This window comes from Morganella morganii (genome assembly GCF_019243775.1).
In the GTDB taxonomy this organism is placed as follows: domain Bacteria; phylum Pseudomonadota; class Gammaproteobacteria; order Enterobacterales; family Enterobacteriaceae; genus Morganella; species Morganella morganii.
On record NZ_CP069157.1, the window covers coordinates 3,106,646 to 3,221,988 of the forward strand.

Annotated in this window: 106 protein-coding genes, 4 tRNA genes, 3 rRNA genes and 3 pseudogenes (2 of these 116 running past the window's edge); 55 read left to right on the forward strand and 61 right to left on the reverse strand. The window is 52.5% G+C overall.

Annotated features, from left to right (window positions below; genetic code table 11):
* The 4 genes from JL661_RS14885 to cobA all read right to left on the reverse strand — a co-directional run.
* Positions 1 to 444, reverse strand: the 5' portion of a protein-coding gene (locus JL661_RS14885; RefSeq protein ID WP_225310093.1) for a precorrin-2 dehydrogenase/sirohydrochlorin ferrochelatase family protein. Its footprint begins 258 nt before the window's first position; only the first 444 of its 702 coding nucleotides appear in the window; its start codon is at positions 442 to 444; its stop codon lies beyond the left edge, outside the window.
* A 785-nt stretch (positions 445 to 1,229) separates the two neighbouring features.
* Positions 1,230 to 2,090 (reverse strand): GHMP family kinase ATP-binding protein, encoded by an 861-nt coding sequence (locus JL661_RS14890; RefSeq protein WP_004236135.1) that lies wholly within the window; start codon positions 2,088 to 2,090, stop codon positions 1,230 to 1,232.
* Positions 2,083 to 3,153, reverse strand: coding sequence for a threonine-phosphate decarboxylase CobD (gene cobD / locus JL661_RS14895; RefSeq protein ID WP_004236136.1), 1,071 nt, complete (start codon positions 3,151 to 3,153; stop codon positions 2,083 to 2,085). Before cobD ends, JL661_RS14890 begins: the two co-directional genes overlap by 8 nt.
* 75 nt (positions 3,154 to 3,228) lie before the next feature.
* Positions 3,229 to 4,014: a uroporphyrinogen-III C-methyltransferase gene (gene cobA / locus JL661_RS14900; protein ID WP_004236137.1), complete on the reverse strand. Its 786-nt coding sequence runs from the start codon at positions 4,012 to 4,014 to the stop codon at positions 3,229 to 3,231.
* Positions 4,015 to 4,794: 780 nt separating this feature from the next.
* Here cobA and JL661_RS14905 point away from each other — a divergent pair.
* From JL661_RS14905 to JL661_RS15010, 22 genes are read left to right on the forward strand one after another with little or no spacing between them, the layout of a single operon-like run.
* Positions 4,795 to 6,180 (forward strand): cobyrinic acid a,c-diamide synthase CobB, encoded by a 1,386-nt coding sequence (locus JL661_RS14905; RefSeq protein WP_062773420.1) that lies wholly within the window; start codon positions 4,795 to 4,797, stop codon positions 6,178 to 6,180.
* Positions 6,177 to 7,136 (forward strand): adenosylcobinamide-phosphate synthase CbiB, encoded by a 960-nt coding sequence (gene cbiB, locus JL661_RS14910; RefSeq protein ID WP_062773417.1) that lies wholly within the window; start codon positions 6,177 to 6,179, stop codon positions 7,134 to 7,136. Before JL661_RS14905 ends, cbiB begins: the two co-directional genes overlap by 4 nt.
* A 9-nt stretch (positions 7,137 to 7,145) precedes the next feature.
* Complete coding sequence (locus JL661_RS14915; RefSeq protein ID WP_004239019.1) at positions 7,146 to 7,775, forward strand: cobalt-precorrin-8 methylmutase; 630 nt, start codon at positions 7,146 to 7,148, stop codon at positions 7,773 to 7,775.
* Positions 7,776 to 7,777: 2 nt separating this feature from the next.
* Positions 7,778 to 8,935 carry a cobalt-precorrin-5B (C(1))-methyltransferase CbiD gene (cbiD, locus tag JL661_RS14920; RefSeq protein WP_049246201.1) on the forward strand — a complete coding sequence of 386 codons (1,158 nt, stop codon included), beginning with the start codon at positions 7,778 to 7,780 and terminating at the stop codon, positions 8,933 to 8,935.
* Positions 8,932 to 9,543 (forward strand): cobalt-precorrin-7 (C(5))-methyltransferase, encoded by a 612-nt coding sequence (locus JL661_RS14925; protein WP_062773414.1) that lies wholly within the window; start codon positions 8,932 to 8,934, stop codon positions 9,541 to 9,543. Before cbiD ends, JL661_RS14925 begins: the two co-directional genes overlap by 4 nt.
* Positions 9,543 to 10,112 carry a decarboxylating cobalt-precorrin-6B (C(15))-methyltransferase gene (locus tag JL661_RS14930; RefSeq protein ID WP_004236150.1) on the forward strand — a complete coding sequence of 190 codons (570 nt, stop codon included), beginning with the start codon at positions 9,543 to 9,545 and terminating at the stop codon, positions 10,110 to 10,112. Before JL661_RS14925 ends, JL661_RS14930 begins: the two co-directional genes overlap by 1 nt.
* A complete protein-coding gene (locus JL661_RS14935) occupies positions 10,105 to 10,884 on the forward strand; it encodes a cobalt-precorrin-4 methyltransferase (RefSeq protein ID WP_004239025.1) in 780 nt (259 codons plus the stop codon). Before JL661_RS14930 ends, JL661_RS14935 begins: the two co-directional genes overlap by 8 nt.
* The gene (locus tag JL661_RS14940) at positions 10,859 to 11,926 is read left to right on the forward strand and encodes a cobalt-precorrin 5A hydrolase (protein WP_062773411.1); all 1,068 of its coding nucleotides are present in this window, start codon (positions 10,859 to 10,861) and stop codon (positions 11,924 to 11,926) included. The genes JL661_RS14935 and JL661_RS14940 overlap by 26 nt, the downstream gene beginning before the upstream one ends.
* Entirely contained in the window at positions 11,920 to 12,645 is a 726-nt protein-coding gene (locus tag JL661_RS14945) for a precorrin-3B C(17)-methyltransferase (RefSeq protein WP_004239028.1), read from the forward strand. Before JL661_RS14940 ends, JL661_RS14945 begins: the two co-directional genes overlap by 7 nt.
* The gene (locus tag JL661_RS14950; RefSeq protein WP_004239029.1) at positions 12,642 to 13,430 is read left to right on the forward strand and encodes a cobalt-precorrin-6A reductase; all 789 of its coding nucleotides are present in this window, start codon (positions 12,642 to 12,644) and stop codon (positions 13,428 to 13,430) included. The genes JL661_RS14945 and JL661_RS14950 overlap by 4 nt, the downstream gene beginning before the upstream one ends.
* Positions 13,431 to 13,447: 17 nt before the next feature.
* Positions 13,448 to 14,230 (forward strand): sirohydrochlorin cobaltochelatase, encoded by a 783-nt coding sequence (cbiK, locus tag JL661_RS14955; RefSeq protein ID WP_004236155.1) that lies wholly within the window; start codon positions 13,448 to 13,450, stop codon positions 14,228 to 14,230.
* A gap of 9 nt (positions 14,231 to 14,239) precedes the next feature.
* Complete coding sequence (locus tag JL661_RS14960; RefSeq protein ID WP_004236156.1) at positions 14,240 to 14,965, forward strand: cobalt-factor II C(20)-methyltransferase; 726 nt, start codon at positions 14,240 to 14,242, stop codon at positions 14,963 to 14,965.
* 15 nt (positions 14,966 to 14,980) lie between these two features.
* Positions 14,981 to 15,715 carry an energy-coupling factor ABC transporter permease gene (locus tag JL661_RS14965; RefSeq protein ID WP_062773408.1) on the forward strand — a complete coding sequence of 245 codons (735 nt, stop codon included), beginning with the start codon at positions 14,981 to 14,983 and terminating at the stop codon, positions 15,713 to 15,715.
* Positions 15,712 to 15,990: an energy-coupling factor ABC transporter substrate-binding protein gene (locus JL661_RS14970; RefSeq protein WP_004236160.1), complete on the forward strand. Its 279-nt coding sequence runs from the start codon at positions 15,712 to 15,714 to the stop codon at positions 15,988 to 15,990. Before JL661_RS14965 ends, JL661_RS14970 begins: the two co-directional genes overlap by 4 nt.
* Positions 15,977 to 16,654, forward strand: a complete 678-nt coding sequence (locus JL661_RS14975; RefSeq protein ID WP_004236162.1) for an energy-coupling factor ABC transporter transmembrane protein — start codon at positions 15,977 to 15,979, stop codon at positions 16,652 to 16,654. The genes JL661_RS14970 and JL661_RS14975 overlap by 14 nt, the downstream gene beginning before the upstream one ends.
* Positions 16,651 to 17,499: an ATP-binding cassette domain-containing protein gene (locus JL661_RS14980; protein ID WP_062773406.1), complete on the forward strand. Its 849-nt coding sequence runs from the start codon at positions 16,651 to 16,653 to the stop codon at positions 17,497 to 17,499. Before JL661_RS14975 ends, JL661_RS14980 begins: the two co-directional genes overlap by 4 nt.
* Positions 17,496 to 19,031, forward strand: a complete 1,536-nt coding sequence (locus JL661_RS14985) for a cobyric acid synthase (RefSeq protein ID WP_032098928.1) — start codon at positions 17,496 to 17,498, stop codon at positions 19,029 to 19,031. The genes JL661_RS14980 and JL661_RS14985 overlap by 4 nt, the downstream gene beginning before the upstream one ends.
* A complete protein-coding gene (gene cobU / locus JL661_RS14990) occupies positions 19,028 to 19,573 on the forward strand; it encodes a bifunctional adenosylcobinamide kinase/adenosylcobinamide-phosphate guanylyltransferase (protein ID WP_062773403.1) in 546 nt (181 codons plus the stop codon). The genes JL661_RS14985 and cobU overlap by 4 nt, the downstream gene beginning before the upstream one ends.
* Positions 19,570 to 20,337: an adenosylcobinamide-GDP ribazoletransferase gene (gene cobS, locus JL661_RS14995; protein WP_004236167.1), complete on the forward strand. Its 768-nt coding sequence runs from the start codon at positions 19,570 to 19,572 to the stop codon at positions 20,335 to 20,337. The genes cobU and cobS overlap by 4 nt, the downstream gene beginning before the upstream one ends.
* A 4-nt stretch (positions 20,338 to 20,341) precedes the next feature.
* Entirely contained in the window at positions 20,342 to 20,968 is a 627-nt protein-coding gene (gene cobC, locus JL661_RS15000; protein ID WP_004236168.1) for an alpha-ribazole phosphatase, read from the forward strand.
* A gap of 30 nt (positions 20,969 to 20,998) precedes the next feature.
* Positions 20,999 to 22,060: a nicotinate-nucleotide--dimethylbenzimidazole phosphoribosyltransferase gene (cobT, locus tag JL661_RS15005; RefSeq protein WP_062773400.1), complete on the forward strand. Its 1,062-nt coding sequence runs from the start codon at positions 20,999 to 21,001 to the stop codon at positions 22,058 to 22,060.
* Positions 22,061 to 22,091: 31 nt separating this feature from the next.
* Positions 22,092 to 23,003 carry a LysR substrate-binding domain-containing protein gene (locus JL661_RS15010; RefSeq protein WP_004236170.1) on the forward strand — a complete coding sequence of 304 codons (912 nt, stop codon included), beginning with the start codon at positions 22,092 to 22,094 and terminating at the stop codon, positions 23,001 to 23,003.
* Positions 23,004 to 23,046: 43 nt separating this feature from the next.
* On the opposite strand, the gene loiP is transcribed toward JL661_RS15010, so the two are convergent.
* The 5 genes from loiP to JL661_RS15035 form a co-directional block, all read right to left on the reverse strand.
* Positions 23,047 to 23,799, reverse strand: coding sequence for a metalloprotease LoiP (loiP, locus tag JL661_RS15015; protein WP_004236171.1), 753 nt, complete (start codon positions 23,797 to 23,799; stop codon positions 23,047 to 23,049).
* Between the two features lie 174 nt (positions 23,800 to 23,973).
* Positions 23,974 to 24,564 carry a cob(I)yrinic acid a,c-diamide adenosyltransferase gene (gene cobO / locus JL661_RS15020; RefSeq protein ID WP_004236172.1) on the reverse strand — a complete coding sequence of 197 codons (591 nt, stop codon included), beginning with the start codon at positions 24,562 to 24,564 and terminating at the stop codon, positions 23,974 to 23,976.
* Between the two features lie 26 nt (positions 24,565 to 24,590).
* Positions 24,591 to 26,249, reverse strand: coding sequence for a fumarate hydratase (locus JL661_RS15025; RefSeq protein WP_004236173.1), 1,659 nt, complete (start codon positions 26,247 to 26,249; stop codon positions 24,591 to 24,593).
* Positions 26,250 to 26,694: 445 nt separating this feature from the next.
* Complete coding sequence (locus JL661_RS15030; protein WP_004236174.1) at positions 26,695 to 27,993, reverse strand: dicarboxylate/amino acid:cation symporter; 1,299 nt, start codon at positions 27,991 to 27,993, stop codon at positions 26,695 to 26,697.
* 512 nt (positions 27,994 to 28,505) lie between these two features.
* Positions 28,506 to 29,399 carry a hypothetical protein gene (locus JL661_RS15035; RefSeq protein ID WP_032098945.1) on the reverse strand — a complete coding sequence of 298 codons (894 nt, stop codon included), beginning with the start codon at positions 29,397 to 29,399 and terminating at the stop codon, positions 28,506 to 28,508.
* Between the two features lie 389 nt (positions 29,400 to 29,788).
* Here JL661_RS15035 and JL661_RS15040 point away from each other — a divergent pair, with 389 nt between their 5' ends.
* Both JL661_RS15040 and JL661_RS15045 read left to right on the forward strand, forming a co-directional pair.
* Positions 29,789 to 30,439: a LysE family translocator gene (locus JL661_RS15040; RefSeq protein WP_004239048.1), complete on the forward strand. Its 651-nt coding sequence runs from the start codon at positions 29,789 to 29,791 to the stop codon at positions 30,437 to 30,439.
* Between the two features lie 18 nt (positions 30,440 to 30,457).
* Positions 30,458 to 31,399: an alpha/beta hydrolase gene (locus JL661_RS15045; protein WP_036419363.1), complete on the forward strand. Its 942-nt coding sequence runs from the start codon at positions 30,458 to 30,460 to the stop codon at positions 31,397 to 31,399.
* Positions 31,400 to 31,423: 24 nt separating this feature from the next.
* Here JL661_RS15045 and JL661_RS15050 read toward each other — a convergent pair whose 3' ends face one another.
* Positions 31,424 to 32,020 carry a TetR/AcrR family transcriptional regulator gene (locus JL661_RS15050; RefSeq protein WP_062773397.1) on the reverse strand — a complete coding sequence of 199 codons (597 nt, stop codon included), beginning with the start codon at positions 32,018 to 32,020 and terminating at the stop codon, positions 31,424 to 31,426.
* Positions 32,021 to 32,099: 79 nt separating this feature from the next.
* Between JL661_RS15050 and JL661_RS15055 the strand changes: the two genes are divergently transcribed.
* From JL661_RS15055 to JL661_RS15070, 4 genes are all read left to right on the forward strand, one after another.
* Entirely contained in the window at positions 32,100 to 33,038 is a 939-nt protein-coding gene (locus JL661_RS15055) for a helix-turn-helix domain-containing protein (RefSeq protein ID WP_036413815.1), read from the forward strand.
* A 196-nt stretch (positions 33,039 to 33,234) separates the two neighbouring features.
* Positions 33,235 to 34,707, forward strand: coding sequence for an anion permease (locus JL661_RS15060; protein ID WP_062773394.1), 1,473 nt, complete (start codon positions 33,235 to 33,237; stop codon positions 34,705 to 34,707).
* A gap of 130 nt (positions 34,708 to 34,837) precedes the next feature.
* Positions 34,838 to 35,245: a hypothetical protein gene (locus JL661_RS15065; protein WP_240425577.1), complete on the forward strand. Its 408-nt coding sequence runs from the start codon at positions 34,838 to 34,840 to the stop codon at positions 35,243 to 35,245.
* A gap of 98 nt (positions 35,246 to 35,343) precedes the next feature.
* Positions 35,344 to 35,823, forward strand: a complete 480-nt coding sequence (locus tag JL661_RS15070) for a GNAT family N-acetyltransferase (protein ID WP_004239054.1) — start codon at positions 35,344 to 35,346, stop codon at positions 35,821 to 35,823.
* On the opposite strand, the gene JL661_RS15075 is transcribed toward JL661_RS15070, so the two are convergent.
* From JL661_RS15075 to JL661_RS15085, 3 genes are read right to left on the reverse strand one after another with little or no spacing between them, the layout of a single operon-like run.
* On the reverse strand, positions 35,803 to 36,954 hold the full coding sequence (locus JL661_RS15075) for a DUF4056 domain-containing protein (RefSeq protein ID WP_004236189.1): 1,152 nt from the start codon (positions 36,952 to 36,954) through the stop codon (positions 35,803 to 35,805). The two genes, JL661_RS15070 and JL661_RS15075, sit on opposite strands and share 21 nt — an antisense overlap.
* A complete protein-coding gene (locus tag JL661_RS15080) occupies positions 36,954 to 38,096 on the reverse strand; it encodes a BamA/TamA family outer membrane protein (RefSeq protein WP_062773392.1) in 1,143 nt (380 codons plus the stop codon). The genes JL661_RS15075 and JL661_RS15080 overlap by 1 nt, the downstream gene beginning before the upstream one ends.
* Complete coding sequence (locus JL661_RS15085; RefSeq protein WP_004236191.1) at positions 38,096 to 39,124, reverse strand: hypothetical protein; 1,029 nt, start codon at positions 39,122 to 39,124, stop codon at positions 38,096 to 38,098. The genes JL661_RS15080 and JL661_RS15085 overlap by 1 nt, the downstream gene beginning before the upstream one ends.
* A 340-nt stretch (positions 39,125 to 39,464) precedes the next feature.
* On the opposite strand from JL661_RS15085, the gene JL661_RS15090 reads away from it, so the two are divergent.
* Positions 39,465 to 39,917 carry a hypothetical protein gene (locus tag JL661_RS15090; RefSeq protein WP_015422468.1) on the forward strand — a complete coding sequence of 151 codons (453 nt, stop codon included), beginning with the start codon at positions 39,465 to 39,467 and terminating at the stop codon, positions 39,915 to 39,917.
* Positions 39,918 to 40,340: 423 nt separating this feature from the next.
* Positions 40,341 to 42,902, forward strand: coding sequence for a DNA mismatch repair protein MutS (gene mutS / locus JL661_RS15095; protein ID WP_036419350.1), 2,562 nt, complete (start codon positions 40,341 to 40,343; stop codon positions 42,900 to 42,902).
* 89 nt (positions 42,903 to 42,991) lie between these two features.
* On the opposite strand, the gene rpoS is transcribed toward mutS, so the two are convergent.
* From rpoS to surE, 4 genes are all read right to left on the reverse strand, one after another.
* The gene (rpoS, locus tag JL661_RS15100; protein ID WP_024472852.1) at positions 42,992 to 43,984 is read right to left on the reverse strand and encodes an RNA polymerase sigma factor RpoS; all 993 of its coding nucleotides are present in this window, start codon (positions 43,982 to 43,984) and stop codon (positions 42,992 to 42,994) included.
* Positions 43,985 to 44,033: 49 nt separating this feature from the next.
* Entirely contained in the window at positions 44,034 to 45,155 is a 1,122-nt protein-coding gene (gene nlpD, locus JL661_RS15105; protein WP_015422466.1) for a murein hydrolase activator NlpD, read from the reverse strand.
* Between the two features lie 141 nt (positions 45,156 to 45,296).
* Positions 45,297 to 45,923, reverse strand: a complete 627-nt coding sequence (locus JL661_RS15110) for a protein-L-isoaspartate(D-aspartate) O-methyltransferase (protein ID WP_004236198.1) — start codon at positions 45,921 to 45,923, stop codon at positions 45,297 to 45,299.
* The gene (gene surE, locus JL661_RS15115; protein WP_032098916.1) at positions 45,920 to 46,681 is read right to left on the reverse strand and encodes a 5'/3'-nucleotidase SurE; all 762 of its coding nucleotides are present in this window, start codon (positions 46,679 to 46,681) and stop codon (positions 45,920 to 45,922) included. Before surE ends, JL661_RS15110 begins: the two co-directional genes overlap by 4 nt.
* A 162-nt stretch (positions 46,682 to 46,843) precedes the next feature.
* Here surE and JL661_RS15120 point away from each other — a divergent pair, with 162 nt between their 5' ends.
* Positions 46,844 to 47,239 (forward strand): DUF5329 family protein, encoded by a 396-nt coding sequence (locus JL661_RS15120; RefSeq protein ID WP_004239063.1) that lies wholly within the window; start codon positions 46,844 to 46,846, stop codon positions 47,237 to 47,239.
* 64 nt (positions 47,240 to 47,303) lie between these two features.
* On the opposite strand, the gene truD is transcribed toward JL661_RS15120, so the two are convergent.
* The 5 genes from truD to JL661_RS15145 form a co-directional block, all read right to left on the reverse strand.
* Positions 47,304 to 48,350: a tRNA pseudouridine(13) synthase TruD gene (truD, locus tag JL661_RS15125; protein WP_004236201.1), complete on the reverse strand. Its 1,047-nt coding sequence runs from the start codon at positions 48,348 to 48,350 to the stop codon at positions 47,304 to 47,306.
* Positions 48,347 to 48,826 (reverse strand): 2-C-methyl-D-erythritol 2,4-cyclodiphosphate synthase, encoded by a 480-nt coding sequence (gene ispF, locus JL661_RS15130; protein WP_024472856.1) that lies wholly within the window; start codon positions 48,824 to 48,826, stop codon positions 48,347 to 48,349. The genes truD and ispF overlap by 4 nt, the downstream gene beginning before the upstream one ends.
* The gene (gene ispD / locus JL661_RS15135; protein WP_004236203.1) at positions 48,826 to 49,602 is read right to left on the reverse strand and encodes a 2-C-methyl-D-erythritol 4-phosphate cytidylyltransferase; all 777 of its coding nucleotides are present in this window, start codon (positions 49,600 to 49,602) and stop codon (positions 48,826 to 48,828) included. The genes ispF and ispD overlap by 1 nt, the downstream gene beginning before the upstream one ends.
* Positions 49,603 to 49,628: 26 nt before the next feature.
* Positions 49,629 to 49,943, reverse strand: coding sequence for a cell division protein FtsB (gene ftsB / locus JL661_RS15140; RefSeq protein WP_004236204.1), 315 nt, complete (start codon positions 49,941 to 49,943; stop codon positions 49,629 to 49,631).
* Between the two features lie 81 nt (positions 49,944 to 50,024).
* The gene (locus tag JL661_RS15145) at positions 50,025 to 51,803 is read right to left on the reverse strand and encodes a diflavin oxidoreductase (protein ID WP_062773389.1); all 1,779 of its coding nucleotides are present in this window, start codon (positions 51,801 to 51,803) and stop codon (positions 50,025 to 50,027) included.
* Positions 51,804 to 52,001: 198 nt separating this feature from the next.
* Between JL661_RS15145 and queD the strand changes: the two genes are divergently transcribed.
* Positions 52,002 to 52,364: a 6-carboxytetrahydropterin synthase QueD gene (queD, locus tag JL661_RS15150; RefSeq protein WP_032098913.1), complete on the forward strand. Its 363-nt coding sequence runs from the start codon at positions 52,002 to 52,004 to the stop codon at positions 52,362 to 52,364.
* Here queD and queE read toward each other — a convergent pair whose 3' ends face one another.
* Positions 52,365 to 53,036 carry a 7-carboxy-7-deazaguanine synthase QueE gene (gene queE / locus JL661_RS15155; protein ID WP_062773386.1) on the reverse strand — a complete coding sequence of 224 codons (672 nt, stop codon included), beginning with the start codon at positions 53,034 to 53,036 and terminating at the stop codon, positions 52,365 to 52,367. It lies immediately after the preceding gene.
* 149 nt (positions 53,037 to 53,185) lie between these two features.
* Here queE and JL661_RS15160 point away from each other — a divergent pair, with 149 nt between their 5' ends.
* Positions 53,186 to 54,547: an amino acid permease gene (locus tag JL661_RS15160; protein WP_015422464.1), complete on the forward strand. Its 1,362-nt coding sequence runs from the start codon at positions 53,186 to 53,188 to the stop codon at positions 54,545 to 54,547.
* Between the two features lie 70 nt (positions 54,548 to 54,617).
* Here the strand turns inward: JL661_RS15160 and JL661_RS15165 are convergent, their stop codons facing one another.
* The 8 genes and pseudogenes from JL661_RS15165 to gmhB form a co-directional block, all read right to left on the reverse strand.
* Positions 54,618 to 55,013 carry a hypothetical protein gene (locus tag JL661_RS15165; RefSeq protein ID WP_062773383.1) on the reverse strand — a complete coding sequence of 132 codons (396 nt, stop codon included), beginning with the start codon at positions 55,011 to 55,013 and terminating at the stop codon, positions 54,618 to 54,620.
* 14 nt (positions 55,014 to 55,027) lie between these two features.
* Complete coding sequence (locus JL661_RS15170; protein WP_004236210.1) at positions 55,028 to 56,215, reverse strand: NAD(P)/FAD-dependent oxidoreductase; 1,188 nt, start codon at positions 56,213 to 56,215, stop codon at positions 55,028 to 55,030.
* Between the two features lie 143 nt (positions 56,216 to 56,358).
* Positions 56,359 to 57,088 (reverse strand): annotated as a pseudogene (locus JL661_RS15175) (endonuclease/exonuclease/phosphatase family protein).
* 215 nt (positions 57,089 to 57,303) lie between these two features.
* Positions 57,304 to 57,419: ribosomal RNA gene (rrf, locus tag JL661_RS15180) — 5S ribosomal RNA — on the reverse strand.
* 110 nt (positions 57,420 to 57,529) lie between these two features.
* A 23S ribosomal RNA gene (locus tag JL661_RS15185) occupies positions 57,530 to 60,432 on the reverse strand.
* A 312-nt stretch (positions 60,433 to 60,744) separates the two neighbouring features.
* Positions 60,745 to 60,821, reverse strand: a tRNA-Glu gene (locus tag JL661_RS15190).
* Between the two features lie 80 nt (positions 60,822 to 60,901).
* Positions 60,902 to 62,443: ribosomal RNA gene (locus tag JL661_RS15195) — 16S ribosomal RNA — on the reverse strand.
* Together the 16S, 23S and 5S rRNA genes with 1 tRNA gene alongside form the textbook arrangement of a ribosomal RNA operon.
* 392 nt (positions 62,444 to 62,835) lie before the next feature.
* On the reverse strand, positions 62,836 to 63,417 hold the full coding sequence (gene gmhB, locus JL661_RS15200; protein WP_004237249.1) for a D-glycero-beta-D-manno-heptose 1,7-bisphosphate 7-phosphatase: 582 nt from the start codon (positions 63,415 to 63,417) through the stop codon (positions 62,836 to 62,838).
* A 170-nt stretch (positions 63,418 to 63,587) separates the two neighbouring features.
* Between gmhB and metN the strand changes: the two genes are divergently transcribed.
* The 6 genes from metN (at position 63,588) to proS (ending at position 69,266) form a co-directional block, all read left to right on the forward strand.
* The gene (gene metN, locus JL661_RS15205) at positions 63,588 to 64,622 is read left to right on the forward strand and encodes a methionine ABC transporter ATP-binding protein MetN (RefSeq protein ID WP_004237248.1); all 1,035 of its coding nucleotides are present in this window, start codon (positions 63,588 to 63,590) and stop codon (positions 64,620 to 64,622) included.
* Positions 64,615 to 65,268 carry a methionine ABC transporter permease MetI gene (locus JL661_RS15210; protein WP_004242237.1) on the forward strand — a complete coding sequence of 218 codons (654 nt, stop codon included), beginning with the start codon at positions 64,615 to 64,617 and terminating at the stop codon, positions 65,266 to 65,268. Before metN ends, JL661_RS15210 begins: the two co-directional genes overlap by 8 nt.
* A 59-nt stretch (positions 65,269 to 65,327) precedes the next feature.
* Positions 65,328 to 66,143 carry a MetQ/NlpA family lipoprotein gene (locus tag JL661_RS15215; protein WP_004237246.1) on the forward strand — a complete coding sequence of 272 codons (816 nt, stop codon included), beginning with the start codon at positions 65,328 to 65,330 and terminating at the stop codon, positions 66,141 to 66,143.
* A 181-nt stretch (positions 66,144 to 66,324) separates the two neighbouring features.
* Positions 66,325 to 66,735 carry an Rcs stress response system protein RcsF gene (rcsF, locus tag JL661_RS15220; protein WP_004237245.1) on the forward strand — a complete coding sequence of 137 codons (411 nt, stop codon included), beginning with the start codon at positions 66,325 to 66,327 and terminating at the stop codon, positions 66,733 to 66,735.
* Positions 66,728 to 67,435 carry a tRNA (N6-threonylcarbamoyladenosine(37)-N6)-methyltransferase TrmO gene (tsaA, locus tag JL661_RS15225; protein ID WP_004242235.1) on the forward strand — a complete coding sequence of 236 codons (708 nt, stop codon included), beginning with the start codon at positions 66,728 to 66,730 and terminating at the stop codon, positions 67,433 to 67,435. Before rcsF ends, tsaA begins: the two co-directional genes overlap by 8 nt.
* A 109-nt stretch (positions 67,436 to 67,544) precedes the next feature.
* On the forward strand, positions 67,545 to 69,266 hold the full coding sequence (proS, locus tag JL661_RS15230) for a proline--tRNA ligase (RefSeq protein ID WP_004237243.1): 1,722 nt from the start codon (positions 67,545 to 67,547) through the stop codon (positions 69,264 to 69,266).
* A gap of 73 nt (positions 69,267 to 69,339) precedes the next feature.
* Here the strand turns inward: proS and nlpE are convergent, their stop codons facing one another.
* Entirely contained in the window at positions 69,340 to 69,999 is a 660-nt protein-coding gene (gene nlpE / locus JL661_RS15235; protein ID WP_004237242.1) for an envelope stress response activation lipoprotein NlpE, read from the reverse strand.
* 267 nt (positions 70,000 to 70,266) lie between these two features.
* Between nlpE and rof the strand changes: the two genes are divergently transcribed.
* Complete coding sequence (gene rof, locus JL661_RS15240; protein WP_004237241.1) at positions 70,267 to 70,533, forward strand: Rho-binding antiterminator; 267 nt, start codon at positions 70,267 to 70,269, stop codon at positions 70,531 to 70,533.
* Here rof and tilS read toward each other — a convergent pair.
* From tilS to rpsB, 18 genes are all read right to left on the reverse strand, one after another.
* Positions 70,511 to 71,893 carry a tRNA lysidine(34) synthetase TilS gene (gene tilS / locus JL661_RS15245; RefSeq protein ID WP_015422462.1) on the reverse strand — a complete coding sequence of 461 codons (1,383 nt, stop codon included), beginning with the start codon at positions 71,891 to 71,893 and terminating at the stop codon, positions 70,511 to 70,513. The two genes, rof and tilS, sit on opposite strands and share 23 nt — an antisense overlap.
* Before the next feature lie 9 nt (positions 71,894 to 71,902).
* Positions 71,903 to 72,862, reverse strand: a complete 960-nt coding sequence (accA, locus tag JL661_RS15250; RefSeq protein WP_004237239.1) for an acetyl-CoA carboxylase carboxyl transferase subunit alpha — start codon at positions 72,860 to 72,862, stop codon at positions 71,903 to 71,905.
* Positions 72,863 to 72,874: 12 nt separating this feature from the next.
* Positions 72,875 to 76,354 carry a DNA polymerase III subunit alpha gene (gene dnaE, locus JL661_RS15255; protein ID WP_004237238.1) on the reverse strand — a complete coding sequence of 1,160 codons (3,480 nt, stop codon included), beginning with the start codon at positions 76,352 to 76,354 and terminating at the stop codon, positions 72,875 to 72,877.
* Between the two features lie 10 nt (positions 76,355 to 76,364).
* Positions 76,365 to 76,961: a ribonuclease HII gene (gene rnhB, locus JL661_RS15260; protein ID WP_004237237.1), complete on the reverse strand. Its 597-nt coding sequence runs from the start codon at positions 76,959 to 76,961 to the stop codon at positions 76,365 to 76,367.
* Positions 76,961 to 78,115: a lipid-A-disaccharide synthase gene (gene lpxB / locus JL661_RS15265; RefSeq protein ID WP_046024431.1), complete on the reverse strand. Its 1,155-nt coding sequence runs from the start codon at positions 78,113 to 78,115 to the stop codon at positions 76,961 to 76,963. Before lpxB ends, rnhB begins: the two co-directional genes overlap by 1 nt.
* Positions 78,116 to 78,129: 14 nt before the next feature.
* Positions 78,130 to 78,921 carry an acyl-ACP--UDP-N-acetylglucosamine O-acyltransferase gene (gene lpxA, locus JL661_RS15270; protein WP_004237235.1) on the reverse strand — a complete coding sequence of 264 codons (792 nt, stop codon included), beginning with the start codon at positions 78,919 to 78,921 and terminating at the stop codon, positions 78,130 to 78,132.
* A gap of 3 nt (positions 78,922 to 78,924) precedes the next feature.
* Entirely contained in the window at positions 78,925 to 79,377 is a 453-nt protein-coding gene (fabZ, locus tag JL661_RS15275) for a 3-hydroxyacyl-ACP dehydratase FabZ (protein ID WP_004237234.1), read from the reverse strand.
* A gap of 103 nt (positions 79,378 to 79,480) precedes the next feature.
* Positions 79,481 to 80,509 (reverse strand): UDP-3-O-(3-hydroxymyristoyl)glucosamine N-acyltransferase, encoded by a 1,029-nt coding sequence (gene lpxD / locus JL661_RS15280; protein WP_062773231.1) that lies wholly within the window; start codon positions 80,507 to 80,509, stop codon positions 79,481 to 79,483.
* Between the two features lie 3 nt (positions 80,510 to 80,512).
* Positions 80,513 to 81,013, reverse strand: a complete 501-nt coding sequence (locus JL661_RS15285; protein WP_004242223.1) for an OmpH family outer membrane protein — start codon at positions 81,011 to 81,013, stop codon at positions 80,513 to 80,515.
* Positions 81,014 to 81,123: 110 nt separating this feature from the next.
* Positions 81,124 to 83,520: an outer membrane protein assembly factor BamA gene (gene bamA / locus JL661_RS15290; RefSeq protein WP_004237231.1), complete on the reverse strand. Its 2,397-nt coding sequence runs from the start codon at positions 83,518 to 83,520 to the stop codon at positions 81,124 to 81,126.
* Between the two features lie 41 nt (positions 83,521 to 83,561).
* Positions 83,562 to 84,917, reverse strand: coding sequence for a sigma E protease regulator RseP (gene rseP, locus JL661_RS15295; RefSeq protein ID WP_080981018.1), 1,356 nt, complete (start codon positions 84,915 to 84,917; stop codon positions 83,562 to 83,564).
* A 26-nt stretch (positions 84,918 to 84,943) separates the two neighbouring features.
* Positions 84,944 to 85,801, reverse strand: coding sequence for a phosphatidate cytidylyltransferase (gene cdsA / locus JL661_RS15300; protein WP_049240459.1), 858 nt, complete (start codon positions 85,799 to 85,801; stop codon positions 84,944 to 84,946).
* The gene (gene uppS / locus JL661_RS15305; protein ID WP_004237228.1) at positions 85,794 to 86,507 is read right to left on the reverse strand and encodes a polyprenyl diphosphate synthase; all 714 of its coding nucleotides are present in this window, start codon (positions 86,505 to 86,507) and stop codon (positions 85,794 to 85,796) included. The genes cdsA and uppS overlap by 8 nt, the downstream gene beginning before the upstream one ends.
* A 265-nt stretch (positions 86,508 to 86,772) precedes the next feature.
* Complete coding sequence (gene ispC, locus JL661_RS15310; protein WP_062773228.1) at positions 86,773 to 87,969, reverse strand: 1-deoxy-D-xylulose-5-phosphate reductoisomerase; 1,197 nt, start codon at positions 87,967 to 87,969, stop codon at positions 86,773 to 86,775.
* Positions 87,970 to 88,124: 155 nt separating this feature from the next.
* On the reverse strand, positions 88,125 to 88,682 hold the full coding sequence (gene frr / locus JL661_RS15315) for a ribosome recycling factor (RefSeq protein ID WP_004242216.1): 558 nt from the start codon (positions 88,680 to 88,682) through the stop codon (positions 88,125 to 88,127).
* Positions 88,683 to 88,800: 118 nt separating this feature from the next.
* The gene (pyrH, locus tag JL661_RS15320; RefSeq protein WP_015422460.1) at positions 88,801 to 89,529 is read right to left on the reverse strand and encodes a UMP kinase; all 729 of its coding nucleotides are present in this window, start codon (positions 89,527 to 89,529) and stop codon (positions 88,801 to 88,803) included.
* A 120-nt stretch (positions 89,530 to 89,649) separates the two neighbouring features.
* Positions 89,650 to 90,501, reverse strand: a complete 852-nt coding sequence (tsf, locus tag JL661_RS15325) for a translation elongation factor Ts (RefSeq protein WP_004242215.1) — start codon at positions 90,499 to 90,501, stop codon at positions 89,650 to 89,652.
* A gap of 140 nt (positions 90,502 to 90,641) precedes the next feature.
* On the reverse strand, positions 90,642 to 91,361 hold the full coding sequence (gene rpsB / locus JL661_RS15330) for a 30S ribosomal protein S2 (RefSeq protein ID WP_004242214.1): 720 nt from the start codon (positions 91,359 to 91,361) through the stop codon (positions 90,642 to 90,644).
* Positions 91,362 to 91,724: 363 nt separating this feature from the next.
* Here rpsB and map point away from each other — a divergent pair, with 363 nt between their 5' ends.
* The 5 genes from map (at position 91,725) to JL661_RS15355 (ending at position 97,410) form a co-directional block, all read left to right on the forward strand.
* Complete coding sequence (gene map / locus JL661_RS15335) at positions 91,725 to 92,522, forward strand: type I methionyl aminopeptidase (RefSeq protein WP_004237221.1); 798 nt, start codon at positions 91,725 to 91,727, stop codon at positions 92,520 to 92,522.
* A gap of 76 nt (positions 92,523 to 92,598) precedes the next feature.
* On the forward strand, positions 92,599 to 93,315 hold the full coding sequence (locus JL661_RS15340) for a hypothetical protein (RefSeq protein WP_004237220.1): 717 nt from the start codon (positions 92,599 to 92,601) through the stop codon (positions 93,313 to 93,315).
* A gap of 84 nt (positions 93,316 to 93,399) precedes the next feature.
* Positions 93,400 to 96,054 carry a bifunctional uridylyltransferase/uridylyl-removing protein GlnD gene (glnD, locus tag JL661_RS15345; protein ID WP_062773225.1) on the forward strand — a complete coding sequence of 885 codons (2,655 nt, stop codon included), beginning with the start codon at positions 93,400 to 93,402 and terminating at the stop codon, positions 96,052 to 96,054.
* Between the two features lie 37 nt (positions 96,055 to 96,091).
* Positions 96,092 to 96,916: a 2,3,4,5-tetrahydropyridine-2,6-dicarboxylate N-succinyltransferase gene (gene dapD, locus JL661_RS15350; RefSeq protein WP_004237218.1), complete on the forward strand. Its 825-nt coding sequence runs from the start codon at positions 96,092 to 96,094 to the stop codon at positions 96,914 to 96,916.
* Positions 96,917 to 97,023: 107 nt separating this feature from the next.
* The gene (locus JL661_RS15355) at positions 97,024 to 97,410 is read left to right on the forward strand and encodes a DUF3461 family protein (RefSeq protein ID WP_004237217.1); all 387 of its coding nucleotides are present in this window, start codon (positions 97,024 to 97,026) and stop codon (positions 97,408 to 97,410) included.
* Positions 97,411 to 97,465: 55 nt separating this feature from the next.
* Here JL661_RS15355 and JL661_RS15360 read toward each other — a convergent pair whose 3' ends face one another.
* From JL661_RS15360 to syd, 4 genes are all read right to left on the reverse strand, one after another.
* Positions 97,466 to 97,915, reverse strand: a complete 450-nt coding sequence (locus tag JL661_RS15360; RefSeq protein ID WP_004237216.1) for a flavodoxin — start codon at positions 97,913 to 97,915, stop codon at positions 97,466 to 97,468.
* Between the two features lie 41 nt (positions 97,916 to 97,956).
* The gene (truC, locus tag JL661_RS15365; protein WP_174525728.1) at positions 97,957 to 98,715 is read right to left on the reverse strand and encodes a tRNA pseudouridine(65) synthase TruC; all 759 of its coding nucleotides are present in this window, start codon (positions 98,713 to 98,715) and stop codon (positions 97,957 to 97,959) included.
* Positions 98,712 to 99,035, reverse strand: a complete 324-nt coding sequence (locus JL661_RS15370; protein WP_004242205.1) for a YqcC family protein — start codon at positions 99,033 to 99,035, stop codon at positions 98,712 to 98,714. The genes truC and JL661_RS15370 overlap by 4 nt, the downstream gene beginning before the upstream one ends.
* Before the next feature lie 413 nt (positions 99,036 to 99,448).
* Positions 99,449 to 100,000 (reverse strand): SecY-interacting protein, encoded by a 552-nt coding sequence (gene syd / locus JL661_RS15375; protein WP_024474958.1) that lies wholly within the window; start codon positions 99,998 to 100,000, stop codon positions 99,449 to 99,451.
* A gap of 108 nt (positions 100,001 to 100,108) precedes the next feature.
* Here syd and queF point away from each other — a divergent pair, with 108 nt between their 5' ends.
* From queF to JL661_RS15395, 4 genes are all read left to right on the forward strand, one after another.
* Positions 100,109 to 100,960, forward strand: a complete 852-nt coding sequence (gene queF, locus JL661_RS15380; protein WP_015422458.1) for an NADPH-dependent 7-cyano-7-deazaguanine reductase QueF — start codon at positions 100,109 to 100,111, stop codon at positions 100,958 to 100,960.
* 60 nt (positions 100,961 to 101,020) lie between these two features.
* Positions 101,021 to 102,388: a nucleotide 5'-monophosphate nucleosidase PpnN gene (ppnN, locus tag JL661_RS15385; RefSeq protein WP_004237210.1), complete on the forward strand. Its 1,368-nt coding sequence runs from the start codon at positions 101,021 to 101,023 to the stop codon at positions 102,386 to 102,388.
* A gap of 56 nt (positions 102,389 to 102,444) precedes the next feature.
* Entirely contained in the window at positions 102,445 to 103,212 is a 768-nt protein-coding gene (gene xni / locus JL661_RS15390) for a flap endonuclease Xni (RefSeq protein WP_062773222.1), read from the forward strand.
* Between the two features lie 145 nt (positions 103,213 to 103,357).
* The gene (locus tag JL661_RS15395; protein ID WP_062773219.1) at positions 103,358 to 104,053 is read left to right on the forward strand and encodes a DUF3592 domain-containing protein; all 696 of its coding nucleotides are present in this window, start codon (positions 103,358 to 103,360) and stop codon (positions 104,051 to 104,053) included.
* A gap of 38 nt (positions 104,054 to 104,091) precedes the next feature.
* On the opposite strand, the gene rlmM is transcribed toward JL661_RS15395, so the two are convergent.
* From rlmM to JL661_RS15410, 3 genes and pseudogenes are all read right to left on the reverse strand, one after another.
* Positions 104,092 to 105,189, reverse strand: coding sequence for a 23S rRNA (cytidine(2498)-2'-O)-methyltransferase RlmM (gene rlmM, locus JL661_RS15400; protein ID WP_004237207.1), 1,098 nt, complete (start codon positions 105,187 to 105,189; stop codon positions 104,092 to 104,094).
* Positions 105,182 to 105,578, reverse strand: a pseudogene (locus JL661_RS15405) (DUF423 domain-containing protein). The gene rlmM and the pseudogene JL661_RS15405 overlap by 8 nt, the downstream one beginning before the upstream one ends.
* A gap of 26 nt (positions 105,579 to 105,604) precedes the next feature.
* Positions 105,605 to 106,531 (reverse strand): transcriptional regulator GcvA, encoded by a 927-nt coding sequence (locus JL661_RS15410; protein WP_004242201.1) that lies wholly within the window; start codon positions 106,529 to 106,531, stop codon positions 105,605 to 105,607.
* Between the two features lie 511 nt (positions 106,532 to 107,042).
* Here JL661_RS15410 and csdA point away from each other — a divergent pair.
* Together csdA and csdE are read left to right on the forward strand one after the other, a co-directional pair.
* Positions 107,043 to 108,254, forward strand: a complete 1,212-nt coding sequence (gene csdA / locus JL661_RS15415; RefSeq protein ID WP_062773216.1) for a cysteine desulfurase CsdA — start codon at positions 107,043 to 107,045, stop codon at positions 108,252 to 108,254.
* Between the two features lie 9 nt (positions 108,255 to 108,263).
* Positions 108,264 to 108,710, forward strand: coding sequence for a cysteine desulfurase sulfur acceptor subunit CsdE (gene csdE, locus JL661_RS15420; protein ID WP_032098731.1), 447 nt, complete (start codon positions 108,264 to 108,266; stop codon positions 108,708 to 108,710).
* Between the two features lie 5 nt (positions 108,711 to 108,715).
* On the opposite strand, the gene tcdA is transcribed toward csdE, so the two are convergent.
* Positions 108,716 to 109,534, reverse strand: coding sequence for a tRNA cyclic N6-threonylcarbamoyladenosine(37) synthase TcdA (gene tcdA, locus JL661_RS15425; RefSeq protein WP_081113484.1), 819 nt, complete (start codon positions 109,532 to 109,534; stop codon positions 108,716 to 108,718).
* Positions 109,535 to 109,622: 88 nt separating this feature from the next.
* Entirely contained in the window at positions 109,623 to 110,720 is a 1,098-nt protein-coding gene (gene mltA / locus JL661_RS15430; protein ID WP_004242199.1) for a murein transglycosylase A, read from the reverse strand.
* A gap of 229 nt (positions 110,721 to 110,949) precedes the next feature.
* Here mltA and JL661_RS15435 point away from each other — a divergent pair.
* From JL661_RS15435 to JL661_RS15445, 3 genes are all read left to right on the forward strand, one after another.
* Positions 110,950 to 111,026, forward strand: a tRNA-Met gene (locus JL661_RS15435).
* A gap of 58 nt (positions 111,027 to 111,084) precedes the next feature.
* Positions 111,085 to 111,161, forward strand: a tRNA-Met gene (locus JL661_RS15440).
* 26 nt (positions 111,162 to 111,187) lie between these two features.
* Positions 111,188 to 111,264: transfer RNA gene (locus JL661_RS15445), tRNA-Met, on the forward strand.
* A gap of 153 nt (positions 111,265 to 111,417) precedes the next feature.
* Here the strand turns inward: JL661_RS15445 and amiC are convergent.
* Entirely contained in the window at positions 111,418 to 112,668 is a 1,251-nt protein-coding gene (amiC, locus tag JL661_RS15450; RefSeq protein WP_004237199.1) for an N-acetylmuramoyl-L-alanine amidase AmiC, read from the reverse strand.
* A gap of 280 nt (positions 112,669 to 112,948) precedes the next feature.
* On the opposite strand from amiC, the pseudogene argA reads away from it, so the two are divergent.
* Positions 112,949 to 114,278 (forward strand): annotated as a pseudogene (gene argA / locus JL661_RS15455) (amino-acid N-acetyltransferase).
* A 9-nt stretch (positions 114,279 to 114,287) separates the two neighbouring features.
* On the opposite strand, the gene recD reads toward argA, so the two are convergent.
* Positions 114,288 to 115,343, reverse strand: partial view of an exodeoxyribonuclease V subunit alpha gene (gene recD / locus JL661_RS15460; RefSeq protein ID WP_062773213.1) — the 3' portion only. The gene runs 777 nt beyond the window's last position; 1,056 of the gene's 1,833 nt are visible here — the last part of the coding sequence; the start codon falls outside the window, past its right edge; it ends in the stop codon at positions 114,288 to 114,290.

Consider the following 115,343-nt stretch of genomic DNA (forward strand, 5'->3'; position numbering starts at 1 on the left):
CGGGTTTCCGCCGCAGGTCAGCGCAATCTGAACCGGCGGGACATCAATGGTGGCCGGGGAGATAAATGAGGCGCTTTCCGGCGCGTCAGTCACGTTACAGAAGCAGTGACGGGCATTGGCCTGTTCCAGCACCTGCTGATTTACCTCCGGTGAGTCTGTCGCGGCAAAGGCCAGCCAACAGCCCTGCGGCCACAGTGCAGCATCAAAGTCCGCTTCTGTCAGCGTAAGATGCGGATTTCCCGCCAGAGCGGTGAGATCTCCGTGGAACCAGCGGGCAATGACGGTGACATGCGCCCCGGCCTGTAACAGTGTCCGGCATTTATGGGCGGCAACTTCCCCGCCCCCCACGACCAGACAGGTCTTTCCCTGTAAATCACAAAACAGCGGATAACGCAGCATAGTGTCTCCTTTGCGGACAGCGTCAGAATCAGTTGTCTGAATCATATCCTGCCCGTTACCGGGACGCAGCAAAGCGGCGCGTACTTTGTGGGGCAGCGCGTTAAATTGAGGGGAAATGCTCAGCACCGGAGCCGGGGTTCTGCCCCGGGTTTGTTGTTAATAAAGAAGGCGGAATACTCAGCACCGGGACCGGGCTGATAACCGGCAAAACGAAAAGTCGCTGTAAACACTTCCCTGTGCGCTCAGGCGCGTCATCCATGACGCGCATGCTTTTCGTCTCTCTGCCGGTTATCTGCCTTTTACTTTTGCTGCGGATGGAATGATGCGAACTTTGGTTCGGTGGCCTGTTGTTAACAAAGGGGGGTGAAACGCTCAGCACCGGGGCCGGGCTGATAACCGGCAAAACGAAAAGCCGCTGTAAACACCTCCCTGTGCGCTCAGGCGCGTCATCCATGACGCGCATGCTTTTCGTCTCTCTGCCGGTTATCTGCCTTTTACTTTGGCATGATGAAAACCGTGGATATTCAATATCATCCCACAGAAGTCAGGACGTTAAATAAAAAGAGACTCAGGAGTCATCCGCTAAATTATTCAATTTGCAGCAAGGCGGCAAACGAAAGAAACCGGGGAGCATACATCAGTATGTGACCCGGTTTATTGAGTGCAGCCAACGCAGCTGCGGATTGAAGAATGACGCGGATAGGAATACTCAAAATCATTCGGTCTGTGGCAAGGCGGCAAAGTGAAGATGACCGGGGAGCATACACCAGTATGTGACCCGGTCAGCTGAATGAAGCCAACACAGCCACAGGCTGAAGGATGATGAGTATTTAGCGGACGCCGCCCGGCGCCATGCTCACCTCATGCACCTGAGGGTAGAATCTGTCCAGCTGATGCCGCTGGATCCAGTCATAAATAAAATCTTTATCGTGCAGGGTGTCATCATAGATAAGCCCGGCCACGCTGCCGCTGTGGGCGACATTCAGACCGTAAATCTTTCCTTTATCTGCAAGGGCATGCAGCTCGCTGAAACCGGGTTTGGGCAGCAGATCCTGGCTGGCGATCGCACTCAAAGTGGCTGCTTCGCCCAGTCGCTGCGGATCCTGTTGTTCACAGGCGGCGGTAAGCAGTTTCCAGGCCTGAGCCAGCAGAGGTTCCCGCGCCAGCAATGCGGCCCGGCGGTCGCGCTTGTGGAAATCTTCCGTCAGTACCACATCCGGACTTTCCAGCAGCAGCAGTTTCAGATCCGGCGCCCAGCCGAGTGATATTTGTGTCTCAGCCGTCTGGTGGTCAAACAGTGTCAGGGAGGAAAAGAGCGTGCTGTCTGTCGGTTCAACCGCCACACAGAGTTCTGCGAGAGTTTCCGGTGATAATTCATGGCCGTAAAAACGTGCGGTCGCCTGGGCGGTGGCGGCAATATCCGCTGTGCTGCTAGCCAGCCCTTTACCGACGGGGATGGTGGATTCATATTCGATCCGCAGCATACCGGTGGCTTCCGGCACGATATCCAGATGTTTCAGTACGCGTTCCAGCATCTGGCGCATGCGGGGCCGTTCCAGCCCCAGCGGAACACCTTCTTCCACCGAGACATAGCTGTACCAGTTGATGGGGCAGGAAACCAGTTTTTCTCCCCCGAGGATCCATCCCTGCAACAATTCTCCGCAGGATGCCGGACAATGTGCCTCAGCCATGTTGAAATACCTGTTTTAATGCGCCGATAAGATGACGGTTCTCCGCCTGACTGCGGACCGCGATCCGGTAATAAGAGCCATCCAGCCCCGGGTAGTTCTGACAGCGGCGGATCAGCAGCTTATATTTCAGCAGAGCGGACTGGAGTTCCACGCCGTTCAGGCAGCGGATAAAGATATAGTTTGCCGATGGCTGCCGGATTTTCAGCAGCGGAAACTGCCGCAGTTCATTGCACAGGTATTCCCGCTGGGCGGCAATAAAATCCTGTGTTTTGCGGATATAGTCTTCATCATCCAGCAGTGCTTCACCCACCAGCGCAGCCAGACCATTGATAGTCCACGGCTCACGCCAGGCTTTCAGATTACTGATAATGTGGCTGTCGCCGCACAGCAGATAACCGAGGCGCAGACCGGGAATGGCGAAGAATTTTGTCAGCGAACGCAGCAGATAAAGGTAGCGGGTTTCCGGCAGGCGCGCTGTCAGCGGTGATCCTTCCGGCAGAAAATCAATAAACGCTTCATCGACAATCAGATGAATATGGCGGGATTCGCACAGGGACACCAGTTTGTGCAGCAGTGCGGTATCCGGCATCAGACCGGTCGGGTTATTCGGTGTGGCGATAAACACACAGTCCGGGCGGCGGGCTTCAATATCCGCCAGCAGGGATTCATCCGGCTGGAAATCATTCTCTTCCGTCAGCGGGTGTTCGATGATATCGCAGCCCTGCTGTTCCAGTGCTCTGCGGTATTCGGCAAATCCGGGGGTTAACAGTAATGCGCTGTGGGGGTTGAGATGGCGCACCAGCGCGTAAATCAGTTCCGTCTCTCCGTTACCGGCAATGACCTGCCCCAGTTCACAACCCGCACCTTTGGCCAGTGCGGCATGCAGATAGCGGTATTCAATATCCGGGTAGCGTTCAATAACTGACAGGTTATCGCGGATGATGGCTTTAACCCTCTCGGGCGGCCCCAGCGGGTTAATATTGGCACTGAAATCGAAGATAGATGCGGGTGAGATGCCGAGGAGCTCAGCCACCTCTACCACATTACCACCGTGTTCGCTCATAGCCTCCTCCAAATGTAAGAGCTGTACACAGTATCACCTGCATACAGCCGGATGCTTATTATTTTAAGGATAATACTATGACGCAGCTTCTAATGGGGCTTCCTGCGTAATATCAATTTGTGTGGCGGCAAACGCCAGAATTTGGTGCAGATTCACCACATTACCGACGACAATCAGTGCCGGCGGATGTAATTTATGACGCGCAGCCTCTTCCGGTAAAGTGGCGAGGGTGGCGGTAACCACCTGCTGGCGCTGCTGGCTGGCATACATGACCACGGCAGCCGGGGTATCCGGTGATTTTCCGCCGTCGATCAGGAGCTGACTGATTTCGGCCAGACGGGTCATCCCCATCAGGATCACCAGGGTGCCGTTAAGGGCAGCCAGTGCATTCCAGTTCTGAGGCTCATTCCCCTGACACATATGGCCGGTGACCACATGGAAGCTTGATGCGTGATCGCGGTGAGTCACCGGGATCCCCGCATACGCCAGCCCGCCGATGGAGGAACTGATGCCCGGGATAACCTCAAAATCGAGGCCGTTCTCCGCCAGGGATTCCGCTTCTTCGCCGCCGCGGCCGAACACATACGGATCCCCGCCTTTCAGGCGCACCACATTTTTGCCTTCTGCGGCATATTTCACCAGAATGGCATTGATTTCTTCCTGCGGCACCGGATGATGATTCGGTGTTTTACCGACATTGATGATTTTACAGTCCGCCGGTGCACAGGCGATCAACTCAGGATTGACAAGACGGTCATGCACCAGCACTTCGGCATGACGTATACAGTGAAGTCCCTTTACGGTAATTAATGATGCATCTCCGGGTCCGGCTCCGACCAGCCATACTTTACCTTTGCTCATTTTATTGCCTTATCAATCAGATTAATCAACATGAAAAAATCACATCATTTTATTCGTTATGCACGACACCTGGTGGTGATAAAAAATACTATTTATTAATGATGTTTTGTAGTTGGACAGCAGTATTAATTACCCGTGAACTTTATTCTTTGATCTATTCACGATAAATGCGTAATAAAGACAATTCTGTTTAATATTTTGTATTATTAAATAATCACAGGAAAAAATATATGACTAATATCCCAATAATACGTTCACGCAACGGAAGAGTTCATGAAAAAAAAATCAAGTAGATCATGTACTTTCAACCAACTGAAATAAATGGATTTTTACATTCACCTCATAAAAACAGGTCATTATAATCAACAAATAAGCCGCCATTTCTGAAATTATCATTAACAAATAATAAAAACAAGATCATTTAATTAACATATTTGCATATGTTTATAAAAATAAAATAGTTGCATTTTATTCATCTTGATCACAAATCAAGTATTTATGTGAAGAAACTCACAAACTGTAATAAGCAGATATATAAAGGCAGCATTTTATGTTTTATTAAACCCGAATATAAATAGCCGTAAAAAAATCACTATATCAAAAATCGGCAATGTTAATTAAATGATCATTACATTTTCGTGTCGCTGTTCAGCAATATTCCGTGTTGCTTATGATCATGAAAATAAAAAGACAGTTCACCGGGTTAATTTATTTAACCTTTTTTGCTTTCCTGGTATCAGGACGTTTTTTTTGGCAACAACACCGTGTCAAAGGTAGCGTATGAATAAGGCACAAAAACAGGTCTTCGTAATCGCGGGCACCAGCAGCGGCTGCGGAAAAACCACCATTACCCTCGGGATCATGCGGGCACTCAGTGCACGCGGATTGCGTGTCCAGCCCTGCAAAGTCGGCCCTGATTACCTCGACAGCAGCTGGCATACCGCCGTCACCGGCGTACCTTCCCGTAACCTGGATGCCTTTATGCTGCCGGAGTCCGTTCTGACCCCGCAATTCCGTCATTATATGCAGGACAAAGACGCCGGTGTGATTGAGGGCGTGATGGGCCTGTATGACGGCTTCGGTACCGACCCTCACTATTGCAGCACTGCCGCGATGGCAAAACAGCTGGACTGCCCGGTGATTATGCTGGTCGACGGCAAAGCGGTTTCCACTTCTATTGCCGCCACGGTGATGGGATTTCAGCATTTTGATCCGTCACTGAATATCGCCGGGGTGCTGATTAACCGGGTTAACAGTGACAGTCATTTCCAGCTCCTGAAACACGCGATTGAACACTACTGCCATGTGCCGGTGATCGGCTACGTGCCGGTGATGAGTGATATTGAACTCCCTTCCCGTCATCTGGGGCTGATCCCGCCGCAGGAGCAGGCACAGCAGACTGAACGCTGGCAGCGCCTGGCCGATCAGATAGAAAAAACCGTTGATGTGGATAAGCTGCTTTCCCTGACACACTGGCAGGCACAGGCAGACAGCACACCAATACAGCTCACCACCCCCGGTGCCGGGCACGGGCTGACTGTCGCCGTGGCGGATGATGCCGCTTTTAACTTCTATTATCCTGATAATCTCGATTTACTGCGTCAGAGCGGCGCGGAGATTGTCACATTCAGCCCGCTCAATGACAGTGTTCTGCCGGATCCGTGCCATATGATTTACATCGGCGGCGGTTATCCGGAAGTCTATGCTGAAAAACTTTCATCTAACACCGCGATGCGGGACGCACTGCTGGCGGCGCATCAGCGCGGTATTCCTGTTTATGCGGAGTGCGGCGGATTGATGTATCTCGGTGAAACCCTGACAGACAGCAGCGGCAACACCTTCCCGATGACCGGCATCATTGCCGGACACAGCACCATGGGTAACCGACTGAAGCGCTTTGGTTACTGTGAAGGTACCGCACTGACAGACACCACTCTGGTTCGTGCCGGTGAACGCCTGCGCGGTCACGAGTTTCATTATTCTGATTTTGAGACTGATCTGCCGTCTGCTTTTGAGTTTATCAAAGAGCGCGACGGCGAAATCCTCAAACGCTGGCGCGGCGGTTATCAGGTCGGAAATACCTTTGCCGGATATCTGCATGTGCATTTTGCCCAGCGTCCGGGGTTATTGGATCACTGGTTTGCCCTGGCACGGAGTGTGTTATGACGTTGCTCAGCTGGCTGGCCGCTTTCCTGCTCGACTGGCGCCTCGGTGACCCGGAGCACTGGCCGCACCCGATCCGCTGGATTGGCAACGCCATCCGTAAAACCGAAGGTGTGATCCGCCGCCGCTGTCAGAGCGGTGCGGCACTGCGCCGTGGCGGAGCCGTGTTGTGGATTGTGATCGTCGGCGGCACCTGGGCGGTGAGTTACGGCGTGCTGGCGCTGGCGTTTTATCTGGAAACCAGTCTCGGCTGGCTCGTCACCATCTGGATGACCTACACCGTTCTTGCCACCCGCTGTTTACAGGATGCGGCGATGCGGGTGTATGACGCGCTGAAAGCGGATGATCTGGATGAGAGCCGTGAAAAATTATCATGGATCGTCGGGCGTGATACCCGGGAGCTGACACCGCCGCAAATCACCCGCGCGGTAACCGAAACCGTCGCGGAAAATACCACCGACGGCGTAATCGCCCCGCTGTTCTTCTTATTACTGGGTGGCGCGCCGCTGGCGATGGCCTATAAAGCGGTGAATACCCTGGACTCGATGGTCGGCTATAAAAATGAAAAGTACGGCGATATCGGTATGTTTTCCGCCCGTGCGGATGATGTCGCCAACTATATCCCGGCGCGTCTGAGCTGGCTGCTGTTCACCTTCGCCGCCTTTGTTCTGAAATACCGTTACCGCGAGGCTTTCCGCACCGGATTACGTGATCACGCCAATCACCGCAGCCCGAACAGCGGCTGGTCCGAAGCGACTGTCGCCGGCGCACTCGGTGTACAGCTGGGCGGGCCGAATACCTATTTCGGTCAGCTGGTGGATAAGCCGTGGATCGGCGACAACACCCGCGACATCAATGCAGACGATATTCTCAGCACCATCCGGCTGATGTGGGTTGCCTCCTCCGCCGCACTGGCGCTGTTCGCCGTCATTCATCTTCTGGCACAGTGGATTTTGTAAGGGAAAAATATGAGTTACATACAACAGCCGCAGGAAATCGAAAAAAACAGTTTTCTGATCATTGATGACATTATCCGCGAAACACGGCCGGAATACCGTTTCGCCAGTGATGATCACGCGGCAATTATCAAACGCGCTATCCATACCACTGCCGATTTTGACTGGCTGGATATCCTGCATTTTTCTGACGGTGTGATTGAAATCCTCCGTGACGGCATTATGCGCGGCTGCACTATTTATACCGATACCACTATGGCACTGTCCGGGATCAACAAAACCCGCCTGGCGAAATACGGTTCAGAGTGCCGCTGCTATGTCAGCGACCCGCGTGTGGTCGCTGCCGCCAAAGAGCAGCAGATGACCCGCTCTATGGCCGCCGTGGATATCGCCATGCAGGAGCCGGGTGAGAAAATTTTTGTCTTCGGCAATGCCCCGACCGCCCTGTTCCGCGTGCTGGAACACACAGAAAAACCGGTTGCCGTTGTCGGCGTGCCGGTCGGTTTTGTCGGCGCGGCAGAATCCAAAGATGCGCTGGCAGAAAGTTCACTGCCGTGTATCGCCGCGCTCGGCCGTAAAGGCGGCAGTAACGTGGCCGCCGCGATTATCAACGCCATCCTTTACCGGATGCCGGAGGCGTAATCATGACGCAGGAAAACATCACAGCACCTGACGATAACGGCACCGGCGTCGTCTGGCACAAAGGCAAGGCACTGCGCAAGGGGTATACCACCGGCTCCTGTGCCACCGCTGCCGCCAAAGTGGCGGCGCTGATGGTGTTGCGTCAGGAAGTGATTCAGCAGGTTTCGATTGTCACGCCGTCAGGGGTGACACTGAACCTGAATGTGGAAGATCCGCTGATCTGCGGGCAATCCGCCACCGCCGCCATCCGCAAAGATGGCGGAGATGATATTGATGCCACCCACGGCATGCTGATTTTCGCCCGTGTCGCGGTCAATGACAGCGGCATTATCACCCTGGACGGCGGCGAAGGTGTCGGCCGGGTGACGAAGGTCGGTGTTGGTCTGCCTATCGGTGATGCGGCGATCAACAAAACCCCGCGCCAGACTATTGAAGCGGCGGTCCGCGAAGTCATCGGTCCGAACCGGGGGGCGGATATCACCATATTTGCCCCGGAAGGGGAAGAGCGGGCGAAAAAAACCTATAACGGCCGCCTCGGTATTCTCGGCGGAATTTCTGTCATCGGCACCAGCGGTATTGTCACGCCGATGTCGGAAGAGAGCTGGAAACGCTCCCTGTCCATCGAGCTGGAAATGAAACGCGCCCAGGGTATGACCCGCGTTTTCCTGGTGCCGGGTAACCACGGCGAACGGTTTGTCAGCGAACAGCTCGGGCTGGACGGCACCTATGTCGTCACTATGAGTAACTTTGTCGGCTATATGCTGCAGGAAGCCACACGACTGAAGTTTGAGCAGGTGGTGATCCTCGGGCACTTCGGCAAGCTGGTCAAAATCGCGGCAGGCATTTTCCACACCCACAGCCATATTGCGGATGCGCGGATGGAAACCCTGATTGCTAATCTCGCCCTGATCGGCGCTCCGCTCTCCTTATTACAGGAAGTGGACGGCTGCACCACCACCGAAGCGGCGATTGAACTGATTAACGCACAAGGCTGGCAGGCGGTCTATCCGCGGATCGCGGAAAAAATCTGTGACCGGATTAATCAGATGCTGCGTTTCTCCGATGAGCCGCCGCACTGTGATGCCATTCTGTTCTCGTTTGATAATCAGGTGCTGGGGACCAACCGGCCGCTCAGCGCCATAACGGAGGGATTCCGATGATTTATGTGACAGGCGTGGGCCCCGGCTCAGAAGCGTATCTGACCCGGCGGGCAGCGGATGTGATTTCCGGGGCGGACATTTTAATCGGCGGTCAGCGCCATCTGGATGAATTTGCCGGGCTGACCACAGAAACCCGTGTCATTGATGCGGATATCAGCGGCCTGATGAACTGGATAGCAGAGCGTCTTGATCGCCGCATTGTCATTCTGGCTTCCGGTGACCCGATGTTTTTCGGCATCGGCAAACGCATCAGCGAAACCTTCGCACCGGAGCAGGTTCAGATAGTGCCGGGTATCAGCTCCGTACAATATCTGTGTTCCCGTGCGGGGATGGATATGAATGATATTTATCTCACCAGCAGCCACAACCGCAGCCCGGATTTTGACTGGCTGCTCGCCCATGAGCGTATCGGCATGGTGACGGACAGTAAGATCGGCCCGAAAGAAATCGCCGCCGAAATCCTTCAGCGCGGCCAGACCCGGCGGATGATCATCGGAGAAAACCTCTCCGGCCGGAATGAGCGGATCACCATTCTCAATGCAGAAGAGGTCAGCGGTGATTACAACATGAATGTGGTGTTAATTGATAAGCGGGGCAGCGTGGCCTGATGAAAGACGAACTGTTTTTACGCGGGCAGCAGATCCCGATGACCAAAGAGCCGGTGAGAGCGCTCGCCCTGTCACGGCTGGATTTACAGGGTGCACAGCGCCTGATTGATGTGGGTGCGGGCACCGGCAGTGTTTCAATTGAAGCGGCACTCAGCCACCCGGCGCTTGAGATTATTGCCATCGAGAAAAAACCGGAAGCCATTGCGCTTATCAAAGAGAACTGCCTCCATTTCCGCTGCCCGCAAATCCGCGTGATTGACGCGTATGCACCGGTGGAACTGGCCGAAAAAGCAGATGCCGTGTTTGTCGGCGGTACCGGAGGAAATCTCACGGAGATTATCGACTGGTCTCTCGATCATCTGCACAGCGACGGCACCCTGGTGATGACCTTTATCCTGCTGGATAACCTGACACAAGCCATTGCGCACCTGAAACAGTGTGCGGTGAGCGAACTGGACTGCTGTGAATTACAGGCCGGAAATATGACCGCGCTCGGACACAGTTATTATTTTAAACCGAATAATCCTACCTATCTTATTTCCTGCCGTAAGGAGGCGCGTTGTGGCTGAACAGTTTGACCGTCAGAAAGTCTGGTTTGTCGGAGCCGGTCCCGGGGATATCAGTCTTATCACCCTGAAAGGCTACCGTATTTTACAACAGGCTGACATCGTCATTTATGCCGGTTCGCTTATCAATACTGATCTGCTGGACTACTGCAAAGACGGCGTCGAAAGCTACGACAGCGCCGCCATGACCCTCGACGACATCATCACTGTGATGGTTGACGGCGTGAAAAGCCACAAACTGGTGGTGCGTCTGCAGACCGGCGACCTCTCCCTGTACGGCTCTATCCGTGAACAGGGCGAAGTGCTGGCGGAACACAATATCGGCTTCAGCGCGATCCCGGGCGTCAGTTCCTTCCTCGGTGCCGCAGCCGAACTGGGTGTGGAATACACCGTACCGGAAGTGTCCCAGAGCCTGATCATCACCCGTATCGAAGGCCGCACACCGATGCCGCCGAAAGAGAGTCTGCGCAGCTTTGCCGCTCACCAGACCTCAATGGCGATTTTCCTGTCTGTTCAGGATATCAAAGGCGTGGTGGAGCAACTGACCGAAGGCGGTTATCCGGAAACTACCCCGGTCGCCGTGGTGTATAAAGCGACCTGGCCGGATTGTCAGGTGCTGCGCAGTACTCTGGCGGAGATCACCGTTGCCGTGCGCGACGCAAAAATCCGCAAAACCGCACTGATTCTGGTCGGTCCGTTCCTCGGCGACGAGTATCACTATTCAAAACTGTATGACGCAGGCTTCAGCCATGAGTACCGCAAAGCCTCGCGGTAAGCGCATTGCGCTGTTTTGCCTGACACCGGGCGGCAAAGCGCTGGCGGAAAAGATCCGCCCGCTGCTGCCGGTGACCTGTTACACCAGCGAAAAACTGGTCTCGGATGGCTTTGAACCGTTCCGTGACGGCTTTGCCGCCACCTTACAGCAGGCATTTGCAGAGAATGACGCTCTGATTGTCATCGGCGCAACCGGCATTACCGTGCGGGTACTGGCACCGGTGATTCAGGACAAAATGAGTGACCCTGCCGTGATCGTGATGGATGAGAAAGGACAGCATGTGATCAGTCTGCTCTCCGGCCATCTCGGCGGGGCTAACGAGCTGGCCACCTGGCTGGCGGGCCGGATCGGCGGACAGGCGGTGATCACCACCGCAACCGATGTCAATCAGGTCACCAGTTTTGATCTGCTGGCGCAGGAGATGAATGCCACGTTCACCGATTTCCGCGCCACCGTCAAAACCCTGAACCAGATGATGGTCAGCGGGGAGCGTATCGGCATCTGGTGGCATCCGGATATGGCGGCAGAGCAGGATAAATACGCCTTACCCGGGCTTATCCCGGTGGCGGATCTGCGCACTCTGCCGGAACTGGATGCGCTGGTGTGTGTCAGTTACCGCCGTGAGGAAGTGATGCTGCCGGTGCCGGTCTATAAACTGATCCCGCGCCGGATTATTGCCGGTATGGGCTGCCGCAGAGATACCGGGGCAGATGAAGTTCAGCAGCTGTTTGCTGAACAGCTGGCTGAGAACAATCTGCTGCCGGAAGCCGTCCGCGCTATCGGCAGTATTACCCTGAAAGCACAGGAGCCCGCCCTGCTGGCGCTCGCTGCCCGCTATCAGGTGCCGTTTACCGTATTCAGTGCTGAGGAGCTTGCCCCTGTGGCGGCACAGTTCCCGGAATCAGAATTTGTTAAAAAAACCACGGGTGTCGGGAGTGTATCCCGGCCGGTCGCCTGGCTGATGAGCAAAGGCTGTCTGATAGGGCAAACCTGTAAGACCCGGGGGATCACCATTACGTTAGGAGCAGAAACAGTATGTTAACCGTTATAGGCATTGGCCCCGGCAGTGAAGCCATGATGACCGAAGAAGCCGTCACCGCACTGAAAGAAGCGGAAGTGGTCGTCGGGTATAAAACCTATACCCATCTGGTGAAACCTCTGGTGGGCGACAAAGAAGTCATCAAAACCGGCATGCGCAAAGAGATCGAACGCTGCCATCTGGCCATTGAGCTTGCACAGGAAGGCAAAAACGTGGCGATGGTGTGCAGCGGTGACGCCGGGATTTACGGCATGGCCGGGCTTATCCTCGAAATCGTCACCAAAGAGAAGCGCGATATTCAGGTGCGTGTGGTGCCGGGTATTACCGCCAGTATCGCCGCCGCGTCTTTACTGGGTGCCCCGCTGATGCACGACTTCTGCCATATCAGCCTGAGCGACCTGCTCACGCCGTGGGAGGTGATTGAGAAACGCATCAAAGCCGCCGCCGAAGCCGATTTTGTTATCTGTTTCTATAACCCGCGCAGCCTGGGCCGCGAAGGTCATCTGGCCCGTGCCTTTGAACTGATGGCACCGTTCAAAGCCGCCACCACCCCGATCGGCGTGGTGAAAGCTGCGGCCCGTAAGAAAGAAGAGAAATGGATCACCACCTTCGGTGAGATGGAATATGAGCGTGTCGATATGACCAGCCTGGTGATTGTCGGTAATAAATCCACCTATATCAGTGATGACCTGATGATCACACCACGGGGATACAAACTGTGAATGACGGCAGACTGCTGATTTTCGGCGGGACCAGTGATGCCCGTCTGCTCTGTGAGCGCCTGGATGCACAGGGAGTCCGCTACCGGCTCTCGGTCGCCACCGCCGCAGGCCGTCAGCAGGCAGCCGGATTACAGGGTGAGATCCGGGAAGGCCGGATGGATGCACAGGCGATGGCGGAATACTGCCGCCGTCACGGGATCCGCCTGCTGGCGGATCTCTCGCATCCTTACGCCGCCGTGCTCAGCGACACTATTTTGCAGGTGCAGCGTGAGCTGGGCATTCCGCTGGTGCGTTATAACCGCCCGAGTGATATTGACGCGGTTGATAACCCGCTGATTTACAAAACGGACTCCATCGACAGCGCCTGTGAGATTGCCATGACACTCGGTCAGCGGATTTTGCTGACCACCGGCAGCAAACAGCTGGCGGATTATATTGCCCGGCTGCCGGGCAAAACCGTGCTGGCGCGGGTACTGCCGACACAGGAAGTGCTGGCGCAGTGCGAATCTTACGGGATGACCATTGACCAGATTTTTGCCCTCAAAGGGCCGTTTTCGGCGGAATTTAATGAAGCGTTTTACCGTTACTGCGGCACGGATGTGGTGATCACCAAAGAGTCCGGCACCCAGGGCGGATTCAGTGAAAAAATCGCCCCCTGTCTGGCGCTGGGAATTCCCTGCATTGTCGTGGTACGCCCGCAGACCCGGGTGTCCGGTGATGTGACTGAATTGCAGGATCTTTGCGGGGTAGAGCAGTATCTGACATCCCGTTTTTCTGTCTGTTGATTTACTGAGGTTATGAGATGAAAAAAGCGTTATTAGTGATTAGTTTCGGCACCAGTTACGCGGAAACCCGTGAAAAAAATATCGAAAGCTGTGAAAAGCAGCTTGCGGCAGCGTTCCCCGGCCGTGATTTTTTCCGCGCCTTCACCTCCGGCATGATTATCCGCAAATTAAAAGAGCGCGATAACCTGCATATCAATAACCCTGAAGAGGCATTACGCCATCTGCACGAGCAGGGTTATGAGGATGTGGCTATCCAGTCACTGCATGTGATTAACGGGGACGAATACGAAAAGATTGTCGGCCAGGTTGAAAAATACCGTCCGTTTTTCCGCTATCTGCGCGTGGGCAAACCGCTGCTGAGCAGTTTTGAGGATTACTCACAGCTGATTGATGCCCTGCACTTCCAGATGCCGGAACTGAAAGCCGACGAGCGTGTGGTCTTTATGGGTCACGGCGCCACTCACCACGCCTTCTCCGCTTATGCCTGCCTGGATCACATGATGACCAACAGCGGCTTCCCGGGACGTGTCGGGGCGGTGGAGAGCTATCCGGAAATCGACCTGATTATTAAAGGTCTGAAAGCCGAAAACGTCCGCAAAGTACACCTGATGCCGCTGATGCTGGTCGCCGGTGACCATGCCATCAATGATATGGCCTCCGATGAAGAAGATTCCTGGAAAACACAGCTGGAACAGGCCGGAATCGAGGCTACCGCATGGTTACAGGGCATGGGTGAGAACAATATGATCCGTCAGATGTTTGTCGAACACCTGGCGCAGACAATGGATAACGGGGAGTAATATCCGCACATGAGTCAGCAAACAGAAAAACCACAGGGCAGACTTTACGCTATCGGCACCGGTCCCGGTGCCAGTGACCTTATCACGGTGCGCGGCGCACGGATTATCAGCGAGCTGGATATCCTGTATGCCCCGGCCGGTAAGAAAGATGCCCCGAGCCTGGCACATACCATTGTCGCCCCGTATATCACCGGTAAAACTACGGTGAAAACCTATCACTTCCTGATGAAAGCGCCTCAGGAAGCGAAAGAAGCAGTCTGGGATGATGTCGCGAAAGCGATTCAGGAGGATGTGGCTGACGGTAAAAAAGTCGGCTTTATCACCCTGGGCGATTCCATGCTGTTCAGTACCTGGGTTTCCCTGCTGGAGCGTATCGGCAATCAGCCATGGCTGGAAGTGATTCCGGGCGTGACCTCGTTTGCGGCTATCGCTTCACGGGCCGTTGTCCCGCTGGCAATGGAAAACCAGAGCCTTGCTGTCATGTCGTGTACCGCATCTCCCGAAGAACTGGAGCATGCGATCACGCATCATGAATGCATTGTGTTAATGAAAGTCTATGGTCGTTTACAACAGGTACGCGATCTGCTCCGCCGCCATGATTTGTTTGATCATGCCATCCTGATGGCCGATGCCACACTGGAAACTGAACAGTGCTGGCGGCGCCTGGATGAGATCGACGACGAACAGACACTGCCTTATTTCTCAACGGTATTAATTAATAAAACCCGGAAATAATTCGGTGAGGTTGTTATGCAACAGAAACTCACGCAGTTCTCGTTAACCGGTGCCGCCGTCACAATTCTGCTGATGATTGCACCCCAGGAAGCCTTTGCCATGCATATCATGGAAGGCTTTTTACCGCCGATGTGGGCGATTGCCTGGTGGCTGATTTTCCTGCCGTTCCTCGGCGCGGGGATTGTCCGCCTTAAAGCGATTGTTCAGGAAGATGCCAACCAGAAAGTTCTGCTGGCACTGTGCGGCGCCTTTATCTTTGTGCTTTCCGCGCTGAAGATCCCGTCAGTGACCGGCAGCTGCTCTCACCCTACCGGGGTGGCACTGGCGGTGATCCTGTTCGGGCCATCCGTGGTGGCCGTGCTCGGCTCCATCGTGCTGCTGTTCCAGGCATTGCTGCTGGCGCACGGCGGCCTGACCACCCTCGGTGCCAACGGCATGTCGATGGCGGTTATCGGACCGATTATCGGCTACCTGGTCTGGCGTTTCACCACCAAACTGGGCTGGCGTAAGGATGTCTGCGTCTTCCTTGTCGCGGTGATAGCGGATTTAACCACCTATTTTGTCACCTCGGTGCAGCTCGGTGTCGCTTTCCCGGATCCGCAGATGGGGATGGGTGCGGCGATCCTGAAGTTCATGGGTATCTTCTGTCTGACTCAGGTACCAATTGCGATTGCGGAAGGTCTGCTGACGGTACTGGTTTATGATCAGCTGGTGAAACGTAACCTGGTGGGTAACGAGGTGCGGGCATGAAAAAGACACTGATTTTACTGTTTCTGACTGTTGCGATTTTTGTCATCCCGTTCTTTATCGATCATGGCGGTGAATACGGCGGTTCAGACGATCAGGCAGAGCAGCAGATCCTCGCTATCGCGCCGGATTATGAGCCCTGGTTTGAGTCTCTGTACGAACCGGCCAGTGGTGAAATCGAAAGTCTGCTGTTTACATTACAGGGCTGTCTGGGCACTGCAGTGATTTTCTACGTGCTCGGTTACTACCGCAGCGGCCGGAAAAATGCAAAGCCTTGATGCGCTGAGTTATCAAAGCCGCTGGCGTCAGCGTGACCCGGGGATGAAGTTTGCCTTCTGGGTCGTGATGATGGTTCTGGCCATGAGCCTGCCGCCGGCAGGCCAGGCGGCTTTATTGCTGTGTATTGCGGCGTTTACCTGCTGGTTACTGCGGGTATCGCCGCTCCGCTATCTTAAATGGCTGCTGATCCCGTTCAGTTTTCTGGCTGTGGGTCTGGTGGCCATTATTATCTCATTTGCCCGCACACCGGACACTCTGCTGTGGGGCATTCAGATTGGTCAGTACTGGGTTGGCCTTGATCCCGCCGGTCTGACAACTGCCAATCAGACCTTCTGGCGCAGCATGGCGGCTCTCGCTGCCACCTTCTGGTTTATGCTCAATATGCCGTTTGAGCAGCTGATTAAACTGATGAAACGCGGCCGTCTGCCGCTGGTGCTGATCGAGCAGATCCTGCTGACCTGGCGCTTTATCTTTATCTTTCTGGAAGAAGCCGCCACCATTTACCACGCACAATCCCTGCGCTTCGGCTACCGCAACCTGCGCACCGGCTACCGCTCACTGGCGATGCTGGTCACCATGCTGTTTTCCCGCGTGATGATGCGCTATCAGCAAATGTCCGTCGCACTGAATGTGAAGCTCTATCAGGGAGATTTCCACCTATGAATCATCACCCTCAATTATCGGTCAGCGGTCTCACATTCCGCTATCAGGACGATAATATCCTGAAAAACCTGACGATGGATTTCGGCGCGCACCAGGTCACCGGGATTATCGGTGCCAACGGCTGCGGAAAATCCACCCTGTTTATGAACCTGTCCGGTATTCTGAAACCACAGGACGGTCAGGTGAACTGGCGGGGTAATCCGCTGAAATACGACAAAAAATCCCTGCTGGAACTGCGTCAGCATGTGGTGACCGTTTTTCAGGATCCGGATATGCAGATTTTCTACACCGATGTGGACAGTGATATCGCTTTCGCCCTGCGCAATCTCGGGGTGGAAGAGGATGAAATCAAACACCGCACCGATGAGGCACTGCGTCTGGTGGATGCGCTCGCCTTCCGTGACAAACCGGTGCAGCACCTGAGTTTCGGACAGAAAAAACGCGTGGCAATTGCCGGGGCGCTGGTGATGCAGTCAGATTATCTGCTGCTCGATGAACCGACGGCCGGGCTGGATCCTGCCGGACGTCAGCAGATGATCGATCTGCTGGCCCGTATTGCCGCAGCCGGTAAACACATTGTGATTTCCAGCCATGACATTGATCTGATTTATCAGGTCTGTGATGGTATTTACGTGATGTCGCACGGCGAAGTATGCGGCCACGGCACGCCGGAGTCCGTTTTCCTGCAAAAAGAGATGATCACCGCCGCCGGGCTGGAACAGCCGTGGCTGGTCAAACTCCACTGCGAAACCGGACTGCCGCTGTGCAAAACTGAACAGGCGCTGTTTGCACAATTGCAGCAGCAGACAACTCCCGCCGCCGGAACACACGAGGTAATGGCATGACATTTTCACTGATGATCCAGGGTACTGCTTCCGATGTCGGAAAAAGTGTATTAGTTGCCGGATTCTGCCGGATTTTTTCTCAGGATGGCTATCACTGCGCGCCGTTCAAATCACAGAATATGGCACTGAACTCGGGGATCACCCGTGACGGCAAAGAGATGGGCCGGGCGCAGATCTTTCAGGCGGAAGCTGCCGGTATAGAACCGGATGTGCGCATGAACCCGGTTCTGCTCAAACCGACCTCTGACCGCAAATCCCAGGTGATTCTGATGGGAAAAGTCGCGCAGAATATGGATGCGGCAGAGTATCACCTCTACAAACCTCAGCTGAAAGCCATGATCCGTGATGTTTACAATGACCTGGCTTCTGAGCACGACATCATTGTGCTGGAAGGTGCGGGCAGCCCGGCGGAGATCAATCTGCGCGACGGCGATATTGTGAATATGGGCATGGCGGAGATGATAGACGCACCGGTGATCCTGGTAGCAGATATCGATCGCGGTGGTGTGTTCGCCTCGATTTACGGCACACTCGCCCTGCTGACAGACGACGAACGCGCCCGGGTGATCGGCGTGATCATCAATAAATTCCGCGGTGATGTCGCCCTGCTGATGCCGGGCATTAAACAAATCGAAGACCTGACCAACGTTCCGGTGCTCGGCGTACTGCCGTGGCTGGATGTGGATCTGGAAGATGAAGACGGGGTAGCGTTACAGGTCGGCAAATATGACGGCAAAACGGAGGAAGTGCTGGATATTGTGGTGGTTCAGCTGCCGCACATTGCCAACTTCACCGATTTCAATGCCCTTGCCGCCCAGCCGGATGTCCGCCTGCGTTATGAATCCGATCCGCTGCTGGTCGGTGAACCGGATCTGCTGATTATCCCGGGCAGCAAAAACACCCTCGGTGATCTGCTGTGGCTGCGTCAGAAAGGAATGGATAAAGCCATTCTCACCCGCCATGCACAGGGTACACCGGTTGCCGGGATCTGCGGCGGCTATCAGATCCTCGGTAAACATATTTATGATGATGTCGAATCCGGATTATCCGATCTGCCGGGACTGGGGCTGCTCGATATCACCACCCGCTTCTCACCGGAAAAAAATACCACCCAGACCGCCGGAACCGTGTGCGGCGCACTGCCGGGGATCTGGTCAGCCTGTCAGGGTGAACCGATCAGCGGCTACGAGATCCACATGGGCGTATCCGAAACCGGCGCGGATGCCATCCCGTTTGCACAGATGCATGAGAAAAACCGCGAGCCGTGCAACCATGCTGACGGTGCGGTCAGCCCGGACGGCAGTGTGATGGGCTCTTATCTGCACGGAATTTTTGACCGCAACAATTTCACCCGTCCGCTGCTCAATCAGCTGCGGAAAAAGAAAGGGCTGGAGCCCCTGCCGGAGAGCACGTTTGATTATGCGCTGCATAAAGAACAGCAGTTTAATATTCTGGCGCAGCAGATGCGGGAACACCTCAATATTGATGAAATCTGCCGTCTGATGCGTGTACACAAGGAGAAAACAGCATGATTTTAATTACCGGCGGCGCCCGCAGCGGTAAAAGCAGTTTTGCTGAAGAACTGGTGGATAACCGCTGTCACAGTGCGCTCTATATCGCCACCTCAGTGGTGACGGATGATGAAATGGCCGCCCGCGTGGCACGCCATAAGGCCGATCGCCCGCAGCACTGGCGTACGTGGGAAGGTTTTAAAAACATTGCCCATGCTATCCGTTATGAACGCAAACCGGGCGAAGGGGTGATGCTGGAATGCATCACCACGCTGATTGCCAATCTGCTCTATGACGCCTCGGGCGGCGCGGATCCGGACACGCTCGATTACGCACAACTGGAGATCGGCATCAACAGCGAAATCGACCATATTATTGATGCCTGCAAAGAGAGCGAGTGCCCGGTGTATATCGTCACCAACGAACTGGGGATGAGCATCACACCGGAAAACCGGCTGGCACGCCATTTTGTCGATATCGCCGGACGTATTAATCAGAAACTCGCCCGTCAGGCCGAACAGGTCTGGCTGGTGGTCTCCGGGATCGGAGTTCAGCTCAAATGAACCTGAAATACCTGTGGGCGACACTCCAGTTTATTACCCGCATTCCGGTGCCGCAGCGCTGGAGTGAAGGCACGGAGTTTCAGCAGTACGGACGTGGCGTACCATTTTTTCCGGTGGTCGGATTGATTGCCGGGATCATTGCAACACTGCTGACGGTGTGGATTGCGCAAGCGGCTCACAGTCCGCTGATCGCCGCGCTGGGCTATGTGCTGGCACTGATCCTGATCACCGGCGGTTTTCACCTCGATGGCCTGGCAGATACCTGTGACGGTATTTTCTCCGCCCGCAAACGCGAAAGAATGCTGGAGATCATGCGCGACAGCCGCATCGGTACGCATGGCTGTCTGGCACTGATTTTTGCCCTGATGGCAAAATCCGCTGCCGCGTATGAGCTTCTCGCCTCCTCTTCCCTTTCCCTGACCACCGCTGCCGGATTGCTGATTTGCGCCCCGGTCGCAGGCCGCACCTGTATGTCACTGGTGATGTACAACCAGCGCTATGCCCGCGAGGGGGAAGGTATGGGCAATATTTATATCGGCCGTATCACTCTGCGCCAGTTTGTCATCACCCTCGCCACCGGCGCGGTGATTGTCACGGTAGCGGGCGGAATGAAAGCCCTCGGCGCACTGATTATCACCGCCTTTATTATTTACGGGCTGGGGCGTTATTTCCGCCATCACCTCGGCGGACAAACAGGGGACACACTCGGTGCCGCTGAAGAGTGCGGGGAAATTATCTTCCTGCTCGCGCTGTTCTGGGTGTAAGCAGATGAGTATCAGCCGCTTTATTCTTGTCCGCCACGGGGAAACCGCCGGGAACAAAGACGGTTTGTTCTACGGCAGCACTGATTTACCGCTGACGGAACACGGCCACCGCCAGGCAGCCAGCGTAGCCGCTTATCTGCAGGATATTCAGATAGATACTATACTGATCAGTGAATTGCAGCGGGCAAAACAGACAGCGGAATACATCCGCGCCCCGGAAACTCATCACTATCACTGCGACCCGCGCCTCAATGAAATGCACTTCGGCGAGTGGGAAATGCAGCATTACAGTGAGATTGCCGCCCGTTACCCGGCGGACTGGGAAACCTGGATGAATGACTGGCTGCATGCCGCACCGACCGGCGGCGAGCCGTTTCCGCAGTTTGCGGCGAGGGTTCAGGCGGTGGCGGATGAACTGCGCCGGGAAGCATCAGAAACCCCGGCAACCCGGCTGATTGTCGCCCACAAGGGCGTGCTCGGGCTTATCATCACCCGCTGGTTCGGCCTGCCCGCAGAGGCCATGTGGCAGTTCCCCTGTGAACAGGACAGTTACAGTGTGGCGGAATGCCGCGACGGATTTATGACGTTAGCTGTGTTTAACGGGCGATCATGTTTTACGCCTGTTGTTTGATTATAAAAATATAATGTGAGCATAAAAACAATGACAACACTGAAAGACCTGATCCGTGCGATCCCGCCTCTGGATCACGCGGCCATGCAGGCGGCAGAGCAGCATATCAACGGATTGGCCAAGCCGCCGCGCAGTCTCGGCCGCCTGGAAGATCTGGCGGTACATCTTGCCGGAATGCCGGGGATTGACCATCCGGATAATCTGCCGAAAGAAATTATTGTGATGTGTGCGGATCACGGCGTATTTGCAGAAGGTGTCGCCGTCACCCCGCAGGAAGTCACCGCTATCCAGGCCCGCAATATTCAGAAACAGCTGACCGGTGTCTGCGCGGTTGCCCGCAGCAACGGCACCAGCGTGCTGCCGGTGGATATCGGCATTGACTGCGATCCTATCGATGACATGATTTCCCTGAAACTGGCACGCGGCTGCGGCAATATCGCCAAAGGCCCGGCAATGTCTTACGCCGATGCGGGGCATCTGCTGGTTGCCAGTGCAGAGCTGGTAAAACAGCGGGTTGCCGCCGGGATCCGCGTTGTCGGCACCGGGGAACTGGGGATCGCCAATACCACCCCGGCGTCTGCGATGATCAGCGTCCTGTGCGGGCTTGATCCGCATGATACCGTCGGTATCGGTGCCAATCTGCCGCTGGATCGCGTCTCGCACAAAGAAGCGATCGTCAGACAGGCTATCGCGCTGAACAAGCCGGATCCTGCAGATGCCATTGATGTGCTCGCCAAAGTCGGCGGGTATGATCTGACCGGGATGACCGGTGTAATTCTGGGTGCCGCCGTCTGTGGTATTCCTGTCGTGCTCGACGGCTTTTTATCTTACGCCTGCGCTATCGCAGCCTGCCGTCTGGCCCCTGCTGTCCGGGACTATCTGATCCCGTCCCACTTTTCCGCCGAGAAAGGCGCGGGTATCGCGCTTGAGCAGCTCGGTCTGAAACCTTTTTTATATTTGGATCTCCGGCTGGGTGAAGGCAGCGGCGCGGCATTAGCCATGTCCGTCATTAATGCCGCATGCAGCATGTATTGTCATATGGGGCATCAGGCCGGGAGTGGTTTCACTCTGCCGCCATCCCCCACCCGGTAAAATGGATTATATTTTTAGGGAGTAAAACGCCATGCGAAAGAAGATCCCGAAAACGGATTTACTGATCACCTTCGAAGCTGTTGCGCAGTATGAGAGCTACACCCGGGCAGCGGAAGAGTTATCACTGACCCAGAGTGCGGTTTTCCGTCAGATCGCCGCGCTGGAAGAATTTCTGAATGTGTCGCTGTTTCATCACGTCCGCAAACGTATTTTCCTCAGTGATGCCGGAAAGCATTACCTCGGGCTGGTGCATGACACGCTGGATAAGCTGGAAAAAGACACCCAGGATATTATGTCCTGGCAGTCATCACAGCAGCTGTTTGAGCTGGCGGTAACACCGACCTTCAGCACACACTGGCTGATCCCGAACCTGCAGAGCTTCCGTGAGAAACATCCGGAAATCGCATTAAGTATTAGCGCATTAACCACACCGGCGGACTTTACCAGCCTGAAATACGATGCGGCAATCATGCGTGAGGATTTCTGTAATCCGTGGCCGGATTTTGAATATCTGTTTGAGGAAGAGCTGGTACCGGTCTGCAGCCGCATGCTGTGGCGGGATGACAGTATCAAACTCACCACCAGCCAGGTGCTGGAAGAGTTTACTCTGCTGCATCAGACCACCCGCCTCGATGCCTGGAGTGACTGGTTCCAGCTCTCGGGCATTCACAACCCGAAAACCCGGGTCGGTCCGCGCTTTGATCTGCTTTCGATGCTGATCTCCGCCATCCGCTCAAATCTCGGTGTGGCGCTGCTGCCGCGTTTTGCCATCCAGAAAGATCTGGAAAACGGCGATCTGGTGATCCCGTGCGACCTGCCGATGAGCACCGGCAACCGCTTTGTTCTCACCTATAAAGAGGACAAGAAAGGATCACTCAACCTGCGGAAATTCAGTGACTGGATCCACGAGAAATCGCGGGAAAAAGAACTGATTCTGTCTTAAATAAAAAAGGTGGCTCAGCCACCTTTTTTATTATCCGGAATACTTACTGTTTATCTGCCGCGATCCGGTTGCGGATATTCTCTGCGCGCTCTGCGGTCGGCGGGTGAGAATCAAATATGCTGTTCTGCCCTTTATCCATTTTCGCAAGCTTTTCAAACCCGGTGGCCAGACCTTCCGTTGAAATGCCGCGTTTTTTCAGCAGATCATAGGAATAATTGTCCGCTTCCGTTTCCTGACGCTGTGAGAACTGCGCATTAACCAGTTTGATACCCATATCAGCAAACTGAGAATTACTCAGTTCAGACGCCAGACCGCCCGCTGAACCCGCCGCGGTTTTTGCCGCCACCGCAGCATAGGCAACCTGCATTGCTTTACGGGTGTGACCCAGGCCGACGTGTCCTAATTCATGCCCCAGGACACCTTCGATTTCATTATCATTCATGATATCCATCAGGCCGCTGTAAACACGGACACAACCGTTCGCCATCGCCCAGGCATTCGGTTCATTGGTCATATAGACCTTGTAATTCACTTTTGTGCCGTTCACATCGGAACCTAATGATTTGGCGATTTTGTCCATGCGTGCCGCGTATTTTCCGGAGGCCGGTGCAATGTTATTTTTTGCGTCCATCTCTTTGCAGGCACCGTCCGTCAGTTTCACCATATCCGCATCGGTTAAGGTGGCCGCCTGAAATAACTGGCCGCCGGACTGTGCCAGGGTGTCATAATTCATATTCTGGCAACCGGCCAGAACAACAGCGGATACCGCAAGGGCTGAGATCGTCTTTAATTTCATTCTGTCTGCTTCCGTTTACTCAGTATTTTTACGGATGCAAAGGTATCAATTTATGTTCATCCGCTGCCAGCAGTCTATTCCGAAAAACAAAGCGCAGCGCTGCCGGACCGGCAAAAAAAAATCGCCCCGTATAAACGGAGCGATTGTGATAACAGACTGTATTTACGGGATGAATTACCAGTCGATACCTTTCTGTGCCTGAATACCACTGTCAAACGCGTGTTTAACCGGACGCAGCTCACTGACGGTGTCTGCCAGATCCGTGATATCGCGGTGACATCCCCGGCCGGTAATAATCACGCTCTGGTTTTCTGGGCGATTTTTCAGGTAACTGATAATCTCATCCAGGTCGATATAGCCGTAGCGCACCATGTACGTCAGTTCATCCAGCACCACGAGGTCATAGGACGGATCCTCTAACATCGCTTTGCCGAACTGCCATACTTCCTGTGCCGCTTTGGTATCGCCTTCTTTGTCCTGCGTGTTCCAGGTAAAACCGGTGGCCATGATATGGAATTCAACCCCCAGTTTTTCCAGCACATTGCGCTCGCCGCATTCCCACTGGCCTTTGATAAACTGCACCACGCCCACTTTCATACCGTGTCCGGCGGCGCGGGTCGCGGTACCAAAGGCCGCAGTAGATTTCCCTTTCCCGTTGCCGGTGAAGACCATCAGGACTCCGCCGGTCTTCTGAGCCGCGGCAACGCGCCCGTCGACATGCTCTTTCAGTTTCTGTTGCCGTTGTTGATAACGTTCGTCGCTCATGCAAACTCCTCAGGGAAAGTGTTGGCTCAGGCAGGCTGGCCTGCCACGCATTTCTCACATTTTTTCGTCTGAACCTGTTCGAAGAAGTTATTCCCTTTGTCATCCACCAGGATAAAGGCCGGGAGCCCTTCCACTTCCATTTTCCAGACTGCTTCCATACCCAGTTCAGGGTATTCCAGAATATCCAGGCTCTTCACATATTCCTGAGCCAGAATCGCCGCAGAACCGCCGATACTGCCCAGATAGAAGCCGCCGTGTGCTTTACAGGAATCGGTCACCGCCTGACTGCGGTTTCCTTTTGCCAGCATCAGCATACTGCCGCCCTGCGACTGGAACAAGTCCACATACGGATCCATCCGGTTACCGGTGGTCGGGCCGAGAGAGCCGGAGACCAGGTCTTCCGGTTTTTTCGCCGGACCCGCATAGTACACCATATGATCTTTGAAATACTGCGGTAATCCCTGTCCGCTGTCCAGGCGCTCTTTCAGTTTCATATGCGCGATATCACGGGCAATGATGAGCGGGCCGCTGAGAGAGACGCGGGTGGAGACCGGATACTTGCTCAGCTCTTTGAGGATTTCCGCCATCGGCCGGTTCAGATCGATACTGACCATGTCGCTTTCATTCTCTTTGCGCATGGATTCCGGAATGTAACTTGCCGGATTGTATTCCAGTTTCTCCAGCCAGATCCCGTCTTTGGTGATCTTGCCTTTGATGTTACGGTCAGACGAACAGGACAGTGCCAGACCAATCGGGCAGGAACCGCCGTGACGCGGCAGACGGATCACACGGATATCATGGGCGAAATATTTACCGCCAAACTGGGCACCGAAGCCGAACTCACGGGTGGCTTCCAGCAGTTCCTGCTCCAGCTCGCGATCGCGGAAGGCGCGTCCCAGCTCATTACCGGTATCCGGCAGATTGTCATAATATTTGGTGGACGCCAGTTTCACCGTTTTCAGGTTCATTTCCGGTGAGGTGCCGCCGATACAGAACGCAATATGGTACGGCGGGCAGGCAGTGGTACCGAGATACTTCATTTTGTCGATCAGGAATGCTTTCAGGCGATCATGTTCCAGAATGGCCTTGGTTTCCTGATACAGCGCGGTTTTGTTGGCAGAGCCACCGCCTTTATTGATAAACAGGAAGTGATATTCCGCGCCTTCGGTGGCCAGGATATCAATCTGTGCAGGTAAGTTGGTGCCGGTATTCACTTCCGTGTACATATCCAGCGCTGCGTTCTGTGAATAACGCAGGTTTTCACGCTGGAATGTGTTGTAAATACCACGGGATAAGCATTCCGCATCGTTGACGCCGGTCCATACCTGCTGGCCTTTTTTCGCCACGATAGTCGCGGTGCCGGTATCCTGACAGTTCGGCAGAACCCCTTTGGCAGAGATTTCCGCATTGCGCAGCAGTTGCAGCGCGACATATTTGTCGTTTTCGCTGGCTTCAGGGTCGCTTAAAATCTGTGCAACCTGTTTCTGATGTGCCGGACGGAGGAAATAGGAGGCATCATGCACGGCCTGCTGGGCAATCAGCGTCAGCGCTTCAGGTTCAACCTTAAGCATCTCACGGCCTTCAAATGTCGCCGTGGAAACGTGCTCCCTGCTCAGCAGATAATAGTCCGTTTTATCTTCCGATAACGGGAATGGCTCCTGATACTCAAAAGTTTTATTTGTCATTATATTCACTCGTATTAAATCAGAAAAATGAAGAACCTATTGACTCACAATTTAAAAAATAAAATTACCTGTCCCGATTATGGTGGCTTATTATGCACAAAAACAAATGATTAAAATGAAGAAGTTGGTGAATTTCATGAAGGAACAGACACGTATCACACCATTTTAATATCATTATTAAATCCGTTTAAAAACAAAGTAATAAACCATAAATTAACGATTTCAAAATGAGAAAATAACATATTATCGTTACATTTGATGATTGAATTAAATTTATAAAATAAAAAACCAAAGTTTATTTTAATAAAATGAGATCTTAATACGGAAATACAGAATAATGAAAATGTAAAAGTGTTAAGCGGGTCATGAGATACAAACTGCAGATATAAAAAAACACAGGTGAAAATCGGTACCTGTGTTTTTTTTCATACAGAGAATAGGTTCTTCAGCCTGCTTTTTTCAGCGGCTCCGGTTCTGCCATCTCAACTACCGCTACCGGCGGTTTTCCGTGACAGCCTTCCCCGTAATGCTCGCCTTCCCAGCGCCCGACAATCGCCGCGCCCATCGCATTACTCATCACGTTGGTCGCGGAGCGGCCCATATCCAGGAACGGATCGACTCCCATCAGCAGAATTAACCCGGCTTCCGGGATATTAAACTGTGTCAGTGTGGCGGCAATCACCACCAGCGAGGCACGCGGCACACCCGCCATACCTTTGGATGTCAGCATCAGGATCAGCAACATTGTAATCTGATCTCCCATGGAAATCTCAATATTACAGGCCTGGGCGATAAAGATAACCGCAAAAGAGCAGTACGCCATAGAGCCGACGAGGTTAAAGGAGTAGCCAATCGGCAGTACAAAGCTGGCGATTTTATTGGAGACACCGAACTGCTCGAGCTGCTTCAGTGTACCCGGAAACGCCGCTTCAGAGCTGGAGGTGGTAAATGCCAGCAGCGCCGGCTCAGCGATCCCTTTGGTCAGCCGCAGAATACAGCGCCCCACGATCAGAACTGCCAGACCGATTAACACCAGCCATAATGTTGCCAGTGTCAGGTAGAATTCACCCATAAAAATACCGGCTTCCAGCAGCACCACCAGCCCGCGCTCGGCGATCATACCGGAAATAGCGGCAAAAACCGTCAGCGGCGCAAACAGCATGACATAGCCGGTCAGTTTCAGCATCAGGCTGACCACCGACTCCAGCAGTGTCAGAATCGGCTTACCTTTTTCACCGATAGCGGAAAGAGCAATTCCCATAAAAATAGAGAAAACAACGATCTGCAAAATCTCATTACGGGCCATGGCATCAACGATACTGGTCGGGATCAGATGGGCGATAAAGTTTTTCACCGAAAACGCGGCGGTCGCCACATTGTCCACCACTGTATCCGCCGGTGCCACAAAGTTAATTCCCGCACCCGGTTTAAGCAGGTTAACAATCACCAGCCCGAGAGTGATGGAAATAAAAGAAGCGCAGACAAATAAAAACAACGTCTTGGAGAAAACCCGGCCGAGTGTCCGCGCATCCCCCATTTTTGCAATACCCACCACCAGCGTGGAGAGGATCAGCGGCGCGATAATCATTTTAATGAGTCGCAGGAAAATATCTGTCACCACTGAGATATCAGCAGAATATTGCTGATTAAACCCGGGTGTGGCCAGTTTGTTCAGCGCAAAGCCGACAATCACCCCGATAAATAACGCAGCCACAATCCAGGTCGTTAAACTTCTTGACTTCATACTATCTCCATAATGCTGATGTACTTAATCCCCCGGAGACTTTAAAAAATCTGATTAATTTCTTCTGAGCCTGACGGCAGCAGAAAAAATAATAAGCAGAAAGTGAGGGAGTTCAGAACAAAACTGACATCTGCCTTTAACAAAATGAACAATAAAATACACCGCTATTGACATAGTGATGTGTTATTTTACCGGGCGGACCGTACATTATTCCGCCATTACTTTGTTGCAGATAAAGGATTCCGTAACAGATGTTACGTAATAAAGTGTGTTTTAAACTGTTATTTACATCAGATTAACCCTGATGTTGTTTTTTTATACTACCGACCGGTTTTCAGATGAAAAATACGGCTCTCCTGAAATCATACTCCTTTTTTATTTGATGTCCCTCTCTTTATTGTTTAATTTTTTGTTGCTGATAAAACCAGCAACTCATTATTTTTCATTAAAATTTTTAATAAAAAAGGGCCGCGTGATAATGCGGCCCTTTCCGGAACTGAATGAAAAATCACTTATTTCGGCAGAACCCCGAAGGCGCGGAAATTGCCGGTCTGCGTGATAAAGGTGTTGTAATACTCATTTTCCGCCACCGTATTGGATGATGCGGACCCGGCAGACGCGGATACCAGATCCATGGTGGTCTGGTGAATCTCTTTATTCAGCTTGTCGTGAATATCCGGATTATCAGATTCGTTAATCTGCTTCAGCAGGCCGGTTAATTTCAGCGCCTGTTTCTGTGTTTCCGCATCTTTAAACTTCGGCTCCGGAATGGCGTAATCGAAAGTCATATTGACGCTGTCTTTCAGCTCATCACCCGGCGCCACCGGCTGTAATTTTTCTCCGTAATCGGATTCGATATAGGCGACCAGTTCTGCTTTATCAAAACATTTGGTTTTAATATTGCCGACAGACTGGCGGTTACTGGTGGTAATTTCTTCCGGGAACGCCGTACCGACAGGATAACTGCAATTAAACAGATTGTGGTCAATCAGGGTGGCATTGCTGCTGCGCACCGGCATCTGTAAATCATGGCCGTTAATGGTGACATCATACAGCGCCGGTTTAAAGCGATCGCTCTGCCCTTCCACCGCATAGACCTCAGACAACATATAATAGACGTGATTATCCGGGTTAATAATGCCGCCGCTGTTATTGTCATACACCATAAAATTCTGTTTCTCACCCTTCGCATTCTCAATGCTGTGCATACCCGGTGATAATTTCAGTTTCGCGGCGGTACCCGGTTCGGTGGTGTATTCTTTGTCATCCACTTTAAAGGTCAGTGTGGTGTCAGTCGGGTTGCTGTACCAGAATTCATTTTTAGTGCTGTCCGGATCCAGACTGTCACAGGCGGCCATTAATAATACGGCAGAACCTAATACACTTAGTTTTATTGCGGTTTTCATAATCGATCTCATCATATTGTTCTGAACACAGTCCCGATATTATCAATCCTTATTTACCCGGCATAGGATAAATTACCGCCAAATCCCGGCGGCTAAAAACACAATAATCAGGTAAAGCCGGAAAATAACAGGATGATGACTTATATCATCAGGCGTTATTGTATTTTTTCCGTAGTTTCTTTTCTGTTATCGCCAATCTGCATTATTACTGTCACCACCCGCGCAGCAGTAAAAAAGCAGATTATTTTAATTCGTTATTAATATTTAACTATTCGTCATCAGGCGATGTTATCGCGCATTATGTGCACCCTGACAATATTTCTGTATGACAATCCCCGGTTCAGTGATATGTTTTTTTTATTACTTCATTTCTGTGCCGGATAATCATCATGATGATTTTTTTTGCTGTGGCGCTCGCTCACTTTATCGCTCTGATAAGCCCCGGGCCTGATTTTCTGCTGATTATAAAAAGTACCCTGCGTAACAGCAGACGGGTGGCATTTGGTGTTGTCTCCGGTATTGCCACTGCCAATGCACTGTATATTGTACTCTGCCTGGCCGGTGCAGGCGCTATCCTCGCACAATCTGTCACGCTGATGATTCTGATTAAATTGTTCGGCGGAATATTCCTGCTCTTTATCGCATGGCAGGCATTACGGGCAAAAAAATCTGATTACCGTTTTCTGATGGCACAGGCAGCTGAAGACAGAAATACACATCCGCAGAGTACGTTTAAAAAAGAATTTCTGGTCGGCTTATCCTCCGGCCTGTTAAATCCCAAGAATTTATTATTCTATTTAAGTCTGTTTACTGTTGTGCTGGAAAGTCAGGATAATTCCGTACTATTTAAAACCGGTATTGCACTCTGGATGGTGATGGCCGTATTAATCTGGGACAGCCTGATTATGTATCTTCTGACCCGGCCCGCAGTACGTCAGCAATTTAATCGCTGTGCCTTCTGGATTGATAAAACCGCCGGTATTATTCTCGGTCTGGTCGGACTGAAAATTATTCATATGACATTTAAAAGCACGCCTTAACTTAATCAGGATATTACCGTGACTGCTGTTTTACGACATTGTTTTACCGCTCTGCTGATTATTTTTATTTCTTTGCAGACAGCTGCTGCCGGGAAAAATATCCCGGCTGAAATAAACGGCCTTAACGGCACACTGACACTGCCGGAAAACAGCACGCCGAAAGGTGTCATCCTGTTTATTGCCGGTTCCGGCCCGGTGGATCGTGACGGTAACAGCCCGGGCAGTCAGACCGATAATCTGCGGATGCTGGGCGATGCCCTGAGTGATGCCGGTTATATCACACTGCGGACCGACAAAGCCGGAACAGGTGCCGGTGCAGCAACCGTTAACCCGGCAGATATCACCTTTGCCGGTTATCTGCGGGATTATCAGGCGTGGTTCGATTTTCTGCAAAAGCGCTATCCGGACACCCCGGTGTATCTGCTCGGCCACAGTGAAGGGGCGTTGTTTGCCACCCTGATGGCGCAACAGCATAAACCGGCGGGGATTATCCTGGTTTCACCTGCGGGATATACCATCGATATTATCCTGAAAAAACAAATGAGTACCCAGCCATTCCCGCCGGAGGCGCTGGCCTATATCAACGATGTGATTGACCGGCTGAAAGCAGAGAAAACCACGGAGAATGTCCCGCCGTCTCTCAATATTCTGTTCGCCCCGGAATTACAGCGCTATTTTATGGAGTGGATGCAGTATGACCCGGCAGAAGAGCTGGCAAAAGTGAGCGTTCCGGGACTGATTATTCAGGGTGGTCATGACTGTCAAATCCCTCCGGAAAACGGCGAACGGCTTATCCGTACCGCACCGGATAATCAGTATGCGGAGATAGCAACCATGAATCACGTTCTGAAAGCGACCCCTGCTGATTGTGCGGCGGCTATCGCCAGTTACAATAACCCGGCGCTGCCGCTGCACCAGGAACTGGTTCCTGCTATTACCCGTTTTTTATCTGCCCGCTGACGTCATGTCAGCGGATGTATTCCGTCAGGGTGTTTTTTTCAGTGTCTGCAGAAAGTTATTATAAATTTCAGTGAAATCATCTTTAAAGCCGGGGAATTCCGCGAGACTTTTGATATTCAGGGTAATATGCATCATAAAACCGTGGATCAGGCTGCATAACAGATAAGAGTCATACTCTTTGATTGTCTGCTCTGCTTTCAGCTGACTGATAATATTATCCACCCGGCTGCTGATATAGCGCCGGTTAATACCCTCAAATTCATACCACCCGGCGACCGGCATCACTTCCTGAACCGGAATCAGTTCCCGGTAATGCTGTTCCAGATAATTCATAAAACTGCGGACAACAAGCTGCAGCTCTTCCCATTTATCCGCCAGAGGTTCAATATGATCGAGGACAGCACTGATTTTCTGTAATTGTATTTCATAGCAGTGCAATAACAGGTCACTTTTACTTTTAAAGTGGTGATAAAACGCCCCTTTTGTGACCCGTGCATCACGGGCAATTTCATCAATCGAAACGGACTGATAGCCTTTTTCAATAAAAAGTCCGTGTGCCGAAATCAGTAATGCCTGCCGCGTCCGTGCTGAATTTTCCTGTTGCCTGGTCAGTGTGTTCATGGTAAAAATGCCCTGTTACATACTATCAGTATGTAATCGTATCACAGTATTTTTTGGGTGCCAACAAACGGAAATCCTTATGCTTAAACATGATAACACTGTCACGGAATCCGTTGATTCCGTACCGGTCACCGATAAAGAACAGGATGACAATGCCTTTTATCTCAGCGTGATAAAAGACATTATTTTGTGGATTGAGCATAACCTGGATAAGTCACTGCAGCTGGATGTGGTGGCTGAACGTTCCGGCTATACCAAATGGTATTTTCAGCGGATTTTTAAACGCTTTACCGATATGACGCTGGCAGGCTATATCCGCCGCCGCCGTCTGACAAAAGCCGCCACCGAATTACGGCTGACCACACAAAACATCGGTGATATCGCGCTGAAGTATCAGTTTGATTCCCAGCAATCTTTTGCCCGGCGTTTTAAGGCAGTCTTTAATATGACCCCGACAGAATACCGCCGTAATCCCAACTGGGATCTGACAACGCTGCAACCGCCGGTACAACTGGAAATGCCGCCGCTGCCACAGCCGGACATTATTATGCTGGATGATATCGCTGTTATGGAAAAAGGCTATCACTACCAGTCACCGCTGGATGAAATCGGCCATCTGCATGAAGAGATCCGCACGACATTCTGGCGTGATTTTATCCGTCTGGTGTCACCGGAACTTCCGTACTGTTATGTCCGCACCGCCTATGACAGAACATCAGATCAACCGGAATGTATTGCTATCGGCTATCATATCGGGGTGGATGATCCGGCCTTTATTGTACAGGAAAACGAATTAACACCGGCGGTGATCAACCGCGGGAAATATGCAAAATTCCATTTTGACGGCTTATTCCGTGATTACCGGGATTTCACCTTCAATGTGTATTTATACGCGTTACCGCAGCTCGGATTATGCCGCCGTCCGGGACTGGATATTGAAAAATATACCCGAACCGAAGCAATAAGTGATAATCCGCCAGAGCACCTGTGTGTGGATTATTATATTCCGGTACTTTAATCTCTCCCGCATTTTCTCCCTGTTCATGCCGGTTATTTTCTGTTACAGAAAAATAACCGGTATCTGACATAATATTGATTACGGTCAGTAAATCTCAGCACGGTTATTAACCTGTTGTAATATACTATAACCTTCATTAACTCAGTATAAATACGTCACCCTCCGGCAGTTAAATACAATTACCACGGACGGACCTATGAATAAACTGACTCCGCTGAAACCTGTTCCTTCCTTAATCGCTGTTCTTATTACCTGTATTATCTGGTTTGCTGTTCCGGTACCCGATGGCGTTGATCCTAATGCCTGGCATCTGCTCGCACTTTTTGTCGGTACAATTGCCGCGATTATCGGTAAAGCGATGCCTATCGGTGCCGTTTCCATGGTGGCGATTGCCCTTGTCGCCCTGACCGGCGTGACTAATCCCGGCTCCGCGAAAGCTGCGCTCGCTGATGCCCTGAGCGGCTTTTCCAATGAGCTTATCTGGCTTATCGGGGTCTCTATTATGGTCTCCCTCAGCCTGAATAAAACCGGGCTCGGGGCACGTATCGGGTACTATTTTATTTCCCTGTTCGGCAAGAAAACGCTGGGTATCGCTTATTCCCTGGCGATCGCCGAAACCGTACTGGCACCGGTCACTCCCAGTAATACTGCGCGCGGCGGCGGGATCATCCACCCGATTATGCGCTCTATCGCTGACAGTTTCGGTTCAAAAGCCGATGACGGCACCAGCGGAAAAATCGGCCGCTATCTGGCGCTGGTGAATTACAATACCAACCCTATCACGTCCGCCATGTTTATTACCGCCACCGCACCTAACCCGCTGATTGTCACCCTGATTGTACAGGAGGCCGGTAAAGGAGCAGAGCTGAGCTGGTCGATGTGGGCAGTGGCCGCATTTTTACCGGCGCTGATCTCGCTGATTATCATGCCGCTGGTGATCTATTTTCTGTATAAACCGGAGATCACCGCCACCCCGGATGCCCCGGAATTTGCCCGTGAGCGGATCCGCGAACTCGGCCCGGTGTCTCTGCCGGAAAAAATCACACTCGGGGTCTTTATCCTTCTGCTGGCATTGTGGGCCGGCGTGCCCGGCTGGCTGTTCGGCAGTGAATATAACGTGAACCCGACTACCGCCGCCTTTATCGGCCTTGCCGCCCTGTTGTGCAGCGGTGTGCTGAGCTGGGATGATGTGCTGAAAAACAAAGGGGCGTGGGATACCGTCGTCTGGTTCGCCGCGCTGGTAATGATGGCATCATTCCTCGGCAAACTCGGGCTGATAAAATGGGTCTCGCTGACGGTCGGCGGCGGTATTGACCATCTCGGGATCGGCTGGACCGGCGGGATGCTGCTGCTGGTGCTGTTTTATGTCTATTCCCACTACTTTTTTGCCAGCACCACTGCGCATATCACCGCCATGTTCGCGGCGTTTTATGCCGCCGGACTGGCACTCGGCGCACCGCCGATGCTGCTCGGGCTGACCCTGGCGTTTTCCTCCTCGCTGATGATGTCACTGACTCATTACGGCACCGGCACCGCCCCGATTATTTTCGGTTCGGGTTACACCACCCTAGGTGAGTGGTGGAAAACCGGTCTGGTGATGAGCATCGTTAACCTGGTTATCTGGATTATCGCCGGCAGCCTGTGGTGGAAACTCCTCGGATACTGGTAACAGATTGACCGGCATCATCTTCCTGAGGGTATTCTTTGCCGAATTAAGAATTATCGCATAAAGAATACTTATATACTGACCCCGCAGTTTTTATCAGTGATAACACGGGGGGATGATGCAAAAGGAGATAGTGCAGCCGGTATCTGCGGACACCGGCGCGATTGAGCAGTCCGCGGATAATCCGTCGCCCTGTGCGCCGCTGACCCCGTCGGCGGAAACCCGCTATCTGAAAGCGATGGAGCAGACTGACCGTTATCACTGCCGCTATAATCCGTCCTATGCTCTGCTGGATAACGCAGAGCCCGCGCCGGTCATTCCCGCAGCGCTGTTCCGCAGCGGGTGTCCGGCCACGCACTCATTCTGTCAGATGCGTCTGCAATGGCTGGCGGCCACCTGCGCCATTGATACCGCTGCAGAACATGCCCTCAGCGACTCACATTGGTACGCGGCACAGCGGGTACTGATTATTGATAACGGCCATAATCCGCTGACCACGGCAGAGCTGGTCATCGCCGCTTATATCACCGGTACAAAATGACATCCGTCTGCGGTGAAATAACACACCGCCGGCTTACGCAGCCTGACATTTGATCTGCTATTATTATTTGTCTCAGCAAAATCACGGATTTGATCGTTATGACCACAGAAGCACCCGTTTTTTTACTCGCCCCGCCTCAGCGTGATGAAGCGGATTATCTGACCCGCCTGTGCCTGCGTTCAAAACAACACTGGGGATATGATGAAAAATTTATGGCGACCTGCCGGGATGAACTGACCATTACCTCCGCTGATTTTGACCGTTCGCGGCTGATGACCGCACGAATCAACGGCAAAATTGCCGGTGTTGTGCAACTGACCATCAACCGCCAGGAAGAGAACGGAAAGCTATCCAAACTCTTTGTGCATCCGGATTATCTGCATCAGGGAATAGGCAGCGCACTGTACCAGTGGGCAGTTTCCTCCGCCCGGACACAGTGTATCAGCGCCCTTCTGGTGGATGCTGATCCCAACGCGGAAGCATTTTATATCCGCCAGGGGGCTATCCGCATCGGGGAAACGCCGTCGGAATCCCTGCCCGGCCGGGTTCTCCCGCTGTTACTGATTTCGCTGCACTGACACCGGCGCTGTTTTTTTATCCTCAGCCGCCGCATGTGCTGTCAGTGCCGGAAAATCCGCTTCGGTAAACGGCAGTGCGGTCACCGGCAGATTTCCGGGATTGTTTGTCCGCCATAATTCAAAGGACGCCAAATCCGCCAGCGGCCAGCCCCGGTAATGCTGAGGTAATGCCAGTCTCAATCCGGCGGCGGTTTCCCGCGCTGGCTGTGACGGCAGCCGGTCATCACTCACACTGTAATCCCGGCGCAGCACCAGAAACTTCTCCGGCACCCGCTGGCGCTTATCCCACCAGCGCCCGTCGATACTGTCAAACATCTGCCGGGTAACGGCTGCGGGCTGTGCATCCAGTTGTGCCAGCGCCAGCGGAAGAATACTCTCCATTCCGCGGTTAAAATCAGCGACTGATCCGCCGTGTCCCTGTAACAGCAAGGTGATGGCAAGGCGCGCCCCCAGCAGGTTGGAATAGAGATCTTCCGGGGTAAATGCCGAAATTTCTTCCGGAAAACCGGGAACTGAATGATAACCATACCACTGGGCAATTTCATGCCATGCCGCCAGGCGAAACGCGAGCCGCGCGGCCAGATACACACTCAGGGTATAGCGCTCTGCCGGATCCTGCGGCGGGATAAAATGGCGGAACTGAATACGGCGGGAAAACAGTTCATCCGACAGTATCAGCATCCGGGCATTACCAAGATGCGGATAGATTTGCGTGAACAGGTAATAAGTGTAATCGGCGGTATCCCGCACATGGGCGATATCAATAAATCCGCCGTGGCGGGAATAGATGATCCCGAGGTTTTCATTACTCAGGCCGATAACTTCCGCCACGCCAAACCAGAAGCTGTCATTGTAGACATGCTCCCCCAAATCACCGGCGGTCAGCACATTGCCGATGGTGTAAAACGGCACCGGAACCGGCCCCAGTTTTGCCTGCAAATCATAGCCGAATGCGCAGCAGGGGCGCAGCCCGTCAGGCGCCCCCACCTTATCTGCAACCGGAAATGCCTGAGCTGCCGTTTCCGTGGTCTGCGGAGAAAGATCGGCGCGTATAACCGGCACATCGGCCATCCGGCTCTGACAGCCGGATAACAGTACCATCATGATAATTGCGCTGATAAATACCCGCATCAGAAGGCTTCCCCGACCTGGAAATAAAAACCGCTGCTCTGTTTCCCGCCCCCAAAATCAAGCCGCACATTCATCCGGGGTTTGAATTCAAAACGATATCCCACACCGACGTTCGGCAGCCAGTGACCGCCGCCGAGATGACGTGCACTCTCACTCATCGTCCCGCCGCCGGCCCAGAGCACAATACCGTGCCGCCAGTCCAGCTTGCGCCGGTACTCCACCTGTGAGGCAAAGACATGATTATCCTGATAGCGGCCGTCATAATAGCCGCGCATCTGCCGCCCGTTACCGAGGCGGGAATACTGATCCCACGGCACATCTCCGGAGGCAAACCGCGCGTAGTTATCAAACGCCAGCACCGTTTTATCATCCAGCGGATAATAATAGTTGTACTGAATCTCGGTGGTATTAAACCGCGTATCACTGCCGAGTGACGGCGCATACCAGGTATAACGCAGATCCAGCGCCTGCCCCTGACGGGCATTCGGCAGGAAATCCCGGCTGTCATAACTGAAGGTGGCGCTGACCCCGGAACTGACCGCATGCCGGTCATAATCATGCTCATCCATATAGCGGCTGAACGGTTTATCCGGCGAGGCCGCATTCAGTGTGCTGAAATCCCAGCCTAACCCGATATAGGTATTATCCGCCACCCGGCGCAGCAGTGACGGCGTCAGCCGCAGTTGCTGTGACTTATATTCACCGAAATGATCTTTGACACGCCCGGCCTGATAGCCTTTCCCCCAGTAATCCGTCGGCACATTATTGATCGTGCCGCTGAGATAAAAACGCCAGTTATCATTATCCAGATAGGTGTAATTATTCAGGTTCAGCCCGAACGCCCCGGTTGAGGAGGCAAAACCACTGAGGGATAAGGTGGATATTTTACTGTCAGGATCACTATCCGCCTGATACATACCGACCAGCGCCACCCCGACGCCTAATTCCAGTTCAGGGGTATAAAACGGCCCGGGTAACACCCCCCAGTCGATGGTTTTGCTGCGGTCAAATTGGTTATTACTGCCCAGTCCGGACAGTGCATCATCAATTTGTTCCCGTGAGGGTAAATAACCGGCCTTTGCTGTGTGAACCGCCACCAGACCGGCAAATGCCAGCCCGGCGGAAAAATAACGAAATATCATTAAAAACGGAATTCTCCGGAAATAAAGAAACTGTTACGGTTATTAAAACCCACTTCTGAGATTATATTAAAATTGCGGGTCACTTCTAACCGGGCGCCGACCAGGTTGCTCCATTTATGAGCAAGATGCTGTTCAACATCGAATTTCATATCGCCGGGGATCATATTTTCCATGCCTCCCGGTAACGATAAGTTTAATCCGCTGATATCCCCTTTGAAACGCTGGGTAATATCCTGATACATAGCACCGGTCCAGACCTGTAATTTGGTATTTCCCTGACCGGCAATTAACGGTGAAAAAACAAATTCATAACCGACGCGGGGTGAAACAACCAATGCTTTAATATCACCGTCAAGGATATCAAGATTGGTTTTGGTATAGTTAACATCGACTGTACCGAAGAATTGCTCATAGGCACCGGCAAAAGTCACACCCGCACCATAAGTTTTCCCTTCGAAATCCAGTTTAAAGGGCTGACCTTCAATCTTAGAGTCAAGATTAATATTATGTATTTTTCCAAACATCTTAACATCCACCGAACCACCGGCCAGTGTTGTGTCAGATTTACCCTTTGTTTTTCCGTATAAACCATACACATTCATAAACGGAAATACCCATGAGTCTAACTTCAGCATATGGGTTTCTGTTTTTTCACGGGTATGACCGGCATCAATGTTAATACCTTCAACCGATGCTTTAAAAAGGCCTTCACCGACGACAATTTTTGTCGGCATAATAAAACCGATTTTATCCACAACAATATCCTGCCGCAGATTCATATAGTTATAACCGACACCAAACGGCTCGGGAAGATCATAACCACGGGCGCGGGCTTCATCGCCCCAGATAGGCAGAATACGGGATTTGGATTCAGAAGGACGGGTGGCATCAGGAGAGCCATCGTCATTTTGTGCAGAGCCGCCGGACTGGCTGACACTTAACGACAGAGTCGGGCCGTCAGCATAAGAAAAAGCGCTCAGGCTCAGTGAGCCGGTAATAATCAGAGTATGAAGTATCGGGCGTAACATAATATAAGCCGGTTTTGTTTAATTAAATGGTGATGAATTCTAACGGCTAATCCCCTCTGATTACGAGCTTTCTGTGCGATAATTAGTAATAATTGCTATGTACGTAACGTTATTGTCATTTACAGTAATAATAACTTAACATTATCATAATAAAATACACAGTAAATATGTAACCTGAAATATAAAACATTAATATCCATATAATCACATCGTATATTTTATATTAGATGCAATAATTTAAATAATAAGATCATTAACTTTCAATATTGCGGACATTATGCTATTTCCTTATAACTATAAACGCACCATCAACCCCACTAAATAATTAAAGGATACCAATATGCCTATTGCAGAGCCACGCAGAGATGACGTCATGACTGACTACGGTACACTTAATCGTCTTTATCCACAGACTGTTACATATAAAGTTGATAATAAAAATTATATTCTTATGGAAGATGAAAATGGTGAATTCCTCATCAAAGAAATCAGCCAGAAAGGGAAACTGGATAAAGATATTTCAAGTGGTCAATTCTCAAGATATTTCGACATCATTCAGGTAGCCTATGATGATAAAAATAAAAATACATATATTTGCGCTATCAGTTTAGGAGGAAAGAAAATGAAATTATTCCAGGCAAATAACCTGGGGATAGATAAAAAGTATTCCAAAGATTATGTCATCAACGGCCGGAAATCATTTAACTTCTTTTTCATTGACGGGTTACTCCATCTTTTTGAATGCGATGAAGACAACAAAGGCCGCTATAGTATTTATTCAATTTCTTTTTAATAAAAACCAATATTACTTTAGCATTAAAAACATCAAAATAAGTTGTAATTACGGGAGGCTTTAATTTATTATATCCGGATTATTCAGAAACAGTTATTATTCATGGATAGAATTTAACTGTTATAAGTCCTGAATCCTGGTTATAAGATAATATGTCTGATAATAAAATAGTAGATTCCTGCTGTCTCCCTGCAAAAGCCACGTTATTTTCATTACGTGGCTTTTCAGCATCAGCACCGTGATACCCGTCTGACTTCCCCGGTTTTGCGATCTTCCTCCACCCTTTTCAATAATTCACCGCGGTACAGGAAGGAATCCCCTCTTTCATCATAATCTGTGTTATTTTAAGCATATTAATGAAGACAATCCCGGGAACGGGCAGTTGATAAACCGTAACTCTTTCAGAGTGTTAACAGAATCCTTATGACTGACAACCAAAACTTTGACTCCCATACACCCATGATGCAGCAGTACTTCCGGCTCAAGGCACAACATCCGGATATTCTGATGTTTTACCGGATGGGTGACTTCTATGAGCTGTTCTTTGATGATGCCAAACGGGCAGCACAGTTACTGGATATTTCACTGACCAAACGCGGCCAGACCGCCGGTCAGCCGATCCCGATGGCCGGTGTGCCGCATCATGCGGTTGAGGGATACCTGGCAAAACTGGTTCAGCTCGGGGAATCCGTTGCCATCTGTGAGCAAATCGGCGATCCGGCCACCAGCAAAGGCCCGGTGGAGCGCAAAGTGATTCGTATCGTCACACCGGGAACGGTCAGTGATGAAGCGCTGTTACAGGAGCGTCAGGATAACCTGCTCGCCGCTGTCTGGCAGGATGCGCGCGGCTTTGGTTACGCCACTCTGGATATCACATCCGGCCGTTTCCGTATCCTCCAGTTAGACGATAAAGACGCGATGGCCGCGGAATTACAGCGCACCCGCCCGGCAGAGCTGCTCTACCCGGAAGATATGGCGGATTTCGCCATTATTCAGAATCAGAAAGGGCTGCGCCGCCGTCCGTTGTGGGAATTTGAGCTCGAAACTGCTCGTCAGCAGCTGACATTACAGTTCGGCACCCGGGATTTGCACGGCTTCGGCGTGGAAAATGCCCCGCTGGCCTTACAGGCCGCCGGATGTCTTCTGCAATATGTCAAAGATACCCAGCGCACCTCGCTGCCGCATATCCGCAGTGTGACCCTGGAAAATCTGCAGGAAAATGTGATTCTGGATGCGGCCACGCGCCGCAATCTGGAAATTACCCAGAACCTCAGCGGCGGCACCGAAAATACTCTGTCGTCCGTACTGGATCTGTGTGTAACCCCGATGGGCAGCCGGATGCTCAAGCGCTGGCTGCACTCCCCGCTGCGTGACAGAGCTGTGCTCGCCAACCGCCAGCAGGCCATTGCCGCGCTGATGGAAATCAGCCCGGATTTACAGCCGGTTCTGCGTCAGATTGGCGATCTGGAACGGGTACTGGCACGCCTGGCACTGCGCACCGCCCGTCCGCGTGACCTGGCGCGGATGCGCCATGCTTTTTCACAGTATCCGGATATTCAGGCACAGCTGAGTGCGGTATCTGATCCGTATATTCAGACACTGCAACAGCGTATTGGTCAGTTTGATGAATTACAGGCTCTGCTGGAGCGGGCCGTTGTTGAAGCGCCGCCGGTACTGGTGCGTGACGGCGGTGTGATTGCCCCGGGCTACAATGAAGAACTGGATGAGTGGCGAGCCCTGGCGGACGGCGCCAGTGATTATCTCGACAAACTGGAAATCCGCGAGCGGGAAAAACTCGGCATCGATACACTGAAAGTCGGGTTTAATGGTGTCCACGGTTACTATATTCAGGTCAGCCGCGGACAGAGCCATCTGGTGCCGATCCATTACGTCCGCCGCCAGACGCTGAAAAACGCCGAGCGCTACATCATCCCGGAACTAAAAGAGTATGAAGATAAGGTTCTGACCTCCAAGAGCAAAGCGCTGGCGATTGAAAAAGCCCTTTATGATGAGCTGTTTGATTTATTGCTCCCGCACCTGGAAGCCCTGCAGCTCAGCTCGGACACTCTTGCGGAGCTGGATGTGCTCACCAACCTGGCCGAGCGCGCGGAAACCCTCAATTACACCTGCCCGCAACTGACGGATAAAGTCGGTATTCAGATCACCGGCGGTCGCCATCCTGTTGTCGAGCATGTGCTGACAGAGCCGTTTATCGCCAACCCGCTGACAATGTCACCACAGCGCCGCCTGCTAATCATCACCGGCCCGAACATGGGCGGTAAAAGTACCTATATGCGCCAGACGGCGCTTATCGCGCTGCTCGCGTATATCGGCAGTTTTGTGCCGGCAGAAAAAGCAGTTATCGGCCCGGTGGATCGGATTTTCACCCGCGTCGGAGCATCGGATGATCTGGCTTCCGGCCGCTCCACCTTTATGGTGGAAATGACTGAAACCGCCAATATCCTGCATAACGCCACAGAGCAGAGCCTGGTACTGATGGATGAAATCGGGCGCGGCACATCCACCTATGATGGTTTATCTCTGGCCTGGGCCTGTGCGGAAAGCCTGGCAAACCGAATCAAAGCACTGACACTGTTCGCCACCCACTATTTCGAGCTGACCACGCTGCCGGAAAAACTGGAAGGCGTGGCCAATATCCATCTGGATGCAGTTGAACACGGCGACACCATTGCCTTTATGCACAGTGTGCAGGATGGTGCGGCCAGCAAAAGTTACGGCCTTGCGGTCGCCCTGCTCGCCGGCGTGCCACGTGATGTGATTAAACGCGCGAAGCAGAAGTTGCGCGAGCTGGAATCGCTGTCACTGAATGCAACGGCAAGCCATGTGGAAACACCGCAAATGAATCTGCTGGATACCCCGGAGGAAGCGGCTCCGGCACTGGATGCGCTGGCGGGGATTAACCCGGATTCACTGACACCGCGTCAGGCACTGGACTGGCTCTACCGCCTGAAAGAGATGCTCTGACAGCCGGACAAAAGAAAAAGGGGGAATAATTCCCCCTTTTGCATGAATAATATTTATAACTGCTCAGAGAACACTGTTTTACGGATCACTCAGTTAAACAGCGAATTCTCACACAATCCGTGGTTGTGCAGGATATCTTTCAGGCGGCGTAAACCTTCCACCTGAATCTGCCGCACACGTTCGCGGGTTAAACCAATTTCACGTCCGACATCTTCCAGTGTTTCCGCCTCATAGCCGAGCAAACCAAAACGACGCGCCAGCACCTCCCGCTGCTTCGGATTCAGCTCATACAGCCATTTCACAATGCTCTGCTGCATGTTGTTATCCTGCAACCGGTTTTCCGGTGTGACATCATTTTCGTCAGACAGAATATCCAGCAGTGCTTTATCTGAATCCGCACCCACCGGGACATCCACTGAAGTGATGCGCTCATTCAGACGCAGCATACGGCTGACATCATCCACCGGTTTATCCAGCTGTTCGGCAATTTCTTCCGCTGTCGGCTCATGATCCAGCTTTTGTGCCAGCTCACGGGCGGTGCGCAGATAGACATTCAGTTCTTTGACAATATGGATAGGGAGACGGATGGTGCGGGTCTGGTTCATGATAGCCCGTTCAATAGTCTGACGGATCCACCATGTTGCATAGGTAGAAAAACGGAAGCCTTTCTCCGGATCAAATTTCTCCACCGCGCGGATCAGCCCGAGGTTGCCCTCTTCGATCAGATCAAGCAGCGCCAGCCCGCGATTACTGTAGCGGCGGGAGATTTTAACCACCAGACGGAGGTTACTTTCAATCATACGCTGGCGCGCTGCGGTATCACCCCGCAGGGCGCGCCGTGCAAAAAAGACTTCTTCTTCTGCGCTGAGCAGCGGTGAAAAGCCTATCTCACCAAGATAAAGCTGAGTAGCATCCAGGACACGCTGGCTGACACTCTGCACGAACTCAATGTCCGGGCCGGGATCGTCAGATTCGCTCTCCTCTGCCAGCTGTTTCTCATCAAACAGCTCTTCATCTTCATCCTGCCCGGCGGCAAAATCTTCGTCGTATAACTCGTTAGCGTTCAGTGGATTACGGCTCATCAGCTTGCTCCTACCCCGATAATTCAGGCAGAACAAGCTGTTCTGCCGTTTATCGCTGCGGTAAGTACTGCAGCGGGTTGACTGATTTTCCCTTGTAACGAATTTCAAAGTGTAATCTTACAGATGTGGTTCCGCTGCTGCCCATCGTGGCAATTTTCTGACCAGCTGCGACGTCCTGCTGATCTTTAACCAGGATGGAATCGTTATGCGCGTAGGCTGTCAGGAAATCATCATTGTGCTTGATGATGACCAGATTACCGTAGCCGCGTAACGCATTACCGGTATACACCACTTTACCCGGCGCTGAAGCAAAAACAGGCTGTCCACGTGTACCACCGATATCAATACCCCGGTTACCGCTGGTAGGTCCTGTGTAGTTGGAAATGACTTTGCCTTCCGCTGGCCAGCCCCATTTAAAGGAACCACTATTTACGGCGACAGGCGCGCTGGTTGTTGTTGCCGGTGCGGTAACGGCTGCGGTTGTTGCCGCTGTAGTGGCGGCAGTGCCGTTATTCGCTTTTGCCTGTGCGGTGACCTGAGATGAGAGCATCTTACCGCCGGCCGGTTTAGCGCCTGCAGATTCAGAATACGCATTAGTTGGTTGAGAATCAACCACCCCGTTTTGCGGAGTATTCCTATTTGTTGCGACCTGAGTGCCGCTGCTGACCGGTGCAACATTGTTGCCGCCGCCGTTGCTTAACCGAATCACCTGCCCTTCGTTCAGGCTGTACGGCTCAGGAATATTGTTCTGTGATGCCAGTTCGCGGAAGTCAGATCCGGAGATATAAGCGATGTAAAATAATGTATCACCGCGCTGAACCGTATAGGTATTTCCGCTGTAACTGCCTTTCGGGATCGCATCATAATTACGGTTGTACTGAATCCGGCCATCGCTGCTGGTCTGCACATTGGCAGAGCGCGGCTGCTGCACACTCCGGCTGACCGGCTGTGTGTTATTGGCGGAACTGAGCTGAGGACGTACCGGCATCGGTGTGGACACAGATGTACTGTTGTTATCATTGCCTGCTGTCATTACCGGTGCACTGCTGCTTTCGTCCACACTGCTGATTGGTGCGGCATGATACGGCGTTGAGCATCCGGCCAGAACCGTGCTCATCAGTGACCCAATTGCAACCCATCGTATTGTTTTCATAGGGTTTCTTGAGTTCATATTCCTTCTCCCGAAACTGGAAATAGTGCGAAAACTGACAATCAGAAAGTCACCACGCGGCCGCAGGCCACATGGCAGGATTGTATTATTAAAACAGATACTAAGCGAAATGAAAAAGTCTTGTTACCAAAATAGCCATTTTTATCCCAGATCGCCGTGAATCAGGGGAACAAACCGGACTGTTCCGATCGATTGGGTATGAAAATCATTGCCCCGGCGGCGGATCAGTTTGAGCATCTGCTGCTGTTCCCCTACCGGTATCACCATCCGGCCGTTATCCGCCAGCTGACTGAGCAGCGCCGGCGGGATATCACTGGCGGCGGCGGTGACAATAATGCCGTCAAACGGACCGCGGGACGGCCAGCCTTCCCAGCCGTCACCGTGACGAGTGGAAATATTATGCAGATCAAGCTGTTTAAAGCGGCGTTTGGCATGCCACTGCAGTCCCTTAACCCGCTCAACAGAGTAAACATGCGCCGCAAGGTGTGCGAGGATCGCCGTCTGATAGCCGGAGCCGGTGCCGATTTCCAGCACATGCGCCTGCGGAGCCGGATCCAGCAGTTCTGTCATCTTAGCCACCATAAACGGCTGGGAGATAGTCTGCCCGTAGCCAATCGGCAGCGCAGTATTGTCGTAAGCTTTGTGTGTCAGCGCCTCATCGACAAAATTCTCCCGCGGGACAGCCGCCATCGCCTGTAACAGACGTTCATCGCGGATCCCGGCCTGACGTAACTGTGTAATCAGATCCTGTACCACCCGGCGGATCATTCCTGTATCACCCCTGCTTTTTGTAACCAGTCTTCTAATTTTTCCTGCACGCTGTAGGCGGTCAGATCAACATGCAGCGGCGTGACAGAGACATAACCTGCATCCACCGCCGCGAAATCGGTATCCGGCCCGGTGTCCAGTTTTTCCCCCGGAGGGCCGAGCCAGTACAGCGGATTTCCTTTCGGATCCATCTGTGTGTAGACCACATCCGGTGCCCGGCGCGTTCCGCAGCGGGTCACTTTCATTCCTTTGATCTCACTGAGCGGAACATCCGGCACATTCACGTTCAGAATATTACCGGCCCGTAACGGCACCTGCTGCAGCATGGTCAGCAGACGGCAGGTGATTTCCGCCGCTGTATTATAATGGGTTTCGCCGTTCAGGGAGACCGCAATCGCCGGTAATCCCAGGTGACGTCCTTCCATTGCCGCCGCAACCGTACCGGAGTAGATCACATCATCCCCGAGGTTCGGGCCGCAGTTAATCCCGGAAACCACAATTTCCGGGCGCGGGCGCATCAGCAGATTAGCACCGATATAGACACAATCCGTCGGCGTGCCTTCCACCAGCGCAATATCGCCGTTCTCATGCACTACCGTGCGCAGCGGGCGGTCGAGTGTCAGCGCGTTGGATGCCCCGCTGCGGTTGCGATCAGGTGCAACCACCTGCACATGGTAAGTGCGCCGCAGCGCCTCAGACAATGTCCGGATCCCCGGCGCACTGACGCCGTCATCATTACTCACCAGAATTCGCAGCACAACGGTATCCTTTTTTATCAGTAACAGCTCGTTTATCACGACAGAAAACTATTTTATCAAGTTAGCCGCGATAAAAAAGGGTTATAACAGATTTAGTCTGATTGCTTTTTTCATATTCAGCTGCATGATACTTGTATTATTTATGACTGAAAGGATTTCTGCATGGCTATCTGTAAACGAATCACAGCTACCCTGTTCACCGCACTGACTGCCGGACTGCTTCTGGTATCAGAGGCATTCGCGCTGTCACCTCAGGAAGAGACCAGAGTGGAAAACCTGCTGACCGCTGTCGGGAAGCAGGAACAGCTGATTTTTATCCGCAACGGCAGTGAGCATAATGCCGCCGACGCGGAATCACATCTGCGCCTGAAATTAAGCAAAACGAAAAAACGTCTGAGCACCGCAGAACAGTTTGTGGATAAAGTGGCATCCGGCTCCTCCATCAGCGGTAAGCCGTATCAGGTAAAACTGCCGGGCAAAGATCCGGTGGATGCCAAAGTGTATCTGACTGAATTGCTGGCGGAAACAGACAAAGCCGCCGCAGCAAAACCTGAATAAAAAACAGAACGAAAAAAGGGGCGGAATAATTTCCGCCCCTTTTTTATGTTAATCAGTCTGTTGATTATTCACTGAATTCCGCCGCCTGATCCGCTTCCAGCTCAATAATTTCGCGGATAACACTGGTGGCAAAACTGCCGGCCGGCAGGAAGAAGGATAAACGGACGGTTTCATCATCCATCCATTCAGATGTGAAATGCTCCGGATACAACATCAGCGCTCGGCGGGCATTATCCGCCCCCTCTTTTTCCGCCAGTTGCCACAGTGATTGCCACGGTGCCAGCTGTCCTGTTTCAAAGGCCAGTGCCGCATCCTGAGACCCCAGATCACCCTTGCCCGGTAACGGCGCTGTAATGCGCAGTTCACGGTTATCCAGACGCTGCTGTACATCCGCCAGTTCATCCGCCTGAACCGCAAACCAGCTGCCGCGCCCGGCGAGCTGTACCGCATCACCCTGCAATGCGGTTGCCTGAAGCTGCTGTGTCAGACGGGCGTCCGCCACCGCGTTAAACATCGCACTGCGGGCAGCGGAGAGATAAAAACCGCGTTTGCTGCGATCTTTCACACTGATTTCGCCGTCAGCCCAGCGCTGTGCGAAATGCAGATTCTGGCCGTTGCGCCCGAAACGCTGCTCACCGAAATAATTCGGCACCCCGGACTGCGCAATCTGCTGCAGACGCTGTTCTGTCGCGGCGCGATCGCTGATCCGGCGCAGCACAATAGTAAACTGATTACCTTTCAGCGCACCGATCCGTAATTTGCGTTTCTGGCGGTTAACCGCCAGGACTTCGCAGCCTTCAAGCTGCATCTGCGCGAAATCCGGTGTTTCTTTTCCCGGCATCTGCAGGCAGAACCACTGCTCGGTGACCGCATGGCGATCTTTCAGCCCGGCGTAGCTGACAGCACGGGCGGCGATTTTCGCAAATTTGGCCAGTTCTTCCGCCACAAACCGCGTGTTACAGCCGGTTTTGCGGATACGGACCATCACATGTTCGCCGTCACCGTCAGGTTCAAACCCCAAATCTTCCTGCACCAAAAAATCTTCCGGCTGTGCTTTCAGTACCCCGGTGGCCGCTGGTTTACCGTGGAAATAACTGACCGGGAGACTCATGCTTCAGCCTTCACAAGCAGCGCTACCGCCTCACAGGCGATCCCTTCTTTGCGGCCAGTGAAACCGAGTTTTTCGGTGGTGGTGGCTTTCACATTGATATCATCCATATGACACTGCAAATCTTCCGCCAGATTCACCCGCATCTGCGGGATATGCGGCAGCATTTTCGGTGCCTGGGCGATAATAGTGACATCCAGATTACCCAGTCTGTAGCCTTTTTCCTGAATACGACGGAATGCCTCACGCAGCAGCACACGGCTGTCCGCGCCTTTATAGGCCGGATCCGTATCGGGGAATAATTTGCCGATATCCCCCAGCGCCGCCGCACCCAGCAATGCGTCGGTGGCCGCATGCAGAGCGACATCACCGTCGGAATGCGCCAGTAATCCCTGTTCGTAAGGAATGCGGACGCCCGCAATCACAATCGGGCCTTCGCCGCCGAAGGCATGAACATCAAAACCGTGTCCGATTCTCATCATGTTGTCTGTTCCTTATTGTTATTGGACAGGTAGAACCCAGCAAGTGCGAGATCTTCCGGCTGTGTGACTTTAATATTGTCCGCGCGGCCGGGCACCAGCAACGGCTGATAGCCGCAAAACTCCAGCGCGGAGGCTTCATCAGTGATCACTGCCTGCTGAGACAGCGCCTGCTGCAGACAGGTGCGCAGCAGATGAAGCGGGAAAAATTGCGGGGTCAGGGCGTGCCACAACTGTGTGCGCTCAACAGTGTGATCAATACCGGTATATCCGGCAGATGCCACACCCCGCTTCATGGTATCACGTACCGGTGAGGCCAGAATCGCCCCCTGCACGCGGTTACCGGTTTGTGTGTCTGACATCACGGCCAGCAGCCGGTTCAGATCTGTCAGTTGCAGACAGGGACGCGCTGCGTCATGTACCAGCACCCAGCTGTTTTCCGGAGTATGCTCAGCGAGATAATCGAGACCGGCCAGGACAGAATCCGCGCGCTCACCACCGCCGGTGACAGTTCGGATCCGGGGATGCCGCGCGACCGGTAATGTACTGAAAACCGTATCCTGCGGATGCAGCGCCACGACCACCTGTGTGATGCGCGGGTGTTCCAGCAGAATAGCGAGGGTATGTTCCAGAATGGTTTTTCCGGCAATAATCAGGTATTGCTTGGGGCATTCGCACTGCATGCGGGTACCGGTACCGGCGGCCGGGATCAGCGCCGTGACCGGAGCATCATCAGAAATACCGGACAGATCCGGTGCCGGTTGTGCGCCGGTCATTGCGGAAGAAAGTATTGTCATAAGGATTAGTTACTGCGACTTTGTGGCTGCGCATTCTGCTGTGTCCGTTTTTCGGACAGGACCCGGTAAAAGCTTTCGCCGGGCTTGATCATGCCTAATTCACTGCGCCCGCGCTCTTCGATGGCCTCAAGCCCGTCGTTCAGATCGCCGATCTCAGCAAACAGCTGTTCGTTACGGGCTTTGAGCTTCGCATTTACCTGTTCTGATGCAGCAACATCTTCACTGACCTGTACATAGTCGTGAATACCGTTTTTCCCTAACCACAATGAATATTGCAGCCAGCCCAGAATAACTAAAAGTAATAGCGTCAGTTTGCCCATCACCGCCCCCGAAAAGATCGGCTAATCTTCCCATAAGATCGGCGCAGATGCTACTGTTCCGTCCGTTATTCGGACAGAAGATCAGTAAACATCCCGCTGATAACGTTTTGCTGTCCGTAATCCGTTCAGAAAAACCTGTGCCTCTTCTGCGGACATCGCCCCTTCACTGCGGATAATATCCAGTAATGCGGCATCCGTGTCTTTTGCCATCCGGAAAGCATCCCCGCACACATATACGTACGCGCCCTGCTCCAGCCAGCGCCAGACGGTTTCCCGCATTTCAGACAGCTTATCCTGCACATAAATCTTCTGCGGCTGATCCCGCGACCAGGCGGTTGTCAGCTCCGTCAGTACGCCCTGACGCACAAAATCTGTCAGCTCTGTCTCATACAGAAAATCGCTTTTTTCATGCGGATTGCCGGTAATCAGCCAGTTTTTTCCGCCGGATTGCTGAGCCGCACGCTGCTGAAGAAACGCACGGAACGGCGCAATGCCGGTACCCGGCCCTATCATAATCACCGGTTTTTCCGGATCATCCGGCAGGCGGAAGTGATCATTGTGTTCCACAAAACAGGCAACCGTATCCCCGGGCTGTAACTGATGCGTCAGGTAACGGGTTGCCGCACCGTAGCGGGTGCGCCCGTCAGTCCGGAACTCCACCACCCCGGCGGTCAGATGCACTTCATCCGGTGAGACCAGCGGCGACGAGGAAATGGAGTATAAACGCGGCATCAGCGGCGGCAGGCAATCCACCCAGGCCTGTGCGGAGGTCTGCACGGCAAACTCACGAACCATATCCGCCACCGGTCTGCGCTGTGCGTACGATATCAGTTGCTGCGGATCCGCAATCATATCCAGCAGTTCCGGCGCGTTACTGAGGCGGGCGTAAGCCGCCACAACCGGTGCGCTGTTGATGGTCAGCTCACACTGCGTCATCAGGGCGTCACGCAGAGAATACGATTTTCCTTTCAGCGTGACACGCTCAGTACCGTCAAACCAGAGCAGTCCCAGCAGCTCACTGACCAGCTCCGGGCTGTTTTCCGGATACACACCCAGCGCATCACCGGTCTGATAATGTAACCCGGTGCCGCGGATATCCAGCACAATCTGACAGACATGCCTTTCCGATTCCGGTGCGGTCAGGCGTACCGCGCGGCGCAGAACCGCAGACTGTGGTTTATCACGCTGATGCGGCTGTGAATCAATCTGCACCACCGTATTGTGAGTGAGACGGCTGAGCCGCTCTTCATCTGCCGGCGGTGTCAGGGTCAGCAACTCAGGGAGCAACTGAGAGATCCAGTTATCTGCAGTGGCCTGATAATCACTGTCTGCTTCCGCACGCGCCAGGATCCGCTGCGCCCCGAGGGCATGCAGGCGGTTATCAAAATTCTTTCCGGCCTGACAAAACTGCGGATATGCCCGGTTACCCAGTGCCAGCACCGCGTAGCGGATTTCTGTCAGTGAAGGTGCCTGAACAGAATGAAGGAAATGAAACAGCGGCAGGGCTTCTTCCGGCGCATCACCATCTCCGGTGGTGGCACAGATAAGCACCACCAGCGGTGATTCCGGAAATTCAGTCAGTGAGAGGTCACCGGCATTCACCAGACGCACCGCCCGCTGCGCACTGAACAACTGATCCCGAAGGGATTCCGCCACACACCGGGCGTTACCGGTCTGAGATGCGGCGATCAGCAAAATATCCGCCGGTTCCCGTTCCGCCGCAGACGGCGCTGCCGCTGCCCGTTCACGGCACCAGGCCGATAACCAATTCAGCTGTTGCGGAGTCAGTCTGTCAAGTAAGGGTTGCAGGTGCTGCCAGTCAGGCGCGGAGAGCGGAGAGGTTGTGATCGGCGATGTCATAGTAAACCCGGTAAATGAGTGTATTCGTTATTATTCTGACGTTCCAACATAGAGAAAAGTACCGGTTTTGTCGATGAAAAATAGCCGGGCATTTCTGTTATTTATTCGCCACTTTGCTGTTTTTTGGTAACATTTTCACTGAATATTGCGTAAAATGACGCTTTTATTATGCCATACCGTCATTATCCGGAGAGAGTTATGAGCACCACGATTTTTAAAGAGTTCCAGTTCGAAGCCGCCCACCGCCTGCCGCATGTCCCGGAAGGCCATAAATGCGGGCGTCTGCACGGGCATTCCTTTCTTGTCCGTCTGGAGCTGAGTGGTGAGGTGGATGTACATACCGGCTGGCTGATCGATTTTGCTGAGGTCAAACAGGCATTTAAACCGATTTATGACCGTCTGGATCATCACTACCTCAATGAGATCCCGGGGCTGGAAAACCCGACCAGTGAAGTGCTGGCGGAGTGGATCTGGCAGCAGACCAAACCGCTGCTGCCGATGCTGAGTGCCGTGCTGGTCAAAGAGACCTGTACCGCCGGCTGTATTTACCGCGGTGAATAATCAGGCAATATTAAGATATTTATGAGTCTGCATCGAGAAACGCCAGTTACGCGCGATGCAGGTCTCAATACAGAGAGCAGTGGCAGCCGGTTTCTGACTGATCGGCTGCAACGCCACCACCGGCTGTTTATCCCCCGGCAGTTTCGCCAGCAGTAAATCCAGTTCATCAATATCCCGCTGCCGCCCGACCGGGTGTTTCACCTCATCAGCCCGCAGCAGTGAAGGTGTCAGCACATCATAGCCGCCGCGCATATTCACTTTCGGGGAAACGGTCACCCAGGTCTTCTCACTGCACTGCACCGGTTGTGTGCCGCTGGTTTCAATCTGGCACTGATAACCCCGTCCTTCCAGCACCGCCGTCAGCGGCCGTAAATCGTATAAGCACGGTTCACCGCCGGTGATCACAACATGGCGGGCTGTATAACCTTTCGCCTCAAACTGCATAATAATGCTGTCTGCATCCAGAGAGGCCCAGCGGTCGTCCTCCTCTGTTTTACTCATCATGTCTTCTGCTGAACAGGCTTTTTCCGGTAACTGTTCCCAGGTATGTTTGGTATCACACCAGCTGCACCCGACCGGACAGCGCTGCAAACGGACAAAAATCGCCGGAACGCCGGTAAAAACCCCTTCGCCCTGCAATGTCTGAAAGATTTCGTTAATAGGGTATTGCATCACTCATCTGTTCCTTACGTTTAAGGCCGTATTATTGCAGATAATTATCCCGTCAGCATGACTCTTTATGTTAAAGTACCAGGTTGACTCTGACCGCGTTTCACATCAGTAAAAACGCTGCTAATCATGACAGCGACAGGATTAATTACATGAAAGAAAATAATACGGCGCTACGACGGGGGCTTACAGGGCGGCACATCCGCTTTATGGCACTCGGATCGGCGATAGGTACCGGCCTGTTTTACGGCTCGGCAGCCTCTATTGAGCAGGCGGGTCCTGCTGTTCTGCTGGCCTACCTTATCGGGGGTGCGGCAGTCTTTATGGTGATGCGTGCGCTGGGCGAAATGGCAGTCCACCATCCGGTACCGGGTTCATTTTCACAATATGCCAGCCATTATATGGGGCCGCTCGCCGGGTTCCTCACCGGCTGGAACTATGTTTTTGAGATGCTGATTGTCTGTCTCGCGGACGTCACCGCCTTCGGCTTCTATATGAAGCTCTGGTTCCCGGATGTCGATCAGTGGATCTGGGTGCTGGGGATTGTGTGTTTCATTGGTGCGCTGAATTTATGTCACGTGAAGATATTCGGGGAGATGGAGTTCTGGCTCTCGATTGTCAAAGTGACCGCAATTATCGCCATGATTGTCGGCGGCGCGGCGATTATGCTGTTTGGCTTCGGCCAGGAAACCGCACATCCTACCGGTATCAGTAACTTATGGGAATTCGGCGGCTTTATGCCGAACGGAATAAGCGGGGTAATAGCCTCACTGGCCATTGTGATGTTTGCCTTCGGCGGCATTGAAGTGATCGGTATCACTGCCAGTGAAGCACAAAACCCGGAAAAAACCATTCCGAAAGCGATCAACGCAGTACCGCTGCGTATTCTGCTGTTCTATGTGCTGACACTGTTTATCCTGATGTGTATCTTCCCGTGGAACCAGATCGGCCATAACGGCAGCCCGTTTGTGCAGATTTTCGAGAAACTGAATATCTCCTACGCGGCCAACATTCTGAACCTGGTGGTGATCACCGCAGCCGTTTCTGCCATTAACAGTGATATCTTCGGTGCAGGCCGGATGATGTACGGCATGGCGCAGGAAGGTCAGGCACCGAAATCCTTTATGAAGCTCACCAAAAACGGTGTGCCGTGGATGACAGTTCTGGTGATGAGTGCAGTTCTGCTGGTCGGCGTGGTGCTTAACTACCTGATCCCGGAAAAAATCTTCATCATTATCGCCTCTATCGCAACCTTCGCGACCGTCTGGGTCTGGCTGATGATTCTGTTATCTCAGGTGGCAATGCGCCGTAAGATGAAACCGGAAGAGGTCAAAACCCTGAAATTCCCTGTACCGATGTGGCCGGTTGCGCCCGCTCTGACCATCGCCTTTATGGTCTTTGTGATCGCCCTTCTGGGTTACTTCCCGGATACACGTGTGGCACTGATGGTGGGGATTGCCTGGGTGGTAATTCTGACTGTTGGTTATTTTGCCGGTGTGAAAAAACGGGTATAAACAGACAACTCACTGTTCTGAAAACACGAAACCGGGTGAATCATACACTCGGTTTTTTTTATGTCCGGTATCAGGGTTCGCTGTTGATACGCTGAATACGGGAGCCCATAATCTGTAACGTTCTGAGCACCATATTGATGCCTTTGAGCGTGTCCTGATCTTTCAGTAATTTATAGGTATTACGGAAATTGTACTTTTCATCACTGTACATCATTTCCATTTTGGCCTTGTTCAGCGTCAGTCCGCTTTCCCACAATAATGCGATACCTGATTCCGCATTATCCGCCAGTTTATTGACCTCATTCTTGCCGATAATATCGACCAGATCCGAGACCAGAGACAGCAAATCAATCACATTATCAAAGCGGTTCAGCTGCATTAATACCGCCAGTTTTTCCGCTGTTTGTGCGGATAATTCAGGCTGTGGCGCAGCAGTCTGTTCATTCATCTGTTCTGTTGCAGACATTGCAGTTTCCTCTGTTATACCAGGCCGCGAACGGTTGACCAGTACAGCCCGCGGTTAAAACCGGTACGCAGCAGGCCACCCAGCTTTGTCGCCGGTGTCGGTAACACATCATGCTTATAATCATACTGAAGCGGCATCCCTGCATTCAGCCCCATCTGGGCGACTGCCTGAACCCGTCCGTCATAAATGGCGGTGGTATAGCCGAAACGCATCTCGCCGATAATATTATCCACCACGACAGTCGACTGGTTATGGCAACTGCCGGCCGCTTTACTGATAGGCAGATCCACAGTATCCCCGAGGACATACACGTTTTTCAGTCCGTACACCTGCAACGTTTCCGGATCTGTCGGCAGCCAGCCCTCTTCTGGATCGCCGTCGGATAATCCGGTATTACGTACCGATTCCACCGCAGAAATCGGTGGCGTACCTATCAGCAGATCAAACGGCTGCTCTTCCCCTTCTTTGGAATACGCAATTTTCTTTTCAGGGCAGACACGCTCCAGGGTAAAACCGCGCTGAGCCTGAATATTACGCTCCTGAAAGACCGCCGGCAGGACTTCACAGACATCTTTCTGCATAAACAGGCAGTTACGTAATAACTGAGATACTGTCGGATAGGTATAAACGATTTCGATATCCTGGCGGACACGACGCTGACGGAAATAATCATCCAGCATCAGCGTGGTTTCCATCGGTGCGATACCACACTGGTGAGGAACATTCGGGGTATTCGGGAAAGAAACCGTAATAAAAATCCGGCCTTTTTCGAATTTTGCCAGCTTTTCAGCCAACTGGCGAGCGGGTTGATACTGATAGAAATGATCGGCAGCTTCTTTCATTCCGGAGATCCGATCCGGTCTCGGCTGACAGCCGGTCGCGATCACCAGGTAGTCATATCCGTATTTGGTGCCGCTCTTTCCCTGCAGCGTCTGTGATGCAAAATCAAAATGCTCGACACGGTCGTGAATAAACTGAATTTCGGGGCGAAGCAGAGAGCGTTGTGACTTTCGTAATTCCTCTTTCAGATACAGATTAAAAGCCACATACATAAACGCAGGTTTATAATAGTGCCATTCACTGTCTGAAATAAGGACAACTTCCACTTTCTTCTGATAAATATCATTTAACAGCTTTCTGGTCAGAATATTTGCGACCATCGTGCCGCCGGCGCCGCCGCCAACAATAACAATACGCTGCATAGAGTCTCCGGTTTTATTACTTAATTAGTTAATAATAAATAACACCAGGCAATAACAACCAGATAACTATAGTTAGTATAAATAATATTGCATTAATATTATTACTTAATGATAACAGTGATAAACAATATCATCAGATATTTTTACATGAACTCAGCAATTAAAGGATAGTGATCTGAAGCATCTGTCTGCATAACGTCCGATAAAACCAGTTTAAATCCGCGATAAAACAGATAATCCAGCGGGTGACCAAATGCTTTTGTCCGGATATCATCCGGAAACAGCACTTCTTTCAGGCCCTGCGCACGGGCAAAACGTTTCAGGGCATTCATGCGCTGCCTGCTCCAGGCGTTAAAATCACCGCCGAGGATCACCGGCCCGATATGACAGCGGATCTGGGAGCCGACCGTATTCAGCTGGCGCCGGTAAACATCCACACCAAAACTGAAATTAATAGCATGGACGTTAATCACCATCAGCTGACGGCCATCCGGCAACGGGTACACAGTAACTAATGCGGATTTAGGCAGACGCAATAAGGGTTCTTTCTGCTGTAACGGGCAGCAATAGATTGGATGGGAGGTTGCCAGTGTCATCACACCGGAAGGATGCTGCTGAAAATGCAGCGCGGGAACCTGATCAGCAACAAGCTGGTGTTTTCCGGCCAGGCTGACCAGTTCAGGAGAAGGCTGTGCTTCCTGAAGCAGGACCAGTTGTGTGTCATGCAAAATGCGATCAAGGGTTTTGCGCCAGTCAGGACGCTGTTGCTTATAGATATTCCAGACCACAACGCGGATAGTTTGTTCCGGTGCGGATAATGGTAAACCAACCGGCAATCCGTTACCCAGCATGTCTGCCGACATGGGGGGGGATTTGTCGTGCCGGATGCCCTGCGACATACCGGACGGACCAGTTTTTTTTTCTCTTTCAACGATAACCCCGATACTGTTTGCTTCTGTCCGTCACTATCTTAGCAAACTTTGATTCATGCTATCCGGTTCAGAACACGTATTCAGGTGAAAAATATTTTTTCTTTTCACCCAAACGCAAAAAAGCCACCCAAAGGGTGGCTTCTTCACTTAATAATAACCTGGCGGTTCCCTACTCTCACATGGGGAGACCCCACACTACCATCGGCGCTACGGCGTTTCACTTCTGAGTTCGGCATGGGGTCAGGTGGGACCACCGCGCTACGGCCGCCAGGCAAATTCATTTCAATCCAAAACAAGCTTTCACAGTGAATGACTTCTGCCTCTTCACTGTGCTGAAAAATCTCTCTAATCGTCTCTCAACTCAAAACACCTTCGGTGTTGTCAGGTTAAGCCTCCCGGTTCATTAGTACTGGTCAGCTCAACGCATCGCTGCGCTTACACACCCAGCCTATCAACGTCTTAGTCTCAAACGTTCCTTCAGGACCCTTAAAGGGTCAGGGAAGACTCATCTCGAGGCAAGTTTCCCGCTTAGATGCTTTCAGCGGTTATCTCTTCCGCACTTAGCTACCGGGCAATGCAATTGGCATCACAACCCGTACACCAGTGGTGCGTTCACTCCGGTCCTCTCGTACTAGGAGCAACCCCTCTCAATCTTCCAGCGCCCACGGCAGATAGGGACCGAACTGTCTCACGACGTTCTAAACCCAGCTCGCGTACCACTTTAAATGGCGAACAGCCATACCCTTGGGACCTACTTCAGCCCCAGGATGTGATGAGCCGACATCGAGGTGCCAAACACCGCCGTCGATATGAACTCTTGGGCGGTATCAGCCTGTTATCCCAGGAGTACCTTTTATCCGTTGAGCGATGGCCCTTCCATTCAGAACCACCGGATCACCAAGACCTACTTTCGTACCTGCTCGAGCCGTCACTCTCGCAGTCAAGCTGGCTTATGCCTTTGCACTAACCGCATGATGTCCGACCATGCTTAGCCAACCTTCGTGCTCCTCCGTTACTCTTTGGGAGGAGACCGCCCCAGTCAAACTACCCACCAGACACGGTCCCGATCCAGATTATGGACCCGGTTAGAACATCAAACGTTAAAGGGTGGTATTTCAAGGATGGCTCCGTGCAGACTGGCGTCCACACTTCGTTGCCTCCCACCTATCCTACACATCAAGGCTCAATGTTCAGTGTCAAGCTATAGTAAAGGTTCACGGGGTCTTTCCGTCTTGCCGCGGGTACACTGCATCTTCACAGCGAGTTCAATTTCACTGAGTCTCGGTGGAGACAGCCTGGCCATCATTACGCCATTCGTGCAGGTCGGAACTTACCCGACAAGGAATTTCGCTACCTTAGGACCGTTATAGTTACGCCGCCGTTTACCGGGGCTTCGATCAGAAGCTTCGCCTTGCGGCTGACCTCATCAATTAACCTTCCGGCACCGGGCAGGCGTCACACCGTATACGTCCACTTTCGTGTTTGCACAGTGCTGTGTTTTTAATAAACAGTTGCAGCCAGCTGGTATCTGCGGCTGGCTTCAGCTCCATGAGTGAAATCACTTCACCTAATGCCAGCGTGCCTTCTCCCGAAGTTACGGCACCATTTTGCCTAGTTCCTTCACCCGAGTTCTCTCAAGCGCCTGAGTATTCTCTACCTGACCACCTGTGTCGGTTTGGGTACGATTAATGGTAACCTGGAGCTTAGAGGCTTTTCCCGGAAGCAGAGCATCAATCACTTCACCACCGTAGTGGCTCGTCGTCACGCCTTAGTGTTAACAACCGACCGGATTTGCCTGGTCAGTCCACCTGCACGCTTAAACCGGGACAACCGTCGCCGGATGATTTAGCTTTCTCCGTCCCCCCTTCGCAGTTACCACCAGTACGGGAATATTAACCCGTTGCCCATCGACTACGCTTTTCAGCCTCGCCTTAGGGGTCGACTCACCCTGCCCCGATTAACGTTGGACAGGAACCCTTGGTCTTCCGGCGTGCGGGTTTTTCACCCGCATTATCGTTACTTATGTCAGCATTCGCACTTCTGATACCTCCAGCATGCCTCACAGCACACCTTCACAGGCTTACAGAACGCTCCCCTACCCAACAATATTTACATATCGCTGCCGCGGCTTCGGTGCATAATTTAGCCCCGTTACATCTTCCGCGCAGGCCGACTCGACCAGTGAGCTATTACGCTTTCTTTAAATGATGGCTGCTTCTAAGCCAACATCCTGGCTGTCTGAGCCTTCCCACTTCGTTTCCCACTTAATTATGACTTTGGAACCTTAGGCCGGCGGTCTGGGTTGTTTCCCTCTTCACGACGAACGTTAGCACCCGCATGTGTCTCCCGTGATAACATTCTCCGGTATTCGCAGTTTGCATCGGGTTGGTAAGTCGGGATGACCCCCTAGCCGAAACAGTGCTCTACCCCCGGAGATGAGTTCACGAGGCGCTACCTAAATAGCTTTCGGGGAGAACCAGCTATCTCCCGGTTTGATTGGCCTTTCACCCCCAGCCACAAGTCATCCGCTAATTTTTCAACATTAGTCGGTTCGGTCCTCCAGTTAGTGTTACCCAACCTTCAACCTGCCCATGGCTAGATCACCGGGTTTCGGGTCTATACCCTGCAACTAATTCGCCCAGTTAAGACTCGGTTTCCCTGCGGCTCCCCTATCCGGTTAACCTTGCTACAGAATATAAGTCGCTGACCCATTATACAAAAGGTACGCAGTCACACCCCGAAGGGTGCTCCCACTGCTTGTACGTACACGGTTTCAGGTTCTTTTTCACTCCCCTCGCCGGGGTTCTTTTCGCCTTTCCCTCACGGTACTGGTTCACTATCGGTCAGTCAGGAGTATTTAGCCTTGGAGGATGGTCCCCCCGTATTCAGACAGGATAACACGTGTCCCGCCTTACTCATCGGACTCACAACACCAGTGCTTTCAGATACAGGGCTATCACCTGCTGTGGCCAGCCTTTCCAGACTGTTCTCTTAACACTGATGCTGATTAAGGTCCTGGGCTGCTCCCCGTTCGCTCGCCGCTACTGGGGGAATCTCGTTTGATTTCTTTTCCTCGGGGTACTTAGATGTTTCAGTTCTCCCGGTTCGCTTCATTACCTATGTATTCAGGTAATGATAGTGCAACGAATTGCACTGGGTTTCCCCATTCGGAAATCGCCGGTTATAACGGTTCATATCACCTTACCGGCGCTTATCGCAGATTAGCACGTCCTTCATCGCCTCTGACTGCCTAGGCATCCACCGTGTACGCTTATTCGCTTAACCTCACAACCCGAAAGTGTCTTATCCGACAGGCTGTGCTTTGCGATTTCTTTGTCGGGCGGTGCTCGTGATGCTCACATACCTGAGTATGCTCCGCTCACTGTGCTCCGGCCTCCGCGAAATCACTTCGCTCGCCGTGTCGTAGTAACACGTTCTGTTGCTTGGCTGAGAGACTCATCAATATTACCTCGGTGATAATATTGATTGTTTCAATTTTTCAGCTTGTTCCGGATTGTTAAAGAGCATAATTGTTAAGCTGACTCTTGAATCAGCTTAATCATTATTTGCAGATGACTTTCACTCATCCGCGCAGACTGGCGTCCCCTAAGGGGATTCGAACCCCTGTTACCGCCGTGAAAGGGCGGTGTCCTGGGCCTCTAGACGAAGGGGACATTAGTCAGCTTCGCAGACGCTCTCTGCTCATTTTCTATCAGACAATCTGTGTGAACACTCACATTCAGTATCAACTAGGTAAGGAGGTGATCCAACCGCAGGTTCCCCTACGGTTACCTTGTTACGACTTCACCCCAGTCATGAATCACAAAGTGGTAAGCGCCCTCCCGGAGGTTAAGCTACCTACTTCTTTTGCAACCCACTCCCATGGTGTGACGGGCGGTGTGTACAAGGCCCGGGAACGTATTCACCGTAGCATTCTGATCTACGATTACTAGCGATTCCGACTTCATGGAGTCGAGTTGCAGACTCCAATCCGGACTACGACGTACTTTATGAGTTCCGCTTGCCCTCGCGGGGTCGCTTCCCTTTGTATACGCCATTGTAGCACGTGTGTAGCCCTACTCGTAAGGGCCATGATGACTTGACGTCATCCCCACCTTCCTCCGGTTTATCACCGGCAGTCTCCTTTTGAGTTCCCGCCATCACGCGCTGGCAACAAAGGATAAGGGTTGCGCTCGTTGCGGGACTTAACCCGACATTTCACAACACGAGCTGACGACAGCCATGCAGCACCTGTCTCAGAGTTCCCGAAGGCACCAAAGCATCTCTGCTAAGTTCTCTGGATGTCAAGAGTAGGTAAGGTTCTTCGCGTTGCATCGAATTAAACCACATGCTCCACCGCTTGTGCGGGCCCCCGTCAATTCATTTGAGTTTTAACCTTGCGGCCGTACTCCCCAGGCGGTCGACTTAACGCGTTAGCTCCGGAAGCCACGCCTCAAGGGCACAACCTCCAAGTCGACATCGTTTACAGCGTGGACTACCAGGGTATCTAATCCTGTTTGCTCCCCACGCTTTCGCACCTGAGCGTCAGTCTTTGTCCAGGGGCCGCCTTCGCCACCGGTATTCCTCCACATCTCTACGCATTTCACCGCTACACATGGAATTCTACCCCCTCTACAAGACTCTAGCTGACCAGTATCAGATGCAATTTCCCGGTTAAGCCTGGGATTTCACATCCGGACTCGATCAACCGCCTGCGTGCGCTTTACGCCCAGTAATTCCGATTAACGCTTGCACCCTCCGTATTACCGCGGCTGCTGGCACGGAGTTAGCCGGTGCTTCTTCTGTCGGTAACGTCAATTGCCAAGGTTATTAACCTTGACACCTTCCTCCCGACTGAAAGTACTTTACAACCCGAAGGCCTTCTTCATACACGCGGCATGGCTGCATCAGGCTTGCGCCCATTGTGCAATATTCCCCACTGCTGCCTCCCGTAGGAGTCTGGGCCGTGTCTCAGTCCCAGTGTGGCTGATCATCCTCTCAGACCAGCTAGGGATCGTCGCCTAGGTAAGCCGTTACCTCACCTACTAGCTAATCCCATATGGGTTCATCTGATGGCGCGAGGCCCGGAGGTCCCCCGCTTTGGTCCGAAGACATTATGCGGTATTAGCTACCGTTTCCAGTAGTTATCCCCCGCCATCAGGCAGATCCCCATACATTACTCACCCGTCCGCCGCTCGTCAGCAGAGAAGCAAGCTTCTCCCTGTTACCGCCCGACTTGCATGTGTTAGGCCTGCCGCCAGCGTTCAATCTGAGCCATGATCAAACTCTTCAATTAAAAGTGTCTGATGCTCAAAGAATTAAACTGTTTACTGCTGCTTATTTCTAAGCTGCTGTATTGGTCACTCTTCAAGACTTCTCAAAAATAATATTTTTTGTGATATGTCCTGCGAGTGCCCACACAGATTGTCTGATAAATTGTTAAAGAGCAGTTGCAACCTTCGCTGCCGTTGCCGGTCTTCTGCGTTGTTGCGAGGCTGCGTATATTACGTTTCCAGCCCCTTCGAGTCAAGCGTTGTTTTTCAACTTTCCGCTTTTTCTCTTTCTGCCGGAACCGCGTGTTATCGCGTTGTTCCGTGTCAGTGGTGGCGCATTATAGACACTCGCTGAGATCACGCAAGTGTTTATTTCAACTTTTTTTTCTGTTTGCAGATAAAACACCCAATCGGGTTACTTTTTAGGTGATTTTGCGCTTTTTTGTACGGGTTTCAGCAGTGCAGGTAAATCCGCGATACTGTTAATCACAATATCTGCCGCCGCTTCGGCGTCTTCCGTTACCGGTTTACCGGTGCGTACCAATACGGTTGTACCCACTTCGGCTGCCCGTCCGGCCAACATATCGTCGAGCTTATCCCCTACCATATAAGAGTTACTCATATCGATCTTCAGAAATTTCTGTGCATCCAGCAGCATACCCGGCTCCGGTTTACGGCAGTTACATTCCTGACGAAACTCTTCGACAGTACCTTCGGGATGATGAGGACAATAATAGATACCATCCAGGTCAACGCCGCGATCCGCCAGAGACCAGTCCATCCATTCTGTCAGATGCATAAACTGATCTTCGGTAAACATACCGCGGGCAATACCCGACTGATTTGTGACTATGATTAAAGCGTAGCCCATCTGCTTGATGGCCTGCATTGCTTCAATCGCGTTCTCTATAAACTGAAAATCATCAATCTCATGGAGATAGCCGGTATCTACGTTAATGGTGCCGTCTCTGTCCAGAAATACTGCGGGGATACCCATGGTTACACTCTTAGTCCGTCATCAATAATGTATTTAGTATCGCCTATTTGATGCGGAATGAGAATGCGGCCTGATAACTAAATCCTGTTGACTTAGCCGTCCAGACATCTTAACATCCGAAAATCATCTGGTGAACAACCAGTTTCACGTAACAAGGTAATAATAATTACATGATAAAGCTGACGAATATAAATAAGGTTTTTCAGCAGGGTCATCGCGAAATACAGGCACTTTCTGATATTAACCTGCACGTCCCGCAAGGGCAGATTTACGGTGTGATTGGTGCTTCCGGCGCCGGGAAAAGTACGCTTATCCGCTGTGTGAATATGCTGGAACGGCCGACATCCGGACAGGTACTCGTCGGCGGCCGTGACCTCACTAAGATGAACGATAAAGAGTTAACCCGTGCCCGTCGCGGCATCGGAATGATTTTTCAGCATTTTAACCTGCTGTCTTCCCGTACTGTTTTCGGGAATATCGCGCTGCCGCTGGAACTGGATCGCGTACCGGCGGCGGAAATTGAAAAACGGGTTGTGAAGCTGCTTGACCTGGTCGGTCTGTCTGATAAACGGGATGTTTATCCGGCAAATCTGTCCGGTGGTCAGAAACAGCGTGTGGCTATCGCCCGTGCGCTGGCAAACGAACCGGAGGTATTGCTGTGTGATGAGGCCACCAGCGCCCTGGATCCGGCAACGACCCGTTCGATTCTGGAACTGCTGAAAGACATCAACCGCCGGCTGGAGTTAACTATCCTGCTGATCACCCATGAAATGGATGTGGTGAAACGCATCTGTGACCAGGTTGCGGTTATCAGCGGCGGACAGCTGATTGAACAGAATACGGTGAGTGAGGTGTTCTCTCATCCGAAAACACCAGTGGCACAGGCCTTTATTGAATCCACGCTGCATCTGGATGTGCCGGAAGATTATCTGGCACGTCTGAAACCGGAACCGGCGGAAGGACTGGGGCCGCTGCTGAAGCTGGAGTTTGGTGGTCAGTCTGTCGATGCCCCGCTGATCTCGATTGCATCACGCAAGTTCAATATTGATATCAGCATCCTGAGTTCTCAGATGGATTATGCGGGTGGTGTGAAATTTGGTGTCATGCTGGCAGAACTGGACGGTAACAGCCCGCAGGATGTTGAAGCGGCGATTAGTTTTCTGAAAGAACACCACGTAAAAACAGAGGTTCTCGGTTATGTCTGAAGGAATGATTTTACTGTTAGTTAAAGGCATCTGGGAAACCCTGGTTATGACATTTGCATCCGGTTTCCTGGGATTTTTAATCGGCCTGCCGGTGGGGGTACTGCTGTATATCACCCGTTCTGGGCAAATTGCGGATAATAAAAGCCTGTACCGGACCTTGTCCGTGCTGGTCAATATCTTCCGCGCGATTCCGTTCATTATCTTACTGGTGTGGATGATTCCGTTTACCCGGTTAGTCGTCGGTACATCTATCGGGTTACAGGCTGCCATTGTGCCGCTGACTGTCGGCGCTGCACCGTTTATTGCCCGTATGGTGGAAAACGCCCTGCTGGAGATCCCGTCAGGTCTGATTGAAGCATCGCGGGCGATGGGAGCCACACCATTACAGATTGTCAGCAAGATCCTGCTGCCGGAAGCATTACCGGGACTGATCAACGCCGCTACCATTACGCTGATCACCCTCGTGGGTTACTCCGCAATGGGTGGTGCTGTCGGTGCAGGCGGGTTAGGTCAGATTGGTTATCAGTATGGTTATGTCGGATATAACGCAGTAGTTATGAATACGGTATTGGCATTGCTGGTTGTTTTGGTCTTTATTATTCAGGTATGTGGTGATCGTCTGGTTAAGGCCGTTACCCACAAATAAGACTCTCTCCGCGCCGCACTGACTGCGAACGCGTATTAAACAGAACGAGGAAAGAAAAGATGGCTTTTAAATTAAAATCGCTTGTCGTTGCCGGTGCTTTGCTGGGTTCATTAGTGCTGGCGGGTTGCGGACAGAATGAAAAAGATCCGAAAAGTATCAAAGTCGGCGTGATCGTCGGTGCTGAACAGCAGGTGGCAGAAGTGGCGAAAAAAGTCGCCAAAGACAAATACGGCCTGAATGTGGAACTGGTTACGTTCAACGACTACGTCATGCCGAACGAAGCGCTCAGCCGTGGTGATATCGATCTGAACGCATTCCAGCACAAACCGTATCTGGATCAGCAGATTAAAGACCGTAACTACAAATTAACTCCGGTGGGCAATACCTTTGTTTATCCGATTGCCGGTTATTCAAAGAAAATCAAATCACTGGATGAATTACAGGACGGCGCACAGGTCGCTCTGCCGAATGACCCGACTAACCTCGGCCGTTCACTGCTGTTATTACAGAAGCAGGGATTAATCAAACTGAAAGAAGGCACCGGTCTGCTGCCGACAGTTCTTGATGTGGTTGAAAACCCGAAAGGTCTGAAACTGATCGAGCTGGAAGCCCCGCAACTGCCGCGTTCACTGGATGATAATAAGATCGACCTGGCCGTGATCAACACCACTTACGCCAGCCAGATCAACTTAACCCCGGCTAAAGACGGCTTATTTGTTGAAGATAAAGATTCACCTTACGTCAACATTATTGTCTCCCGCGAAGATAATAAAGACAGTGAAGCGGTGAAACAATTTGTTCAGGCATATCAGTCTGATGAAGTCTTTAACGAAGCAGATAAAGTCTTCAACGGCGGTGCGGTGAAAGGCTGGTAAAAGACCGGGAGTTCAGAATAACTGCTAAATTCTTTTATCTTTAATCAAAGAATATTACACTGAGGGTGAACAATTGTTCACCCTTTTTATTTTGTTATAATCATTAAATGTTCATCATATAAATAATAATATTTCATCTGCCCTTACTTTTCTGTTTTGTACAGCCAGAGGATTGTTTTCCATGCGAGTGCTTATTATCAGCCTGCTTGCTCTTCTCATCGCGGGATGCTCTTTCCGTCAGAGTCATTCTGAACAGGAGCAGGCGCAATACGCCGATATGCGGCTGAAAAAATCGGCCGGTAAAAAAGCCAAATCAACATCCGCAGCATCACGCGTCAAACTCTATCTCCACCCGGAAGAACTGCTGGGTAAACCTTTCCGTGACCTTGGTGTGGTTTTGGGTCAGAATTGCCGTGAAGCGGCAAACCCTGCACAGTCCGGTATTCCGGCAGCCCGTAAGCAAATGCTGTCCCGGGCCGGAAAACTGAAAGCAGATGCCGTGTTACTCCACCAGTGCGCCGTGAACCCCGCGCAGGGTTGTAAGCAGCTGGCGGTATGCGAAGGTACTGCGATTAAGGTTGATGATGTCTGAGTTTTCATTTTCGCCCGTGGGGTTTATCCGCTCACCGTGGCAGGAAAAATTTGCGATTCCGCGCCAGCCGGGGCTGGTTGAGGATGGTACCGGGGAACTGCACTTTGTGGCGCCCTATAATCACGCCGACTGCGTGCGCGGACTGGAACAGTTCAGTCATGTGTGGGTCATCTTTGTTTTCCATGATATTCCGGCCGGCAGCTGGCGTCCGCTGGTACGCCCGCCGCGCCTTGGCGGTAATGCAAAAATGGGCGTGTTTGCCACCCGCTCCACCTTCCGCCCGAATCCGATCGGGATGTCGCTGGTTGAACTGAAAAAAGTCTGTTACGACGGCGATACGGCGTATCTCTCCCTCGGCAGCCTGGATCTGCTTAACGGCACACCGGTGCTGGATATCAAACCCTATCTGCCCTATGCTGAATCCGTGCCCGGCGCACTGGCCGGTTTTGCGCAGGAAGAGCCGCCGGCGGATATGCCGGTCGTGTTCAGCCCTGCCGCGCAGCAATTCATAACAGCTCAGGCCGCACAATATCCTGATTTGGCGCGTTTTATCACACAGGTACTGGCGCAGGATCCGCGTCCGGCGTATAAAAAACAACAGGCTGACGATAAAATTTATGCCGTGCACCTGCTGGATTTAAATGTCCGCTGGCATATCCGTGACGGCGTGACCGAAGTCATCAGTCTGGAAAAACGCTAAACCCCTTTTGGGGCGCGGCAGTCACTGGTAAACTGTCAGGCTTAACTTCACTTCTGCGCAGAATATTTCTGCGATAAGACATGTTTGTCGTTCTAATGGAACCTAAATAATGCGTACTACCCAATATCTGCTCTCTACTCTGAAAGAGACCCCTGCTGACGCCGAAGTGGTCAGTCATCAGCTGATGCTGCGCGCCGGGATGATCCGTAAACTTGCTTCAGGTCTGTACAACTGGATGCCGACCGGTGTCCGCGTATTACGCAAAGTTGAAAAGATCGTACGTGAAGAGATGGAAAATGCCGGTTCACTGGAAATCTCCATGCCGGTGGTTCAGCCCGCAGATTTATGGCTGGAGAGCGGACGCTGGGAACAGTACGGTCCGGAGCTGCTCCGTATTACCGACCGCGGCGATCGCCAGTTTGTTCTGGGTCCGACGCACGAAGAAGTGGTCACGGACATCATCCGTAACGAAGTGACATCTTACAAACAGCTGCCGCTGAATGTGTTCCAGATCCAGACCAAATTCCGTGATGAAGTCCGTCCGCGTTTTGGTGTGATGCGCTCCCGTGAATTCATCATGAAAGATGCGTACTCTTTCCACCTGACTCAGGATTCTCTGCAGGAGACGTACGATACGATGTATCAGGCGTACAGCAAAATCTTCAACCGTATCGGACTGGATTTCCGTGCAGTAATGGCAGATACCGGCTCTATCGGCGGAAGTGCATCCCACGAGTTCCAGGTTCTGGCACAGAGCGGCGAAGATGATGTGATTTTCTCCTCTGAGTCCGATTACGCGGCCAATATCGAACTGGCGGAAGCGGTCTGCAACATTACTGAGCGCCCTGCACCGCAGAAAGCAATGGAACTGGTTGATACACCAAACGCGAAAACTATCGCGGAGCTGGTTGAACAGTTTAATCTGCCGGTTGAGAAAACCGTCAAAACCCTGATTGTTCACGGCAGCAAAGAGAGCGGCCACAAACTGGTTGCGCTGCTGGTGCGCGGTGATCACGAACTCAACGAAGTGAAAGCGGAAAAACATCCGCTGGTTGCTTCTCCGCTGGAGTTCGCGACAGAAGAAGAGATCCGCGCAGCCGTGAATGCGGGCCCGGGTTCACTGGGGCCGGTCAATCTGCCGCTGCCGGTGGTCGCTGACCGTACTGTTGCCATGATGAGTGATTTCGGTGCCGGTGCGAATATCGACGGCAAACACTATTTCGGTATCAACTGGGAGCGTGATGCTGCCCTGCCGGAAGTGGCGGATATCCGTAATGTGGTCGCCGGTGACCCGAGCCCGGACGGCAAAGGTACTCTGATGATCAAGCGCGGGATTGAAGTCGGTCATATCTTCCAGCTCGGTAAAAAATATTCCGAAGCACTGAAAGCGACTGTTCAGAACGAAGCCGGTCACAACGAAGTGGTCTTTATGGGTTGCTACGGTATCGGAGTCACCCGTATTGTTGCCGCAGCGATTGAGCAGAACTTCGACGATCGCGGAATTATCTGGCCGGATGCGATTGCACCGTTCCAGGTTGCTCTGCTGCCGATGAATATGCACAAATCTTACCGCGTGAAAGAAGTGGCGGAAAAACTCTACGCTGATCTGACCGCTCAGGGCATTGAAGTGATCTTTGATGACCGTAAAGAGCGTCCGGGTGTGATGTTTGCGGATATGGAACTGATGGGGATCCCGCATACCATCGTTATCGGTGATCGCAACCTCGACAGCGGTGTGGTGGAATATAAATACCGCCGCAGCGAAGATAAATCTCTTATCGCGCTGGATGACGTTGTCAGTGTGCTGAAAGAGAAAATCATCACTGCCTGATTATCAGTGCTGTGAATACAAAAAGGCTGAACATCTGTTCAGCCTTTTTTATGCCTGCGGGAGCCGGAAGAACTTACTGACAACCGCGTGATTTATCCAGTACGGATTTGCCGGTCTGGATCAGCGCCTGATCAAACTGGCCGTCTTCCATGGACGGACGGATGGTGTAATACCCTTCCACTTCCAGATAGACAGGTTTTCCGCCTTCAACGCCCAGCTTGCCGTAGCCCTGCTCTAAACCGATATTGCCCGGTACCGCGTAAACCACACCGGTCTGGCAATCTTTAAACGTTGCCGCATCCGCCATATAACGATATTCACCTTTCAGCTGTACCGGTTTCACCATTTTCAGGGTGTAGTTCAAATCCGATTTAACCGGGTTGCCGTCGATATCCAGCATTACCAGCGATTTATCCTGCGGATCATAATAAGCACGCTGCCCGGCAGTATCGGTCAGACGCAGTTTTTCGCCGTCTTTCGCCCAGGTCCCGGTTTCAAAGAAGGTCTGGTTGCCGTCGCGGGTTTCCAGATAGGTGCGCTGCATAACATAGGTGCCGTCACCTTCCAGTAAAACGGTCACATCCATGCCGGAGCAATCGGCACACGGAACCACGCCGTTATAGGCACGGTCAAGAACATGGACTTCCGGAGTTGGTGGCACAACCACTGTCGAACTACAGGCCGTAATGCTGAAAATGCCTGCCGCCAATAAGAGTTTTGTCAGATTTTTCATGTTTCCCCCTGAACATCAGATGAGGTAATGTTAGCAAAATGATTGTCAGTTTTTGTATATTCACGCGCTTTCAGACAATTACGCATTTTTATTTTTAAAATGGCAATGATTTTCCTCAAAACAGTGATAAACAATATGTTTTGCCGATAATAAAATGTAATCAGTAATAGCCAATATGATAACTATGATATAGTCTGCTGGGAGCGATGAGGCTATTTGAATAACCATCCGCGGATGATACCGCAAGCGAAAGTATGGTGAGGGAATATGTCTGCAGAAAACGAATATCAACCAATTAATTGTGATGACTATGACAACCTCGAACTGGCCTGCCAGCATCATATGGTACTGGAAGTGACCTTACAGGGGGGCGATGTTCTGACAGGAAAAGCGACCGATTTGGTGCTCCGGAAGAAAGTAGAATACCTTGTTGTCACGATTGACAACGAACTGCGGGAGCTTCGTCTGGACTCTATTGTCAGCTTCAGTCATCCCGAACTGGGAACAGTGGTTATTGATCACTCACCGTCCTGAATAACTCTGCAACCCCGTCCGCGGGGTTGTTTTTTTCCTGCATAATCATCAGTTTTGCCTCATCCGCTTCTCCCTCTTTCGTGACAAATACCCCGACCGCCGCTATCAGCGTATCGTTATACCAGAGCAGCGGTGTGCGTTCGCGCAGCCAGGGCGCAACGCCGCATTCCTGCCACAGCTTTTTGGCTGATCGCCCGCGATCACGGCCGCAGATATGATAATGCCCCTGCAAACCAAAACGGACAGTCACCTGTTCATCCGGGCGCGGCGGACGCACCACAGAAGCCACATCCTGTGTAGTGACCGTTTCCGCCATCCGCAAAATGCCGGCATCATCAGGCAGTTGCAGCGCAGAGTGCAGATCCCACGGCAGGCAATAGTCTGATAACCCAGCGGTTTTTTCTGTCACATGCAGTTTATTCTGATAACGGCGGATGGTGACCGGTTTCAGATAATAGCCCGGCTCTGCATCCGGTTTCGCCAGTGCCACTTCCTGCCAGAGCAGTGCCAACTGATGCTGTGACGGCATCTGCACACCACAGTGTTTCAGCCAGCGGCGCAGTATGCCGTTGCGTTTCGCCGTCCCGGCGCTGAGCAGCGGGATAAAAGATAACCCGTTATCCGCATCCGTTAACTGCATAAGTTCCGGCAGCAGCAGTTCATCCAGCAGGGCTTCCTGTTCACCGCAAAGCGCGGCACTGCGGGAAACTGCCTGAGCAAAGTGCGGCCAGCGGGCATTCAGTTGCGGTAATACCGCATGGCGCAGAAAATTGCGGTCATAACGGCGATCCTGATTACTGTCATCCTCGACCCAGGAAAGCTGATAATATTGTGCATACTGTTCGAGCTGAGCACGGCTGAAGGAGAGTAACGGACGGATCAGCGGATTGGCACCGAATGCCATCTGTTCCGGCATTGCAGAGAGACCGGCAGGGCCGCTGCCGCGTTTTAAGGCAAGAAAGAAGGTTTCGCTCTGATCATCCAGATGCTGTGCGGTTACCAGCGCCTCATCCGGAGCTATCACTTCACGGAAAGCCTGATAGCGGGCATCTCTGGCGGCAGCTTCGATCCCTTTTTTGCGGGGATCCACCTGCACGCGGCACACCTGAAACGGAACAGAGAGTGAATCGCAGAATGTCCGGCAGTGATCTGCCCAGTCATCCGCCAGCGGATTTAATCCGTGATGAATGTAGACTGCCCGCAACCGCAATGCCGGACGCTCAGCGGTCTGCCACTGCCGCAGAGCATGCAGCAGGACAACGGAATCAAGCCCGCCGCTCAGTCCCGCCAGGATTGCCTGCTGAGAGGCAAACACACGGCGGAACACGGCAGACAGTGATTCACAAAAGGCAGTATCCACAACCGGTTATCAGCAGTAGCCGTAGCTCATCAGGCGCTCATAGCGGCGATTAGCCAGAGACTCGCTGTCCAGTTTATCCAGCTCTTCCAGATCAGACAGGATCTGTGCTTTCAGGGATGCGGCAACCGCTTCATAATCACGGTGCGCGCCGCCCAGCGGCTCAGGGATCACATTGTCGATCAGTTTCAGCTCTTTCAGACGCGGCGCGGTGATCCCCATCGCTTCTGCGGCGATCGGCGCTTTATCCGCACTTTTCCACAGAATCGAGGCACAACCTTCCGGTGAAATCACAGAGTAAGTGCTGTATTGCAGCATATTCACTTTGTCGCCCACTGCAATCGCCAGTGCACCGCCGGAACCGCCTTCCCCGACCACGGTACAGACAGTCGGTACTTTCAGGCGGGACATTTCACGCAGGTTACGGGCAATCGCCTCAGACTGGCCGCGCTCTTCCGCGCCCACGCCCGGATAGGCCCCCGGGGTGTCGATAAAGGTGATCACCGGCAGATTAAAGCGCTCTGCCAGTTCCATCAGACGCAGGGCTTTGCGGTAACCTTCCGGTGCCGGCATGCCGAAGTTACGGCGGATTTTTTCTTTGGTTTCACGGCCTTTCTGATGGCCGATAATCATCACCGGACGACCGTCCAGACGGGCAATCCCGCCGACAATCGCTTTGTCATCCGCATATGCGCGGTCGCCTGCCAGTTCCTGAAAATCGGTAAAGATCAGTTTGACGTAATCCAGGGTATACGGACGACGCGGATGGCGTGCCAGCTGAGCAATCTGCCAGGCACCCAGGTCAGCGAAAATCTTACGTGTCAGTTCCAGACTCTTCGCCCGTAAGCGTTCAACTTCTTCGTCAAGATTGATATCGAGTGATTCATCCTGGCGGCTGACCGCGGTCAGCGAATCAATTTTCGCCTCTAACTCGGCAATCGGCTGTTCAAAATCCAGAAAATTAAGACTCATAATGTTCCTATTTTAGTCAAATTCTAATTCTACCTGCTCATTACCCAGCAGAGTCCGCAGATCCGTCAGAAGGGTATCGGTCGGGGTGACCCGCCAGGTGGCACCGAAACGCATCCGCGCTCTGGCATCGTCCTTCTGGTAATAAAGGTGAACCGGTATTGTCCCGGAGCGGTGCGGTTCAAGCGCACCGCGCAGCCGGTGCAGCAGTTGTTCGTCAATTTGCCCGTCCGTGAGCGAGATAGCAAGCCCGCGCGCATATTTTTCGCGTGCTTCGCTGATATCCAGCAGCTCCCTGACCACCATTTTAAGCCCGCCGCTGAAATCATCAAAGCTGACCTGCCCGGAAGCAATCAGAATGCGATCCTGTTCGAGCAGATGCTGGTAACGTTCCAGTGCATCGGAAAATAGCATAATTTCCAGCCGGCCGGAACGATCATCGAGGGTACAGACACCAATCCGGTTTCCCCGTTTGGTGGTGATCACCTTGGAAGCCAGCACCAGACCGACTACCGTGGTCATCTGACCACGCGGTGTCGGGTTAACATCTTTCAGACGTAAACCATGAGTATAGCGCTCAATCTCTTTCAGATAACGGTTTATCGGATGTCCGGTAAGATACAGCCCGAGTGTTTCCCGCTCCCCTTCGAGGATAATTTCGTCCTGCCATTTCGGAATATTGGCATAAGAGCGCTCTACCTGCTCCGGTGCCTCTGCCAGTACCCCGAACATATCCGCCTGACCGATGGCTTCCGCTTTGGCGTGCTGATCCGCTGCTTTCAGCGCATCCTCCAGTGAGGACATCAGCGCGGCGCGGTGCGGCCCCAGCCGGTCAAACGCGCCGGACATAATGAGTTTTTCCATTACGCGGCGGTTCAGTTTTTTGGTGTCCGTACGGGCACACAAATCAAAAATATCCTTGAAATACCCGTCCTTACGGGCTTCCAGAATCGCTTCGATCGGGCCTTCGCCGACACCTTTAATCGCACCGATACCATAGACTATCTCACCTTCATCATTGACATGGAAGTGATACAGTCCGCTGTTGATATCCGGCGGCAATACTTTCAGACCCATCCGCCAGCATTCATCCACCAGCCCGACGACTTTTTCGGTGTTATCCATATCCGCCGTCATCACGGCAGCCATAAATTCCGCCGGATAGTGTGCTTTCAGCCACAGTGTCTGATAGGAAACCAGCGCGTAGGCAGCGGAGTGAGATTTGTTAAACCCGTAGCCGGCGAATTTCTCCACCAGGTCAAAGATTTTCATGGACAGCTCGGCATCGATGCCGTTTTTCACCGCGCCCTCTTCAAATACCGAGCGCTGTTTTGCCATCTCTTCCGGCTTTTTCTTACCCATTGCACGGCGCAGCATATCCGCGCCGCCCAGGGTATAGCCCGCCAGCACCTGGGCAATCTGCATCACCTGTTCCTGATAGAGGATGATGCCGTACGTCGGTTCCAGTACCGGCTGCAGGGATTCATGCTGCCATTCCACATCCGGGTAAGAGATGGCCTCACGTCCGTGTTTACGGTCGATAAAGTTATCCACCATGCCCGACTGCAGCGGGCCGGGCCGGAACAGCGCCACCAGGGCTATCATGTCTTCAAAGCTGTCCGGACGCAGACGTTTGATCAGATCCTTCATGCCGCGGGATTCAAGCTGGAAGACCGCTGTGGTTTCCGAGCGCTGCAGCATATCAAAGCTTTTCTGGTCGTCGAGCGGGATAGCCGCGATATCCACCGGCGGCTTGCCTTTTTTCTCATTGCGCGGGTTAATCATGCCCAGCGCCCAGTCGATAATCGTCAGTGTACGCAGACCGAGGAAGTCGAACTTCACCAGACCGGCATATTCCACGTCGTTTTTATCAAACTGCGTGACCGGGTTATTCCCTTCCGGGTCGCAGTAAAGTGGTGCGAAATCGGTAATTTTTGTCGGCGCGATCACCACACCACCGGCGTGTTTGCCGGCGTTACGTGTCACCCCTTCCAGGATACGCGCCATATCGATCAGCGCCCTGACTTCCTCATCGGCCTCATACACCTCGCCGAGCTGCGGCTCTGCCGCAAAGGCTTTTTCCAGTGTCATACCGGGATCCGGCGGCACCAGTTTGGAAATTCTGTCGACAAACCCGTACGGATGCCCCAGTACACGGCCGACATCGCGGATAACCGCTTTTGCCGCCATCGTACCGAAGGTAATAATCTGAGAAACGGCATCACGCCCGTACATTTCGGCTACGTGATCAATCACGCGGTCACGTTTTTCCATGCAAAAGTCGACGTCAAAGTCAGGCATGGAGACACGTTCCGGGTTCAGGAAGCGTTCGAACAGAAGGTCGAACTCCAGTGGATCCAGATCGGTGATTTTCAGGGAGTACGCCACCAGTGAACCGGCACCGGAACCACGTCCCGGCCCCACCGGCACATTGTTATCCTTCGACCACTGGATAAACTCCATCACGATCAGGAAGTAGCCGGGGAAGCCCATCTGGTTAATCACTTTCAGTTCAACATCCAGACGCTCGTCATATTCCGGGCGGCGCTGCGCACGCACTTCCGGATCCGGGAACAGGAACGCCAGGCGCTCCTCCAGTCCCTCTTTCGAGCGTTTGACCAGATAATCTTCCGTGCTCATGTCCCCGGTCGGGAACTGCGGCAGGAAATACTCGCCGAGACGGATAGTGACGTTACAACGCTTAGCAATTTCGACGCTGTTCTGCAGTGCTTCCGGGATGTCGGCGAACAGTTCGCACATCTCGTCCTCACTGCGCAGATATTGCTGAGGGCTGTAGAGTTTCGGACGTTTCGGATCCGCTAACGTATAACCATCATGAATGGCTACGCGGATTTCATGGGCGTCAAAATCCTCACTGCTGATAAAGCGGACATCATTGGTCGCCACCACCGGCAGAGATTTCTCTGTCGCCAGCTGTACCGCAGCATGCAGATAGCTTTCCTCATCCTGGCGGCCGGTACGGATAAGCTCCAGATAGAAGCTGTCCGGGAAGTGGGTCTGCCAGAATTCCAGCGCCTGCTCCACCAGGGCGCTGTTACCGCGCAGCAGAAACTTACCCACATCCCCCTTGCGCCCGCCGGAGAGAATAATCAGCCCTTCTTTATGATTAACCAGCCAGTCGCGCTGAATGGTCGGTCCCTGTGCACCGTAGCCTTTCTGATAGGCTTCGGAGATAAGCAGGGTCAGGTTCTGATAACCGGTATTATTGCGTGCCAGAATCGTGAGTGACGCCAGTTCATCACCCAGCAGCTCGCTTTCCATCAGGAAATCCGCGCCGACAATCGGTTTCACCCCGGCGCCGTGCGCACTGCCGTAAAATTTAACCAGCCCGCACAGGTTAGTGAAGTCCGTAATCGCCATCGCCGGCATATTCATCGACGCCACTTTTTTGACCAGCGGTCCGGTTTTCGCCAGTCCGTCAATCATGGAATAGTCGCTGTGAATATTAAGATGAATAAAACGCGGTTCCGCCATTACGCCATCCTCACTTACTGATACCGGCCAGCGCGCGGCGGACCGGGCCAAAACTGGTGCGGTGATGCTCTGTCACCCCATACTGCGCCAGCATCTCAAGATGCAGCGCCGTCGGGTAACCTTTGTGTTTTGCAAATCCGTACTGCGGGAATTGTTTATCCAGCTCCGCCATTTCGCGATCCCGCGTGACTTTTGCCAGTATCGATGCCGCACTGATCTCAGGCACCAGACCGTCACCCTTGATCACTGCCTGAGCAGGGACACCAAAATCCGGCGCTTTGTTGCCGTCCACCAGTACAAAACCCGGACGCACCGGCAACCCGGCAACCGCCCGCTGCATCGCCAGGAATGTGGCCTGTAAAATATTGATTTGATCAATTTCCGCCGCTTCCGCGCGGCCGATACTCCAGTACAGTGCCTTTTCCTGAATTTCAGCAAACAGGCGCTCACGTTTTTTCTCCGTGAGCTTTTTGGAGTCCGCCAGACCGTCGATCGGGTTCTGCGGATCAAGAATAACGGCAGCGGTTACCACCGCGCCGACCAGCGGCCCGCGGCCGACTTCATCGACACCGGCAATCAGTGCCGCGTCCGGATAAACAAAATCCATTAATTACTCGCTATATCTGATACGGCCTGTGCCGCCTGATTATCCGCATCAAGACGGATTTTCTGATGAAGTTCCAGGAAGGTTTCTCTGAGTTTATCCACGGCTTCACCGCCCTGCAACAGCGGCAGCAGTGCATTTGCCAGCAGATCACTGCGGCACTCATCCTGTAACAGTTCCGGCACGATCTCACGCCCTGCCAGCAGGTTCGGCAGTGACACATACGAAGTTTTGACCAGCCGTTTCGCCAGCCAGAACGTGAACGGCTTCATGCGATAGCCCACGACCATCGGGCATTTCGCCAGCATGCACTCCAGTGCCGCCGTACCTGACGCCAGCAGTGCGGCGTCCGAGGCAATCATGGCATCACGGGCGCGGCCGTCAAGCAGGTGCACATCCAGTTCCGGGGCAATTTCCTGTTTGATAGCTTCAAATTCAGCGCGGCGTTTCGCATTTACCAGCGGCACCACAATCTGTAAATCCGGCAGTGCCTGCCGCAGCAGTTGCGCGGTTTTCAGAAAATCGCCGCTGAGCATCGAGACTTCCGCGTGACGGCTGCCCGGCAGTATTGCCAGACACGGCGCGGACGGATCCAGCCCCAGTGCGTCACGGGCAGCGGTTTTGTCCGGCTGCAACGGCAGTGCATCTGCCATAGTGTGGCCGATAAAGCGGCACGGCACATTGTATTTGTCGTAAAACGCTTTTTCGAACGGCAGGAAAGCCAGCACCAGATTGGTCGCTTTGGCGATTTTAAAGACCCTGTTCTGCCGCCACGCCCAGACTGACGGACTGACATAGTGGATCGTTTTGATCCCGGAAGACTTTAACCGTCCTTCCAGGGTGATATTGAAATCCGGTGCATCAATACCGACAAAAACATCCGGCTTCAGTTCACGGAAGCGGCGGGTGAGATCACGGCGGATGGAGAGCAGACGCGGCAGGCGCCCCAGCACTTCCACAATGCCCATCACCGCCAGTTCTTCCATTTCATACCAGGTTTCACAGCCTTCCGCCTGCATCAGCGGACCAGCAACCCCGAAGAAACGAACATCCGGATATTTTTCTTTCAGTGCGCGCATTAAGCCTGCGCCGAGAATATCGCCGGAGGTTTCTCCGGCGACAATACCTATCGTGAGCGGACGAGGTGATACCGACATGGCAGCCCCCGCAATTACGGACGGATGATCCCGCGTTCAGCGGTATCCAGGAAGTCAGCGAAGGTTTTTACATGGACATTTTCTTTCGCCAGTTCAGCCAACTGCACTTTGGCTTCTGCCAGCGTCAGATTACTGCGGTACAGGACTTTATAGGCATTCTGTAACGCACTGATATCGTCTTTATCAAAACCACGGCGTTTGAGGCCGATAGCATTGAGGCCGAAGGCGGTCACATGGTTACCCTGCGCGATTAAGAACGGCGGGATATCCTGCGCCACACCTGAACAGCCGCCGACCATCACGTGCTCACCGATACGGCAGAACTGATGAACAGCCGATAAGCCACCCAGGATGACATAATCATCCAGCGTGACATGACCCGCCAGGGTTCCGTTGTTGGCAATGATACAATGGTTGCCGATCACACAGTCGTGAGCAACATGGGCATTGATCATCAGCAGGTTGTCGTTACCGATACGGGTAACGCCGGTGTCCTGCGCGGTGCCGCGATGAATAGTCACACTTTCGCGGATACGGTTACGATCACCGATTTCAACGCGGGTCGGTTCACCTTTGTATTTCAGATCCTGGTTTATCTCACCAATGGAGGCAAACTGGAAAATCTGGTTATCACGACCAATTTTGGTATGACCATTAATCACAACATGGGACTTGATTTCAGTCCCCTCACCGATCTCAACATCCGCACCAATACAGCAGAAAGGACCGATGGTGACATTGGCACCAATAACGGCGCCGTCTTCGATAATGGAAGACGGGTGGATCCGGGCGGTTTTATCGATCATTTATTACCCCTCACGGCGGCGTGCACACATCATGGTAGCTTCGCAGGCAACTTCTCCGTCAACTTTCGCAACACCCGTGAAACGGGCAACGCCGCGGCGTTCCTTATGGAAAGTCACTTCGAGGATCATCTGGTCTCCCGGCAGTACCGGGCGTTTAAAGCGACAGTCATCGATGGCGGCAAAATAATACAATTCGCCCGGCTCTAATTTACCCAGGCTTTTGAACGCCAGAATGCCGGTGGCCTGAGCCATCGCTTCCAGAATAAGAACGCCCGGAAAAATTGGTTTGCCCGGGAAATGCCCCTGGAAAAACGGCTCATTGAATGATACGTTTTTCACGGCACGTAAAAATTTACCTTCTTCAAAATCCAGCACGCGATCCACTAATAAAAACGGATACCGGTGCGGAAGAAGCTCTAAAATTTCATCAATTTTGAGAGTATGGTTGTCACTCATCAGAATACTCTTCCTGTCTCTTTGTCATATGTCTTATTAATAACACGGCCTGCTATACCCGTCACGCGGTTAGCAGGCCGCAAAAATACCGCAAAATGCGCTGTTATTTATCGTCGTTATCCAGCTGCCTTTCGACCGCCTTCAGGCGTTTATTCATTTCGCTGATGTTCATCACCAGCGCGGCAGTTTTACGCCATGTTTTATTTGGCTGTAACGGAATACCGGAGGAGTATACACCCGGTTCGGTGATAGGCCGCATTACCATGCCCATGCCTGTCACGACGACGCGATCGCAGATTTCCATATGACCATTAATGACGCTTGCTCCGCCAATCATACAGTTGCGGCCGATTTTCAGGCTCCCGGCCATAATCACACCACCGGCTACTGCGGTGTTGTCGCCGATTATGACGTTATGGGCAATCTGGCACTGGTTATCAATGATAACACCATTACCGATTACCGTATTTTCTAATGCACCACGGTCGATAGTGGTACAGGAGCCGATTTCAACCCGGTCACCGATAATAACGGAACCCAGCTGAGGGATTTTAACCCACTGACCGCGATCGTTGGCATAACCGAATCCGTCCGCACCGATAACGGTGCTGGAATGAACCAGACAGCCTTCGCCAATCACAATCCCGTGGTACACGGTGACATTTGCCCAGATACGGGTTTTGGCACCGATGGTGGTATTTTTGCCGACAAACGATCCTGCGCCGATGATAACATCGTCACCCAGAACCACGCCGGACTCAATGACAGCATTCGCACCGACCGACACATTGGCCCCGAGAGAGGCTGACGGGTCAATCACGGCAGACGGATGGATATTCTCAGCCGGAGCCGGTGTGGTATCCATAATCTGCGCCATATGCGCATACGCCAGGTACGGGTCTTTCACCACAAGGGCCGCGACCTGACAAAACGGTAAATCGTCTTCACGCAATACCACAGCACCCGCCTGACAACCAGCCAGTTTTTCCCGGTAACGGGCATCAGACAGAAAGGTAATTTGCCCGCTGTTTGCTGAATGCATAGGCGCGATACCGGTGATGACGAGATCGCCATCACCGTGTAACGTTGCATTCAACTGCTGAGCGAGATCAGCTAATCGAATGGAAGACATTAATTATTTAACCTGTTTCAGAACGTCAGCAGTGATATCAATGCCGGAAACAGAGTAAGCAACTGCGTTAGCATCGATCACAACGTCATATCCGCCTTTTGAAGCAACAGATTTCACTGCATCTTCAACACGTTTCATGACTTTGTTGCGCTCTTCCATCTGACGTTTCTGGAAATCCTGGTCAAATGCCTGGGCTTTTTTCGCGAAGTCAGCACGTTTGGTGTCGAATTCACCTGCCAGTTTCTGACGCTCGCTGTCTTTCATGGTCGCGCCGTCTTTCTGCAGTTTCTGAGCACGGGTCTGCAGATCTTTTTCTAAACTCTGCAGTTCAGTACCACGGCTTTTGAATTCGCTTTCCAGTTGTTTTGCTGCCGCTTCACGGCCCGGCATTTTCTGGACAACTTCACCGATGTTGACAACCGCGATCTTGTCAGCAGCCTGAGCAGCACCGGCAGACATCGCTAATACCATACCCACGCTGGCAGCAGTTAATAACTTTTTCACAATAAAACCCCTTAAACACCATTTACTGGTTGGATATTAAACCCAATGGTAAAGATTCCCTTTGCACACTGAGCGTACTGGTTATTACGCATGGTAACCCTGTACTGCAATTACCAGGTCTTACCGATATTAAACTGGAACTGTTCTGTCCGGTCACCCTGGTAGTCTTTGATTGGCTTCGCATACGAGAAGACCAATGGTCCGAGCGGAGAAATCCACTGGAACGCAACACCGGTGGAAACACGGATGTTCCCTGCTTTACTGTAATCAGGAATACCATACTTCTGCATAAGCTCAGTATTGTCCCAATTGGTATCCCACACTGTACCGGCATCCACAAAGAGTGATGTGCGGACAGAATTCGTGTATTTTTCATCGATAAACGGTGTCGGTGTAATCAGTTCCATACTGGCCACCGCCATCGCGTTACCCCCGATAGCATCACGGGACGGGCTGTCGCTGCGTAACTTATCGGATGCCCCGTCATAGTAGACTGCTTTCGGACCGATGGTATTGGAACGGAAACCACGGACGGTACCGGACCCACCGGCATAGAAGTTCTCATAGAACGGCAGTTCTTTGCCGCCGAGACCATCACCGAAGCCTAAACGACCGCGTCCCATCACAACCCAGCTGCCGTTTTCGTCAATCGGGTAGTAGCCGGTGGTATCTGCGATCAGTTTATAGTATTCGTTATCAGAGCCCGGAACCGTGACTTTCGCACTCACAGTGGATTTCACACCGGAGGTCGGGAAGTAACCACGGTCGAGGTTGTTATAAACCCACGCAGTTGTCAGGGTAAAGTCATCGGCACGGAATTCCGCACGATCTTTATAGTTCGGCTCTTCACCCATTGAGTGCAGATAACGCCACATATTAACCTGTGGTTCCATACGTGACAGGGTGTTATGCACATAACCCAGACCTAAACGGAGGGAGTTATTTTCGTTGATCGGGAAGCCGAGCGTTCCGTCCACACCATAGGTTTTGTTGGTGTAACCGGACAAGTCTGCATCATCCGCACGGAAGTCGTTGTAGAAAATACGGCCGCCGAGACTCACACCATCAACCGTGAAGAACGGGTCAGTCAGTGACAGTTCAGCGTACGTTGAGTAGTCGTTCTTACTGGCGTTCGCACCAACCTGATAACCGGTACCTAACCAGTTATCCTGGGTGACACCCACCTGGAAGCTGACGCCGCTCTCTGTACCGAAGCCCACACCAAAGTTCAGGGAACCGGTGTTACGCTCTTTGACTTTATAGACGACATCGACCTGATCCGGCACACCCGGCACACGCTGGGTTTCCACCTCAACGGTTTCAAAGTAACCGGTACGGTTCAGACGCTCTTTACCGGCTTCAACCAGATCGTTACCTAACCATGCCCCTTCCATCTGACGCATTTCACGGCGCAGAACGGAGTCTTTACTCACGTCGTTACCGGCGAAACGGATCTGGCGGACATAGAAACGGTTACCGGCATCCACATTCACATGCAGAACCACGGTTTTATCGGCTTCATTAATTTCCGGCTGGGTCATGACGCGCGGATACGCATAGCCGTAACGGCCGAGCATATTTTTGACATCATTCTCCATTTTGGTGACCTGAGCACCATTATAGAGTGAACCCGGCTCAATGGCGGTCAGCTCGGTGATTTCAGCGGAGTGACCGGCCGTTTCACCTGCAACCTGAACCCCGGCAATCTGATACTGCTCGCCCTCGGTCACGTTGATGGTGATATAGATACCTTTTTTGTCCGGCGTCAGGCTGACCTGAGTCGAATCAATATTGAATTTCGCGTAACCGCGATCCAGATAGAAGCTGCGCAGGGTTTCAAGGTCACCGGCCAGTTTCTGTTTCTGGTATTTCTGATCAGCCGCCAGGTTCCACCACGGTACATCATCACGCAGCTGGAAACGGTTAACCAGTTCAGCCGTGGTAAACTGAGTGTTACCGACGATATTGATTTGCTGAATAGTCGCGGATACACCTTCCGCAAAAACGAATTTCACATCAATACGGTTGCGCGGCAGTGGTGTGACAACGGCTTTTACCGTCGCGTTATACTTACCGACACTGTGATAGAAATCTTCCAGCCCCTTTTCAATGTTTGACAGCATCGTCCGGTCAAGGGCTTCCCCGACGCGGATACGGGATGCTTCCAGGTTCTGTTTGAGCATGTCGTCCTTCACGGATTTGTTACCCGAGAAGGTGATATTTGCAATGGTCGGACGTTCCTTCACCTGAACCAGCAGTACATTACCTTCACGCAGGACGCGGACATCTTCAAAGTTACCTGTCGCGAACAGTGCGCGAATGGTACGTCCGATATCCTCATCACTGGCCGTGTCTCCTACACGGACAGGCATGTTCAGTAATGCAGCACCAACGGCGACGCGCTGAAGACCTTCAAACTGAATGTCCTGAACCACGAATCCGTCTGAACCGTATGCAGTGAAGCTGCCAAGCAGCAGCGACGCTATGAGCAACTTTTTCATCGCCATCGTTGTTATGCGTTTTCCTTACCGGTCCCGGTCTTCCTTAATCAGAAGCGGGAGAAATCATTGAAAAGTGCAAGCCCCATCAACAGTACCAGTGCCATTACACCAATACGATAACTGAAGTCTTGTACACGCTCAGACACCGGCCCGCCTTTTATCTTCTCGATAAGCAGGAATAACAGGTGTCCACCATCTAAAACTGGCAGCGGGAACAGATTTATGATCCCTAAATTGACGCTGATGAGCGCCAGAAACATCAGATAATACACTAAGCCGGAATCGGCGGAAATACCGGCACCTTTCGCAATCGATACCGGACCACTGAGATTATTCAGTTTTACATCACCGGTCACCAGCTTGCCGATCATTTTCACGGTCAGATTCATTAACTGCCAGGTTTTCCCGGTCGCCTCGGCAACCGCTTCCACCGGCCCGTACTGATGTTCCGTAATATACTGCGGGTCGAGCGGAATAACCTTTAATTCGACACCAGCAAAACCAATTTGTTTACTGCCGCCGCTGTTTTTTATCTCCGGTGTGAGAGGCACATTAATATGTTCTCCGCCCCGCTCAATCAGTAAATCGAGCGTTTTACCGGGACTATTACGTACAAAGAGCGTAAACGGCTGCCAGACCGTAAGCGGCTCCCCGCTTACTTTAACGATCCTGTCCCCCGGTTGTAAACCGGCTTTTTCAGCAGGCCCCCCGGGCGTCAGTGCATTAATCTCATTACTGACCTTTGCGGACACCGGCATGATCCCCAGAGACAGGACAGCATCCTGTTTTTCCGGATCAAATTTCCAGCGGGTGAGATCGAGGCGTTTTTCCGCCGGGGCTGACCCCGGTTCCGGAACCACATTCAGAACGGTAAAATCATCGCCGATTTTACTGATCATCGCCATCCGCACACTATTCCAGTCAGGCGTTTCGATGCCGTCAACGGCATTTAGTTCCATCCCGGGCAAAATATTTGCCTGTTCTGCGACCGACCCCGCGCGGATATCCGCCACGACCGGACGAACCGCCGGCACACCGATCATAAACACAATCCAGTACGCCACGATGGCTAACAAAAAGTTAGCGATCGGCCCGGCGCTGACCACCGCCGCCCGCTGGCCGACGGTTTTGTTATTAAACGCCTGATGGCGACGCTCCGGTGCTACCGGTGCCACACGCTCATCCAGCATTTTGACATAGCCGCCGAGCGGAATCATTGCGATGACAAATTCTGTCCCGTGTTTGTCTGTACGCCGCCAGAGTGCTTTGCCGAAACCGACGGAGAACCGTTCGACAAAAATACCGCAGCGCCGGGCCACCCAAAAGTGCCCGAACTCATGTACGGTAACCAAAATCCCCAGCGCGATAACAAACGCGGCTGAGTTCCAGATAAAAGTCATCATGCGTTTTCTGTCTGCTCCCGGTGTGCTTAAAAGCCGGAGAATACTAACAGGATCAGACCGGCAAATACCGGTACTGCCGCGGTCAGGCTGTCAATGCGATCCATCACGCCGCCATGCCCCGGGATCAGCTGACTGCTGTCCTTCACGCCGGACTGACGTTTAAACATGCTTTCGGTCAGATCACCGAACACAGAAATCAGAACCACAATCACTGACACGATAATCAGGTTTTCCGGCAGTGTCTGTAACGGCGAATAGTGACTGAACAGCCAGGACACCAGACCGGCGGTAATCAGGCCACCGGCCAGACCTTCCAGGGTTTTGCCCGGCGAGACACGCGGTGCCATTTTGTGTTTGCCCAGCAGACGGCCGAAGGCATACGCCCCGGAATCCGCCGCCCAGACCAGCAGCATGACATACAGCAGCCACCAGGCCCCCTGATACACATCACCGCCCGCATATCCCTGGTTGCGCAGTACCATCATGCCGCTGTAAAACGGAACAATGGTCACCACACCGAAGATCAGGCGGATAATCACAGAATCTTTCCACAGCGCGGCGGATTTCGGGAAACTGATCACCAGCAGCACCGCACAGACCCACCAGACCAGCGCCGCCCACAGGCTGATCTGTACAGCAGCATCCGCCATCAGGTTATTCATATCCAGTGTCAGCTGCCACGCAGCCAGACCGGCGGCAAACAGCACACCGGTGACAATACGCTGTCCGGCACCTTTCAGACCGGCAAACTGCGCCCATTCCCAGCCGGCCAGACCACATACGGTAATCACCACCCAGCCGAAATGTGCCGGTGCGAGCATAAACATCGCCAGCAGTACCAGCGGAATTAAAATAATGGCAGTAATTAGACGGTACTTAAGCAACATTTCCTCCCGGAGCCTGCTCAGACTGATCATCAGGTGTGGTTCCGCCGAAACGGCGCTCACGCTGTGTAAAAGAAGTCACCGCATCGCTGAATGCGTTTTCATCAAAGTCAGGCCACAGCACTTCTGTAAAATAAAATTCGGCGTACGCAACCTGCCAGAGCAGGAAGTTACTGATACGATGCTCACCGCCGGTCCGGATCACGAGATCAATCGGCGGCTGGTCATGAAGCGAAATATGACGGCTGATATCCTGTTCGCTGACATCCTCAGCGGACAATTCCCCGCGCTGCACCTGTGCTATCACCTGTTTTACACTGTGGGTGATATCCCATCGCCCGCCGTAGTTGGCGGCGATATTCAGCTGTAAACCGGTGTTATTGGCGGTCAGCACCTGACCGCGGCGGATACGCTCCTGCAGACGCGGGCTGAACCGGCTGATATCACCGATGACGGATAATCTGACATTGTGTTTGTGCAGACTTTTGACTTCGTTGTCCAGCGCAAAGACAAACAACTCCATCAGTGAGTGGACTTCCTGTTCAGGACGGTTCCAGTTTTCACTGCTGAAGGCATAAAGTGTCAGGGATTTTATCTGGTTTTTGATGGCAAAACTGACCGAGCTGCGGACCGATTTGATCCCTGCGCGATGGCCGGAAACCCGCAATTTTCCGCGTTTTTTTGCCCAGCGGCCGTTGCCGTCCATAATAATGGCGACATGCTGAGGTCCCGGCTTTTCTGAGGCATTTTCACTGGATACTGTCACGCAAGTTAATCCTTTGAGGTATCGGTTAATACATGGCGTCAGACACAAAAACACCGTGCAGGTTCACGGTGTTGTCTCTGTTTGTCAGTGATAACGTCATGGTGTTATTAACCGGTCATTAAAAATCTGATTTACAGAAATCGCAACGCTGAACTATATCACTTGCGCTATTCACCGACAAACGCAACCCGTTAATATAAATTAATTACTTCGCGATTTTTCCGATTGATTTACGGGTCAGTTCCCGCGCCTGTTTATCAATAATAAGGACATCATCAATTGACTGAGGTTCCGTGAACCGGTGATTTTCCACTACCATACGGTTTATTTGCGCGATATCTGTGAAACGGATTCTGTTTTGTAAAAATGCCTGCACGGTTTCTTCATTCGCTGCATTCATTGCCGTGGTTGCCGCCTGCCCGTCATCACAGGCTTCGATCGCCAGTTTCAGGCACGGGTAACGGTTATAATCCGGCTCAGTGAATGTCAGGCCGCCCATACGGGTAAAATCAAGACGCTCAGCCCCGGCGGTAATACGGCCCGGATAACTCATGGAATAGCTGATCGGGGTGCGCATATCCGGTGTGCCCAGCTGCGCGATAATGCTGCCGTCAGTATAGCGGACCATGGAGTGGATCACCGACTGCGGATGCACAATCACTTCCATTTGTTTTGCTGATGCATTAAAGAAATAACGTGCCTCAATATATTCAAGGCCCTTATTCATCATCGTGGCGGAATCCACGGAAATTTTACGTCCCATTGACCAGTTCGGATGTGCACAAGCCTGATCCGGAGTCATATTGGCCAGCTCAGATAAGGTGGTTTCACGGAACGGGCCGCCGGAGCCGGTCAGAATAATGGAATCAATACCCGCGGCAGTCAGGTCAGCATGCCCGAGAGATAACTGTACGCCGGTCGGCAGAGACTGGAAAATCGCGTTGTGTTCGCTGTCGATAGGAAACAGTTCAGCGCGGCTGGTGCTCATGGCGGCAAAAAACAGACGCCCGCTGGTAATCAGCGCTTCTTTGTTCGCCAGCAGAATACGCTTGTCCGCACGGATAGCCGCGAGAGTCGGCAGCAGCCCGGCCACCCCGGTAATAGCGGCCATCACCTGATCCACTTCATCAAGCTGAACCACTTCACAGATAGCGGCACTGCCGCTGAGCACTTCGGTTGCACTGCCGTGGAGTTTCAGCTGAATGCGCAATTCACCGGCAGCCACTTCGTCGGATAACACCGCATAGCGGGGTTTAAATTCCAGACACTGTTCAAACATCGTCTGAACATTTTTCCCGGCTGCCAGAACCACCGCACGGAACAGATCCGGGTGCTGACGAATAACCGAGAGTGTGTTTTTACCGATAGATCCTGTGGATCCGAGAATTGCCAAACCTTTCATGATAAATACTCAATGTTACTTTATCGTTATTTCGAATCGCAAAAGTATAGCACTTTGGTCAACAGAGAGTGAGAAGTCATTTCCGCAACTGATAAGTAAAAAAATAGTGCCTGAGGGCACTATTTTTATATGTTCTGTTCAGCACAGCATCCGGATCAGAATTCCATCAGCTCTTTTTCTTTTGCTGCCAGTGCATCATCGATTTTTTTGATAAACAGGTCAGTCATTTTCTGAACGTCGTCCTGGGAACGGCGGTCATCATCTTCACTGATTTCTTTATCTTTCAGCAGTGCTTTGACTTTATCGTTCGCGTCACGGCGGACGTTACGCACAGCAATACGACCCTGCTCAGCGTCACCGCGGACGACTTTGATCAGGTCTTTACGGCGTTCTTCAGTCAGTGCAGGAAGCGGAACACGGATAACCGTACCGGCAGATGACGGGTTTAAACCGAGGTCAGAGGCCATAATCGCTTTTTCGATAGCCGGTGACATTGAACGGTCAAACACAGTGATAGCCAGGGTGCGTGAATCTTCCGCAACCACGTTAGCTAACTGACGCAGCGGAGTCGGTGTACCGTAATATTCAACAACGATACCGTCCAGCAGGCTCGGGGAAGCACGGCCGGTGCGCACTTTACTGATTTGGGATTTCAGCGACTCGACGCATTTTTCCATGCGTTCCTGCGCGTCTTTCTGGATTTCATTAATCACGTTATGAGTCCTTGGAAACGGGTAATTTTTCAGACCGTGCCTGTCGCGCGGCCCGCATTATAATTTTGGCGAATCGATTTATAAATGATACCGTCAAATTCCGCCGGTGTCCCGGCGTTTAGTCACGCGAAATCAAGGTACCTTCGTTCTCGCCCATCACGACACGGCGTAATGCACCGGGTTTGTTCATGTTGAAAACACGGATTGGCAGGTTATGGTCACGGGCCAGGGTAAAGGCCGCCAGATCCATCACTTTCAGTTCGCGTTCCAGCACATCCTGATAGTTGAGTTTTTCATACAGCACCGCATCCGGGTCTTTGGCCGGATCGGCTGAGTAAACACCATCCACTTTTGTGGCTTTCAGCACCACATCCGCTTCAATTTCGATCCCGCGCAGACAGGCCGCAGAATCCGTGGTAAAGAATGGGTTGCCTGTTCCGGCAGAAAAAATAACCACACGGCCGTGACGTAAAAGACTGATTGCCTCAGCCCAGCTGTAATTGTCACAAACGCCGTTGAGCGGAATCGCAGACATCAGCCGCGCATTCACATAAGCGCGATGAAGTGCATCACGCATTGCCAGACCGTTCATCACAGTTGCCAGCATACCCATATGGTCACCGACAACGCGGTTCATACCGGCTTCGGCCAGCCCTGCGCCGCGAAACAGATTGCCCCCGCCAATAACGACACCGACCTGAATCTGCAGTTCAACCAGTTCCTTAATTTCCTGCGCCATACGGTCAAGTACAGTCGCATCAATTCCGAAACCTTCATTCCCTTGTAAAGCCTCGCCACTGAGCTTCAGCAGAATACGTTGATAAACAGGTTTTGCATTGGTAGCCATGGTGTTCTGTCCTAAACAGATGAATTTATTGCCAGAGATACCCGGACGGATGCCCGGATGATAAACAGGGGTACTGCAGATAAAACAGAACCGCCTTCCGGCGGCTCTGATATGCAATGATTATTTGCTCATTGCCGCGACTTCTGCAGCGAAGTCAGCTTCAGCTTTCTCGATACCTTCACCCACTTCGAAACGGATGAATGCAGTCACGTCTGCTTTGTTTTCTTTCAGCAGGTCGCCGACAGATTTGCTTGGTTCCATAACGAACGGCTGACCGGTCAGAGAGATTTCGCCGGTGAATTTGTTCATACGGCCGATAACCATTTTCTCTGCGATTTCCTGAGGTTTACCGGACTGCATTGCGATATCCAGCTGGATTTGTTTCTCGTGAGCAACAACATCAGCAGGAACATCTTCAGGTTTGGTATATTCAGGTTTGCTTGCCGCAACGTGCATAGCAATGTGTTTAACCAGTTCTTCGTTTGCGCCGGTTGCCGCAACCAGAACACCGATACGTGCGCCGTGCATGTAAGAACCGACCATGTCGCCTTCTAAGATAGCAGCGCGACGGAAGCTGATGTTTTCACCGATTTTGGCAACCAGTGCAACACGCTGTTCTTCGAATTTCGCAACGATAGCTTCTGCATCAGCAGTTTTCTCAGCCATAACGAAATTCAGGATGTCCTGTGCGAATGCCAGGAAACCGGTATCTTTTGCAACGAAGTCTGTTTCACAGTTAACTTCGATCAGTGCGCCGAATTTAGCATCTGCGCTGACAGCAGATAAGATAACGCCTTCAGCAGCAACGCGGCCTGCTTTTTTCGCTGCTTTAGCCTGGCCGGATTTACGCATGTTATCGATAGCTAATTCGATATCACCGTTTGCTTCAACCAGTGCTTTTTTACATTCCATCATACCTGCGCCAGTACGTTCACGCAGTTCTTTTACCAATGCAGCGGTAATTCCAGACATGTTATTTCCTCGATGAGCTCGCAGAAACTGTTTCTGCGGGGAGTTGTTCGTATATCAGATGCGTATAGGGAGCCATGACGGCTCCCTAACCATTTGCAGCAATACCTGGTTAATAAGAGCGCTCAGAGAGCGGACTCAGATTATTCAGCGGCTAATTCTTCAGCCTGAACAGCCAGATCCTGTGAACGGCCTTCGCGGACAGAAGTCGCGACTGCGCCCAGGTACAGCTTGATTGCACGGATTGCATCATCGTTACCCGGGATGATGAAATCAACACCGTCCGGATCAGAGTTAGTATCAACGATAGCAAATACAGGGATACCCAGGTTGTTTGCTTCTTTGATTGCAATGTGCTCGTGCTCAGCATCGATAACAAACAGAGCGTCAGGTAAACCGCCCATGTCTTTGATACCGCCCAGGCTATTTTCTAACTTACCAAGTTCACGGGTACGCATCAGCGCTTCTTTCTTGGTCAGTTTGTCAAAAGTACCGTCCTGAGACTGTGCTTCCAAATCTTTCAGGCGTTTGATTGACTGACGAACTGTTTTCCAGTTAGTCAGCATACCGCCTAACCAGCGGTGGTTCACGAAGAACTGGTCACAGCTGATTGCAGCTTCCTGTACCGCTTCGCTTGCAGCACGCTTGGTACCTACGAACAGGATTTTACCTTTGCGTGAAGCGATTTTGTTCAGTTCAGCTAATGCGTCGTTGAACATCGGAACAGTTTTTTCCAGGTTGATGATATGCACTTTGTTACGGGCACCAAAGATGAATGGTTTCATTTTCGGGTTCCAGTAACGAGTCTGGTGACCGAAGTGAACGCCCGCCTGGAGCATATCGCGCATGGAAACAGTAGCCATTTTAAACCTCTGTAAATAATAAGTTGGGGTTATGCCTCCACGAATCCCATGCTTCCGACTCCCTGTCAGCGTTAAGCTTCGGAGCACCCCGGCGCACGTGCCGATTCGTGTGTGTTATAACAGTTGAGTTAATTTAAGTTTCCGGCAACCGGGCAAAATACACGGAATGCCGGCGCGCTTTATACCATAAAAGCCGCAGCGATACCACATTTTCTTCAGTTTTCATGCCGGCGGTTATCCGTTGTCCGCCGGGTTTCCGCGCAATGATTGGCATCCTTTTCTCCGGCTGATAACATACCGCGTTTCAGTACCAGTATTCCTAAGTAAAGTCACGGGGCATTCCCGGTTCGGATATCAATAATTATGGCAATCACAATCAAAACAGAAGACGACATCGCGAAGATGCGTGTCGCCGGTCGTCTTGCGGCCGAAGTGCTCGAAATTATCGCCCCGCATGTTGTGCCGGGTGTCAGTACCGGTGAACTCGACCGCATCTGCCACGAGCATATTACGGTAAAACAGCAGGCTATTTCTGCCTGTCTCGGCTACCACGGCTTCCCGAAATCTGTCTGTATCTCCGTCAATGATGTGGTCTGCCACGGCATTCCGAGTGAAGATAAAATCTTAAAAAACGGCGATATTGTGAATATCGATGTCACTGTTATCAAAGACGGATTCCACGGCGACACCTCTGCCATGTTTATCGCCGGAAAACCGACGATTCAGGGCGAGCGTCTGTGCCGCGTGACACAGGAGAGCCTCTATCTGGCACTGCGTATGGTTAAACCGGGCATCCGCCTGCGGACTATCGGCGCGGCTATCCAGAAATTCGCGGAAGGCCATGATTATTCTGTCGTGCGCGATTACTGCGGTCACGGTATCGGCGAAGGTTTCCACGAGGAGCCGCAGGTGCTGCATTATGACGGCGATGACGGCGGTGTGGTGCTGAAAAAAGGCATGGCATTTACCATCGAACCGATGCTCAATACCGGCGATTACCGCATCCGTACCATGAAAGACGGCTGGACTGTCAAAACCAAAGATCGCGGCTTATCCGCACAATATGAGCACACGCTGGTTGTCACCGATGACGGCTGTGAAATCATGACCCTGCGTAAAGATGAGGAAGGCGCGCTTTCCCGTATTCTCGTTGCGCAGTAACCGCCCTGTATTCATGTCCGGCGCACATGCCGGGCATGATACCTCCCCGCCGTCAGGACGCTGAGGAATAACCGGAATGACAACTTCCCCCCGGAAATCTGCCTGTATCATTATTGGTATTGTCACATTGATCCTGCTTGTCATGCTGATACCGTTTTATTTCCTGACCAAGTCATCCGGCTGGTGGCAGAAAGAGTTTGTCGCACGCGGGTATGCTGTCGGTGTGCAGATCCACCAGAATGTTTACGAACTGAATCTGTTTGATCTGGCCTTTACCAAACCGGTGTTTGATCACCAGTCAGTGTATGTCCCGGCAAGCAGCCTCGGCTCCTATTTCACACTGGTTGCGTTGTCACAACAGTCGTTTCCGACGCGGAAAAACATTCTGCTGCCGACGGAAAATCCCTATTTCAACGGCCGGATCAGCATCACTGCCCTGAATATTGATACCGCCGCGCTGGCAAGCGAGAGCAGACAGTACCTGAATGCCGGGGAGAGCTACCGCATCACCCGTCTGACTGCTTCACCGGACCGCTCTCTGTTCAGTTTCAGTACCGATGATAATGCGCCGGAAATACTGCAATCCTCCCCGTACCTGAAGGATATCGTCAATCAGGGCATGTGCCGCACTGACGGACAAAGCAACGGCTGCGGGATCGCCGAAGATACCTATATTAACCTCAGTGACGTCCTGCATAACTACTTCCGCAGCTGCCTGATTTACCGGGTGGATGATGAAAACAAACGCATTATTCTGCAGTTTATCCCGATGCCGGGCCCTGTGCTGATATAACCCCGGCGGACCGGCAAAAAACTGGTTATTTCCCCGCTGACGCAGTAACCTTGCAGCAGAACACCTCTGCCACAAGGATCCCGCATGGACAACGCCCGGAATACCGCATCAGCCCTGAAACCCGCCTCGCCGTTATCCTTTACTGATGATGATTTGCAGTTGCCTGTGCTGCGGGAGCACCTGGAGCATTACCGCCGCTGGCAGGCAGAGGCTTTCCTCGAAGGCCAGCCGGTTCATACCCTGCTGCTGACCCGCAGTGATTATATCGATCAGCTGCTGATCCGCCTGTGGCAGTTTTTCAGTTTTGATGAGGTGGCGGATTTCGCCCTGGTGGCGGTCGGCGGTTACGGTCGCCGGGAGCTGCACCCGTTGTCGGATATCGATATCCTGCTGCTGAGCAGAGCCCCGCTGCCGGAAGCACTCACGCCGAAAATCGGGGAGTTTATTGCCGTGCTGTGGGATCTGAAACTGACGGTCGGCCACAGTGTCCGTACCCTGGATGAGTGTATCCGCGAAGGACTCGGCGACCTGACTGTCGCCACCAACCTGATTGAATCGCGCCTTATCTGCGGCACTCTGCCGCTGTTCCTGCAGTTACAGCGGCAGATATTTAATGACAGCTTCTGGCCGTCACCGCGCTTTTTTGCCGCCAAACTGGCAGAGCAGAAAGAGCGCCACGCCCGCTATCACAGCACCAGTTATAACCTGGAACCGGATATCAAAAGCAGTCCGGGCGGGCTGCGTGATATCCATACCCTGCTCTGGGTGGCGCGCCGCCATTTCGGTGCGACGTCGCTGTATGAAATGGCCGGTTCCGGCTTCCTGACCGATGCCGAGCGGGAAGAGCTGAATGAATGTCTGGATATGCTCTGGCGCATCCGCTTTGCCCTGCATCTGTCTCTGAGCCGCTACGATAACCGCCTGCTGTTTGATCGCCAGCTCAGTGTGGCGGAGCAGCTCGGGTATGACGGCGAGCACAATCAGCCGGTCGAGCGGATGATGAAAGCCTATTACCGCGTCACCCGCCGCGTGTCCGAACTCAATGAAATGCTGCTGCAATTGTTCGACGAAGCCATTCTGCACGCAGGGCACCACGATACCCCCAAACCGCTTGATAAGGATTTTCAGCTGTACGGCCACCGTATCGGGCTTATCCGTGATTCGCTGTTCAGTGAGGATCCCGCTGCCATTATGCGGATGTTTTACCGCATGGCCTGTGATGACACCATCACCGGCATTCATTCCGGCACACTGCGTCAGCTGCGCCATGCCCGGCGGCATCTCAGCCGTCCGCTGATGGAGTATCCGGAGGCCAGAGAGCTGTTTATCGCGATCCTGCGCCATCCGCGCGGTGTGAGCGCCGCGTTTGTTCCGATGCACCGTCATGGTGTGCTGGGTGCCTATATGCCGCTGTGGGGCAATATTGTCGGGCAGATGCAGTTCGATCTGTTCCATGCCTATACCGTGGATGAACACACACTGCGGGTGCTGGGAAAAATCGATACTTTCAGGCTGGAATCCGAGCGGGTGAATCATCCGGTGTGTGTGGATGTCTGGCCGAAACTGCCGCAGCCGGAACTGCTGCGCCTGGCGGCTCTGTTCCACGATATCGCTAAGGGCAGACAGGGCGATCATGCCGTTCTTGGTGCGGCAGATGCACGGGAATTCTGTGAATATCACGACCTGAATGAAGCAGACACAGATCTGGTCAGCTGGCTGGTGGAAAAACACCTGCTGATGTCGGTGACCGCGCAGCGCCGGGATATTCAGGATCCGGAAGTGATCCGCACCTTTGCCGGTGAGGTGCAGAGCACAGAGCGGCTCCGTTACCTTATCTGCCTGACCGTTGCCGATATATGGGCGACCAATGCCTCGCTCTGGAACGGCTGGCGGCGCAGTCTGCTGCGCGAACTGTTTATCAGCACCGAAAACCAGTTATTACGCGGAGTGCATAATAAACCGAATCTGCGCCAGCGGATCCGCCACCACCGCGACCGTGCACTGGCCCTGCTGCGTCAGGACGGTGCCGATGAGCAGAAACTGAACCGGTTCTGGTCGCGCTGTCATGCAGATTATTTTCTGCGCCATACCCCGGAACAGCTTGCCTGGCACGCCGGGGCACTGCTGAAAAATGATATGGCATCACCGCTGATCCTTATCAGTAACCAGCGCAGCCACGGCGGCAGTGAAATTTTTATCTGGTGCAACGACCGCCCTTCCCTGTTTGCTTCGGTGGTCAGCGAGCTGGATCGCCGCAATCTCAGTGTCCAGAACGCCCAGATTTTCACCAACCGCGACAATATGGCAATGGATTCCTTTGTGGTGCTGGAGCCGGACGGCAAGCCTCTCGCCGCCGATCGCCATGACACTATCCGTAAAGCACTGGCCTGCGCGGTTACCACAGATTATGTACCGAACCACCGCACCCGGACCGCCCCCGCCAAATTGCGCCATTTTGATGTGCCGACGCGGGTGAAGTTTATTCACAATAAACGCGGCCTGCGCAGCTACATGGAATTATATGCGCTGGATAAACCCGGACTGCTGGCGCAGGTTGGTCAGATTTTTGCCGTACTCGGCCTTCAGTTGCACGGCGCGCGCATCACCACAACCGGCGAAAAAGTCGAGGATATTTTTATTCTGACGGATAAGGATAATAAAGCGCTGGATAAAAATATTCAGGAAGAACTGACTGAACGGTTGACAAAAGCCCTCAATTCAAAGGATAAAACAGAGTAAATTCATCAAAGCACCAGATAAAAGGAAACGAACACCGATGCAGCAATTACAGGCCATTATTGAATCCGCCTTTGAAGATCGCGCCGCTGTGACACCGGCAACTGCCACCCCTGTACTGCGTGACGCAGTTAATCAGGTGATTGAGTTACTGGACAGCGGAAAACTGCGCGTCGCTGAAAAAATCGGCGGCACCTGGGTGACACATCAGTGGCTGAAAAAAGCAGTGCTGCTCTCTTTCCGTATCAGTGACAATCAGGTGATGGACGGGGCTGAATCCCGTTACTTTGATAAAGTCCCGATGAAATTCGCGGATTACGACCAGGCGCGTTTTGAGCGCGAAGGGTTCCGTGTGGTACCGCCTGCGGCAGCCCGCCGTGGTGCGTTTATCGCCCGCAATACCGTACTGATGCCATCTTACGTCAATATCGGTGCCTATGTGGATGAAGGCACGATGGTGGATACCTGGGCGACGGTCGGCTCCTGTGCGCAGATCGGTAAAAACGTGCATCTCTCCGGCGGTGTCGGTATCGGCGGGGTATTAGAGCCGTTACAGGCCAATCCGACCATTATCGAGGACAACTGCTTTATCGGCGCACGTTCCGAAGTGGTGGAAGGAGTGATTGTGGAAACCGGTTCCGTGATTTCCATGGGTGTGTATATCGGCCAGAGCACCAAAATTTATGATCGCGAAACCGGCGAAATCCATTACGGCCGTGTCCCGGCGGGCTCTGTGGTTGTCTCCGGTAATCTGCCGTCAAAAGATGGCCGTTACAGCCTCTATTGTGCGGTGATTGTCAAAAAAGTAGATGAAAAAACGCGCGGCAAGGTCGGAATTAATGAATTGTTACGCACCATAGACTAATCTCAGAAATAGCGGATAATAACTCCGCTATTTTTTTTATCCGTGCATCTTATCTTCCGCCTTTTGCGGCGGGAACAGGACAGAATAACAATCAATAGGTGGCGCACATGTACGACAATTTAAAAAGTCTGGGAATTACGCATCCTGAAGATATTGATCGCTATACTCTTCGTCAGGAAGCGAACAACGACATTCTGAAAATCTATTTCCGCAAGGATAAAGGCGAGTTTTTCGCCAAGAGCGTGAAGTTTAAGTACCCGCGTCAGCGCAAGACTATCCAGGATGCACAGGGTTTCAAAGAGATTAATGAGATCAACAGCAACCTGCGTTATGTCATCGAAGAGCTGGATACCATCTGCCAGCAGACAGAGAGCGCGATGCCGGAAATCGATCTGAAACGTAAGATCCTCGACGATCTCCGCCATCTGGAGCATGTGGTGTCCAATAAGATCGCTGAAATTGAAAGCGATCTGGAAAAACTGACCCGCAAGTAACCGGATGAAACACTGCCGCAGTGCTGCAAAGCTGCTGCGGCGTTGTTTTCCGTGATCAGCTGACCAGTGCCGCCCAGGTTTTCAGCCACGGCTGTGCAAACTCTTCCGGTGCAGCGACTTCCGCGCCGTCAATCACCAGCATCTCGCCGATGCGCTGCGCATGCTGTTCCTGCAGTAACTCATTGAACTGATGGCCGCCACCGGCAAAATTATCATAACTGCTGTCGCCCAGCGCGATAATACCGTAGCGCAGTGACGGCTGATAACCGATGTCATCCCGCAGACCCGCAAACAGTTCGCGGATATTATCCGGCAGATCGCCCTGTCCGGTGGTGGAGGTGATCACCAGTGCCACATCCGTAAGGTAATCTTTCCACTGTGACAGTTCCGGTTCATCAAATAACACCACTTCATGACCGGCCTGCTCCAGAATGGTCTGTGCCTCTTCACCCACAGCCAGCGAATTGCCGTAAACTGTGCCGATAAAAATACCGATACGTGCCATTATCCGTCCTTTTTCATCAGTAAAATCAAATTATTAATAAATCAGGGTAATGTCCAGCCAAGCTGTTCTGCCACCCGCTGCCAGGTTTCATCGAAACCGGCATGCAGCACCAGCGACTCTCCGCTGACCGGGTGTGTCAGTACCAGTTCCGATGCATGCAGCATCAGCCGGCGGCTGCCGAAATGTTCTGTGAATCCCCGGTTCTGACGCAGATCGCCGTGTGCGGTATCACCGATAATCGGATGCCGCAGATGCTGCATATGGCGGCGCAGCTGGTGTTTACGTCCGGTTTCCGGTTTCAGTTCCGTCAGGGTAAAACGGGATGTCGGGTAACGCCCGATAGCCACCGGACACTCCACTTTCGCCAGCGGGCGGTAGTGTGTCACCGCCGGTTGCGCCGGTTTTTCCGCCGCAAATTTATCAGCGATTTTATCCAGCTCTTCCACCAGCGGGTAATCCAGCGTCGCCGTTTCCTCTATCCAGCCGCGCACCACCGCATGATAGGTTTTCTGCATTTCATGCCGTTCAAGCTGCTGTGACAGCAGGCGCGCCACCTCTGATGACAGCCCCATCAGCAGCACGCCGGAAGTCGGTCTGTCGAGACGGTGAACCGGAAAAACATGCTGGCCTATCTGGTCGCGCAGTGTCTGCATCACAAACACTGTTTCATGACGGTCAAGCCAGCTGCGGTGTACCAGCCATCCGGCGGGTTTATTCACCGCGACGATATGTTCATCCTGATAACAGATTTCCAGTAATGTTTTTTCCGGTAATGGTGTGTCCTGCAATGGTTGTGTCACGCGAAAAGCCCGTCCAGCGCCCGTAAATGGTCAAGCAGCACCAGATAGCGTGCAGCCTGTTCGTCCCCTCTGTAGTGCTCTTCAAAATACGGGGCTATCTGAAAGGCGGACGGCAGTGCCGCGCCCTGTTCAATCATGGCATACAGGCGCGGGATAAGGATCCACTGTAACCACTCATGGGCATTCATGGTATCCACCGCAAACGGCAGTTCGCTTTCAAATGCTTCTGCTGCCGGAGGCTGCCCCTGCCACAGATCGACGGCGCGCATCTCGTTCTCGATGTCCGTCAGGATCGCAGTAATCTGCTGATGTTTTGTCATAACTGAAACCTGTTTACGCTGTAAAATTCATTTTCCGCAGCCAATGCCGCTGATATCTGTAGCGTAACATTGAGGTCAGATAAGTAAAAATCAATTCCTGTCCGGAAGACATAAAAAGGCATAACGGGGATTAGCGGGGGGATTAAAAACGAGGGGGAAAAATCCCCCTCGTTTCTAATAAAATAACATCCTGTCTCTGCTGAAAATACATCCGTGTATTTCCGTCCACTTCCTTATGGGCACAGACAGCATGCCGCAGCACTGCGTGACAGGCAATAATACCGGCGGGAAATCACGGTAGTACAGGAATATTAATTCAATGAATTTACTGCTTATTTTCAGTAAACCATGATTTTACGGCAGACCGTATTACAGCCATCACCGGTAAAATCCCACACCGCTGTCAGTGATATTTATGCTGTGCATACCGCCGTCAGCTGTGACAGAAATGATGCCGTATCCGCCGCCAGCACCCGGCGCTTTGTGGTACCGAACGTTTCGAGGATCACTTCACCGTTCAGGTTACAGACAGAAATCATGTCAAATTCTGATTCCAGTGTGGCGATAAACTGTGTCGGCGGCAGTTTCAGACGGCGCTGCGTGACCAGATGACCAATCAGGTTTTCCTGTAAGCGGATAAAATCATCCTCACTCCAGACCTGCACCAGACTGAGCTGAATATCCTCAAAAACAGCCTGCATATCCCCCGCAAACTGCTGCGTGTAGAATTCACTGATATCCGGGTGCAGCTGAATATCCAGCGCTTTCTCAACCGGCTGCAAATGCTTGTCTGCGGTGAATTCCGCCGGTTCCCAGTACACACACTCATCACCGGTGCGGATAATACACGGGGAAGGAATACCATAAAGATCGTGACTGATCGGCGGTAAACCTGTTTTTTCCTGCCATAAACCGACATAATGCCGGGTAAACTGATGTAACGCCTGAGAAACTGTGCGGGTCATATCGCAAAACCTGTTAAACATAAAAGTATCATGCCGCTATAGTAACGTATGACAGACTGTATTGGCGACAGGCGGTACTATTTTTCACCTGAGGTAAAAGGGTTATTTATGTCTCTGTATGAAGGAAAGGCAGAACTGGCGTCACTGACGCTCGGTAAAAAAACCGGTTATGAGCAGCATTACAATCCCGCTCTGTTACAGGGTGTACCGCGCAGCCTCAACCGGGATGCCCTGCATCTGCATGCGGATAATCTGCCTTTTCGCGGTGCGGATCTGTGGACACTCTATGAGCTTTCCTGGTTGCAGCCGAACGGCGTGCCCTGCATTGCGCTCGGCTATGTTTCCCTCGATGCCGCCGGGCTGAATCTGATTGAATCCAAGAGCTTCAAGCTCTATCTCAACAGCTTTAACCAGACGGTATTTGCCTCTGCGGATGATGTCCGCCGCACACTGGAGCAGGATTTAAGCGCCTGTGCACAGGGAAAGGTGACAGTGGAGTTGCTGCGCCCGGATCAGTTCACCGGACAAAAAATCATTGATTTTACCGGCGAGTGTATCGATTATCAGGATATTACGATTACTGATTATCAGTTCAGCAGTGATTATCTTATTGATGCCGTCAATGAAAATGACGATGTCGTTGAAGAAACGTTAGTCAGCCACCTGCTAAAATCAAACTGCCTGATTACACAGCAGCCTGACTGGGGCTCCGTCGCCATACAGTATCGCGGCCCCAAAATTGATCGTGAGAAACTGCTGCGGTATCTGGTGTCATTCCGCAACCATAACGAGTTTCATGAGCAGTGCGTTGAGCGGATTTTTACCGATCTGAACACACACTGCCGCCCGGTTGCCCTGACTGTCTATGCCCGTTATACACGGCGCGGCGGGCTGGATATCAATCCGTGGCGCACCAATACGGACTTTACACCGTCTGCGGACCGTCTTGCCCGTCAGTAAGGCAGACAGCGCGCAACCTGTACGACTACAATTTATCCACGGGATAACAAGGAGTTTTACTTGATCACACATATCAGCCCGTTAGGCTCTATGGATCTGCTTTCCCAGCTTGAAGTTGATGTTCTGAAACGGACAGCAAGCAGTCACCTGTACCGTCTGTACCGCAACTGTTCGCTGGCGGTGCTGAATTCCGGCAGCCAGATGGATAACAGTCATGAATTACTGTCCCGTTTCCCGGATTTTGATATTAACGTGCTGCGCCGTGAGCGCGGGGTAAAACTCGAACTGGTGAACCCGCCGCAGAATGCGTTTGTTGACGGCAAAATTATCCGTTCACTCCAGGCTAACCTGTTTGCCGTGCTGCGCGATATTCTGTTCGTCCAAACCCAGATCACCGATGCCGAGCGCTGCCGCGGCCTGAATCTGGACAACAGCGCACATATCACCAACCTGATTTTCTTTATCCTGCGTAACGCCCGCGCCCTGCATATTGATGAAGATCCGAATATGATTGTCTGCTGGGGCGGTCACTCCATCAATGAAACCGAATACCTGTACGGACGTAAAGTCGGGAACGAGCTGGGGTTGCGCGAGCTGAATATCTGTACCGGCTGCGGACCGGGCGCCATGGAAGCGCCGATGAAAGGCGCGGCTGTCGGCCATGCCCAGCAGGGTTACAAAAACAGCCGTTTTATCGGCCTGACCGAGCCGTCCATTATTGCTGCCGAGCCGCCTAACCCGCTGGTAAACGAACTTATCATCATGCCGGATATCGAAAAACGGCTGGAGAGTTTTGTCCGTCTGGCACACGGGATCATCATCTTCCCGGGCGGGGTCGGTACGGCTGAAGAACTGCTCTACCTGCTGGGGATCCTGATGCATCCGGAAAACAAAGATCAGGTACTGCCGCTGGTACTGACCGGGCCGAAAGAGAGCGCCGACTATTTCCGTGTGCTCAATGACTTCGTGATCAACACCCTGGGCGAAGAAGCCACCCGCCATTATCAGATCATTATTGATGATCCGGTGGAAGTTGCCCGCGTGATGAAACGCGCCATGCCGGAAGTGAAAGATAACCGCCGCAGCACCGGGGACGCTTACAGCTTCAACTGGTCGATTAAAATTGCCGGTGATCTGCAGCATCCGTTTGAGCCGACACATGAAAATATGGCTGCACTGAACCTGTACCGCAATCAGGAGCCGGAAAAACTGGCGGCAGATCTGCGCCGTGCGTTCTCCGGTATTGTCGCCGGTAACGTGAAAGAAAACGGTATGCAGGCCATCGCACAGCACGGGCCGTTCAAAATCCACGGCGAGGAAGCCATTATGCAGCGGATGGATGTCATGCTGCGCGGATTTGTTGAACAGCACCGGATGAAATTACCGGGTGGCACGGCTTACGAGCCATGCTACGAAATCATCCGCTGATACTTTTTATCTGAACTGTTTCCCCGCCGCCGGCGGGGAAATTATATATAGCGACTATGATCCATTTACTGATTATCGATGCAATGAATCTGATCCGCCGGATCTACGCCGTGCAGAGCCAGTCCGGCCTGCTGGTCTGTGAGCAAGCCCTGATGCAGATCCTGAATCATGCACAACCGACACACGCGGTCACCGTCTTTGATGAGGACGACCGCAGTCACAGCTGGCGTCATCAACTGCTGCCGGGTTACAAAGCGGGACGCAGTGAGATGCCGGAGGTTGTCCGGCAGGAACTGCCGCTGCTGCGGGAAATGTTTGCCCGTCACGGCATCCGGGCATGGCATTCCGAAGGGGATGAGGCGGATGATCTCGCCGCCACACTGGCGCACAAAGTCGGTCAGGCGGGACACAGAGTGACGATTGTCTCCACCGACAAAGGCTATTGCCAGCTGCTCTCCCCGCAGATTCAGATCCGCGACTATTTTCAGAAACGCTGGCTCGATATGCCGTTTATTGCCGCCGAATTTGGTGTTACCGCACAGCAACTGCCGGACTTCTGGGGCTTAAGCGGAATCAGCAGCAGTAAAATCCCCGGCATCACCGGTATCGGCCCGAAAGCAGCGGCCACACTGCTCAGCACCTTTGCTGACCTGGATTCACTTTACAGCCACATTGACCGGGTACCGGAGAAATGGCGCCAGAAACTGATCGACGGAAAAGCCATGGCTTACAGCTGTCGTGACGTCGCCACCCTGAAACGGGATCTGCATTTACAGGGCAATCTCAGCCAGTTGCGCTTACCAGCGGGAAACAGCAGCTCTTAAACCAGACAACGGAGTGCCTGTGTTTACTCAGCTTCGTTCGGAATAATCCCGGTCAAATTTAGCTTAAGTTAAAATCGTTAGATAAACCGGCGGACATCCCCTACACTCGGTTTTATTAATATATTAACCAGCTAGCGGATGGCTTATGTTTACGAAAGCACGCATTATTTTAGGGTTTTTTGCTGTTATTGGTTTGCTGATGCTGATGGGCGGCAGTTACTTTTACCTTTCCGGTTATTCACAGGAAAAAAGCGGAATAGTGGTCACCGGACAAATTATCGATCTGTCTGTTCATCGCTCTGATGACGGTACTACTTATTGTCCTGTGGTGAAATACACTGACGGGCAGGAAGAGTATGTCATGGAGTCCTCTTATTGCAGCAGCGGTTACCACAATGCACCGGGTGACGATATTGATGTTATTTACCAGCCGGGCAACCCGGATAACGCGGTTATCCACTCTTTCGGCGGTCTGTACGGAGGAGCCGTGATTCTTCTCGGAATGGGTGCGGTATTTGCACTGGTCGGTACGCTGCCGCTGATTATCATGTATCTGCGGAGTAAATCCGGTCAGCGCCTGCTGCGGGAAGGAATGCCGGTCAAAGCCCGGTTCAGTGAAGTGATCCTGAATACCACGATCAATATCAACGGCCGCAGCCCGTTTCAGATTGTGGCACAAATGCATGACACTGCGGCAAACACGGTGAAACTGTATTACAGCCACAATATTGCGTTTGACCCGTCACCGTTTATTAATCAGGAGTTTGTCACCGTTTATGTGGACACGAAAAATCCTGATAAATACTACATGGATATCTCTTTCCTGCCGAAAGTGAAGTGATACAAAAAAAATCCGGCAATCATTGCCGGGATTTTTCATCAGAAGACCCGATCCGGGTTATATGCACCCCACACCCGCTGGACATGCACCGTAATTTCCTCACGGTCATGATACAGATGTTTCGCGTGGATCAGCGCATTCACGCCCTGCTCTTTCATTTCAGCAGCCATTTTTTCGAGGATATGAGATACCTCTTCATAGCGCTTTTTCATCGGCAGTTTGAGGTTGAAAATCGTCTCGCGGCACCAGCCGTTAACCATCCAGGTGGTCATCAGCGCGGCCACTTTCGCCGGTTTTTCCACCATATCGCAGACCAGCCAGGTAATATTTTTGGATGTCGGCACGAACTTAAAGCCATCCTCACGGAGATGGCGCACCTGACCGGTTTCCATCAGGCTTTCAGCCATCGGGCCGTTATCCACGGCCTGAACACGCATACTGTGTTTCACCAGCTGATACGTCCAGCCGCCCGGGCATGCCCCCAGGTCCACCGCCTGTAATCCGCCTTCCAGACGCTCTTCCCATTCGTCGTACGGAATAAACATATGAAATGCTTCTTCCAGCTTGAGGGTGGAGCGGCTCGGTGCATCTGACGGGAACTTCAGACGCGGGATCCCCATGTAGAACGCAGAGTTATTATTCGAGTAAGAATAACCGACATAGCAACAGCCCGGCGCGATAAAGAAAACGTGAATGACCGGACGGCCCCGGTTCTCTTTTGCCAGCAGCAGTTTTTCCTGACGCAGTGCCGAACGCAGCGGTACCGTGAATTTACGGCAGAACTTCATCAGCTCTTTGGCTTCGTTGGTGTCAGGCACTTCGACGCGCAGATCACCCGCACGCTCCACCACGCCGGTCAGCATCCCCATGATCGGCGAAATCCGGTCATTTTCGGGTAAGTTTTTCAGCAGTTCACCGACAACTATCATCTGACGGGCAAAAATCAGTTCTTTAAACGGGATCTCTTTTGCAATGCGATCGGCATCATCCGGCTGATAGCATTCAAAAATGACATAACCGCTGTTCTCTTTCACCCGCGGGAAACCAAAAATCTCAAGACGCCCGGCTTTATCCGTGATCTCAGCTGCACACTCTTTTTCAAAACCCGGACGGCAATATAATGCTATTTTATTCATGGCCGGAAGCCACTTTCCTTAGACGCAGCGCGCCAATCAATACACAAAACCAGCCTAACAGGAAACTTACCCCGCCAACCGGCGTAAAATAGGCAAAATATTTCATCTGTAACAGCGCCATACAATACAGGCTGCCGGAAAACAGCAGAATGCCGATCCCGAAAAACAGTCCGCTCCAGTAAAACCACAATACCACTTTGCGCATCAGCACAGCGGCCAGCCCCATCAGGGCGAGTGTATGTGAGATCTGGTACTGGAGACCCAGATTAATCCAGTCCATCTGGTGCTTTGCCAGAACCGGTGTTAAAAGGTGCGATCCGATTGCGCCGAATGCAACATAAAAAAAAGCCGCTGAAACCGGCAAAAATTAACATCAACCGACTATTCATTTGCCATACCTTATGTGAAGTTCAGGTTAATCCTGCTCACTTGTCATCCAACCTAGTTTTTCCTGTTCACTCGCCGCCTGCGCCATAATCCACTGACGGAATGCTGCGATTTTACCGGAATCAGCCTGACTGTCCTGACACACCAGATAAAACGCATTCTTACTGACCAGAATATCTTTAAACGGGCACACCAGGCGACCGGCATCCAGTTCATTTTTTGCCATAACATTATTGACCAGTGCCACGCCCTGCCCGTGCACTGCGGCCTGAATCACCATCGCACTGTGGCTGAAAATCGGCCCGTGCTGCACATTAACCTGCTGCTGCAAATCCGCCTGACGGATATACGCCTGCCAGTCACGGCGGGATGAATCATGCAGAAGTGTATGATACGACAAATCGGTCAGCGTTTTGAGCGGCCGTTCACCGGTCATCAGTGACGGCGCGCACACCGGGATCAGATATTCCGCATACAGCCGGTCTGTACGCAGACCCGGCCAGTTACCCCTGCCGTAAAAAATCGCCACATCCACATCATCGGCCAGTTTATCTTCTTCGCGGTCAACCGCCTGGATCCGCACATCAATGCCCGGATAGGCCTGATGAAAGCCGGACAGACGCGGCACCAGCCACTGGATCGCGAAACTCGGTGACAGACTGACTGTCAGCGCCCCTTTGGCACTGCGTGCCTGGAGTTTGCGTGTGGCGTCGTTTATCGCTGAGAAGATTTCCTTAATATCGAGATAATAACTCTGCCCCTCTTCCGTCAGCAACAACGAACGGTTCCGGCGGCGGAATAATTTCAGCCCGAGGAAATCTTCCAGGCTTTTCATCTGATGGCTCACTGCGGCCTGAGTCACAAAAAGCTCTTCCGCCGCCTTAGTAAAACTTAAATGGCGGGCGGCAGCATCGAAGACACGCAAAGCATTCAGCGGAGGCAATCGTTTGGACATTTTCTGGTTTTTCTGTCAGATCCGGATACCGGTAACGTAAGTTTAGTCGGGATTAGTTTTTGTAATCCGAAGCATTATAAATTGTCCCTTGATGATACACCAGCAAATACCTATAGTATGCCCACTTCCTAAGCCGGAACGAAAAGTTGAACGGTAGCGATACTGCAAAACTTTTGGCTATGTGGTTGTGATGTTGTGTTTGCAAGTTGTCCGGGAGTTCCGGACATAGTAGCTTAAGCTACTGTTTTTTTCACTTCCTGTACATTTACCCTGTCTGTCCATAGTGATTTTTTGAATGCACCGCCGATTGCGGTGCTTTTTTTTTGCCTTCCGTCCGCAGATACGTTTCCCCCGTCTGGAAAGCCGCCACGATGTTGATTATAGTAAACCGTCGCTGACGGTGCTACCGCCGCGATCCGGCCGGTCACCACCGGGCTCCCGCCTCTGATGTACCGGATACCGCACTTTTTGCATAAGCTCTGTTTATCTCAGACTGCCGTTGATAACACTGATGAAAACCTTTTCTCCCGATACATTCCGCCGCGCCTTTCCCGGGACTGCCGGTGACACTGTTTTTCTCGACAGCGCCGCCACCGCCCTTAAACCGGAGGTGATGACACAGGCCACCGCCCGCTATTATCAGCATGACAGCGGCGCGACCGTTCACCGCAGCCATCACCGGCAGGCCAGAGCCGTCACTGAACAGTTTGAGCAGGCGCGTGACGCTGTGCGGCAGCTGATTCAGGCTGAAGATGCCCGCAGCTGTATCTGGACAAAAGGCACCACCGAATCCCTGAACCTGGTCGCTCAGGGCTTTTTCCGCCCGCGTCTGCAGCCGGGGGATGAAATCATTGTCAGTGAGCTGGAACACCATTCCAACCTGATCCCGTGGATCATGCTGGCACAGCAGACCGGAGCAACCCTGGTGAAATGGCCGCTGACAGCGGACAAAACACTGTGCTGCGATCAGTTGGAACACCTGCTGTCACCGCGCACCCGGCTGGTGGCGGTCACACAGATGTCCAATGTCACCGGCTGCCAGCCGGATATTGCCCGCGCGGCACAGCTGGCACATCAGCACGGCGCACTGATTGTCGCTGACGGTGCTCAGGGTGTGGTTCACCGTCCGCTGAATGTTACTCTCAGTGATGTTGATTTCTATGCGTTTTCCGCCCACAAACTCTATGGCCCGAACGGGCTGGGTGTGCTGTACGGCCGTCCGGAGCTGCTCAGTGATATGCAGCCGTGGCAGGGCGGCGGTAAAATGCTGACGGATACCGACTTTTTCAGCTTCACCCCGGCTCCGGTTCCCGCCCGTTTTGAAGCAGGAACACCTAATGTGGCCGGTGTTACTGCGTTCGGGGAAACCCTGCGCTGGCTGGATACAATCGATCTCACCGCCGCCCACGATTACACCATTGCACTGTGTGACAGTGCAGAACAGCAGCTCGCGGCACTCCCCGGTTTCCGCAGTTACCGCAGCCCCGGCAGCCCGCTGCTGGCCTTTAATATCGATGGTATTCATCACAGTGATATCGCCACGCTGCTGGCGGAAAAAAATATCGCCCTGCGCCACGGGCAGCACTGTGCGCAGCCGCTGTGTCAGGCGCTGGGCACGGAAGGCTGTCTGCGGGTCTCCTTTATGCCGTATAATCAGCCGGATGATGTCCGTCAGCTGGTGCAGGCGGTACAATTTGCTCTTGAAATTCTGGCTGACGACTGAGAGAAAAAAATGACACACACATTCCCGGCACACCCGTTCGGCCACTCTATCCGCCGTGAGCAGCTCACGGAAACCTTTTCCGCCTGCCGCTCATGGGAGGAAAAATACCGTCAGCTGGTGATGCTGGCACGTCAGTTACCGGCACTGCCGCCGGAAAGCAAAGGTGAAGAGACAGAAATTAAAGGCTGTGAAAACCGCGTCTGGCTGGATGGCACACTCAGCAGTGACGGTACGCTGCATTTTTGGGGGGACAGTGACGGGCGGATTGTTAAAGGTCTGCTGGCAGTACTGCTGACCGAAGCGGAAGGTCTGACACCGGCTGCTCTGTTATCCGCGGATTTATCCGCAGCGTATGAACAGTACGGACTGAGTGCGCAGCTCAGCCAGTCCAGACAAAACGGGATTCAGGCACTGATTGATGCCGCCCGCGCCATTGCACAGCGGTTCAGCGCCTGAAAGGCTTATTCCGCCGCAGCACGCTCCGCTTTTGCCACCAGTTTTTTCAGTGCATGAGAGACCGCCACAAACCCGAAGGATGCCGTAACCACGGTGGCGGCACCGAATCCGGCGGCACAGTCCATACGCATACTCCCTTCCGCACTGTTTTTCATACCGCAGGCCGCGCTACCGTCCGCCTGCGGATAACGCAGTGGCTCTGTCGAGAAAACACAATCAATCCCGAGCCGCCCTTTGCCGTTTTTACGCACACCATAATCTGATTTCAGGCGTTCACGCAGTTTCGCCGCCAGCGGATCCTGCAAGGTTTTCGCCAGATCCGCGACCTGAATCTGTGTCGGATCGATCTGCCCGCCCGCGCCGCCGGTGGTGACCAGCGGAATTTTATTGCGGCGGCAGTAAGCCAGCAACGCCGCTTTCGGGCGGACGCTGTCGATAGCATCAATCACATAATCAAACCCCGGGCTCATCATGTCTGCGACATTATCCGGCGTGACAAAATCATCCGTACAATGCACCTCACATTCCGGGTTGATAGCCAGGATCCGCTCCCTCATCACCTCAATTTTCGGTTGCCCGACGGTTCCCTGCATGGCGTGGATCTGCCGGTTGGTATTGGTTATGCACACATCATCCATATCAATCAGTGTAATGGCACCGATTCCGGTACGCGCCAGTGCTTCCGCAGCCCACGAGCCGACACCACCGATGCCGACAACACAGAAACGGGACCGGGCAAATAAACGGAGTGCCTGCTGACCATAAAGACGGCCAATACCGGCGAAGCGCTGTAAATACGCATCAGATAAAGAAGTTTGTATCATCGGGAACCTGCGGTGTCAGTCACGGAAAAAGAAGGAATTGATGCCGGTGCATACATCGTAGTGAAGTATACACCGCACAAAAGGAAGACTACAGCGCCGGATTCAGGATCGGCGGGATCCCTTTTTTCAGTACCCAGACGCGGCCGTAGTGATTGTAGAAACCAGCCATCAGCCCGGCATCGTGGCCGATACCGTGGTAAATATCGAAGTGATGCCCCTTGATAGCCCCGCCGACATCCAGCGCGATCATCAGGCGCATATCATAACGGCCGGTAAAATTGCCCTGATTATCCAGTACCGGGACTTCCGCGAGCAGCGTGGTACCCGGCGGGATCAGTGTTTTATCCGAGGCCACAGAGGCTTTGGCAATCAGCGGTACCGCGCTCGCCCCTTTCACCGGTGCAAACTGCTTCGGTGTGAAGAAGACAAAAGAGGCGTTTTGCTCCAGTAATTCCTGCACTTCCTGCGGAGAGTGATTATCGGCCCACTGGCGGATCGCCAGCATCGACATATCTTTCTTCTCCACCTCGCCGCGATCGATCAGAACACGCCCGATACTGGTATAACCGTGCCCGTTCTTCCCGGCATACGCGAAAAAGTTCAGCTCAGAACCATCACCGAAATCAATATAAGCACTGCCCTGAACATCCATCAGGAAATTATCCATCAGTGAGTTGCTGTAGGCGAGGACATAGTTATCACTCAGCGCGCCGTTATAAATCTGGGCCCGGCTCGGCAGACGGCTGCCTTTTTTCGGCGGCATGCGGTAGATAGGATACTGAAACTCCCCCTGACGGGTATGACGGGCCTGAACGACCGGGGTGTAATAGCCGGTAAACTGCACGTTTCCGTAGTTATCTTTGCCTTCCATCTGATAGCTGTGCAGGTTGAACTGCCGCAACTGTGCGGTATCCGCACCGGAGCGCAGCCAGTTTTCAACCGCACGGAAGTTCTCGCTGTACTGATTGTACAGGCGTGGCGAGGTTGTCCGGATGGCTTCCACCTGTTTCAGAAAGTCCGGGCCGTTGACCGGCACACCGGGACTGTTGACGTTCGCCACTTCCTGTAAATTCTGTGTCAGATGCCCGTCTTTATACTGCTGACCTTTGTCTGTCGGGCGCGATTCGCAGCCAACCAATAAAGAAAATAATACGCCGCACAACAAATACCTGCCGGTTTTGCTCATACCCATCCGCCAACCAATAATTTGAATTAATGCAATATGTATGCGAACGATATCAAATCGCTTTTATTATGCAACCGCTTTAATTTTTGCTGCTGAACAATCATCCGGTCAAATGAATAAAAAACACGCAATAAGCCGGATAATTAACCAAATCAGGGGGTAGCATAGCTTTTTATCAAGAAAAAACTTGCATCAGCTCTCATCCTGAGTATAGTAAGCGCCTCACAGACGCGGGATGGAGCAGCCTGGTAGCTCGTCGGGCTCATAACCCGAAGGTCGTCGGTTCAAATCCGGCTCCCGCAACCAATTTTGAAGTGCGCTGTCTGTGAATACAATGTGATATGCTCAGTTAATGATATTCGGACGCGGGATGGAGCAGCCTGGTAGCTCGTCGGGCTCATAACCCGAAGGTCGTCGGTTCAAATCCGGCTCCCGCAACCAACTTTCATATCATTAACAAATTCGGACGCGGGGTGGAGCAGCCTGGTAGCTCGTCGGGCTCATAACCCGAAGGTCGTCGGTTCAAATCCGGCCCCCGCAACCACTCTTCTGACAAATTCTCTGTCAACTTTTCCTGAAAACACACAAAATTCATTCCTGAAAACGATTTTTTTCAGTGCATAACTATGTCTGTACTGTATCTGTCCGTTTCACACCACATCCTTGTGATGCACAATTTCTGTGATAAACCGTATTTTCAGTTGCGTCGTGCGACAGCCCCGCCGTTGGCAAAATACGCCTTAATCCCCAGGAAAATAGAATTTGCCATCTCCTGCTGGAATTTGGCCGTTTTCAGCAGACGCTCTTCCTCAAGGTTACTGATAAACGCCGTTTCCACCAGAATCGACGGAATATCCGGTGCTTTCAGCACCGCAAACCCTGCCTGATCAACCGTGCGCTTATGCAGTTTGTTGACATTTCCCATCCGTTTCAGCACTTCTGAACCGAATTTAAGGCTGTCTTTGATACTCGCACTCTGCACCATATCAAACATGGTCTGGTCGAGGTATTTGTCGCCGCTTTTGCTGACGCCCCCGATTTTATCCGCATCGTTCTGGGTCTGAGCCAGATATTTTGCGGTATTACTGGTTGCCCCGCGCGTCGAAAGCGCAAAGACCGACGAACCTCTGGCAGAGCGGTTGGTAAAGGCATCCGCATGGATTGAGACAAACAGATCCGCCCGCATTTTACGGGCCTTCGCCACGCGCACCGACAGCGGGATAAACACATCCTCGTTGCGCGTCATATAGGCACGCATACCCGGCTCGCGATCGATAAGCGACTTCAGGCGGCGGGCAATCTGCAGCACCACATCTTTTTCGCGGGTTTTGTATTTCCCGATAGCACCGGGGTCTTCCCCGCCGTGGCCCGGGTCAATCATAATAACAATCGGCCTGTCCTGACCGGCTTTACCCGGTTTCGGCGTTTCACGCGGCAGGCTTTCTTCGAGATCACCGCGGTTGTAATCTTCCAGCAGTGCCAGCAACGGATCGTCTTCTGTCGCAGCACCATTTTTCGGATAAAAATCAAGCACCAGACGGTTTTTAAACTCAGCGACCGGGGTCAGTTCCAGCACCTGCGGGCTCATCGCCTGTTTCACTTCAAACACCAGGCGGACAGTCTGCGGATCATTCTGACCGACACGGATCAGCTTCAGATGCGGATCGCGATCCTGCACCTGCTTGTCCATCCCTTTCAGCACACTGTTGAGGTGCACATTTTTCAGATCAACAACGATACGTTCCGGGTTTTGCAGTGAAAACTGCTTATATTTCAGCGGATGATCCGACTCAATAGTCACACGGGTATAACTGGATGCCGGCCAGATACGCACCGCCACAATCTGTGACGACGCCGCAAAGCCGAACGGGCTGATACTCAGCAGACAAAACGCCGCAGCTCCTTTCAGTAACAGACGACGTGACGCATCATGTTCAGAATGACTCATGAAAAAATATCCATAGCGTAAATCAAATCAACAATAACCGGTGCGGGTTATGAAAACCGGAAAATAAAGAAGCAGAACAATTTATTCCGTAAATAATTTAAACGGCACTTTATCTAATCATTTGCGCCCTGTCATTATGCATTTTTGGCTTATATGGCGATAACGCGGCATAAAACCCGGCGAAATCTTAACCTGCGACCAAAATTTACGCTTGCTATTCCTTTGCAAAAAGAATAAAAATACATAAATTACGAATAAAAATTCACTTGCGAGGGGTGTTATGAAAGAGCGCAGTATCGAACTGGTGGACGGATTCCGTCAGTCGGTTCCTTATATTAATGCTCACCATGGCAAAACATTTGTGGTGATGCTGGGCGGCGAAGCTATCGAGCATGAAAATTTTCCCGGTATTGTTAATGATATCGGCTTACTGCACAGCCTCGGCATCCGCCTGATTGTGGTGTACGGCGCTCGTCCGCAAATTGAAAAAAAATCTGCTGGCCCATCAGTGCGAGCCGGTTTATCACAAAAATACCCGAGTGACAGATGCGCGCACTCTCGAGCTGGTCAAGCAGGCAGCAGGACAGTTACAGCTCGATATCACCGCCCGTCTGTCGATGTGTCTGAGCAACACACCGCTGCAGGGCGCGCATATCAATGTGGTGAGCGGAAACTTTGTGATAGCCCAGCCGCTGGGGGTGGATGACGGCATTGATTACTGCCACAGCGGGCGTATCCGCCGGATCGATGAAGATGCCATCAACCGCCAGCTCAATAACGGTGGTATCGTGCTGATTGGCCCGGTGGCGGTTTCTGTCACCGGTGAAAGCTTTAATCTGACCTCCGAGGAGATTGCCACGCAGATTGCCGTCAAACTGAAAGCAGAAAAGCTGATCGGTTTCTGCTCTGCGCAAGGTGTGGTGGCGGATGACGGCGGGATTATCTCCGAAATGCACCCGAATGATGCAGAGCACTATGTGCAGGCGCTGGAAGGCAGCGGCGATTACTACTCCGGAACCGTCCGTTTCCTGCGCGGCGCGGTGAAAGCCTGCCGCCGGGGCGTGAAACGCAGCCATCTGCTCAGTTACCAGGAGGACGGTGCGCTTATCCAGGAACTCTTCTCCCGCGACGGTATCGGGACACAGATTGTGATGGAAAGCTCGGAACAGACACGCCGCGCCAATATCAATGATATCGGCGGGATCCTCGAGCTTATCCGCCCGCTGGAACAACAGGGTATTCTGGTACGCCGCTCCCGCGAACAGCTGGAAATGGAAATCGACAAATTCACCATTATTGAACGCGATAACACCACGATTGCCTGTGCCGCCCTCTATCCGTATCCGGAAGAGAAAATCGGTGAAATGGCCTGCGTGGCGGTGCATCCCGATTACCGCAGCTCCGCACGGGGCGAGGAACTGCTGCACCGGGTCACACAGCAGGCAAAGCAGATCGGGCTGGAAAAGCTGTTTGTGCTCACCACCCGCAGCATTCACTGGTTTCAGGAGCGCGGCTTTGTCCCGGCAGAAATTGAAAACCTGCCGGTCAAAAAACAGGCGCTGTATAACTATCAGCGGCGCTCAAAAATCCTGATCCTCGGTTTTCAGTAATCCGCCGGACTAACGTAAACGCCCGCTCAGCCCGCTGTACCGCTGAGTCGGCGTTTTCACTGCCCGCTTAACACACTCTTCCCGGCTGTATATGGTCAGAAACTGCTTCGCCCGCGTCAGTGCCGTATACAGCAATTCACGGCTGACCAGCGGCGAAGGCTGCACCGGCAGCACCAGCGCGGTATGAGCAAACTCAGAGCCCTGTGATTTATGCACTGTCATCACATACGCCGTTTCGTGTGCCGGAAGACGACTCGGGCGGATACTCCGGATAGTGCCGTCCGGCAGCCGGAAATACACCCGCAGCTCATGGTTTTCATCCGTCAGCATAATCCCGATATCACCGTTGAACAGCCCCAGCGGGCTGTCATTACGGCTTATCATCACCGGTTTACCGTGATAGGCGCGGTGCCGGTGTATCAGCGGACGGCGGATATGCCCCTGCTGATGCAGCAGCCGTTCAATACGCTCATTCAGCCCTTCCACACCGAACGGTCCCTCACGCAGCGCACACAACAACCGGAACTGACTGAAGGCATCAAGCACCGCTGCAGGATCGGCATGCTGTTTCACCAGTGATAAAAACGGCAGATAGGCTTTCATGGTGTCTGTCAGTACCTGAGCATAGCCTTCTTCATCGTCCAGCGGCACATAACGGACATCCGGCCGCTGCCCGTCGAGAACCGCCATGGTTTCCCGGATATCGCCGTTGTTAACTGCGGTGGCCAGTTGCCCGATGCCGGAACCGGCATCAAAACGGAAACTTTTACGCAGCAGGCAGAGGTGATCCTGCACATTGACCGGATGCGCCGGCGACTTATCCGGCAGCACACAGCCGGTCATAGCCTCCAGCGCCTGCCGCCGCTGTGGTGTGTAACCGGATTCAGCAAAACGGCAGATATCCCCCAGCACCGCCCCGGCTTCCACCGAAGCCAGCTGATCTTTATCCCCCAGCAGGATCAGAATAGCGTTCTCCGGCAGTGCATCAATCAGTGACGCCATCATCGGTAAATCAACCATGGATGCTTCATCCACAATCAGCACATCCGACATCAGCGGGTTTTT

Excerpts from the sequence above, each read along its gene's own strand:
- JL661_RS14890 (WP_004236135.1), bottom strand. The coding sequence starts at position 2,090 with ATGGCTGAGGCACATTGTCCGGCATCCTGCGGAGAATTGTTGCAGGGA.
- cobD (WP_004236136.1), bottom strand. The coding sequence starts at position 3,153 with ATGAGCGAACACGGTGGTAATGTGGTAGAGGTGGCTGAGCTCCTCGGC.
- cobA (WP_004236137.1), bottom strand. The coding sequence starts at position 4,014 with ATGAGCAAAGGTAAAGTATGGCTGGTCGGAGCCGGACCCGGAGATGCA.
- JL661_RS14905 (WP_062773420.1), top strand. The coding sequence starts at position 4,795 with ATGAATAAGGCACAAAAACAGGTCTTCGTAATCGCGGGCACCAGCAGC.
- cbiB (WP_062773417.1), top strand. The coding sequence starts at position 6,177 with ATGACGTTGCTCAGCTGGCTGGCCGCTTTCCTGCTCGACTGGCGCCTC.
- JL661_RS14915 (WP_004239019.1), top strand. The coding sequence starts at position 7,146 with ATGAGTTACATACAACAGCCGCAGGAAATCGAAAAAAACAGTTTTCTG.
- cbiD (WP_049246201.1), top strand. The coding sequence starts at position 7,778 with ATGACGCAGGAAAACATCACAGCACCTGACGATAACGGCACCGGCGTC.
- JL661_RS14925 (WP_062773414.1), top strand. The coding sequence starts at position 8,932 with ATGATTTATGTGACAGGCGTGGGCCCCGGCTCAGAAGCGTATCTGACC.
- JL661_RS14930 (WP_004236150.1), top strand. The coding sequence starts at position 9,543 with ATGAAAGACGAACTGTTTTTACGCGGGCAGCAGATCCCGATGACCAAA.
- JL661_RS14940 (WP_062773411.1), top strand. The coding sequence starts at position 10,859 with ATGAGTACCGCAAAGCCTCGCGGTAAGCGCATTGCGCTGTTTTGCCTG.
- JL661_RS14945 (WP_004239028.1), top strand. The coding sequence starts at position 11,920 with ATGTTAACCGTTATAGGCATTGGCCCCGGCAGTGAAGCCATGATGACC.
- cbiK (WP_004236155.1), top strand. The coding sequence starts at position 13,448 with ATGAAAAAAGCGTTATTAGTGATTAGTTTCGGCACCAGTTACGCGGAA.
- JL661_RS14960 (WP_004236156.1), top strand. The coding sequence starts at position 14,240 with ATGAGTCAGCAAACAGAAAAACCACAGGGCAGACTTTACGCTATCGGC.
- JL661_RS14965 (WP_062773408.1), top strand. The coding sequence starts at position 14,981 with ATGCAACAGAAACTCACGCAGTTCTCGTTAACCGGTGCCGCCGTCACA.
- JL661_RS14970 (WP_004236160.1), top strand. The coding sequence starts at position 15,712 with ATGAAAAAGACACTGATTTTACTGTTTCTGACTGTTGCGATTTTTGTC.
- JL661_RS14975 (WP_004236162.1), top strand. The coding sequence starts at position 15,977 with ATGCAAAGCCTTGATGCGCTGAGTTATCAAAGCCGCTGGCGTCAGCGT.
- JL661_RS14980 (WP_062773406.1), top strand. The coding sequence starts at position 16,651 with ATGAATCATCACCCTCAATTATCGGTCAGCGGTCTCACATTCCGCTAT.
- JL661_RS14985 (WP_032098928.1), top strand. The coding sequence starts at position 17,496 with ATGACATTTTCACTGATGATCCAGGGTACTGCTTCCGATGTCGGAAAA.
- cobU (WP_062773403.1), top strand. The coding sequence starts at position 19,028 with ATGATTTTAATTACCGGCGGCGCCCGCAGCGGTAAAAGCAGTTTTGCT.
- cobS (WP_004236167.1), top strand. The coding sequence starts at position 19,570 with ATGAACCTGAAATACCTGTGGGCGACACTCCAGTTTATTACCCGCATT.
- cobC (WP_004236168.1), top strand. The coding sequence starts at position 20,342 with ATGAGTATCAGCCGCTTTATTCTTGTCCGCCACGGGGAAACCGCCGGG.
- cobT (WP_062773400.1), top strand. The coding sequence starts at position 20,999 with ATGACAACACTGAAAGACCTGATCCGTGCGATCCCGCCTCTGGATCAC.
- JL661_RS15010 (WP_004236170.1), top strand. The coding sequence starts at position 22,092 with ATGCGAAAGAAGATCCCGAAAACGGATTTACTGATCACCTTCGAAGCT.
- loiP (WP_004236171.1), bottom strand. The coding sequence starts at position 23,799 with ATGAAATTAAAGACGATCTCAGCCCTTGCGGTATCCGCTGTTGTTCTG.
- cobO (WP_004236172.1), bottom strand. The coding sequence starts at position 24,564 with ATGAGCGACGAACGTTATCAACAACGGCAACAGAAACTGAAAGAGCAT.
- JL661_RS15025 (WP_004236173.1), bottom strand. The coding sequence starts at position 26,249 with ATGACAAATAAAACTTTTGAGTATCAGGAGCCATTCCCGTTATCGGAA.
- JL661_RS15030 (WP_004236174.1), bottom strand. The coding sequence starts at position 27,993 with ATGAAGTCAAGAAGTTTAACGACCTGGATTGTGGCTGCGTTATTTATC.
- JL661_RS15035 (WP_032098945.1), bottom strand. The coding sequence starts at position 29,399 with ATGAAAACCGCAATAAAACTAAGTGTATTAGGTTCTGCCGTATTATTA.
- JL661_RS15040 (WP_004239048.1), top strand. The coding sequence starts at position 29,789 with ATGATGATTTTTTTTGCTGTGGCGCTCGCTCACTTTATCGCTCTGATA.
- JL661_RS15050 (WP_062773397.1), bottom strand. The coding sequence starts at position 32,020 with ATGAACACACTGACCAGGCAACAGGAAAATTCAGCACGGACGCGGCAG.
- JL661_RS15055 (WP_036413815.1), top strand. The coding sequence starts at position 32,100 with ATGCTTAAACATGATAACACTGTCACGGAATCCGTTGATTCCGTACCG.
- JL661_RS15060 (WP_062773394.1), top strand. The coding sequence starts at position 33,235 with ATGAATAAACTGACTCCGCTGAAACCTGTTCCTTCCTTAATCGCTGTT.
- JL661_RS15070 (WP_004239054.1), top strand. The coding sequence starts at position 35,344 with ATGACCACAGAAGCACCCGTTTTTTTACTCGCCCCGCCTCAGCGTGAT.
- JL661_RS15075 (WP_004236189.1), bottom strand. The coding sequence starts at position 36,954 with ATGCGGGTATTTATCAGCGCAATTATCATGATGGTACTGTTATCCGGC.
- JL661_RS15080 (WP_062773392.1), bottom strand. The coding sequence starts at position 38,096 with ATGATATTTCGTTATTTTTCCGCCGGGCTGGCATTTGCCGGTCTGGTG.
- JL661_RS15085 (WP_004236191.1), bottom strand. The coding sequence starts at position 39,124 with ATGTTACGCCCGATACTTCATACTCTGATTATTACCGGCTCACTGAGC.
- JL661_RS15090 (WP_015422468.1), top strand. The coding sequence starts at position 39,465 with ATGCCTATTGCAGAGCCACGCAGAGATGACGTCATGACTGACTACGGT.
- mutS (WP_036419350.1), top strand. The coding sequence starts at position 40,341 with ATGACTGACAACCAAAACTTTGACTCCCATACACCCATGATGCAGCAG.
- rpoS (WP_024472852.1), bottom strand. The coding sequence starts at position 43,984 with ATGAGCCGTAATCCACTGAACGCTAACGAGTTATACGACGAAGATTTT.
- nlpD (WP_015422466.1), bottom strand. The coding sequence starts at position 45,155 with ATGAACTCAAGAAACCCTATGAAAACAATACGATGGGTTGCAATTGGG.
- JL661_RS15110 (WP_004236198.1), bottom strand. The coding sequence starts at position 45,923 with ATGATCCGCCGGGTGGTACAGGATCTGATTACACAGTTACGTCAGGCC.
- JL661_RS15120 (WP_004239063.1), top strand. The coding sequence starts at position 46,844 with ATGGCTATCTGTAAACGAATCACAGCTACCCTGTTCACCGCACTGACT.
- truD (WP_004236201.1), bottom strand. The coding sequence starts at position 48,350 with ATGAGTCTCCCGGTCAGTTATTTCCACGGTAAACCAGCGGCCACCGGG.
- ispF (WP_024472856.1), bottom strand. The coding sequence starts at position 48,826 with ATGAGAATCGGACACGGTTTTGATGTTCATGCCTTCGGCGGCGAAGGC.
- ispD (WP_004236203.1), bottom strand. The coding sequence starts at position 49,602 with ATGACCGGCGCACAACCGGCACCGGATCTGTCCGGTATTTCTGATGAT.
- ftsB (WP_004236204.1), bottom strand. The coding sequence starts at position 49,943 with ATGGGCAAACTGACGCTATTACTTTTAGTTATTCTGGGCTGGCTGCAA.
- JL661_RS15145 (WP_062773389.1), bottom strand. The coding sequence starts at position 51,803 with ATGACATCGCCGATCACAACCTCTCCGCTCTCCGCGCCTGACTGGCAG.
- queD (WP_032098913.1), top strand. The coding sequence starts at position 52,002 with ATGAGCACCACGATTTTTAAAGAGTTCCAGTTCGAAGCCGCCCACCGC.
- queE (WP_062773386.1), bottom strand. The coding sequence starts at position 53,036 with ATGCAATACCCTATTAACGAAATCTTTCAGACATTGCAGGGCGAAGGG.
- JL661_RS15160 (WP_015422464.1), top strand. The coding sequence starts at position 53,186 with ATGAAAGAAAATAATACGGCGCTACGACGGGGGCTTACAGGGCGGCAC.
- JL661_RS15165 (WP_062773383.1), bottom strand. The coding sequence starts at position 55,013 with ATGTCTGCAACAGAACAGATGAATGAACAGACTGCTGCGCCACAGCCT.
- JL661_RS15170 (WP_004236210.1), bottom strand. The coding sequence starts at position 56,215 with ATGCAGCGTATTGTTATTGTTGGCGGCGGCGCCGGCGGCACGATGGTC.
- gmhB (WP_004237249.1), bottom strand. The coding sequence starts at position 63,417 with ATGGGTATCCCCGCAGTATTTCTGGACAGAGACGGCACCATTAACGTA.
- metN (WP_004237248.1), top strand. The coding sequence starts at position 63,588 with ATGATAAAGCTGACGAATATAAATAAGGTTTTTCAGCAGGGTCATCGC.
- JL661_RS15210 (WP_004242237.1), top strand. The coding sequence starts at position 64,615 with ATGTCTGAAGGAATGATTTTACTGTTAGTTAAAGGCATCTGGGAAACC.
- JL661_RS15215 (WP_004237246.1), top strand. The coding sequence starts at position 65,328 with ATGGCTTTTAAATTAAAATCGCTTGTCGTTGCCGGTGCTTTGCTGGGT.
- rcsF (WP_004237245.1), top strand. The coding sequence starts at position 66,325 with ATGCGAGTGCTTATTATCAGCCTGCTTGCTCTTCTCATCGCGGGATGC.
- tsaA (WP_004242235.1), top strand. The coding sequence starts at position 66,728 with ATGTCTGAGTTTTCATTTTCGCCCGTGGGGTTTATCCGCTCACCGTGG.
- proS (WP_004237243.1), top strand. The coding sequence starts at position 67,545 with ATGCGTACTACCCAATATCTGCTCTCTACTCTGAAAGAGACCCCTGCT.
- nlpE (WP_004237242.1), bottom strand. The coding sequence starts at position 69,999 with ATGAAAAATCTGACAAAACTCTTATTGGCGGCAGGCATTTTCAGCATT.
- rof (WP_004237241.1), top strand. The coding sequence starts at position 70,267 with ATGTCTGCAGAAAACGAATATCAACCAATTAATTGTGATGACTATGAC.
- accA (WP_004237239.1), bottom strand. The coding sequence starts at position 72,862 with ATGAGTCTTAATTTTCTGGATTTTGAACAGCCGATTGCCGAGTTAGAG.
- dnaE (WP_004237238.1), bottom strand. The coding sequence starts at position 76,354 with ATGGCGGAACCGCGTTTTATTCATCTTAATATTCACAGCGACTATTCC.
- rnhB (WP_004237237.1), bottom strand. The coding sequence starts at position 76,961 with ATGGATTTTGTTTATCCGGACGCGGCACTGATTGCCGGTGTCGATGAA.
- lpxB (WP_046024431.1), bottom strand. The coding sequence starts at position 78,115 with ATGTCGGTATCACCTCGTCCGCTCACGATAGGTATTGTCGCCGGAGAA.
- lpxA (WP_004237235.1), bottom strand. The coding sequence starts at position 78,921 with ATGATCGATAAAACCGCCCGGATCCACCCGTCTTCCATTATCGAAGAC.
- fabZ (WP_004237234.1), bottom strand. The coding sequence starts at position 79,377 with ATGAGTGACAACCATACTCTCAAAATTGATGAAATTTTAGAGCTTCTT.
- lpxD (WP_062773231.1), bottom strand. The coding sequence starts at position 80,509 with ATGTCTTCCATTCGATTAGCTGATCTCGCTCAGCAGTTGAATGCAACG.
- bamA (WP_004237231.1), bottom strand. The coding sequence starts at position 83,520 with ATGGCGATGAAAAAGTTGCTCATAGCGTCGCTGCTGCTTGGCAGCTTC.
- rseP (WP_080981018.1), bottom strand. The coding sequence starts at position 84,917 with ATGATGACTTTTATCTGGAACTCAGCCGCGTTTGTTATCGCGCTGGGG.
- uppS (WP_004237228.1), bottom strand. The coding sequence starts at position 86,507 with ATGGACGGCAACGGCCGCTGGGCAAAAAAACGCGGAAAATTGCGGGTT.
- ispC (WP_062773228.1), bottom strand. The coding sequence starts at position 87,969 with ATGAAAGGTTTGGCAATTCTCGGATCCACAGGATCTATCGGTAAAAAC.
- pyrH (WP_015422460.1), bottom strand. The coding sequence starts at position 89,529 with ATGGCTACCAATGCAAAACCTGTTTATCAACGTATTCTGCTGAAGCTC.
- tsf (WP_004242215.1), bottom strand. The coding sequence starts at position 90,501 with ATGTCTGGAATTACCGCTGCATTGGTAAAAGAACTGCGTGAACGTACT.
- rpsB (WP_004242214.1), bottom strand. The coding sequence starts at position 91,361 with ATGGCTACTGTTTCCATGCGCGATATGCTCCAGGCGGGCGTTCACTTC.
- map (WP_004237221.1), top strand. The coding sequence starts at position 91,725 with ATGGCAATCACAATCAAAACAGAAGACGACATCGCGAAGATGCGTGTC.
- JL661_RS15340 (WP_004237220.1), top strand. The coding sequence starts at position 92,599 with ATGACAACTTCCCCCCGGAAATCTGCCTGTATCATTATTGGTATTGTC.
- glnD (WP_062773225.1), top strand. The coding sequence starts at position 93,400 with ATGGACAACGCCCGGAATACCGCATCAGCCCTGAAACCCGCCTCGCCG.
- dapD (WP_004237218.1), top strand. The coding sequence starts at position 96,092 with ATGCAGCAATTACAGGCCATTATTGAATCCGCCTTTGAAGATCGCGCC.
- JL661_RS15355 (WP_004237217.1), top strand. The coding sequence starts at position 97,024 with ATGTACGACAATTTAAAAAGTCTGGGAATTACGCATCCTGAAGATATT.
- JL661_RS15360 (WP_004237216.1), bottom strand. The coding sequence starts at position 97,915 with ATGGCACGTATCGGTATTTTTATCGGCACAGTTTACGGCAATTCGCTG.
- JL661_RS15370 (WP_004242205.1), bottom strand. The coding sequence starts at position 99,035 with ATGACAAAACATCAGCAGATTACTGCGATCCTGACGGACATCGAGAAC.
- syd (WP_024474958.1), bottom strand. The coding sequence starts at position 100,000 with ATGACCCGCACAGTTTCTCAGGCGTTACATCAGTTTACCCGGCATTAT.
- queF (WP_015422458.1), top strand. The coding sequence starts at position 100,109 with ATGTCTCTGTATGAAGGAAAGGCAGAACTGGCGTCACTGACGCTCGGT.
- xni (WP_062773222.1), top strand. The coding sequence starts at position 102,445 with ATGATCCATTTACTGATTATCGATGCAATGAATCTGATCCGCCGGATC.
- JL661_RS15395 (WP_062773219.1), top strand. The coding sequence starts at position 103,358 with ATGTTTACGAAAGCACGCATTATTTTAGGGTTTTTTGCTGTTATTGGT.
- rlmM (WP_004237207.1), bottom strand. The coding sequence starts at position 105,189 with ATGAATAAAATAGCATTATATTGCCGTCCGGGTTTTGAAAAAGAGTGT.
- JL661_RS15410 (WP_004242201.1), bottom strand. The coding sequence starts at position 106,531 with ATGTCCAAACGATTGCCTCCGCTGAATGCTTTGCGTGTCTTCGATGCT.
- csdA (WP_062773216.1), top strand. The coding sequence starts at position 107,043 with ATGAAAACCTTTTCTCCCGATACATTCCGCCGCGCCTTTCCCGGGACT.
- csdE (WP_032098731.1), top strand. The coding sequence starts at position 108,264 with ATGACACACACATTCCCGGCACACCCGTTCGGCCACTCTATCCGCCGT.
- tcdA (WP_081113484.1), bottom strand. The coding sequence starts at position 109,534 with ATGATACAAACTTCTTTATCTGATGCGTATTTACAGCGCTTCGCCGGT.
- mltA (WP_004242199.1), bottom strand. The coding sequence starts at position 110,720 with ATGAGCAAAACCGGCAGGTATTTGTTGTGCGGCGTATTATTTTCTTTA.
- amiC (WP_004237199.1), bottom strand. The coding sequence starts at position 112,668 with ATGAGTCATTCTGAACATGATGCGTCACGTCGTCTGTTACTGAAAGGA.